The organism is Variovorax raffinosi, assembly GCF_051216615.1.
Classification (GTDB): domain Bacteria; phylum Pseudomonadota; class Gammaproteobacteria; order Burkholderiales; family Burkholderiaceae_C; genus Variovorax.
Map to the genome: position 1 here is coordinate 1 of NZ_JBPJZR010000014.1, position 115,343 is coordinate 115,343.

The window sequence follows — 115,343 nt, forward strand, 5'->3', positions numbered from 1 at the left end:
CTGTACCGGCGCCGACGCACCTCTTGACCGTTTGCCATCATGTCCATCTATTCCTTCGTGGACAGGATCGTTACCGCCAGCGCCCGGGTGTTCAAGATGGGATGGCCAGCCCCTTACCCTGCTCGCGCAGGGCCCAACGCAAGAACAACCTGGTTACGGATCTTCATCAATGAACTCACGCCGAACTTTGATGCAGGGAACAGTCCTAGGACTGCTCGACTTCCTCGGCTTGAACAAACAGGCCGCAGCCATGGGGCAACGTCCTCCGCCGCAGCCTTCTGGCGTTGTCTTGCGCAATGGAGGCTGGCCGCAAGGCGCCGTTGCGCAGTTGATCGCAGGGAACGTCATTACGCCGCTGAGACACATCGCATACTCCGCCGACTGGTTTCTGGCGAAACTGCTGGTTCTTGGCCCCGAAGGTCAGCCTCCGAAAGCGTTCAGGGCCACGGTAGTGAATCGCTCCGAAACCCTGACATCTCTCGACTATGCGGAGGTGTATGTTTCCAATATCGCCGGCAGCTATTCCCTGCCAGTCAGCTACTACAACCAGACCGTCGAGGGCTATCACATGGCCCTGTGGAATGGCGTAAAGATGAATGGGTTGCAGGTCATCACCTCGTTGCCCGAAGAAGTGACAGCCGAGCAAGCGCAGCAGATCTGGTTTCGCGCCTATCTGCACTATGGAGAAACCTCCAAACCCACGCTCACATCTGTCCCCGGCCTGTCGGGTTGGAACAGCCTTTCGGCTGCATGGAACTTGATCGCCACGCCCGAAGCCAAGGCCGTCTGGCTCACCAGCTCGGATGCACCCAGTCGCCCCAAGGACGAGCAGCCCAACGAGTCCGGAGTGCAATTGATCGTGGGCCATCCGGCCTACGAGAGCGGGCGCAAACCACTGGCCTATTTCACCGCCCCTGTGGTCGTCAAGAACAACGATGCCAAGCCCAGCTATCCCCAGGAGCGCAAACGCGTTGCCGCGTTGCGCGAGTCGGTCGAGCAGGTCTGCGCTGCCGCAGGCCTCAAACCCGCTGATGTCGGCACCTTCATGCGCGACAGCGGCGGGGGGTCACGTGAAGCCGCCACGCGCCTGTCGGATACCGCAGCCGCACTTTCTCCGTTGGCGCCCAAGCTCGACACGTTGAAGGACACGCTGGACATGACCTCGCTGCTGGGCGACCTCGGCGCATCGACAGTGAACTACTCACTGCTGATGGCCGCCTTCGCGTGCCACGAACGCAAGCACCCTGTGCTGTATCTATCCAGCCGAGATCCCGAAGCAGGCTGGGCCATGTTGGTCTTGCCATCGCCCGACTATTCGGCGACCGACGTGGCCCGACGCAACCGCGACGTGGACTACGGAAAACAGTACAACCGACCTTGGTGGGGCGAACGCAAGGACGGCAAGGCGGACTACTGATGAATGTGCCTCCTGGCGGTTCGGGTCTTCTTCGCGCCATCGCGACAAGCATGTTGCTGGTCGTTGCCTTCGGTGGTTGCGCCAACTCCTTGTCGGAAAGGCAATACACCAACACAGGCTACGACGATGAGAACTACGACTTGCGGCTCTGCTGGAAGAAATTCGTTCTTCGTCGTGCGACTGACAATCGCCCGATGCCCAAGGAACGGTACGAAGTTCGGGATGTCCACAATGCCCTGGTGAGCACTGGTGTCACCAACGAAAAAGGGGAAACCATACCCGTGCGCTGCCACCCCGATGGTCCCCTCAAGATGATTCCCGTGTATCCACGGTAAATACCTGAGTCGAGGCCAGTCGAGCTGTTGGCGCCCCTTACGCCAAGCAGACTGCTGATGGCGCTCTACCACGACTCACCTCTCGGGTTCGTTGTCGACCGACGTCCGAACTAGCCTGTGCATCTGTAGATCAGATTTCTTCTGTTCGCAATAGCACTGGCCGTTGGATGCGATGGCCAATTTGGAAGTGCCCCATGACCGCTCCCGCCACTGATTGGCAGGCTCTCGAATTCACTTGCACGCACGAGAAAGACCTCTTCCTCTGAAGCACACATCCTCGAATACCAATCGATGATTTAAGAAGGGGCAGGCGATCTCAAATTGGAAATGCGGACTCCCATACAGAGGAGCGCATGCCAATACAAAAGCAAGAGCAACCTGATTACGGATCTTCATCAATGAACTCACGCCGCACTTTGATGCAGGGAACAGTCATAGGACTTCTCGACTTCCTCGGCTTGAACAAACAGGCCGCAGCCATGGGGCAACGTCCTCCGCCGCAGCCTTCAGGCGTTGCCTTGCGCAATGGCGGCTGGCCGCAAGGCGCAGTTGCGCAGTTGATCGCGGGCAATGTCATCACGCCGCTGCGGCACGTCGCCTATTCGGCCGACTGGTTCTTGGGCAAGCTGCTCGCGCTCGGTCCCGAGGACACACCCCCAAACCCGTTCAGAGCGACCATTGTCAATACATCAGGCACCGTACCCCTCGTAGGCTACGTGGAAGGGTATATCTCCGATCTTGCGGAGAGCTACTCTCTTCCCGTGAGCTACTTCGATCAGACGGTCGAGGGCTACCACATGTTTCTGTGGAATGGCGTGAAGATGAAGGGGTTGCAGGTGGTCACCTCGCTGCCTGATAGCCTGACACCGGAAGAGGTGCAGAAGCTCTGGGACTACGCCTACCTGTCCTACGGCAACGTCTCCAAACCAACACTCACATCCACCCCTGGCCTGTCAGGTTGGAACGGCCTGTCGGCTGCATGGAACTTGATCGCCACGCCCGAGGCCAAGGCCGTCTGGCTCACCAGTTCGGATGCCCCCAGTCGCCCCAAGGACGAGCAGCCCAACGAGTCCGGCGTTCAATTGATCGTGGGCCATCCGGCCTACGAGAGCGGGCGCAAACCACTGTCCTATTTCACCGCCCCTGTGGTCATCAAGAACAACGATGCCAAGCCCAGCTATCCCCAGGAGCGCAAACGCGTTGCCGCCTTGCGTGAGTCGGTCGAACAGGTCTGCGCTGCTGCAGGCCTCAACCCCGCTGATGTCGGCACCTTCATGCGCGACAGCGGCAGGGGTTCGCGTGAAGCCGCCACACGCTTGTCGGATACCGCAGCCGCACTTTCTCCGTTGGCACCGAAGCTCGACATGTTGAAGGACACGCTGGACATGACCTCGTTGCTGGGCGACCTTGGCGCATCGACAGTGAACTACTCACTGCTGATGGCCGCATTTGCCTGCCACGAACGAAAGCACCCTGTTCTGTATCTGTCCAGCCGGGATCCCGAAGCAGGCCACGCCATATTGGTCTTGCCATCGCCCGACTATTCGGTCACGGACGAAGCCCGACGCGATCGATTGATCAAGTACGGAAAACAAACAAACCGACCTTGGTGGGGCGAACGCAAGGACGGCAAGGCGGACTACTGATGAATGTGCCTCCGGGCTCGAGTCTTCTTCGCACCATCGCCTGATGCCCAAGGAACGCGACGAGATTCGGGATATCCGCGGTGTCCTGGTGGGCACTGGCGTCACCAACGAAAAAGAGGAAACCATCCCTGTGCGCTGCCACACCGAGGGTCCTCTCAAGATGATTCCGGTCTATCCACGGCAGCTACCTGCATCGTAGGTCCGCCGACCACACCCTCATTCAATCGAACAGTCCATACAGCAAGCCCATCCCGACCGTCGGGCGATACGCGCGCGGTATCGGCTGTTTGCTGCAATGCGGCATCAACGGCCGTGCATGCGTTCGCGGTTTGTGCCTAACATCGCCTCACTACAGGAGACGACAAACATGCCTTACGCACAGGTCAATGGACAGGAGCTCTACTACGAAGACAGCGGCGGCGACGGCCCCGTGATCGTGCTCTCGCACGGCCTGCTGATGGATGCCAGCATGTTCGAGCCGCAGGTGGCTGCGCTCAAGCCGCACTATCGCTGCATCGTGTGGGACGAGCGTGGCCACGGCCGCACCGCCACCGATACCTGCGCGCCCTTCACGTACTACGACTCCGCGAACGACCTCGCCGCCCTGCTCGAGCATCTGGGCGCGCGGCGCGCGGTCCTTGCAGGCATGTCGCAGGGCGGCTACCTGTCGCTGCGCTGCGCGCTGACGCATCCGGCGCTGGTACGCGCCCTGATCCTCATCGACACCCAGGCGATGCTCGAGGACCCGGCCCAGATGCCGCATCACCAAGCGCTTGTGGAAGACTGGACCCGCAACGGCCTGAGCGATGCGAATGCGGGCGTGATCGAAAGCATCATCCTCGGCGACGGATGGCCCGGCGCGGCCGCCTGGCGCGCCAAATGGAAGCAGACGCAGGTCGTCAACCTGCTGCAGTGCTTCACCACACTGGCCACGCGCGATGACATCAGTGCGCGCATTCCTGAGGTGACGGTGCCCGCCCTCGTCATTCACGGCGAGGCCGACAAGGCCATCGACCTGTCGCGCGCGATGGCCATGGTGGAGGCGCTTCCCAACGTGAAGCTCGTCACCGTGCCGGGCGCCGGCCATGCGGCCAACCTGACGCATCCTGACGAGGTCAATCCGGCGATTGCGAAATTCCTGCAGTCGCTGAACGGCAGCTAAGGGCCAACACGACGCCGGACAGGCCGGCTCAACTCATGTGCGCGCCGCCGTTCACATCGATGGTGGCGCCCGTGACGTAAGACGACAGATCGGACGCGAGGAACAGGCAGGCCCCTGCGATCTCGCTCGCATGCCCCGCGCGGCGCAGCGGCCAGCCGCTCGCGGAGGCGTGCTTCTCTTCATCCGTGCGCCCGCTGCGCGAGAAGTCCGTGAGGATGAGCCCCGGCGCGATCGCGTTGGCGCGGATGCCGTCCGGCCCCAACTCCCGCGCCATGGCACGCGTCAGCCCCAGCACGCCGGCCTTGGCCGCGCAGTAGTGCGCGCCGCCGAAGATGCCGCCGCCCTGCTGCGCCGACATCGAGGAAATGCAGACGATGCTCCCCTTGCGCTGCACACGCATCGCCGGCAACACCGCTTGCGACAGTTGCATGGTGCCGCGCAGCACGACGTCGGTGATGAGTGCGTAGTCGTCATCGGCAATGTCGGCCAGCCCGCGCTTTTGCGTGAGCCCGGCGTTGTTGACCAGCACGTCGATGCGGCCTTCGCCGGGTGCCCAGGCCAGCACTTTCGCGATCGCGGCGTCGCAGTCGCTGCGCTGCCGGACATCGCACGCAAGGCCCAGGGCCAGGCCTTCGCCGTTGCCGGCCACGTCGCGCGCCGCAGCCTGCGCCCCTTCGCCGTCGAGGTCCAGCAAGACGACGCGCGCCCCATGTTCGATGAAAAGATGGGCCGTGGCCTTGCCGATGCCGCGAGGACGCCCCGCGCCGGAAATGACGGCGGTGCAGCCTTGCAGCAGCCGCGACGAAGGAATGACAGGTGCCTGCATGCCGTGTTCTCTTTTCTTCTTCAATCGAGCTTGAGGTTGGCGTCCTGCGCCACCTTCTTCCAGACCTGCACATCGCGTGCATTGATGGCCGCCTGCTGCTCGCCCGGCACGAAGTCGACCGAGATGCCGAGATTGAGCAGCTTGGTGACCACCTCGGGCTCCTTGAGCGAGGCCTGCAGCGCACCCGCGAGCGCATCGCGCACCGGCTTGGGCACGCCGGCCGGCGCATACATCACCCAACTGAGCGTCTGGTCGAAATCGATGCCCTGCTCCTTGTAGCTGGCCACGTTCGGCACGCTGGGCGAACGTTGCGTGCACACGGCCAGGGCCTTGAGCTTGCCGTCCTTCACATAGGGCGTGCCCGTGGCCATGTCGACCAGCCCGACCTGGATGTGGCCGCCGAGCATGTCGCCCACGAGCTTCGTCGTGCCGTTGAACGGAACATGCTGCAGCTCAAGGCCCGCCTTCTGCGCCAGCACTTCGCCGCAGAAGTGGCCGGTCGAGCCGATGCCCCAGCTTCCGTACTGCACCGAGCCGGGCTTGGCCTTGGCGAGCGCGATGAATTCCTTGAGGTTGCTGGCGGGAAAGTCGTTGGTCGCGAGCACCAGGATCGACGAATTGCCGATGCGGCCGATGACGGAAAAGTCCTTCACCGGGTCGTATGGCAGCTTCGAGTACGTGGCCGGCGCCAGCACGTGCGTCGTCATGCCGCCGATCATGATGGTGTAGCCGTCGGCCGGCGCCATCGCCACCATGTGGGTGCCGAGCGTGCCCGCCGCGCCGACCTTGTTCTCCACGAAGATGCTCTGCTTGAGGCGCTTGCCCATCTGCTCGCCGAGCAGGCGGCCCAGCAGGTCGCCGCCACCGCCGGCCGCGAACGGCAGGATCATGCGGATCGGCTTGGAGGGATAGTCGCCCGCCGCTTGTGCCTGCGCCTGCGCGCCGGCCGGCAGCAGCGCGGCGCCCAGGCCCATCAGCAGGCCGAGGGCCAGCATCGTCTTCTTCATGGTTTGTCTCCAGGTGGTTGTCTTGTTGTTCCGCGCGCGCGGCTGCGGTTCGCTCAGCCGAGCGACACGCCGCCGTCCACCACCAGTTCCAGGCCGGTGACGTAAGCGGACTCGTCGGATGCGAGGAACAGCGCTGCGTTGGCGATGTCCTGCGGCGAACCCTGCCGGCCCATGGGGCAGCGGGCGTCGCGCTGCTGGCGGCCGGCTTGCGCGGCGGCCTCGTCCGGGTAGAGCGCCGCGGCATGCGGCGTGTCGATGAGGCCCGCGATGATCGCGTTGCAGCGCACCTGGTGCTGTGCGTACTGCCGCGCCACCACGCGCGTCATGTGGTTCAGCGCCGCCTTCGACGTGCTGTACGACAGGAACTGCATCGGGCTCCACTTGCGGCTGGCGATCGACGACATGTTGATGATCGAGCCGCCGCGCTGGCGGATCATGTGCGGCATGGCCTCGCGCGCGGCCAGCATCGCGCCGCGCAGGTTGATGGCGTGCACGCGGTCCCACGATTCCTCGGTGATGTCGAGCAGCTCGCCGAACTCCTCGATGCCCACGTTGTTGTGCAGCACGTCGATGCGGCCATGCAGCGACAGGCATGCATCGACCATCGCCCGCAACTGCTCGGCGCTCTGCACATCGGCCACGATGGCGCTCGCCTGTCCGCCTTCGGCTTCGATGCGGCGCACGGTTTCCTGTGCGGCATCGAGCGAGCGGTCGGCGCACAGCACGCGGGCGCCTTCGCGGGCGAAGGTGATGGCGCATGCGGCGCCGTTGCTCAAGGCCCCTGCCGGCGTGCCGGCGCCGACCACGATGGCGGCCTTGCCTTCAAGCCGCAACGGCTGCGGCGAACGGGCGGCGTTGTTCATTCCGCCGTCCGCTTGGTGGGCTTGCGCAACGGCACTGCCTCGCGCGGCGCCGGGCGCGGTGCAGCCGGCGGACTGCAGGACTCGCGCAGCACCATCTGCGTGGTGATGACGATGCGCTCCGCTTCCAGTCCGTCATGCGCCGGTGCCGTGGGCAGGCGCTTGAGCATCAGCTCGGCAAGCGCGCTGCCGACCGCGTCGAAGTCCCAGGTGAGCGAGGTGATGGCGGGCGAAAACAGTTGCGACAGGTCGGTGTCGCCGACGCTGATCACGCTGGCATCGTCGGGCGCACTCAGGCCCGAGTGGCGCAGCCCCTGCAACACGCCGGCCAGCAGCCGCGTGCCGAGACAGACGAAAGCGGTCGGCGGCTGCGGCGACGAGAGCAAGGCCAGCACTTCGCTGAATGCGAACTCCATCGCCGAGGGTTCGGCGCGAATCAGCCGTGGCTCCGGCTGCATGCCGCGCTCGGCGAACGCCGCGCGAAACCCGTCGATGCGTTCGCGCCCCGGCCGCACGGCCTTGCCGGGCGTGAGCAGCGCGATGCGGGTGTGGCCCAGATTCAGCAGGTAGCGCGTGGCCTGCAGCGCACCGTGGAAATGGTCCACATGCACGCCGCTGACGCCGGCGTTGAAGTCCCGGTCGAGCGCAACCACCGGCATGCCCTGCGCATGCAGCGTGTCCAGCAGCTCCGGGCGCTCCAGCTCGCAAGGGCCGAGGATCAGCCCGTCGACGCGGCGGCGCCGGAAAAAATCGATCATGGCGCGTTCGCGCGCGGCGTCGGAGTGCGTGTTGGCCAGCAGCAGCGCGCAGCCGTCGCGCTGCAGCCGCGCCTCCACCGCATTGACGATGCGGGCGTAGAGCGGGTTCGCCAGGTCCGACACCAGCAGGCCCACCACGCCGGTGCTGCGCGTGCGCATGCTCTGGGCGATGGCATCGGGCTCGTAGCCCAGCCGGTCGGCGGCGGCCTGCACGGCCGCGATGGCCGCAGGGCTCACACGGCCCGCGCGGTTGAGCGCACGCGAGGCGGTGCCGATCGACACGCCGGCCTGTTCCGCGACATCGCGAATGGTCGGCCTGCGGCCGGCGGCCGTGGGTGTCGGGCGGCGGGTGCTCACGATGCAGTGCCTCCGGCGCGGGGCGCCTCGGAAACGTCGGGAACGGCCGCCTGCGTCAGCCCCTCGGGAAAGCGCCGCGCGCCCTCTTCCAGCGGCACACCCGTGCTGTTGAGGAAGAACGCGGCCATGTGATAGAAGCTCGACGCCAGGATCAGCTCGACGATCTGGTCCTGCGGCCAGTGCGCGCGCAGCGCCTGCCAGGTGGCATCGCCCACGGTCGAGTGCGCGTGCAGCTCGTCGACCATGCGCACGATCACGCGCTCCTTCTCGGTCCACAGCGCATCGCTCATCGGCTGGCTCAGAGGCCCGAGCGTCAGCTCCAGCACCTGCGCTTCGCTGAGCCCGCAACGCTCGGCATAGATGCTCACGTGCATGCCCCATTCGTACTCGGAGCGCGTGAGCGCGCCGGTGCGGATGATCGCGATCTCGCGTTCGCGCTCGGACACCGCGCCCTTGAACAGCACCACGTGCGCCATCTGCTGGAACGCCGTGGCCAGTTGCGGTTCATGCGCCAGCACCAGCCGCAGGTTCTGCGGCGACAGCCCGCCCTTGAATGCACTGTTCCCCACTGCCTTGGCGACGGCATCGGTATAGGGCGGCGCACGCAAAGGCATGCGCGCCGACGCCGCGAGATCGTGGGCAGTGCTCGGGAGGGCAACGGCGGAAGTGAGGGGTGCAGCGGACATGGGCTTTGAATGAAGGGCTGTAGAAACGTTTCTACAAGCATTCAGTTTGCGCCTTGTCGATGTGCAGCCTCCATCCGTAAAAACCCGCTCCTACCTGATGAATCAACGAAGAACAATGAATGCGTAAACGTTTTTACATTCAGGAGATTTCTGCATGAGCATCCATTTCGGCGCCGCAAGGCAGGTGGGCTTCGTCGTGCGCGACATCGAGAAGGCCATGGCGCACTGGAGCACCGCGCTCGGCGTCGGCCCCTGGTTCTACAAGGAGGCGGTGGGCACCACGGAATTTCGCTACTACGGGCAGGAGTCGGCACTGCCCGCGTTGTCGATCGCGCTCGCCAATTCAGGCAGCCTGCAGATCGAGCTGATCCAGCAGCGCAACGATGCGCCCTCGCTCTATCTCGACACGCTGGCGCGCAACGGCGAATGCGCGCAGCACATCGCCTACTGGACCGAAGACCGCTTCGACGCCATGCACCTTCAGCTTCGCGAGGCCGGCTATGTGGAGGGCCATGGCGGGCGCATGGGCACGCGCGGGCGCTTCGCGTACTTCGTCCACCCTGACTTGCCCAGCGGGATGATCGAACTGTCGGAAACCACGGGCGGCAAGGGCGATTACTTCCAGCAGATCGCGGCCGTGGCCGAGGCGTGGGACGGGCGCACCGAGCCGATCCGCCGCGTGGCCGGCGCGACGGTGGACCTCACGCGCCCCTCTCACGCAAGCACCACCTGAGTTGCGCCCACGGGCACTGATGCCGCCCTTGTCCCATCGCCGAATTCACAACATTCGCAAATAGGCCTCCCTCCCCTTCGCAAGTCTTCGCCCTTTCAGTCCTTCTCCCCGAAGGCCTTTTTGCGTAGATTGCGAAGCATGACGACACCCGTTGGAACAACCGAACTTCGCGAGCTGGTGCTGCCGGTGCATGCCAATCACCGCGGCACGCTGTTTGCCGGCCAGGGCCTGCAACTGATGACCAAGGCGGCCTTTCTGGCCGCGCGCGGATTGGCGCAGCGCGAGGTGGTGATGGCCGGCGTGACCAGCGTCAGCTTTCTCTCGCCCGTGCCGGTCGGCCATCAGCTCATCCTGCGCGGATGGGTCAGCCGCATCGGCCGCTGTTCGATGACCGTGTGCGTGACCGGTCTGGCCGACACGCCCGGGGCACCGACGGAAGAAGTCCTCAAGGGCGTGTTCGAGATGGTGGCGGTCAATGCCGCCGGCCGCCCCGCTGCCATTGATCGCTCTTATCTGGACAAGGAAACCGCATGACCACCACGACCGAAACCGCCGCACCGGCAGGCTTCAAGCCCAAGAAATCCGTTGCCCTGTCGGGCGTGACCGCGGGCAACACCGCGCTGTGCACCGTGGGCCGCACCGGCAACGACCTGCACTACCGGGGCTACGACATCCTCGATATCGCGCAGGTCTGCGAGTTCGAGGAAATCGCCCATCTGCTGGTGCACGGCAAGCTGCCCACACGCGCCGAACTCAAGGCCTACAAGACGCGGCTGAAGGCCATGCGGGGCCTGCCGGCAAACGTGAAGGGCGCGCTGGAAAGCCTGCCCGCCGGCGCCCATCCGATGGACGTGATGCGCACGGGCGTCTCGGCGCTGGGCTGCATCCTGCCCGAGAAGGACGACCACAACCTGCCCGGCGCGCGCGACATCGCCGACCGCCTGATGGCTTCGCTCGGCTCGATGCTGCTGTACTGGTACCACTGGAGCACGCAGGGCAAGCGCATCGACGTGGAGACCGACGACGACTCCATCGGCGGCCACTTCCTGCACCTGCTGCATGGCCGCAAGCCCTCCGATGCCTGGGTGCGCGCGATGCACACCTCGCTGAACCTGTACGCCGAGCACGAGTTCAACGCCTCGACCTTCACCGCGCGCGTGATCGCCGGCACCGGCAGCGACATGTATTCGTCGATCGCAGGCGCGATCGGCGCCCTGCGCGGCCCCAAGCACGGCGGCGCGAACGAGGTGGCCTTCGAGATCCAGAAGCGCTACGACTCGCCCGACGAGGCAGAGGCCGACATCCGCCGCCGTGTGGAAGCCAAGGAAGTGGTGATCGGCTTCGGCCATCCCGTCTACACCGTGAGCGATCCGCGCAACGTGGTCATCAAGGGCGTGGCCAAGGAGCTTTCGGACGAGGCCGGCTCGGCCAAGATGTACGACATCGCGGAGCGGCTCGAATCGGTGATGTGGGAGGTCAAGAAGATGTTTCCCAACCTCGACTGGTTCAGCGCGGTGAGCTATCACATGATGGGCGTGCCCACCGCGATGTTCACGCCGCTGTTCGTGATCGCGCGCACCAGCGGCTGGGCCGCGCACGTCATCGAGCAGCGGGTCGACAACAAGATCATTCGCCCGAGCGCCAACTACACCGGCCCCGAGGACCTGAAGTTCGTGCCGATCGAAGCACGCGTCTGAGCTGCAAACGATCTCCAGTGTTCACGGGCATCTGAAGCCTGCGAGGTGCAAACTACGGTGTGCCGCCGCGATGGAGCACTGTCGCGCAACGCATGAACAACAACACTGGAGACAACCGCATGACCCTGAATCGCCGCGCCTTCACCTCCGCTGCCCTGGCCGGGCTGGCACTTCCCGCAGCCCGCCCGGGCTGGGCCCAGGATGCCTTTCCGAGCAAGCCGCTCAAGATCGTCTGCCCCTTCGCCCCCGGCGGAGGCTCCGACTTCATTGCACGCGTTGCATCGAACGTGCTCAGCCAGCGGCTGGGCCAGGCCGTGGTGGTGGACAACCGCCCGGGTGCCGGCGGCACGCTGGGCACCGAGTACGCGCTGCACACGCCCGGCGACGGCTACACGCTGCTGCTGGTCGCGGGCAGCTACACAGTCAACCCCTCGCTGTACAAGCTGCGCTTCGACCCGGTCGCCGACATGACGCCGGTGATCCAGTTGTCCAAGGGCGCCTACGTGCTGTGCGTCAACCCGGCCAAGGTGCCGGCGAAGAACCTGCAGGAACTGCTGGCCTATGGGCGGCAGAACCCCGGCAAGCTGACCTTCGCCTCGGCCGGCAACGGCAGCCACCTGCACATCGTGACCGAGTACATGTTCGGCATGGCGAAGGTCAAGGCCACGCATGTGCCCTACCGTGGCACGGGCCCGGCGGTCACCGACCTGGTGGCGGGCAACGTGGACATGCTGATCGCGGGCACGGAAGCGCTGATGCCGCATGTGCAGTCGGGCCGGCTGCGCGCATTCGCGGTCACCACGGCGCAGCGCCTGCAGGCCTACCCCGACATTCCCTCGATTGCCGAAGCCGGCAGCCTGCCCGAATACGACGTGGTGGCATGGCACGGCCTGATCGCGCCCAAGGGCGTGCCGCCCGCCGTGCTGGCCAAGCTCAACGGCGCGCTCGATGCCGGACTGAAGGCGCCCGAACTCAACGCCAAGCTCGAACCCACCGGCGTGTCGTCCGCGGGCGGAACCGCCGAGCACTTCGGGGCGCTGATCCGTGCGGAGATTCCGCGCTACGCCAAGGTCGTGAAAGACAACAACATCCGCTCTGAGTAAACCCGCTTCTTCTTCAAGAGGAAGCGCCCGGCGCAGCCTGCAACCTGCAACCTGCCTGCTGCGCCGGGCCCATTGACCGATTCGCCACGATGAACTCCCCCTACAGAAAACAACTCCCGGGCAGCGGCCTGGACTACATCGACGCCCGCGCCGCGGTCGATACGCTGCGCCCCGGCGCCTGGGACACCCTGCCCTACACCGCGCGCGTGCATGCCGAGAACCTGGTGCGCCGCTGCGACCCGGCGATCCTCGACGAATGCCTGCTGCAGCTCATCGAGCGCCGGCGCGATCGCGACTTTCCGTGGTTCCCGGTGCGCGTGGTGTGCCATGACATCCTGGGTCAAACCGCGCTGGTCGACCTGGCGGGCCTGCGCGATGCCATCGCGGCGGAAGGCGGCGACCCCGCGCAGGTGAACCCGGTGGTGCCGGTGCAACTGATCGTGGACCATTCGCTGGCCGTGGAGTGCGGTGGATTCGATCCGCAGGCCTTCGAGAAAAACCGGCAGATCGAAGACCGCCGCAACGAAGACCGCTTTCATTTCATCGACTGGACAAAGCGCGCGTTCGCCAATGTCGAAGTGATCCCGGCGGGCAACGGCATCATGCATCAGATCAATCTGGAGAAGATGTCTCCGGTGGTCTACGTGCAGGACGGACTGGCCTTTCCCGACACCTGCGTGGGCACCGACAGCCACACGCCGCACGTCGATGCGCTGGGCGTGATCGCGGTGGGCGTCGGCGGACTGGAGGCCGAGAACGTGATGCTGGGCCGCGCCTCGTGGATGCGCCTGCCGGACATCGTCGGCGTCGAACTGACGGGCCGGCGCCAGCCGGGCATCACCGCCACCGACATCGTGCTGGCGCTCACCGAGTTCCTGCGCAAGGAAAAGGTGGTCGGTGCGTATCTGGAGTTCTTCGGCGAAGGCACGCTGGGCCTGACGATCGGCGACCGCGCCACCATCTCCAACATGTGCCCCGAGTACGGCGCCACCGCCGCGCTCTTCTACATCCACGAGCAGACCCTCACCTACCTGCGGCTCACGGGCCGCGAAGACGCGCAGGTCGCGCTGGTCGAGAACTACGCAAAGACAGCCGGCTTCTGGGGCGACGCACTGAAGACCGCCAGCTACGAACGCGTGCTGAAGTTCGACCTGTCCGGCGTGGTGCGCAACATGGCCGGCCCTTCCAATCCGCACCGCCGGCTGCCGACCTCGCAACTGGCAGAGCGCAACATCGCCGTGGGCCTTGCCGAGGCCCGGCTGCAGGAGGCGGCGGGCCTGATGCCCGATGGCGCCGTGATCATCGCGGCCATCACCTCGTGCACCAACACCTCGAACCCGCGCAACGTGATCGCGGCCGCGCTGCTGGCGCGCAACGCCAACCGGCTGGGCCTCAAGCGCAAGCCGTGGGTCAAGTCGTCGCTGGCACCGGGCTCGAAGGCGGTGGAGCTGTATCTGCGCGACGCCGGCCTGCTGCCCGAGCTGGAGCAGCTCGGCTTCGGCATCGTCGCCTTCGCCTGCACCACCTGCAACGGCATGTCGGGCGCGCTGGAGCCGAAGATCCAGCAGGAGATCATCGAGCGCGACCTGTACGCCACCGCGGTGCTCTCGGGCAACCGCAACTTCGACGGGCGCATCCATCCGTATGCGAAGCAGGCCTTCCTGGCATCGCCGCCGCTGGTGGTGGCCTACGCCATCGCGGGCACCATGCGCTTCGACATCGAGCGCGATGTGCTGGAGGTGGTGGACGGCAAGGAAATCCGTTTGGCCGACCTCTGGCCGAGCGATGAAGAAATCGACGCCATCGTCGCAGCCTCGGTGCGGCCCGAGATGTTCCGCAAGGTGTACGAGCCCATGTTCGCGATCCACGCGGACAGCGGCGAGAAGGTGAGCCCGCAGTACGACTGGCGGCCGCAGTCCACCTACATCCGCCGCCCGCCCTACTGGGACAGCGAAGGCGTGGGCGCGCTCGCGGCCGTGCCGCGCACGCTGCGCGGCATGCGTCCGCTGGCCATCCTGCCGGACAACATCACGACCGACCACCTGTCGCCCTCCAACGCGATCCTGCTGGACAGCGCTGCCGGTGAGTACCTGGCGAAGATGGGCCTGCCGGAAGAAGACTTCAACTCGTACGCCACACACCGCGGCGACCACCTGACGGCCATGCGCGCCACCTTCGCCAATCCGCAGCTCGTCAACGAGATGGCGGTGGTCGATGGCGTGCAGAAGAAGGGATCGCTCGCGCGCATCGAGCCCGAAGGCCAGGTCGTGCGCATGTGGGAAGCGATCGAAACCTACCTGATGCGCAGGCAGCCGCTGATCATCGTGGCCGGCGCCGACTATGGCCAGGGCTCGTCGCGCGACTGGGCCGCCAAGGGCGTACGCCTGGCCGGCGTGGAGACGGTCGTGGCCGAGGGCTTCGAGCGCATCCACCGCACCAACCTGCTCGGCATGGGTGTGCTGCCGCTGGAGTTCAAGCCCGGCACCACGCGCCTCACGCTGGGCCTGGATGGCACCGAAACCTACGACGTGGCCGGCGAGCCCGCGCCGCGCGCCGACCTCACGCTGGTCGTGCGCCGCAAGAACGGCGACACGCTGCAGGTGCCGGTGACCTGCCGCCTGGACACGGCGGAAGAAGTGTCTATCTACGAGGCCGGCGGCGTGCTGCAGCGTTTTGCGCAAGACTTCCTGGCCGAGAACAAGCCGGCCGCCTGAAGACAACCACCATTCCCATCACCATGGCATCCGTTCCCCAAGTCAAGATTCCCGCCGTCTACATGCGCGGCGGCACCAGCAAGGGCGTGTTCTTTCGCCTGCAGGACCTGCCCGCGGCGGCACGCCAACCCGGGCCGGCGCGCGATGCGCTGCTGCTGCGCGTCATCGGCAGCCCCGACCCCTATGCCAAGCAGATCGACGGCATGGGCGCGGCCACCTCCTCCACCTCGAAGACCGTGATCCTGTCGCGCTCCACGCGGCCTGAGCACGACGTCGACTACCTGTTCGGCCAGGTCTCCATCGACAGCGCCTTCGTCGACTGGTCGGGCAACTGCGGCAACCTGTCCGCGGCGGTCGGGCCGTTCGCGATTGCACAAGGCCTGATCGACCGGGCGCGCGTGCCCCAGAACGGCACGTGCACCGTGCGCATCTGGCAGGCCAACATCGGCAAGACCATCGTTGCGCACGTGCCCATCGTCGAAGGCGAGGTGCAGGAAACCGGCGACTTCGAACTCGACGGCGTGACCTTTGCTGCGGCCGAAGTGCCGCTGGAATTCATCGACCCGGCCGACGAGGGAGACGGCGATGGCGGCGGCGCGATGTTCCCGACCGGCAAGATGGTCGATGACCTCGAAGTGCCCGGCGTGGGCAGCTTGCGCGCCACGCTGATCAACGCGGGCATTCCCACTATCTTCGTCAACGCCGGCGACATCGGCTACACCGGCACCGAGCTGCAGGACGCGATCAACAGCGATGCGAAGGCGCTGGCCATGTTCGAGACAATCCGCGCGCATGGCGCGGTGAAGATGGGCCTGATCAACGACATCGGCGAGGCCGCCAGGCGCCAGCACACGCCCAAGGTGGCCTTCGTCGCGGCACCGGCCGACTACACCGCCTCCAGCGGCAAGGCCGTGAGGGCGGCGGACGTCGACCTGCTCGTGCGCGCGCTCTCCATGGGCAAGCTGCACCACGCCATGATGGGCACCGCTGCAGTCGCCATCGGTACCGCGGCGGCGATTCCCGGCACGCTGGTGAACCTTGCGGCCGGCGGCGGCGAGCGCCAGGCCGTGCGCTTCGGCCACCCGTCGGGCACGCTGCGTGTCGGCGCCGAGGCTCGCCAGGTCGATGGCGAATGGGTGGTGACCAAGGCCCTCATGAGCCGAAGCGCCCGTGTATTGATGGAAGGCTGGGTGCGTGTGCCCGGCGACAGTTTCTGACCGATTGATTGAATGGAATTTCCCTGATGTCCACCCGCAAGCAACTCAAGTCCCTCGCCGAGGCCCGTCGCGGCCTGATCGTTCCTGGCGCGTTCAATGCGCTGTCCGCCAAGGTCATCGAAGACCTGGGCTTCAAGGCGATCTACATCACCGGCGCGGGCGTCACCAACATGTGGTTCGGCATGCCCGACCAGGGCTTCATGGGCCTGGCCGAAATCGCAGACCACACGGCGCGCATCCGCGATACGGTCTCGGTGCCGCTGATCGTCGATGCCGATACCGGCTTCGGCAACGCATTGAACGTGCGCCACACGGTGCGCACGCTGGAGCGCGCCGGTGCCGACTGCATCCAGTTCGAAGACCAGGTGGCGCCCAAGCGCTGCGGCCATTTCTCGGGCAAGGAAGTGATCTCCACCGAAGAAGCGGTGAGCAAGATCAAGGCGGCCGTCGATGCACGGCAAGACCCGGACCTGCTGATCATGGCGCGCACCGATGCGGCGGCCGTTCACGGCTTCGAGGCCGCGGTCGAGCGGGCGCAGAAATTCGCCGAGGCCGGTGCCGACATTCTTTTTGTGGAGGCGGTCACCAGCGCCGAGGAGATCCGTTCGCTGCCCCAGCGCCTGGCCAAGCCGCAGCTCATGAACATGGTGATCGGCGGCAAGACGCCCATCTTCAACGCCACGGACCTGGGCGAGCTGGGCTACGGCATCGTCCTCTACGCCAATGCCACGCTGCAGGGCGCCGTCGCCGGCATGCAGAAGGCCCTGACCGTCCTGCGCGACGAAAAGGAAGTGCAGGAATCCAGCGGCCTCGTCGTGACCTTTGCTGAGCGCCAGCGGCTGGTCGGCAAGCCGGAGTGGGATGCGCTGGAGAAGCGCTACACCTGACGGGGGCGAGAAGGAGGCCGAGGCCGAAGTCCGAGATGCGAGGCCCGAACCGACGACGTCCGGGCGGGCTTGGGCGCGAATGCCATGGCGTAGCTGGCTATATTCGGTGCATCCCCACCCTTTGCCCAAGAAGATAGATGCCGTTGAACGCCCAAGAACTGAAGCAGCTCGCCGAAGCCGGTGAACAGTCGACCGTACCCGCCTGCGGTTGCTGGCTGCACCGCGCGAATTCGTGGGAAAGCATCACCGAAGAGCGCTGGCCCGCCGACCTGCTCCTGCGCGTCGACACACTGCGCGCCGATGGCGTCGACGAACCCACCTTTGAAGAATTCCATCCGCACGGCACGCGCTACGACTCGGCCGATGCGCCGATCTCGGTCGCGCACTTTCCGTTCAACCGCTGCGACGTGTTCCGGTGCGTGGCTTGTGCGCGGCTGGTGCTGCGCTACACCGAGTTCGGCGGCTACTACGTCGACCATCGGGCGCGGCGGGTCGATGCCGCACTGGTGACTGTCTAAAGAGCCACAAGGCGTGAAGAAACCGTAGCGAGCGTGCCGAGCTTGCATCGAGGACCGGAGCCGTACTTTGTACGGTGAGGACCGCAGGTGCGAGATCGGGACGCGCAGTAGGTTTATTCACGCCTTGTCAGTCCAGCAGGCCCTTCCAGTACAGGCGGGCCGCAGCCACCACGGTCCGCATCTGCGTCGTGTGGGCCAGCCGGAACGCCGGGCCGCGAAGCGTCTGGTCGGGGAACTCCGTGATCAGCGTGAACGGCACCGTGGAGCGCTCGTCGGTCTCGACCATGCAGGGAATGCCGTTGATGCGCTCGAACAGCTGCTCGCCCACATGGGCATGCCACATGCGCTGCTGGCCCGCATTGAACTCGGCAAGCTCCGCTGAACCGGACTGCAGCTCTTCAGTGAGCGCGTTCAGGAAGCGCATGCCGTCATGCCCCGGATGGCGGCGCAGGATCAGGAAGAAGCCCTTGGGCACCGTCCACGACTCGTTGTAGCGCGGCACATAGCCGGCGCGGGGGCGCGTCCATTCGTGGGCCGGATAGCCGTGCAGGCTCAGGTGCAGCCGGGCACCGGTGCGCTCGATGGCTTCCAGCCGCGCGGCCTTCTCGCCGAAAGGCGGTGTGACCCGCGCCTCCAGGTCGTCCCCCAATGCCGTGTACCGGGCCGCATGCGCCATGTGCGCCGGATTCGTTTCTTGCAGACGGTGGTGGAGCGCCGCACCGTCGGGGTTTTCGAGCGGCACGAGTGCGTAGTGGGCGCCGCGCTGGCCGTTCAGGTGGCGGGCCGCGCGCAAGGCGCCGACCACGCCCGAGCTTTCGTTCGCATGCTGTCCGGCTGTGACCACCAGGCCCGGCAGCGTGCCGCGCACATGCACGCCGGCCACCTTTCTTCCCTGCTGCGAGGTCACGGAGAACGGCTCGCCGGGAAGCGCCGCCACGGCAAGCTCGACCTGCGAGGGCACGAGCGAACGATCGGCGGTGTCCAACGCCACTGCACCGCCTGCGGGCGGATCGACGCGGCGATGGGCCGTGAGCCGCACCGCAACGCGCGTGTCCCCATCGACTTGCGAGATCAGCGGAACGATCTGCCCCGGCTGCAGCGTGCGGTCGGCCTCGGGCAGGCCTGCGCGCGCCTTGAAGATTTCCAGGGCGCCGTAGTAGCAGTCTTCGTGAAGCCCCTCGAAGGTGCTGATTGTCTCGTGGCCAAACGAGAGCCGGCGCTCGATGCCGGTGGTTGCGATGTCGATTTCGAGCGTGTCGAACAGCGGCAGCGTGGCCGGCCATGCGTGGCTGCGAACGGCGTCGAGCGCTGTGTCGCAGGCGATCTCGAATTCGGTTCGCAGCGCCGCGTCTTCGGTCAGCGTGTCGCCTTGCCAGACGCGCAGCCAGCCGCATGGCGATGCGGTGCCGTCGTTCGGCGCGAACACCTGCCAATGCCTCTTGTCGGCAGTGACGCGATAGTCCGACTGAAGATCAATGCCCTCGACGAAGCGCAGCCTGGCTGCCGTGCCGATCAGGCCGGCCAATGGATAGGCTTCGAGACGGAAGCGCTGGCCCTTGCCGGCAGGTGTCTGAACCGCGATCTCGCCCGTTCCGGTGCCGTCGAACTCTTCGAGGAAGAAGTGCACCAGCGGCTTGTATGCGCTGCGCAGCACGGCTTTCACGCCCGCCTTGGACAGTGTTTTCTCGGCCGCCCGGCGGGCCGCCGCGTCCTCGAACAGCCAGGCCTCGATCCGTGTCACCGGATTCGCGGTAAAGCGCTCGATCAGTTGCGGCAGCGTGCGGGGAATGACTGTGTCGATCAGGAGGGTCATGGTGTGAGACGGGTCTGGGAGGTTGATGGTTCGGGCATTCATTTCGCAGCTCGCGGTTCACGCGCGGCCCTGCGGCGTTCGCCCAGCAACTCAAGGCGCGGCAGCAAGCTCTGAATGACCCGTGGCAGCAGGTAGATGGGCAACTGCGCACACGCGAAAAACAGCGCAATGGCGGGCGTTGCCGCGGACCCGAGCGCGGCCCACAACAGCCCGACGTTGCGATTGCCCATGAGCAGCGCGACATTGAGGCGGGTTCGCACGCTGCCCGGCGTGAGCAGGTACGCAACGGCCTGCACGCCGACATTCGCCGCGAATGCCAGCGCGATCACCGACAGGGCCAGGCGCGGATCATCGAGCAAGGACCGCTGCATGCCGGCCATGGTGCCGAGCGCGAAGACCAGCAGCGCGACGACCACGATGCCGTCGATCGCGCTAGCGTGGGCGGCAAGGCGCTCCTTCGCGAACCGGCGCACCAGGATCGCCACGCCCTCGGCCGTGCCGACCAGGAACAGCAGCCGCAGCGCCAGGCTGGCCGGCTCGATCGCAACGCCCGGGTCGCGGCCGAACCACTGCGCCAGCAGCGGCGCAGTGAACGGCACCAGGGCCATCGCCGCCAGGGTCGCGACCAGCGCGACGGCCGCATCGAGCCCCAGCATGCGGGCCACGGCCGAAGTGCCGCTGGCCGGCGGCGCGCAATAGGCGAGCACCAGCGCAAGGGTCCACGCAGGCGGCAGGCCCAGCGCATGGCCGGCCAGCCCTGCCAGCACCGGGCACACGACGATGGCGCACAACGGCAGCAGCACCGAGACCGCCGGCCGTCGCATAACCGACAGCACGGTGGCCGGATCGACGCGCAAGAGCGTGCCAAGAACGAAGATGAACACCGTCACCGGCATCAGCGGGCGTGCCGCTTGCGCGAGTGCCGGCACCAGCAGGCCGAGAAGGACGCCTGCCGCCAGGACGCTCGGCCCCTTGTTCGCCATGAAAACTCCTTGTGTGTGCCGGCACCGGATGCGCAGGCTACGTCCTGTTTTTATCTCGAAAGCGAATCTGTTGAATGTTCTATATCTGATAATCAGATTTACATCCTTCAACCGATTGCACCCAGAGGAACGCCATGGACCGTGTATTGCTCGAAACCTTCAAGGCCGTGGTGGACGAAGGCGGCGCCCTGAAGGCGGCCAGCATGCTCGGCTGCGCCCAGTCCAATGTGACGACGCGGCTCAAGCAACTGGAGCAGCGCCTTGGCGTCCAGTTGTTCAACCGCCTGGGCAAGCGGCTGCAACTCAGCGAAGCCGGGCAGCGCTACCTGCCCTATGCGGCGCGCATCCTCGACCTGATCGACGAGGCAACCGTCAACGCGCGCGCCGAGCCTATTGCGGTACAGCGCCTGCGGCTGGGCACCATGGAAAGCACGACAGCCATGCACCTACCCGGCGCGCTGGCCAGCTTGCGCCAGGCCTTTCCGGCGCTCGAACTGCAACTGGAGGTGGAGGCCGAGCCGGCCTTGTCGCAGATGCTGCTGCAGCACCGGCTGGACCTTGCCGTGACCGCACGCACGGCCGAGCGCGCAGGCCTGATCTACGAAGCGGCCTTCGACGAACCGCTGGTGCTGGTGGCCCAGGAAGACCCGGCCGAACTGCTTGCGCAGGCGCCTTCGCATGCACCGACGCTCCTTGCCTTTCGCGAAGGCTGCCCCTACCGCACCATGGCGCAGCGCTGGCTCGAATCGCGGCGCATCGCCTGTTCGCGCGTGCTGTCGTTCAGCACCTATGGCGCGGTGCTGGGCTGTGCCGCCGCGGGCATGGGCATTGCGGTGGTGCCGCGCCGGCTGGTGGAGTCGCAGGCACAGAACTACCAGTTGCAGGCCTACAGACCACGCGACCTGGCACCGGCCACCAGCTATTTCGTGCATCGCACCGACTGGCAGCCGGGCGTGCAAGCCAGGGCGCTGATGCAGGCGCTGCGGCGCTCCGCGCGCCGGCCGATGGCGCCGCTCTGACGGCACTGAACGCCGTCACGCGGATCACCACTTCACCCGCACGCCCAGCGAGCCGTTGATTCTGCTCTTCACCTTGGCGCTGCCGCCCGAAGACCAGAGCTTGCCGACCTCGGTGTAGAGGCTGGTCGTCTGGCTCAGCGCCAGCGTGAAGCCGCCGGCCAGCTCGGTGCTGGTGCTGCCCATCGGGCTCGCGATGTCGGTGACGGCCGCAGGGCTCACGAAGCGCGCGATGTCCGTGCCGCTTGACGCCTTGAAGACATTGATGCGGCCATAGGGCTGCAGCATGCCCATGCGGGTGTCGATCTCGCCCTTGACCCGCACGCCCGCGCGCGCGATCCAGCCGCTCTCGGGCCGCTGCTGCACCCGGGCGCCGCTCAGCGTTGCATCGTCCAGGCTCAGGTGCTGGTGGATGAGCTGGAGTTGCGGCTCGATGCTCCAGCCACTGCCTCCCAGCGGGAAAGCCTGCCCCACTTCGATGGAGGCCAGCAGGCTGCTTCCCTTGCCCCCGATGCCGGCACCGAGAAGGGGCTCCACGGTGTAGCGATGGCGCCCGGCCTGCAGCACGGCATCGGCATAGAAACCGCTGCCGTTCGTGTAGGTGCCGTAGACACCGAGGTACTGGCTGCGCAAGTCGTTGGTGCCCACGCGCAGGTTGTCGATGCCGCTGGCAAAGCCGCGCACGCGGACGTTGCCGTCGAGCTGGCCCACATAGAGGCCGGCGCGCCAGTTCGATGTGACCAGCAGGTCGGTGCCGGCCTGGAACCCGGTGAGGCGGCCTCGGCTGCCGGGCGCGACCGTGCCGCGCTGCTGGATGTCGATGTCGGTGGAAATCACCCTACCCCATGCCCGGCGGTCCCCTCCGGCAAGGCCGGACGACGGGGCACTCGCACCGCCCTTGACGTCGTCCTCGCCCATGCGCAGGTGCAGATTGCCGATCATGGCCAGGTTGCCCTGGCGCAGTTGGCTGGGCAAGGCCGCATAGAGCGGCGCTTCGGCGCGGTAGGCCGGCAGGCCCGGCGACGGCACGCCCGGCGTGGTGGGCGAGGCATCGGTGCGCAAGTACCAGTTCTGGCCGGCGCCGTTGGCATCGGCCGCATAGAGCCGGTATTCGTAAGCCCCCGCATCGACGTGGCCGCCCGCGAGCGCGAAGGCGTCCTTGGTGGTTTGCGCAGTGGTGGTGGCACCGTTCTGTGCGCTCACGATCTCGATGCCGTTGCCGCTCGTGAGCGCGCCCAGCCCACCGAGATTGACGATCTGCACGCTGGTCTTGCCGCCAACGGTCGCGGCGGGCCCGTTGAGAACGAGCCGGTCGCTCGCGCTTGCGCTGTCGCCCAATGCCGTGCCCAGGCGCAGGACGCCGTTGTTGCCGGTGTACGGACCGTTGACGGTCAGCGTCGCGCCGGGCGCGGCCCCCGCAAGGGAGACCGTGCCGCCGTTGGACAGGGAGGCCACGGTCTGGCTGAACCCCGCCAGATCGAGCGTGGCACCGGTGGCCACGCTGTAGGCAGACCCCGCACTGAAGCTGGCCGGCGCGCCGGCCGCCAGCGTGCCTTGGGCCACGTTGGTGGCACCCGTGTAGGTGTTGGTCCCCGAAAGGGTCAGGGTGCCGGTGCCCTGCTTGGCGATCGGCCCCGTGCCGGTGATCGCGCCGCTCAGCGTGGCGTTGAGGGCCGTGGTGTCGATGACGGCGCCCGTACCGCCGGTGATCTGCACGGCGTTCGGGATGACGACACCGCCTGCGCTGATGCCCAGCGTGGTGCCGTCGCTCATCGACAGCGGCCCGGTGCCCAGCGCCTGGCTGCTGCCGAGGTCGATGCGCCCCTGGTTCAGCGCGGTACCGCCCGCGTAGGTGTTGGCGCCTCCCAGCGTCAATGTCGATGCGCCGTCCTTGACGATGCCGCCGGCGCCGGAAACCGTGCCGCCCAGATTCACCGCATTGCCGCCCGGCAGCGTGAGGCTCGCACCCGCGCCAAGGCCGACGTTGTTGGAAAGGCTCAACGGGATGCCGGTGCTGTCCAGGGTGGCCGAAGCGGTCAGCGTCAATGGGCCGGTCCCAAGTGCGGCATTGTTCCCCAGCACCAGGCCGCCGCCGCTCAATGCGACACCGCCGCTGAAGGCGTTGTTGCTGCCCTGCAGCGTCAGCGTCGATGTGCCGCCCTTGCTCAAGCCGCCTGCGCCGGTGATCGTGCCGTTCAGGGTGACGGCACCGCCGGTGCCCGGCAGCGTCAGGTTCGCACCCGTGTTCAGGTTCAGGTTGTTGGCCAGGTTCAACGGCGCGCCCGCGTCCAGCGAAGCGGTACCGCCGACCGTCAGCGTGCCCGTGCCGAGCGCGCCGTTGCCACCGAGCAGCAAGCCGCCCGCATTGAGCGTGACGCCGCCGCTGAGGTTGTTGTTGGCGCCGTTCAGCGTCAGCGTCGCGCCGCCATCCTTGACGAGACGGCCCGCACCGGAGATTGCGCCGCTCAAGGTCAGCGGGTTGCTGCCGAGCACGTCCAGCGCGGCACCCGCCGCCAGGTTCACGTTGTTGGTCAGGTTCGTGGCCAACGCGCTCGCATCGAGCGTTGCCGCGCCACCCACGGACAGCACGCCGGAGCCCAGCGCCGCGTTGTTGCCCACGACCAGGCCGCCCGCATTGAGCGCGACACCGCCGCTGAAGCCGTTGGCGCTGCCCAGCGTCTGCACGCCGTTGCCCGTCTTGACCAGGCCGCCGGCACCGATGATCGTGCCGCCGAAGCTGGTGTCTCCTGCCCCGCCCAGCGTGAGCACATTCGCGCCGAGGTTCACGTTGCCCGAAGCGCCGGCCAGCGAGCCGATGGCCTGCGCACCGCCGGCAGAAATGTCAAGGGTGCCGGTGCCGCTCAAGCTGACCGCACCCGTCGACGACAGGCTGCCACCGGCACCCAACGCCAGGGTGCCCGCATTGATGTTGGTGCCACCGCTGAAGGTGCCCGCGCCGGTCAGCGTCAGGGTCGCGTTGCCGTTCTTGGTCAGGCTGCCGCCACCGGAGATTGCGCCGCCCAGCGTCAGCGCATTGGTGCCGAGCACGTTCAGCCCCGCGGCGGCCGACAGGTTCACGTCGTTGCCCAGCGTGATGGCTCCGGTCGCATCCAGCGTGGCCGAGCCGCCCACGCTCAATGCGCCGGCGCCCAGCGCGCTGATGTTGCCCACGACAAGGCCACCCGCATTGAGCGCGACACCACCGCTGAAGGTGTTGGCACCGCTCAAGGTCTGTATTCCGGTGCCCGTCTTGACGAGGCCGCCGCCACCGTCGATGACGCCGCCAAAGCTGGCACTGCCCACGCCGCCGAGGGTCAGCGTATTGCCGCCGAGGTTGACGTTGCCCACGGCTCCGTTGAGCGCGCCGATGGCCTGGTTGCCGCCCGCGGAGATGTCGAAAGCTGCGCCGACGCCGCCGAGGGTGACGGCACCGTTCGCCGACAGGCTGCCGCCCGCGCCCAATGCCAGCGTGCCGGTGGTGATGACGGTGCCGCCGGTGAAGTTGTTGGCGCCGGTCAGGGTTTCCTTGCCAGTGCCCACTTTGGTGAGCCCGCCCGTGCCGGCAATCGAGCCGCTGAACACGCCGTCTGTCGCGCCGCCCAGCGTCAGGTTGTTGGCGCCCAGATTGACCGAGCCGCCACCGATCAGCGTGCCGAATGTTTGCGTGCCGCTGCCGGCCGAAAGATCGAAGGTCGCACCGGTCGCCAGGGTCACGGTGCCCCCGCTGTACAGGCTGGCACCGGCGCCCAGCGCCAGGGTGCCGGTGTTGATGAAGGTCCCGCCGGTGTAGGTGTTCTTGCCGTTCAGGGTCAGTACCGACGTGCCGTTCTTGGTCAGGATGCCGGCACCCGAGAGCACGCCGTTGAGCGTCAGCGCGTTGTTGCCCTGCACGGTCAGGCCGGCATTCAAGCTCACGTCGTTGTTGAGCGTGATCCCGGGAGCGCTCGCCTCCAGCGTGGCCGCGCCGCCCACCGTCAGCACGCCGGCCCCGAGCGCGGCGTTGTTGCCGACAGCCAGGCCTCCCGCGTTGAGCGTGACACCGCCACCGAAGGTGTTCGTGCCGCTCAATGTCTGCACGCCCGCGCCCGAAAGGACCAACCGGCCGCCACCGCCGCCGATGTTGCCGCCGAAGCTGTTGTTGCCGGCGCCGCTCAGGGTCAGCGCATTGCCCCCGAGGTTCACGCTGCCCGATGCGCCGTTCAGCGTGCCGATGGTCTGGTTGCCACCGGCGGAAATGTCGAATGCGCCCGTGCCGCCCAGCGTGACCGCGCCGGTCGACAACAGGCTGCCGCCCGCTCCCACGGCCAGGGTGCCCGACAGGATCGTGGTGCCGCCGCCGTAGGTGTTGGCGCCTGCCAGGGTCAGGGTAGAACTGCTGTTGAGCGTGAGGCCGCCCGCGCCCGAGACGACACCGCCGAGCGTCAATGCGCCGCTGCCCTGCACCGTCAACCCGGCGCCGGAGGCAAGGCCGATGTTGTTGCCCAGGTTGACGGGACCATTCGCGCCCAGCGTGGCGGCGGCGTTGACCGTCAATGCACCGACACCCAGCGCAGCGTTGTTGCCGACGATCAGGCCGCCGCCGTTCAGCACGGTGCCGCCACCGAAGCCGCTCGCGCCGTTCAAGGTCTGCACGCCGGAGCCGTTCTTGACCAGCCCGCCGCCGCCTGCGATCGCGCCGCTGAAACTGGCGTCGCCCGTACCGGCCAGCGTCAACGTGTTGCCGCCCAGCAAGACATTGGTACCGGTGATGCCGTTCAAGGCATTGATGGCCTGGTTGCCGGCAGCGGAAATATCGAAGCCCGCACCGGCCCCGTGCAGATTCACCGCGCCGGTGGCCGCCAGGCTGCCGCCGGCCCCCAGTGCCAACGTGCCTGCGTTGACCGTGAGGCCACCGGTGAAAGTGTTGGCGCTGGTGAACGTCTGCGTCCCCGCGCCCTGCTTGACGACACCGCCGCTGCCGCTGATGACGCCGCCGAAGTTCAGATTGGCCAGCCCACCGAAGGTCAGCGTGTTCGCGCCCATCGAGATGTTGGTGCCGGTAACGCCCGACAGATCGCCAATGGTCTGGTTGCTGCTCGCCGAAAGATCGAGGGTCGCGCCGATGCCGCCCAGGTCGACCGCGCCGGTCGCCGCCAGACGGCCGCTCGCCCCCAGCGCCACCGTGCCCGCGCCGATCGCAAGGCCACCCGTGAAGGTGTTGGCGCTGTTCAGTGTCAACGTCGACGCGCCGTTCTTGATCAGGCTGCCCGTGCCCGACAACACGCCGTTGAAGGCCAGCGATTGGCTGCCGAGCAAGGTCAGCGAATTGCTGCCACCCAGCGTGACGTTGTTGGCAAGGCTCAGTGCCGCGGTTGCGTCGAGCGTGACCGCGCCACCGACCGTCAGTGCGCCGGTGCCCAGCGCGGCGCTGTCGCCAAGCAGCAGACCACCGCCGTTCGCCGTCAACCCGCCGCCGAAGGCATTGGCGCTGCCCAAGGTCAGCAGCGACGCCCCGTTCTTGACGAGGCTGCCTTGCCCCGACAGGACGCCGCTGAAGCTCAGCGGCTGGGCGCCCGGCAAGGTCAGCACCCCGCCCGCAGCCAACGACACGTTGTTGGTGAGGCTCAAAGGCCCGGTGCCCTCCAGGCTCGCGGCCCCACCGACCGTCAACGTGCCCGTGCCCAGCGCGCCGTTATTGCCCAGCAACACGCCGCCTGCGTTCAGCGTCAGCCCGCCGCTGAACCCATTGGCGCTGCTCAGGGTCAGCAGCGACGCCCCGTTCTTGACGAGGCTGCCCTGCCCCGACAGGACGCCGCTGAAGGTCAGCGGCTGGCCACCGGCCAAGGTCAGCGAAGCACCGGCGTCCAGCGTCACGTTGTTGGCCAGGCTCAACGACACGGTGCCGTCCAGCGTGGCTGCGCCGCCGACCGTCAAGGCGCCTGCCCCCAACGCGCCCGCATTGCCCAACTGCAGGACGCCGGCATTCAATGCCAGGCCGCCACCGAAGCTGTTGATACCGCTCAGGCCCTGCGTGCCGGTGCCGTTCTTGATCAGCCCTCCGGTGCCCACAATGGCGCCACCAAAGCTGTTGCTGCCCACGCCATTCAGGGTCAGGGTCGTGCCGCCCAGATTGACGGTGCCGCCGGCGCCCCCCAGCGAGCCGATGGTCTGATTGGCGGCCAATGACAGATCGAGGTTGGTGTTTGCCGAGAGGTTGATCGCACTGCCCGCCGACAGGCTTGCACTGGCCCCCAGCGCCAACCCGCCGCCATTGATCGACAGGCTGCCGGTGTGCGTGTCGACGCCGCCCAGGGTCAGGGTGCTGGCGCCGTTCTTGATCAGGTTGCCCGCACCGGACAACGAGCCGTTGAGGCTCAGCGCATTGCTGCCCGGCAAGGTCAGCGACGCGCCCGTGTTCAAGACCAGGTTGTTGGACAGCGTGAATGCACCCGAGGTGTCGAGCGTGGCCGAGCCGCCGACGCTCAACGCTCCCGTGCCCAGAGCGTTCGCGTTGCCCAACATCAGCCCGCCGGCATTGAGCGCGGTACCGCCGGTGAAGCCGTTGGCGCCGCTGAGGGTGACCGTGCCGGTGTTGTTGACAGCCAGGCCGCCCGGGCCGGACAACGCGCCCGACAGCGTGAAGGCATTCGTTCCCCCCAGCGTCAGGCTGCCGGTGTCGAGCGAGAAATTGTTGCTCAGCGACAGGCCGGCCGAGAACGCGGAAATCGCGCCGCCATTGACCTTGAACATGCCCGTGCCGAAAGCCGTACCGCTGTCGAAAGTCACCAGCCCGTCGCTCATGACGGTATCGCCGCTGACCACCGGGCCCTTCAGATTCCAGGTGCCGCTGTTGACGGTGAGGTGCTGGAAATTTTGATAGACAGTGGCACTGATGTCAGTCGCCGCGCCAGTCGTGCCCGCGCCCGGGTCAGTCGCGGAGTTCTGCAAGACCAGCGTGTTGCCGCCTCCCGCGCCGCCATCGACGACACCGGTCGCCGCGAAGCCGACCGGACCGATCGTGACGCCAAGAAAAACGCCGCCTCCGGTGTTGACGTTCGAACCGGAAACCGCGGTGAAGGTGTTGCTGGCGCCGCCCGCGCCCAGCGACACCGAGCCGCTGATCGTGCCCGCATTGATGAACGTATTGCCTGAAGTGGGTGTACTTGGACCGGGAACGCCCGACGCCTGGAAACCCACGCGGCCGGTCAGTGTGCCGGTGTTGATGAAGTTGACCTGGCCGCCGCCGTGAACCGCCACGTCGGGAGCATCCGCAAGCACGCCCAGACCCAGCCCCAGCAACGACGTGCTGATGGTGCCGTCGTTGCGGATATTGGTGACTCCTCCCACGCCGTTCCGCACCTCCAAAGCCATGCCGCCGAGGCTGAACAGCGAACCCAGGTTGCTGGTGCCTTGCATGAGGCCGTCGGCCTGGTTGTTCACATTGATCGTGTGGGCACCGGCGTTGCCAATGACGGCGCCGGTTGCAATAAGACTCAGCGCGCCACCCAGAGACGGATCGATGGTGCCCGCATTGTTCAGGGTGATGCCATTGCCGGTCAGGCTCAGCGCGGCGCCGCCCAGCAGCGGCTGAACGCTGAGACTCGCGCCGCGGCCCAGGTTCAGGGTCAGGTTGTTGGCGGTGGCGCTGTACGTCAGCCCGGTGCTTGTGCAATCGACCGTGCCGCCGTCGACTGGCGCCGGCGTGCAGGCCGCATAGACCGCGCTGCTGAAAAGCGGCAGGACGAGGACCGCAGCGAGGGCCGACAACCTGCGCCGTGCGCGCGCACCGCGAGAGCGGCGCGTGGTGCTGCCCCGGCCCGTGCCCTTGAACCTGGCCGTTTCAGGCGCGGCCACCCAGGCGCCGAGTGCCAGATTCCAAATGACGCGGTGAGTTCTGTTCATCTCCGGCCCTCCTTTGAACGCATCGCAAGCGCTGCGCCTCTTGCTTTTTGAGTGCATGAAGAAGTGCCCGGACCACACCTGTACCCCGACACGCACCAAAACGGGAGTACTGAGGTCGCGCCAACAATTGCATTTCAGGAATTAATTCCAGGCTCCTCGACATTCATGGTAACCACGAGTTACCACTTGTGCATCGGAAAAAATCTCATTGCTTGTACGGTGCAATGCAGCATTTTTCTGATCTTCTGGAATTTCCAAAAAACAAATTAGGTCGTCGGTATTCGCAGATGCAAAACCGTTCATGCGCTTGAAACTACCCTCACCTCCGTGCCTCGGAACCCCTCAGATTCAGAGGGCAAACGGTAAATATTTGCCACGATAGAAAGCGCGTGGATGTCGACCTTCAACTCTTTGACACATAGTCATTAAGAATTAATCAAATTTCCTGCGTCAGGTTTTTGAAAATTTAGAAACCATCGTCAATATAAAACTTCATGCTCCCTGTTTTTTGTCCGGCCGATTGATTTTCCAGACCACAAGAAATACTGAGTTACCTGTGTCCTAAAGTATTTCAAAAACAAGGAATTCCTTCTAAATTGCTTCGGATCGAGGTCCTTCTATTTAATTTCATGGACAAAAGAGAAGGACATATGCGGCAGCTCTCCACCCCTGGGTGGTAGATTGCGCCTGCGCTCCCCATCCACCCCCTCCGAGCCCGGCCGCCTCGCACCGGCCGCAACCTGCCTCCGAAGCCCGCATGGCCTCTTCATCCCCCGCCACCCATCCGCACTACGACCGCCTGATCGCCACCGCGCGCGAGCTGCCCGCGCTGCGCGTCGCCGTGGTCCACCCCACCAACGAGGTATCGCTCGAAGCGGCGCTCGCTTCGGCGCGGCTGGGGCTGATCGCGCCCGTGCTGATCGGCCCGCGCGCGCGCATCGAGGCTGCAGCGCATGCCATCGGCGCGCAGCTCTCGGACCTCGTGATCGTCGATGCGCCGCACAGCCATGCCGCCGCCGACCTGGCGGTTGCCATGGCCTTGCGTGGCGAGGTCGATGCCTTGATGAAAGGCAGCCTGCACACCGACGAGTTGATGGGCGCGGTCGTGCGCCGCGAAGGCGGCCTGCGGACCTCGCGCCGCATCAGCCATTGCTTCGTGATGGACGTGCCCGGCCATTCGCAGCCGCTGATCATTTCGGACGCGGCGATCAACATCTCGCCCACGCTCGAGGAAAAGGTCGACATCGTGCAGAACGCGATCGACCTTGCGCATGCGCTGCGGATGCCGGCTGTGCGCGTGGCGCTGCTTTCGGCCACGGAAACCGTCAACCCCAAGGTGCCTTCGACGCTCGACGCCGCCGTGCTGTGCAAGATGGCCGACCGTGGACAGATCACCGGCGCGCAGCTCGATGGCCCGCTGGCCATGGACAACGCCATCGACCACGAGGCGGCGCGCATCAAGGGCATCACCTCGCCGGTCGCGGGCCGTGCCAACGTGCTGATCGTGCCCGACCTGGATGCCGGGAACATGCTGGCCAAGAGCCTGACCTTCCTGGCCGGTGCCTATGCCGCGGGGATCGTGCTGGGCACGAAGGTGCCGGTGATCCTGACGAGCCGCGCCGACTCCGAGCCGGCACGGCTCGCGTCCTGCGCGGTCGCCTCGATGCTGGCGAAGGCCGGGCGCGAGCGGCTCATCAAGGCGGTCGGCTGAGCGCCTTCTTCGCCGTCTCTCTCCCCGAGTCCCGGTGACTCAGAGCGCCGAGGACGCCTCGCCGCCTTCTTCCGCCGCCGCAAGATCCTCCAGGGCCTGCACGTCGCTCGCCGACAAGGGCTTGCCGATGGGCGCGGCGGCCTTCCCCACCCGGACCGCCGCCATGTCGGCCTCGTTCGGGTATTGCCCGGCGATCCAGTAGTCGAACACCCGGCGCACGATGGGCGCCGCATGCGCCGCGCCGAAGCCCGCGTTCTCGACGATGGCGGCCACCGCGATGGTCGGGTTTTCCGCCGGCGCAAAGGCCATGTAGAGCGCGTGATCGCGCTGCCGCTCGTCCAGTGCCTTGCCGCTGGCGCGCGCCTTGGGCCCCAGGCTCACGGCCTGCGCGGTGCCGGTCTTGCCGGCCGAGGTGTACGCGGCACCGGCGAACACGCGGGTGCCCGTGCCGCCCTTCGTGACCGCGACCATCGCATCGCGCACCACATCGACATGCTTGCGCGCATAGCCCAGGTCCTGCGCCGGTGGCTGCAGTTGCCGCACGACCTCGCCGCTGACCGTGTCCCTGATGGCCCGCACCAGGTGCGGCTGATAGCTCACCCCGCCATTCGCCAGCGTGGCGTTGGCCGATGCGAGCTGCAGCATCGTGAAGTTGTTGTAGCCCTGGCCGATGCCCAGCGAAATGGTTTCGCCGGCGTGCCAGGTCTTCATTTCGGGGCGCCGGTAGGCCGCGCGCTTCCATGCCTTGCTCGGCAGCACGCCGCGCGACTCGCCCTGCAGGTCGATGCCGGTGAACTGGCCAAAGCCCAGTGGCGCCATGAAGTCGTGGATCATGTCCACGCCCATCTCGCTGGCCAGCGAATAGAAATACGTGTTGCTCGAGAACTGGATGGCGCGGTGCATGTCGACACCGCCCAGCCCGCCCCGGTGGCTGAGAAAGGTACGGCCGCCGAAGTTGTAGAAGCCCGGGTCGTTCTCGACCTTGTTCGCCGCTCGCGCACCAGTCTGCAGCGCGGCCATCGCCATGAAGGGCTTGTAGGTCGAGCCGGGCGGATAGGTGCCGCGCAGCGCGCGGTTCAGCAAGGGGTTGTCGATCGATTCGCTCAGCGCCTTCCAGCTCTCGGTGTCGATGCCTTCGACGAACAGGTTGGGATCGAAGGTCGGCTTGCTCACGAAGGCCAGCACCTCGCCGGTCTTGGGGTCGATGGCGACCAGCGCGCCGCGACGGTCCCCGAACATGTCCTCCACCAGCTTCTGCAGCTTGATGTCGAGCGACAGCATCACCGTCTGGCCCGGCGTGGCCGGGTGGCGGGCCAGGCGGCGGATGGCGCGCCCGCCGGCCGAGGTTTCCATCTGCTCCACGCCGGTCTGGCCGTGCAGGGCCTTCTCGTAGCTCTGCTCGATGCCCAGCTTGCCGATGTAGTCCGTGCCCCGGTAGTTGGCGCGTTCCTCTTCTTCCCAGTCGTCCATCGCGTTTTTCTCGCGCTGGTTGATGCGGCCGATGTAGCCGATGACGTGCGAAGCCACATCGCCATGCGGGTAGGTGCGGAACAGCCGCGCCTTGATCTCGATGCCCGGGAAGCGGTAGCGCTGCGCCGCGAAACGCGCCACCTCTTCATCGCTCAGGCGCGTGCGGATCGGAATGGAGTCGAAGCTGCGCGAGTCTTCGCGCAGCCGATGGAAGCGGCGCCGGTCCTTGGGCGTGACTTCGACGATGGCGCCCAGCTCGTCCATGGCCGCGTTGATGTCGCCCACTTTCGATGGCGTGATCTCCAGCGTGTAGGCCGCGTAGTTCGACGCCAGCACCACGCCGTTGCGGTCGAGAATCTGCCCCCGGTTGGGCACCACCGGCACGATGGCCGTGCGGTTGCTCTCGGCCCTGTCCGCCAGCTCTTCATGGCGCACGACCTGCAGGAATGCCAGCCGCGCGCCGATCAGCCCGAAGCCGAACAGCACCACGCAGCCGACCACCACCACACGGCGACGGAAACGAGAGAGTTCGGCGGCGGTATTGCGGATTTCATTCATCGAGAAGGAAGAAGAGGAAGCAGAAAAACTGGGTAAGAGGGCCGCTGCGCCCGGAGGTTCCTCAACTCAACCCGCATCCGCTGTGTCTCTTTGAAGTTCGATGATGTTCACGCCATCGGCAAACACCTCGCGCACGAAGGGCAACAGGTGATCGTGGTGCGTGAGAAAGACCACCTGCGTGCGCTGCGACAACTCGCGCAGTGCCTTCAGGCCAGCCTTCGCCCGCCCGTCGTCGAAGTTGACGAAGAGATCATCGGCCACGAAGGGAAGCGCCTTCGCGTTCTCCAGATGAAGCTCCAGCGCGGCGATGCGCAGGGCCAGATAGAGCTGGTCGCGCGTGCCTTCGCTCAGGCCCGAGACCTCCACCACCTGCCCGCCCTTGCGGCGGGCATACAGCGCGGGCGTGTCCTTCTCGTAGTCCACGCCCAGCTTGGTGAAGTCGCCCAGCGTGAGTTCGCTGAACACCGCGCTGGCGCGCTGGAGCATCGGGCCCTGCTTGCGGTCGCGGTACCGGTCAATGGCCCATTTAAGGAGCTTGCCCGCCGTCGCGACTTCCAGGTATTGCTCGGCCACTTCGCCCATCGCGGCCAATGCCTCTTGCCGTCTTGCCTCGGCGGTCGCGGCGTTGGCTTGGCCTGCAATGGCGGAGAACGCCTGCTCCGCGTTGACGCGCTTTTGCACCAGCAGGTTCAGGCGCTCGGTCACCGCGGCAAGGTCGTTGCGGGCCTGTTCCAGCAGCCCGAGCACCTCCGTCGGGGCGTATTCGGAGATTTCGGCTTCGATGGCCTCGCGGGCGAGTCCATCGCCGTCCTGGATCAGCGCCTCGCGCGCCTCGGCAAGCTCCTTGCGAAGCGCCCGTTGCCTGTCGGAACGCTCCACGAGCGGAACGGCCTCGGGCGCCGACTCGACGCTGGCAAGTTCCAGCAACGGCTTCAGCCGCGCCTGTGCCGTGCGCACACGAAGTTCTGCATCGCTTTCCTGCGATTGCGCCGTGAGCAGCGCGGCATCGGCCAGCCCGGCCTTCTGCGCCGCGCTGGCCGTTTCCTGAAGGCGCTGCGACAGGCGCCTGGACACCTCGGGCCAATCGCCGAGCGAGAGCAGGTCCGGCTCCAGTTGCGCTGCCAGCCGCTTCGCTTCGGCTTCCAGCTTTTCCAGGTCGGCCCGCATGGTGTCGATGCGCTCGCGGCGAATGCCGTCCGCCTTGTCGAGCCGGTCCGCCGCCTCGTTCGCGAGTTCGACCGCGCCTTCGGCTTCGGCGAAGGTCGCGGAGGCCGCCTGCAGCTTGGCGCTTTGAAGCGCTGCGGACCATTGAAGCGCCCATGCCTCGTGCTGGCGCGTGGCCGATTCGGCATTCGCCTTGAAGCCCTCCAGCGCGCGTTGCGCTTGCGTCATCTGTTGCTGCAAGCCGCTCTTTCGCGCAAGCGTTGCATCGACCTGGCTCACATGAACACTGGCAGCAGTGCACAGCGCCGCGAGGTCGCCTTCGTCCTGCGCGGCAACGGCCGCGTCTTTCAACGCAGAAACCAGTGCCTCGCGTGCATGGCGCGAGGAAGAAACCTCCTCGTCCAGATCGTGCTGCCGTTGCTCCAGCGCTTCCTGCGCGTCGAGCGCCTCGGTGCGCTTGTCGAGCCAATCGGCGGCATCGTCCAGCGGCATGCCCGTCCAGCCGGCAGCAGAGGCGGCCGTTGCCCAGCTCAGATCGAGCTGTTCGAGTTCGGCCGTGCGGTCGGCGAGCAACTGTGCGTGCCGCAAGGCATCCGCCCTCGCCTGCTCCAGCCGCTGCCGGATGCTCTGCAAAGTCGCGGCATCGGTCGCTGTGCCGAGTTGCGAATCGACCAGCTCGTCCGCAAGCCGGATGGCCGCATCGAGCGAGGGCGCACCCGTGGCAACCTGCACATCACCGCGCTTGATCGACGTCCAAGTCGCATCGCGGCTCGTTCGGGCTTCATGCACCTCGGTCGGCGTGACCACCTTGTGCGCGTGCTCGAAATGCGCCACTTCGAGTTCGAGCCGGTCCGCTTCGGCGCGGGACGCGTCCAGCTTCTCGCGCGCATGCGTGCAGGCCGTCGCGCTTTCATGGCGCTGGCGTTGCAGCGACGAAATCCGCGTGGTGGACGGCACCTCCATGGCGCGCAGCCTGTCGACCGGCGCGCTCCAGCGGCCCAAGGCCGCCAGCGCATGGCCCAGCCTCGCGCCCGCCTGATCGACTCCGGCGCCCAGGCTCCGCTGCCTGGCGCCGCTGGCCTTGAGCGGCAATGCTTCGTCGAGTGCCTGCCGCAATTTCAGGGGCACTTCCGACGACTGAAGCCCTTCCAGCTCGGCCAGGTAGCCGTCGAGGTCCACAGTTTTCTGCTGCACCGCCTCTTCGGCGCTGCGCATCGTCTGATGCACAGCGCCACGGTCGCGCAGCAGGTTGGAAACCGCCTTCAGCGCCAGCGCCGTCGGCAGGCTGGCGCGAATGCCCGCCTCATCCGCCGGCCACCCCAGTTGGGCGGCGGCGGCCTTGGCTTCTTCGAGAAGCCGGTCGACTTCTGCCTGCCGCAAGGGCAAATCTCGCGGATGGTTCGCGCACAGGCTTCGCATGGCATCGAGCGCTTCGATGTCCTTGCGGAACGCCAGCGCGGCGCCGTCGAACGACACCTCGTCGCACGCTTGCCGGCGCGCCTTCACGTCCATGGCGCGTGCCTGCAGAAGTGCTTCGGCCGATGAAAGCTCGGCCCCGCCGGCGCTCAGGTCCGCGAGGGCGCTGGCCGGGAACTCGATCACATCGCCCAACTCGCTCAACTCGGCCAGCTCCGCCTCTCGGGTCTTGAGCTTGAGCAGGAAGGGTGCGAGGCGGCGCACCCGCTCCAGTTGGGAGCGAGCGGTTTCCAGCGACAGGCGCCGGGCCTCCTCGGTGGCGATCTCGTTCACCGCCTCGTCCAGCGCGCTCTTGGCTTCGCTCCACACCTTCGTCTTGACCTGCGCGTTCTTCAGCTCGGTGCTGGCTTCGTCGAAGCGCTGGGCCGCCAGCGCGTAGTCGCTGCTGGCCTTGCGAGGCGCCCACAGGCCGCTCGCCTGCTTCTCCAGCGACTCGCGCACAGGGCCCAGGCTCGCAATGCCGGCTGCGGACTGGAACAGCACGCGCCCGACGTCCTTCGAGCCATCGAGGATGCTCTTGCCGCCCTCGACCAACTGCTCGTGGTCCATGCAGAACATCTGCTCGAAGAAGGCCTTGTCGGCGGTTCCCAGGAACGGCGCGAGATGGTTCTCGGGCAGCGTGTCGTCGGCCGGCGTGCGCAGCGGCGTTCTGCCCCGGGCCCGGTGGAACTCCGTGTCCCCGGTTTCGCCCTCCAGCGTGCCGCCCAGGCGCATCTCGGTGAGCGCGTGCCTGAAGTCCAGCTTCGTGCGCAACGGCATGCCGAACAGCAGCTCGGAAATCGCATTGCGAACCGTCGACTTGCCAGCCTCGTTCGGCCCGACGATGACGTGGAAATCGCACGCGGCCTTGGGAAATTCGACGGACGTGCCATCGAACTTGCCGTACTTGAGCAGTTGCAGTTGTCGGATGCGCATGGCCTTCACTCCCCGTCCATCAGGCTGGCCAAGAGCGCTGGCGACACATGCGCGAGCAACGCGCTGAAGTCACCCTCTCGCGCCAGCGTGAGGAAGGGCACGTCCTCTTTCACATCGGCGGCCACCTTGCCGAAGAAGGGCTGCAGTTCGTTGCGCAACTGCTCCAGAAACGCCGGGTCGGCCGCCGCCTCGCCAAGAATCTCCTGCAGGTCGGCAATCGCATCCATGCGGGCGCCAACATCCTTCATCGCATCGAAGGGCTGCGTCGCGAGCTTCACCTTTTCAAGCCACAGGCGTTCGTTGCCGATGGCCGCGATCTGCCCCAGCACTTCCGCGCGAAGCTCGTTGGCCTTGCCGAACAGCGCGCCATGCGCCCGCGTGCGACCACGCAGCGTGACCCGAACGGCGCGGGGCACATGGCCGTCGACCAGCAGCAGGTCTTCCAGCGAACGGCCCACTTGGCGAGCCACGTCAGCCATCGAGACGCACTCCGAGGCATCGACCTCGACGGACTCCCACCGCAGCACATCGAGGAACAGCCTCTCGACGTTCGTGTGGCCCTCTTCCACCGTCACCAGCACCGCACCACGGCGACCGGTCTCGCGGATGTGCCGACCCTGCAGGTTGCCGGGAAAGACGATCTCGGACTGCTCCGACCAGTGCTGGAACTCGTGCACATGGCCCAGCGCCCAGTAGTCGTAGCCCCGGGCGTTGAGTTCGGCCAACGAGCAGGGCGCGTAGTTGGCGTGGGCGCTGTAGCCCTCCAGCGCCGTGTGCAGCACGCCGATGTTGTAGTAGCCGGCAACGGGCTCGGGGTAACGCAGCACGAGGTTGTCGGTGATGGCCTTGTCCTTGAAGCTCTGGCCGTGCAGCGCGACCTTCAGGTCGTCCAGCCTGTGCACCTCGGGCTTGCGCGAGGAAAAGCTCAGCACGTTGTCCGGCAGCGTGAGCTTCTTCGTCATCTCGCTTTCGGCATCGTGGTTGCCGAACAGCAGAAACACCCGGATGCCCGCGCGCTTGAGGCGCCCCATTTCCTTGCTGAAGAAAATGCCGGTGTTGTGGTCCTTCCAGTCGCCGTCGTACAGGTCGCCGGCGATGACGACAAAGGCCACCTGCTCTTCGATCGCGCGTTCGACCAGTTGAGAGAACGCATCGCGCGACGCGTTGCGCAGTTGCGCGGCGGGCGCGTCGGGGTACGCGCTCAGGCCGTGCAGGGGGCTGTCGAGATGGATGTCCGCGGCATGAATGAATTTCACGCGGCCTCGCTTCGTTGGTGGTTGGTGTCAGGCAACCGGGCATTATCGGTTCCGCTGCATCGGCGCCGTGGGCCGGGCGCACCGCAAGCCGGCGTCACAATCCATCCTCAGGAGATACACACGATGGACGGTCTGGAAGAAACGGCGGAAGCGGCCAAGGGCAAGCTCATATATCCCTTTGCGGAGCTTCCGCAACGCGGCAAATCGATCGAGGTGGCGCCCGGCGTGTACTGGATACGCATGCCGCTGCCCTACTCGCTCGATCACATCAACCTGTGGGCACTGGACGACGGCGACGGCTGGGCGGTGGTGGACACGGGCGTGCGCACCGAAGAAACCGTGGCGGTCTGGCGCGAGCTGTTCGCCAACTCGCCCGACACGCGCGGCCTGACCCGCGTCTTCGTGACGCACATGCACCCCGACCACGTGGGCATGGCCGGCTGGCTCACGCGCAAGTTCGGCGTGCGGCTGTGGATGACCCGCGCCGAATACATGATGTGCCGCGTGATGGTGTCCGACACCGGCCGCGAGGCACCCGACGACGCCATTGCCTTCTACCGGCGCACCGGCTGGGGCGACGCGGCCATCGAGACCTACCGCACGCGCTTCGGCAACTTCGGCAAGCACATCCACCCGCTGCCCGACAGCTTCAGGCGGCTTCGCGATGGCGAGACCTTGCGCATCGGCGCGCACGACTGGCGCGTGGTGACCGGCAACGGCCATTCGCCGGAGCATGCCTGCCTGTACTGCCCCGATCTGAAGGTGCTGATCTCGGGCGACCAGATCCTGCCGCGCATTTCATCGAACGTCTCGGTCTCGCCCGTGGAGCCCGACGCCGACCCGATGGGCGACTGGCTCGCGTCGCTGGCCAAGCTCAAGCGCGAGATTCCCGACGACGTGCTGGTGCTGCCATCGCACAACGAGTGCTTTCGCGGCCTGCATGCGCGCATCGACCGGCTGCAGACCGGGCAGGAGCGCGCGCTCGATCGCCTGAAGAACGCATTGAAGACGCCCAAGCGAGCGGTCGATGTGTTCGGCAGCCTGTTCGCGCGCGCCATCGCCGAATCCGACGTTCCGCTGCTGGGCATGGCGACGGGCGAAAGCCTGGCGTGCCTGAACTACCTGCTGCACCGCGGCGAGATCGCGCGCGACACGGACGACGCCGGCATCGACTGGTACCGGGCCACCGCCGCGGCCTGAACACCGTCGTCAGCGCAGGCCCGGTGCCAGCAGTGTGATCGCCAGCCCTGCCGCGCCGCACAGGCCCAGCAGCGGCATCACGCCGACCTTGAAGCGGAACAGGGCAACAGTTGCCGCGACGGCGATGACCGCAGAGATCGCATCGAAGTGCCCGCCGAAGCCCTTCGGCCAGAGCACGTGGTACGCGAAGAACAGCGCCAGATTCAGGATCACGCCCACCACCGCAGCGGTGATGGCCGACAGCGGTGCCGTGAAGCCCCGCCGGCCATGCGTGGCTTCGATGGCCGGCCCGCCCGCCAGGATGAAGATGAACGACGGCAGGAAGGTGAAGAAGGTCACCACGCTGGCCGCCAGCGCACCCGACAGGAACAGCGCTTCAGGCCCGAGCACCTGCTTGAGCCACCCACCGACAAAGCCGACGAAGGCCACGACCATGATCAGCGGGCCGGGCGTGGTTTCGCCGAGCGCAAGGCCGTCGATCATCTGCGCGCCCGACAGCCACTGGTATTGCTCGACGGCCCCCTGATAGACATAGGGCAGCACCGCATACGCGCCGCCGAAGGTCAGCAGCGCAGCCTTGGTGAAGAACCAGCCCATCTGCGTCAACGTGCCGTGCAGACCCTGCAGGCCGACGAGCACGCCCATCGCCAGCAACCACAAGCCCGCCCCGACGCCCAGTACTTTGGCCAGGTGCGAGGGCGAGAAGCGCGCGTGCGGCGGCGGTGGCGTGTCGTCGTCGATCAGCGCCGGGCCGTAGCTCTTGCTGGCGCTGCCATGGCCGCCGCCGATCGCAAACACCTCCGGGTGCCATCGCGCGCCGAAGTAGCCGATCAGGCCGGCGCCGATCACGATGGCTGGGAACGGGGTGTCGAACGCGAAGATGGCGATGAAGGCCGCCGCCGCGATGCCCCACATCCACGCGTTCTTCAGCGCGCGGGTACCGATGCGATGCGCCGCATGCACCACCAGCGCCGTCACCGCCGGCTTGATGCCATAGAAGATGCCCGCCACCACCGGCACGTTGCCGAAGCGCAGGTAAATCCACGACAACGCGATCAGGATGAACAGCGAGGGCAGCACGAACAGCGCGCCGGCCACGATGCCGCCGCGCGTGCGGTGCATCAGCCAGCCGATGTAGGTGGCCAGTTGCTGGGCTTCGGGCCCGGGCAGCAGCATGCAGAAGTTGAGCGCATGCAGAAAGCGTTTTTCGCTGATCCAGCGCCGGCGCTCGACCAGCTCGGTGTGCATCAGCGCGATCTGCCCCGCCGGTCCGCCGAAGCTGATGAAGCCCAGCTTGAACCAGAAGCGCAGGGCTTCGGCGAACGAAACGGGTTCGATCGCCGGTGCGGGCACGGGTGTCGCGGGTGGCTGTGAGGTGTCCACGGGGGCCTTCGTGATGGGTCGCACACATTACCAACATGTAATCTGCGCCGGACGACGCGCCGATAAAATTTTCGACATGTGTCGTTTCCGTGCGTTCTTGCTGTGGGCCGTGATGCTCGCGATTCCTTTTCAGGGATTCGCGGCCGTGTCCCAGGCGTTCTGCACGCCGGTGACCTCGCAGGCGGTGCATGCCGCGTCTTCTTCGCATGACCACGCCGCGCCGGACAGCGACACCGCCCACAAGTGCGGCACCTGCGGCGCATGCCAGGCGGCGGCACTGATGCCCACGGCCACCGTCGTGGCCTTCCCGCATCTGCCGGCGGCAGACCTGGTGGCGCTGCCCAGCGCCCTGCGGGTCCTTGTACCCGGCGTTCCAGAAAAACCTCCTCGCGCCTGAGCGCGCCCGTGCCTCTGCACCCGTGATCCGTCGTGGGTGCGGTCGCGCGCGCCCGTTCATCTCGCTCATCCGGCTCCCGGTTTTTCTCTCACATACCCCGACACACAAGGAATTTCATGAAAACGCTTCACTCCCTCGCCCTGTTCGCCCTTTCCGTATTCACCGCCGCGAGCGCCAGCGCCGCAGGCAGCCACGCAGGCGGCCACGACACCGACGACGCCACGGGCAAGCCCGGCGTCGTCACCAAGGTCACGCGCACAGTCAAGGTCGACATGACCGATTCGATGCGCTTCACGCCCGCCAACATCGAAGTCAAGCAAAACGAGACCGTGCGCTTCGTCGTCAGCAACTCCGGCAACCTCAAGCACGAACTCGTGCTCGGCACCGAAAAGGACCTCAAGGCGCACTACGAGGCGATGAAAAAGAACCCCGAGATGGAACATGCCGAGCCGAACATGGTCACGCTCGCGCCCGGCAAGACGGGCGAGATCGTCTGGCAGTTCACCAAGGCCGGTAAGGTCGATTTCGGCTGCCTTCAGCCCGGCCATTACGACATGGGCATGAAGGGCGCCGTGAGCGTGGCCAAGGCGTCCGGCAAGTAAGGCCCGCGTTCGGCCTATGCGCCGAACCAGTCCCGGGCCGAGCGCCCCTGGTCCGGCCCCAGCATCGAGAAACCGCCGTCGACCGGAATGTCCGCGCCCGTCACAAAGCGCGCGGCGTCCGAGCACAGGAACAGCACCACCTGCGCCACGTCGTCGGCGTCTCCCGCGCGGCCCAGCGGATGCATGGGCGCCGCGACACGGTCCGCATGCACCCGGTCGCCGCCGGCCATGCGGGACAGCGCGTCCGACCACGTCCAGCCCGGGGACACCGAGTTCACCCGCACCCGCCGCGGCGCCAGGCTCGCCGCCTGGTTGCGCGTGAGCTGCAGGATCGCCGCCTTGGCCGCGGGATAGAGCGCCCGCCCGGCCGTGCCGAACTTGCCCCCGACGCTGCCCATGTTCACGACCGCCCCGCCCTGCGCCGCCAGCGCGTCGGCGGTCTTCTGCAGCAGCATTGCGCCAGAGACCAGATTGACATCGAGCGCCTGCAGCCATTCGCCGCGCGAAGCCTCCAGCCCCTTGTCACCGTAGACCACCGCGTTGTTGACCAGGAAGTCGATGCGGCCCGCGCTGGCGAGCGCGTCGGCCACCAATGCATCTAGCGCGGTGTCGGACGCGATGTCGCAGGCCACGAAGCGGCAGCGCGGGCCCAGCTCGGTCTGCAGTGCTTCGCCGCGCGCGGTATCGATGTCCACCGCAAACACCTGCGCCCCACCCTGCACGAAGGCCCGCACGATGGCGCTGCCGAGCATCGCGGCCGCGCCGGTGACGACGGCGACTTTTCCTTCGAAGTTCATGGCGTGGCCTCCATCTGCGCGATCGCGCTGTCGACGTTCATCACATCCGCGAGCATCGCCAGCGTTTCAAGGCTGGCCGCATGCAGGTGCGCCTGCGCGGTGCTGCAGGCATCGGCAACCACCGCCACGTCGTAGCCCAGGTCGCTGGCGTGGCGCGCGCCATGCTCGACCACGTGATTGGTCGCGATGCCCGCCACATAGAGGCGCGAGGCACCGGTGCGGCGCACGGCTTCTTCGAGCCCGCTGGCCCAGAACGGGTTGTTCCGCTTGTGCGTGACGATGGCTTCGCCCGGCAACGGCGCGAGTTCGCCATAGAACTCCGCACCCCACGACCCGTCGAGCACAGCGCCCGTTTCAGCCACGCGCCGGAACAGCGTGCAGTTGCGCAGGCAGTCCGCATAGCCCGGCGCGAAGGCGATGCGCACGAAGATCACCGGCACGCCGTTCGCGCGCGCGCCGGCGATCAGGCGCGCGGCCGAGGCGATCAGCCGGGGGCGCGCAGGGTCGTCGGCCGCCACGCCCACTCGCACCTTGCCATCGACGTGCAGCACGTCGTTCTGGTAGTGCATGGCCAGCAGCGCCGCCGTCACATGAACACCTGCAGGGCTTCGTGCGGCGCGTCGCAGTTGACCAGATCGACGCGCTTGGTCTGCATGCGCAGTTCGCCGCCGTCGCGCCGCAGGGTGTGCAGCACGCTGCCGCCGAAGCTGCGCTGTTCGGTCTTGCGCCATTCGAGCAGCAGGAAGGTCGAGCGCACGACACACTCGGCCTCGCTGCGCGATTCGAGCGCGATGTTGCCCAGCACATGCACCGTGCGCGTCGGCGGCTGCTGCGAATAGGCGCGTGCCTGTTCGAGCCGCCGCGCCCGCATCGAGCGCAGCAGCGCGTCTTCACAGAACAGCGATGCGTGGTTGATGTGGTCGGTCTGCCCGTGCACCAGCGGCACCCAGTACAGCCCGTCGGGCGTGAAGAGGCGCTGCCATTCGTCCCAGCGGTGTTCGTCCAGAAGGCGTGCCTCGTGGTGCAGGAACTGGGTGATCTCCTGCTGCTCGTGCCAGTCGTTGAAGTTCATTCCGCACCTCCGGCCTGCGTGCCCATGTACGACGCCCAGGCGGCAAACATGTTGCGCGACGGCATCTCGCTGTTGCCGGTGGAGGCGCGCCCGCCCGGCAGGGGCTGGTCGCGCCCGGCCGCGCGGTGCATGCTGACCCAGTCGCCGCCGTCGGAGCCCAGCCCTTCCTGCACGCGGTAGTAGGCCTCCAGGTCGTCGGGCATCACGTTCGACGAGGGCGAATTGACGATGTTGGTGTATTTCAGCGTGCGCTGGAAGCTCGCCTCAGGCGCGCCCTTCAGCCTGAAGCTGAAGATCTCGACCAGCGTGCGATCGACCGACAGCGGCCGGATCACGCGGATCTGCTGGAACGAAGTGTGCGGCGAACAGCTCGGGTACACGATGGTGTTGTGCCGGTTCACGCGCAGGATTTCGTCGGCACGCTGCGCGCCCTGGCTGGCCTCGAGCGAGGCCACGTAGGCCAGGCTCACCGGGTCGGTGGGCGGCACGAAGATGCCTTCCATGAAGCCGTGGCCGTGGTCGTAGCCCTTGAGTTCGAGGTTGGCCCAGAACTCCAGCGGCTCGCCGTTGCCATCGACGATCACCACCTCGAAGGGCTTGCGTGTGCCGGCCGGCATGGCTTCGTATTCTTCCTTGGCCGCGCGCCACGACGATTCGTGCGTGGCCACCGCGTGGATCGTGTCGTGCAGGTTCTCGAAGAAGATCTTCCAGTTGTTGCGCTGGATCACGCGCTGCACGCCGCCGGCCACCTCCACCTCGCCATCGGGTGCGCGGTCGCAGAAGTTGTCGAGCGAGGTGGCCACGCCGCCCAGAAACTCGGTCAGCCCGGGGCCGTCTTCTGAGAGGCTCGCAAACACGAAGCCGCGGTGGCTGGCCACGCGCGCCACCTTGCGCACCGAGTGCGACCCGTCCTTGAGGTCCAGCGCCGTGTCTTCATAACCGCTGCGCAGCGGCACCGACAGCAGGCTGCCGTCGCACTTGAAGGTCCAGCCGTGGTACAGGCAGCGCAAGAACTTGCCGGCGCTGCCGCTGCCGTCGGGCACGATCTTGGCGCCCTTGTGCGGGCAGCGGTTGTACAGCACGTTCACTTCGCCGTCGGTGTGGCGCACCATCACCACGGGCTCGCGGCCTAGGCGCGTGGTGAAGTAGTCGCCGACGTTCGGCACCTGGCTTTCGTGGCCCACGTACAGCCAGGCCTGGCCGAAGACGCGGTCCATTTCCAGCTCGAAGATGGCGGGGTCGGTGTAGACGCGCTTGTGCACGCGGTCAGGCTGCACGAGCGCCTGCAGGTCGATGGTGGTTGTCGTCATGGGGGTGGGTCTCCTGAAACTTCGTCGTCAGATGTCGAGCACCAGGTGCGGTGTCTTGGCGCGCGACACGCAGGTGCACAGGGTCCGGCCTTCGGCCTTTTCGCGTTCGCTGAGGTTGTGGTCGCGGTGGTCGGGAACGCCCTCGACCACATCGACGGCGCACACGCCGCAATCGCCCTGGCGGCAGTCGTACAAGGGGTCGAGCCCGGCGGCGATGAGCACGTCGAGCAGGCTCTGTTGCGGTGAAACGGTCAGCGTCTTGCCCGAGCGCAGGGTGCGCACCTCGAAGGCCGTGTCGCCCGTCTGTTCGAGGGCACCGGCGAACAGCTCGCAGTGCACATGGTCGTCGGGCCAGCCGAGCGCACGGGCCGTGTCGACCACGACCTGCACCATGCCGCGGGGGCCGCACACATGCAGATGGCGCCCGGGCTGCGGGTGTGCCAGCACCGTCTGCAGCACAAGCCCGCGCGATGGGTCGCCGCCGTCGTGAAGCACGTGCCCGCCCAACGCGCGCACTTCATGCAGGTAGGCCGTGGCCTCTTCGCTGCGGGTGGCGTAGTGAAAGTCGAAGGGCAACCCTTCGGCCGCCAGCGACCTCGCCATGCACAGCAGCGGCGTGATGCCGATGCCTCCGGCGATCAGCAACGGCGGCGCGCTCCCCTTGTGCAGCGCGAAGTCGTTGCGCGGCGGGTGCGTGGCAATGACGGCGCCCTGCGCCAGGCCATGCATCCAGGCGGAGCCGCCCGCGCCCTGCGGTTCGCGGAGCACGGCGATCTCGTAGCAGTCTTCGTCGGCATGCGGCGCCACCAGCGAATACGCACGCTGCCCGATGCGCCCATTGGGCTGCACCACCTGCACGCCCAGGTGCGCGCCCGGCGCAAACGGCGGCAACGTACCGCCTTTCACATCGCGTAGCACGAAGGACGTGATGGCCGGCGTGAGCGGCCGCACGGCCGCCACCACGAGTTCCAGCATGGCGTCGGCGTCTTTCATCCCAGGGGCAGCGCGGGGTCGGCGATGGTCAGCCCGTTCGACTTCGACCAGCGCGGCATCAGCGTGTTCGACGGATGCGTTTCATCGACCAGCTTGCGCGCGGTTTCGACGCCGGCCACGGGCAGGCCCTTGGTGTCGAGCAGGCCGATCTGCGCGAGCACACTGGCCTGGTCCCAGTAGATGTGCTCGTGATAGAGCTTGTCGCCACGGAACTTCACGATGGCCACGAGCGGAATTTCCACCGGCTTGCCGGTGGGCGCGATGCCCGGCAGCATCCAGTCGATCTCGACGGTGTGGGTGAAGCAGAACAGCATTTCATCGACGATCTGCGTCGCGCCCACGGTGCGCGAGATCGGCGTGAGCCGCGTGTCCGGCGGCGTGCTCGGAATGAAGTGGTGCTTGTAGAAGCGCGACAGCTCCTTGGCCCCCACCCCGCCGGTCATGGTCGGAATGTGGTTGACGTAGGGCTCGCTCACCATCGTGGCCATGGTGGCGACCACGTCGCGCGTGGCGAACTCGTACTCGCAGTGCTTGTCCCAGAGCGCCGACAGGTCGTAGACGGGGCCGATGGCCTCCTTGAACAACGCCATGGAACGCTGGTGCGCCATCAGGGTGGAAGGCTTGTCGAAATGCTCGCCGCCGGTGCGCGCGAATGCATGGTCCACGCTGGGGTAGACATACATCTGCGCGCCCGGCTTGCCGGCGAAGGCATCGAGCACCTGCGTGCGGGCCTCGGCCGGGCAGAACTTGTCGAGCTCGGCGAAGTGCAGCGCGATCGGGCATTCGATCTTCGGCACCAGGTCGAGCGCGGCCTCGATGCCGACGCCGTAGTAGCCCACGGCCGCGTCCACGCCCGAATGCGCGGCCGCCAGGTAGGCCAGCTTGCCGCCCAGACAGAAGCCCAGCGCGCCGACCTTGCCGGTGCAGGCCGGGTGCGCGCGCAGCGCCTTCACGCTGGCCGTGACGTCCGCGATGCCGGCGGCAATGTCGAAATTCTGGAAGAAGCCGAAGGCGCGTTGCCAGTCTTCCGGCGAATAGCCCAGATCGACGTTGGGCTCCATCCGCCAATACAGGTCGGGCGCCAGCACCACATAGCCTTCTTCCGCATAGAGATCGGCCACTTCGCGCACGTAGTCGTTGATGCCGAAGATCTCCTGGCACAGCACGATGCCGGGGCCGCGCCCCGAGGCCGGCAGGGCCAGGTAGCCGCGAAAGGTCTGGCCGCCGTCGGCAGCCGGGATGTCGATGTACTGACTCATCGTGGGTGTCTCTCGAAGTGATGGAAACGGTGGAAACGGGTGGGGTTTGCGGGGCATTCTGGGCAGCGCCCTCCCCGCTGTCTGTCCATTTCGTGCAGGCCGGCTCGCTGCAGAAAACGGATAGCCGCCCGCCATGGCGGCACGCAGACTCCGACCCGCGCTCCGCATCCCCCCACGTCACCCGAATCACCCCGAGAGGAGATTTTTCATGTCGCAGGCAAGCATCAGAACGGCCTTGTTGGCCATCGCCGTCGTCACTGGCGCGTCGGCATCACAGGCGCAGGCACCGGCCGTCAAGGTCGGTCTCGCGATGGACCTTTCAGGCCCGTTCGCCGTCGGCGGCGCCGAGGCCAAGGCCGGCTTCGCCGTCGCGATGAAACAGCTCGGAGGCAAGCTCGGTGGCGTGCCGGTCGAGTTCGTCGAGGCCGACACCGCCGGCAACCCCGAGACGGCCCGGCAGGTGGTCGACCGCATGCTGCTGCGCGACAAGATCGACCTGTTCACCGGGCCCGTCGGCTCATCGGTCGCGCTGGCCGTGGGGCCACCGCTCTTCGCCGCCAAAGTGCCCTACCTGTCGAGCAACGCGGGGCCGAGCGACTATTCGGGTGCGCGCTGCAACTCGTACTTCTTCGGCGCGTCGTACCCCAACGACGCGTACTACGAATCGGCCGGCAAGTTCGCCTCGGACAAGGGGTTCAAGAAGGTCGCGATGATCGCGCCCAGCTACCCCGGCGGCAAGGACGCCATCAACGGCTTCAAGCACACCTTCAAGGGCACGGTGGGCGATGAGCTGTACACCAAGCTCGGGCAGCTCGACTACTCGGCCGAACTGGCGCAGATCCGCGCGTCCAAACCCGAGGCGCTCTACTTCTTCCTGCCCGGTGCCATGGGCGTGAGCTTCATCAAGCAGTTCGTCGCCGCAGGGCTGTCGAAGGACGTGGCGCTGATCTCCACCGCGTTCTCGGCCGACGAAGACATGATCCCTGCCGTGGGCGAGCCGATGCTCGGGCTCTTCAACACCGCGCACTGGTCGTTCGACCTCGACAACCCGGCCAACCAGCGCTTCGTGGCAGCCTTCCGACAGCAGAACAACGGGCGCAACCCGTCGTTCTATGCGGGCCAGGCCTATGACGTGCTGATGGCCATGGACGCGGCCGTGCGCGACATTGGCGGCAAGGTGGCCGACAAGCCCGCGCTGCTCAAGGCGATCAAGGCGGCGAACTACAAGTCGGTGCGCGGCGATTTCCGCTACGGGCCGAACAACTTCCCCATTCAGAACTACTACCTGCGCGTGATCGCCAGGGACGCCAACGGACGCATCGCCAACAAGGTCATCGGCACCGTGTTCCAGAACTACCAGGACAGCTCAGCCGTGAAGTGCGCGATGAAGTCCTGAACGTTCAGTGCCTGGATCAGTGCTTCGCGCCAGGCTCCCGCGAGGTGTCGCGCGGGAGCTGGCCGAAGCGCTCGCGGTAGCAGGCGGCAAAGCGGCTCAGGTGCGAGAAGCCGCAGTCGAGCGCGATCTGCGTCACGCTCGTGCCGTCGTGGCGTGCCAGTTGTTCGTGCGCGGCGTCGAGCCGCATGTTGCGCAGCACTTCCATCGGCGACAGATCGCGGTAGCGCCGGAACAGCAGCGCCAGCGTGCGGCGGTTGACCCCGGCGGCCTGCGCCACCTCTTCCAGCGACAGCGCGGCTTCGAGCCGGCTGCGCATGAATTCCTCGGCGCGCCGCAGTTGCCGCAGGCTGGTGGTTTCCGAGCCGATGCGCAGGGCCTCGTGCTGCCTGCGCACCGAGTTGGGCCGGTGGCACAGCAGGTAGAGCATGAGGTTGTCTTCGCAGTGCGCGAGCCAGCGCGGGTCGTACGGCGAGCTGTTGCTCGATGCCGGCAACAGCGACGCGAGGTTGGCGACCATGCGGCACCACTGCGTGCCGGCGGCGTCGTCGAGCCGCAGCGGCATCTCGAAATCGATCTCGCCCACGTCGTCCGAATGGCGCGTGGCGAAGGCGCGGCGCGCCACCTCCTGCAGGCGGCTGAGTTCGATCTTCAGCATGAGCTGTTCGCAGTCGGCATGCCAGCGCAGCCGCACCGGCTTGTGCGCGGACACCACCGCGCCCTGGCCGGGATGGATCTGCAGCGTCTGGCCGCCGGTGTGGATTTCGGCATGGCCGCGCAACGGCATCTGAACCAGCACGAAGTTGCCCAGCGCATCGGGCTCGATGTCGACGTCGCAGCCATAGCGCAGGATGCACAGCGACAGTGCGCTCAGCTCGGCGCGGCAGAAGATCGCATCGACCTTGCCGCGCCCCCAGACGCTGCGGTGCGCCTTCAGCTCATGGGCCACGCGCTCGTGCGTCTCGTCCGCCTCGCGCGAGCGGAAGACCTCGCGCCCGTAGAGGGGAGAAAGCTGCTGGCTCGACCATGCGTCCACGAACACTCCCGAAGGCCAAAGTGGGGAAATCTACTGCCGGGTGGCACTTCCTGCCATGGGGGTTGCCCGGGCAGAGCCTCCAAAGCTGCAAGAAGCTTGCCCGGCCGTGCGCCCCGACTGAGCCTCAGCGGGCCGCTTCCAGGTGCGTCACGGTGGGCTTGCCCTTCATGACCTCCACATGGAACCTGACCTTGTCGCCGGCCTTCACCGCATCAAGCATCTTCCTGTCGGCGACATCGAAGCCCATGGTCATGGGCGGCATGGCGAGGTTGGGAATGTCGCCGTGCTTGAGCACGATCACGCCGCCCGCCGTGTCGATCTTCTGGACAACCGCATCGGTCAGCATGCCGGCGGCCTGTGGAGCGGGTGCAGGCATCTTCATGGACGACATTTCTTCCTTCGACATTTGAGCCTGGGCGGCAACGGCCGACGCAACGAGCAGCGCGAACGCGAGAGGATGCAAGACTTTCATCGGGTAACTCCTTCAGTGGGTTGATTGGAAACAGCAGCAGACAAACGGGTGCGCCCTGCATTGCCACGCCGGCGCAGCAGATACCAGGCGGCCGGAACAACGAGCATGCTCAGCAGCGGCGCAGTGACCATGCCGCCGACCATCGGCGCGGCGATGCGCGTCATCACCTCCGAGCCGGTGCCGCTGCCCCACAGGATGGGCAGCAGGCCCGCCATCACCACCGCCACCGTCATGGCCTTGGGCCGCACGCGCAGCACCGCGCCTTCGCGGATGGCGGCGAGCAGCGTGTCGTCGTTCATCGGCTCGCCAGCTTCGATACGCCGCGCCAGCGCGTTCTTCAGGTAGACCAGCATCACCACGCCGAACTCGGCGGCCACGCCGGCCAGCGCAATGAAGCCGACCGCCGTGGCGACCGAGATCGAATGGCCCAGCGCCCAGATCAGCCAGAAGCCGCCGACGAGCGAGAACGGCACGGCCGCCATCACCAGCGCCGCATCGGCGAACGAGCGGAACAGCAGGTAGAGCAGCACGAAGATGACCGCCAGCGTGACCGGCACGACCAGCTTCAGCCGCTCGGTCGCGCGCTCCAGGTACTCGAACTGGCCCGACCACGACACGGCATAGCCGGCGGGCATCTTCACGGCCTTGTCGACGGCGGCCTGCATGTCGTTGACGGCCGAGCGCAGGTCGCGACCGCGCACGTCGACATACACCCACCCCGACAGGCGTGCGTTTTCGCTGCGCAGCATCGGCGGGCCGTCTTCGATGCTGACCTTCGCCACGTCGCCGAGCAGCAACTGCGCGCCCTTGCCGGTCACGAAGGGCAATTGCCGCAGCCGTTCGAGCGAATCGCGGACCTCGCGCGGGTAGCGCACGTTGATGGGATAGCGCTCGCGGCCCGAGATGACCTCGCCCACGTTCTCGCCGCCGATGGCCGTGGACACCACGGCCTGCACGTCCGCCACCGAGAGCCCGTAGCGCGCGGCGGCCAGCCGGTCGACATCGACGTCGATGTAGCGCCCGCCCGTCAAGCGTTCGGCCAACGCCGACGTCACACCGGGAACCTTCTTCACCGCCGCTTCGATCTGCGTGGTCAACGCATCGATGGTCGCCAGGTCCGCGCCCGCCACCTTGATCCCCACGGGGCTCTTGATGCCGGTCGCCAGCATGTCGATGCGGTTGCGGATCGGCGGCACCCACACGTTGGTCAAGCCTGGCACCTTCACCGCGCGGTCCAGTTCCTCGACCAGCCTGTCGGCGGTCATGCCCGCGCGCCATTGCGCCTTCGGCTTGAACTGGATGGTGGTCTCGAACATTTCGAGCGGGGCCGGGTCGGTCGCGGTGTCCGCGCGGCCGGCCTTGCCGAACACGCGCGCGACCTCGGGCACGGTCTTGATCAGGCGGTCGGTCTGCTGCAGCAGCTCCGAAGCCTTCGACACCGACAGGCCCGGCAGCGCGGACGGCATGTAGAGCAGGTCGCCTTCGTCCAGCGGCGGCATGAACTCGCCACCGAGGCGCATCAACGGCACGGCCGTGAGCGCCAGCAGCACGGCTGCCACCACCAGCGTTCCCTTGGGAAAGCGCAGCACCAGTTCCAGCGCGGGCCTGTACACCGCCATCAGGAAGCGGTTGACGGGGTTGGCGGCCTCGTGCGGAATGCGCCCCCGGATCAGGTAGCCCATGAGCACCGGGATCAGCGTGACCGACAGGCCCGCGGCCGCCGCCATCGCGTAGGTCTTGGTGAAGGCCAGCGGCGAGAACAGTCGCCCTTCCTGCGCTTCAAGCGAGAACACCGGCACGAAGGACAGCGTGATCACCAGCAGCGAGAAGAACAGCGCCGGCCCGACTTCCACCGAGGCATCGGCAACAAGCTGCCATCGCTCCACCACCGTGGGCTGCCGGCCATGCGCAGTCTCGAAGGCCTCGATGTGCTTGTGCACGTTCTCGACCATCACGATGGCACCGTCCACCATCGCGCCGATGGCGATCGCGATGCCACCCAGCGACATGATGTTGGCGTTGACGCCCTGCCAGTGCATGACGATGAACGCGGCCAGCACGCCGACCGGCAAGGCCACGACCGCGACCAGCGCCGAGCGCAGGTGGAACAGGAAGACCGCGCAGACCAGCGCGACGACGATGAACTCCTCGATCAGCTTTCCGCGCAGGTTGTCGACGGCGCGGTCGATCAGCAGCGAGCGGTCGTAGGTCGGCACGATCTCGACGCCGGGCGGCAGGCTGGGCTTGAGGGTTTCGAGCTTCGCCTTGACGGCCTCGATGGTCGAGCGCGCGTTCTTGCCCGAACGCATGACGATCACGCCGCCGGCCACTTCGCCCTCGCCGTCCAGCTCTGCAATGCCGCGCCGCATCTCGGGGCCGACCTGCACCGTCGCCACGTCGCGCAGCAGCACCGGCGTGGCGCCGGACACGGCCAGCGGGATCGTGCGGAAGTCGTCCAGCGAACGCAGGTAGCCGCGCGAGCGCACCATGTACTCGGCCTCGGCGAATTCCACGACAGAGCCGCCCGATGCCTGGTTGGCCTTCTGCAAGGCATCCACCACCGCCTGCTGCGTGATGCCCAGCGCGCGCATGCGGTCGGGGTCGAGCACCACCTGGTACTGGCGCACCATGCCGCCGATGCTGGCGACCTCGGCCACGTCGGGCACGGTCTTCAGCTCGAACTTGAGGAACCAGTCGTTGAGTGCGCGCAACTGGCCGATGTCGCGCGTGCCCGTGCGGTCGACCAGCGCGTATTCGTAGACCCAGCCGACGCCTGTGGCGTCAGGGCCCAGCGAGGCGTTGGCGCCCGCGGGCAGCTTGCTCTGCACCTGGTTCAGGTACTCCACCACGCGCGAGCGCGCCCAGTACGGGTCGGTCTTGTCGTCGAACAGCACGTAGACGAAGGAATCGCCAAAGAAGGAATAGCCGCGCACGGTCTTGGCGCCGGGCACGCTGAGCATGGTGGTGGTCAGCGGATAGGTCACGAGGTCTTCGACCACCTGCGGCGCCTTGCCGGGGAAAGGCGTGCGGATGATGACCTGCGTGTCCGACAGATCGGGCAAGGCATCGAGCGGCGTGCGGGCCACCGACCACCAGCCGGCGGCCACGAGGAACACGGTTGCGATCAGCACCAGGAAGCGGTTGCCGACCGACCAGCGGATGAGCGCGGCGATCATGGCTTGGCGCCTTGCTGCGGGTTGTTCATGCGCTGAATGGAGATCAGCTCGTAGCCCGAGGGGCCACCTTCCTTGAACTCGAAGCGGACCGTGTCGCCGGGTTTGATGTCGGGGAAGGCATCCGGTGCTGTCTTGGCGAAGCCCATCGTCATGGCGGGCCACTTGAGCGTTGCGACCGGGCCGTGCGAGATGGTGATGCCGTCGGGCGCCACGCTTTCGACCTTGCCTTCTGCCTTGTGGATTGCAATGGCTGGCGTCGAGGCCGCTGTAGCAGGTGCGGTTGCCGGTGCGGCCATGTTGCCCAGCACGGAGCGCAGCCGCGCTTCGGAATCGATCAGGAACTGGCCGCTGGCCACCACCTGGTCGCCTTCGGCAAGACCCGAGACGACTTCGATGTTGTCGCCCAGGTCCACACCCAGCGACACGTCACGCGGCTCGAAGGCGCCATCGGCCTTGCGCACGATGACGACGGCGCGCTTGCCGGTGCGGATCACGGCTTCGGCGGGCACGATCAGGCGGGTGCTGCTCGCGCCTGTCACCTGCAGCCGAAGCAGCATGCCGGGCACCAGCTTGCCGCTCTTGTTGTCGACCTCGAAGCGGGCCTTCAGTGTGCGCGTTGCCGCGTTGACTTCCGGAAGGATCTCATCGAGCGTGCCATCGAAGGACTGCGCCACATCGGCCTGCAGGATCGCCTGGACCTTCTGGCCGCGCACCAGATGCACCGCCTGCGCTTCCGGAATCTCGACCACCGCCCAGACCTTTTCCAGACCCGCGATGCGGAACAGCGTCATGCCCGGCGTGACCGCAACGCCTTCGCGCACGCCCAGTTCGGCGATGACGCCATCGGCTGGTGCGGCCAGAACGTAGCGCGCCTGCGCTGTGCCCGTCTCTTCGCTGCGCCGGATGAGATCGGCCGGAATCGACATGGCGCGCATGCGCTCGCGCGCCGCCGCGATGAGGTCCGAAGAAACGCCGGATCGCTTGAGCGCAAGCAACTCGTTCTGCGGCCCGAGCCATTCCGGCGCGAAGACCGTCGCCAGGGCCTGCCCCTTGCGCACACGTTCCATCGGCGCGCGCACCGACAGGTGTTCGACATAGCCGGCAACGCGCGTCTGCACCGCGACGTTGAGCCGTTCATCGAACTGCACGCTGCCGACCGCATCGAACGAGGCGGAGGTTTCCGTGCGCCGCACGCTGGCATAGCGGATGCCCAGGTTCTGCTGGACCGAGGGGCTGATCTTCACGCCCTCTTCACCACCCGCGCCCGTTGCGCTGTCGGCATACATCGGGACCAGTTGCATGTCCATGAAGGGCGACTTGCCCGGCTTGTCGAAGCGCTGGCCCGGCACCATCGGGTCGTGCCAGTAAAGAACCTTGCGGCCATCGACGGCAGACGGGGCCGCCATCGACGCATCCGCAGGCTGCGCCGTCTTGCGGCCCAGGTAGAAAGCGCCCGTCGCGAGCAACAGGGCAGCCAGCAACAAGGCGCCCATCGTGTGTGTTCTGTTCATTGCGCCACCTCGGCGGTCAGCGGCCGGAAGGCCAGTTGGATCTGGGTCTTGGCAAGGTCGCGCTGCAGCGCCAGCAGCTTGCGCTGCGCCTCGACTTCGGCGTGCCGTGCCTCGAACAGGACGACGAGGCTGCCCTGGTTGGATTGGTAGGCCGCCGTCGCGGCAGCCGTTCTTTGACTGGCGGGAACGACGACGCCGCTGCGATAGCGGTCGATGCGTTGCTGCAGGCGTTGCGCATCGCCATACAGCGACCGGTATTCGGCAGTGGCAACCCGGGTGGCTTCGGTCAGATCGGCTTCGGCCTTCTCGACCAGCGCCAGCTTGCTCGCGGTGTCGCGGTCCTGGCGTTCGCCGGGCGCCACGGGCAATGGAATGCTCACGCCCACCGACACCATGTCCGAATAGCCGGTGCGCTGGCCGTAGGCCATCTCCCAGGTCCAGTTGGGCTTGCGGTTGGAGGCGGTGACGTCAGCCGCCCGCTTCGCCACATCGACATCGCGCTGCATCACAGCGACCGTGGGATGGCTCGCGATGTAGCTTTGCTCGGTGGGGAGCGGCGTGGCACCCGGAGGCATCAGCTCATCGGGCGGCACACCGACCCAGCGCTCGAACGCGACGCGGGCGGTGTTCTGTTGCTGGCGGATCTCGGCCGTCTCGTCTTCCGAGATGCCGCGCGCGCCGGCCAGCGCCAGCACGTCCTGGCTGCTCCCCACGGCCGAGGACAAACGTGCGCGCGATGCTTCCAGCTCTTCATGCGCATGGTGTTCCATGAGCGTCGAGAGCTTCAAGGTCTCGCCGGCATAGAAGGCATCGAGGTACGCGAGCGCGGCCTGCAGGCGGGCGTCGGCCGCAGCGGCGCGCGCCTGCACCGCTTCGCGATCGACCGAGGCATCGGCCGCCGCTTGCCGCGCCGCGCGCTTGTCGGCGGACAGCCATTCCTGGCTGATGCCGATGCGCTTCATCGTCATCGAGTCGCGCGTGGTGTGAAAGCGATCCGGCCCGGTCGCGGGCAGGTTGTCGATGCCGATGCGCAGCGTCGGATCGGGCAACTGGGCCGCGGAGCGGGATGCTTCCGTGGCGCTCAGTACGCCCGCACGGGCGGCGCGGGCAGCTTCAGAACGCTGGACCGCAAGCTGAAGGGCCGTATCGAAAGAAAGAGGCGTGGCCACCGCAAGGCACGGCAGCGAGAACGCGACGGCCAGAACGGCCGCGCGCGGAAAAGGAATGAACATGAAAACTCCGCAGACGAACGAGGCAATCGCTGGCGAGCGGACAAGAGCCGCACCAGCACCGGTCAGTCGACGGAAATTTCAGACGCGAAGTCTGCGCGTGGCGAGAAAGACAGGGTCAGGCGGCGGATGCTGCCGCTCTGGCTGGGCCTGCACCGGCAGCACATGGCCTTGCGACACCAGCACCAGCGGCATGACCACCATCTGCACGATGGCCGGCAGCGAAGGCGTGGCCAGCTTCACCGGCTCGAAGGACAGCGACATGTCTGCCGCGTGCTGGTAGCACAGCACGGGCTGCGCCATGTCCATGCCTTCGCACGGCTCGCCCGTGGCCATCATCTGCGCCATCGACGAGGTGTCGGGCACGCCCGGGCACACATAGCTTGCCAACGCCAGCTGCGAGAACAGCAGCGACAAGACCACGAGGAACGTGGTCGTGCAGCGATGGAAGAAGGTGCGGCGCATGTGCGGCGGGAGTGTAGCGCCGTTGGCCCGAACGGCGCGCGGCCCGCTTATTTGGCCGGCAGGTACTGCCGGGGATCGACGGCCTTGCCGCGATAGCGGATCTCGAAGTGCAGCTTGGCCTCGCTGCCCATCTCGGCGATCTTCTGGCCGCGTTGCACCTTCTGGCCCTGCTTGACTAGCATGGTCCGCACGTTGGTGTAGACCGACATGTAGGAGCCGCCGTGGTCGACCATGAGCACGCTGCCGTAGCCGCGCAGCGTTTCGGTGGCCGCCACCGAGCCCGCGCCGATCGACAGCACCGCCTCGCCGGGGCTGCCGCCGATGTCGATGCCCTTGTTGCTGCTGCCGTTGAAGCCCGCGACGACCGGGCCCTGCGCGGGCCAGCCCCAGTCGCTGCGCCGGGACGCGGGCGGCACGACCGGGTCGGGCTCGCGCGCCGGTGCCGTGGCCCGGGGTGGCCTCGGGCGGTCGGCGCCGCTGGCGCTTCGCGAAGGCGCGGGCGCATCGGACGACGATGCGCCACCGGGCGGCACCACGCGCAGCACCTGCCCCGCTTCGAGGCGGTCAGGGTCCTGGATGTTGTTCCAGCGCGCGATGTCGGCTGCCGAGCGGCCCGACTTCGACGCGATGCGATAGAGCGTGTCGCCCTGCTGCACGACGTATTCGCCGGGGCCCGCCACCTTGGGTGTGGTGGTGCACGCGCCCACCATCAATGCCGCCATCAGCGCGATGCTCGCGCGCCACTTCCTGCCTGTCACATCCACTACCGGATTCCTTCCTGGAAGACTTGAATCACGCGCCCCCATGTGCCCGGGGCCGCGCTCGAAGAATCCGCAGAGGCTACCAGCAGTCGCTGAAGGGCTGTCCGACGTCCGGCGCCCGGCTCACTCCAGCCGGGAAAAGTAGAGCCCCGTGAACGCGGGGATCGCGCGTTCAGGATGCCCCGGCAGATGCAGCGAACGCTCCGGCGTCAGCCACTGGTCTTCCAGCGCATAGCCCAGCGCCTCGATGCCGCGCACGAAGCGCAGGCGGTTGTAGATGTGCACCGGCGCATAGCAGTGGTCGCCGATGTTCTGGGTGGTCACGAAGTCGGGCCCGGCATACAGCGGCAGCTTGTTCAGCAGGATGTGCCGCGGGCGCGCGCCCGACTGCTGCAGCAGATGGTCGATGCGCCCGGCTTCCAGGTACTGCAGCGCGCCCGCGGAAAGCCACACGTCGGCGTCCCTGCCGCTTTGCGCCATGTCTTCGGTGAAGTGCAGCGGCGTGGCGTGGTTGGTTGCGGCCAGGTCGCGCCCGATGGCCGCGATGGCCGGCACTTCGGCCACATGCCAGGCTAGGCCGGCCGGCATCTCGAAATAGCGGCGGTAGGCGTAGTAGTGCACCCCGACCGATCCGCCGATGTCCAGCAACGACGCAGCGCCGCTGCGAAACGCGCGCTCCAGCCACCACATGACCGGATAATCGTAGGCAAAGATGCGCTGCGTGCGGACCTGCACGTACTCCTGCGCGAGCGCGGCATGGTCGAACTCCGCGCTGGGCGGAAGCCAGGCACGCGCCGCATCGAAGCTGTCGAACACGCCGAAGCAGGCGCCGAAGCCCTGCGGCGTAAAGAACTGCCGGCGCTTCAGATGCAGCATGGCGGGGCGCGCAATCGGGTCGGCCAGCGCATGGCGCAGTTGCCGGCCCATCGTGAGAACGTTCATGGTCATGTTCATGGGGGTCACTCCTGTGGGGATCGGGTCATGCCGCGGCCATCGGCGCTTCATGCGCCACGCGCCGTGCGATGCACATGAGCGACAGCGCGCTCGCGGGCGCCGCCGGGTCGCGCCCCGACAGCACATTGCCCATGCGGTACTTCCATTGCGCGGGGCCGACGCTGCCGCTCAGCGCCTCCGCCCCGACCTGGTGGTTGTGCGGATGAACGCTGACCTCGAAGCCCAGCGGCTCCAGCGTCTTCCGAAAGAACTCGTGGGTGACGCCGTCGCCGGGCCGGTGATGCACTTCGGTCTTCAGCCCCCACGACTGCTGGCTGCCGGTCTTGTGAAAGCCGTGCCGGGTCGCGCGATAGACCCACAGCCGCGCGTCCCACATCAGCCGGGCCAGGCCCTTGTAGTCCCATGCGGTCAGTTGCGGGTCGTGGTCGGTGATGAGGATGCCGTCGGGCTTGACCAGCCGTGCGCCCTCGCGCAGCACCGCGCCCATGTCGTCGCAGTGATGCAGCGACGCATTGATGGCCACGATGTCCGCCACGCCCGAGCGGAATGGCGTGTGCGCCGCATCCGCCAGCACCGCCGTGTAGCCCAGGCTCGCGGCCAGCTCCAGCGAGCCGGCCGCCACGTCGACGCCGATCAGCAGCCTGGGCTTGCCGCCCAGCGTGGCAAAGACATTGCCGGGCCCGCAGCCTAGGTCGATGACGACCTTGTCGGTCCAGTCGCCGCCGGCGGCAAGCCAGCGGCTCCTGAAATGGGCGTCCCGGTGGCAGAAGTCCAGGTATTCCTGCGCCCACTCCGCGTTGCCGAAATAGATGGCGTTGGCGGTCAGTGCATCTGAATTGTTCGGAAGAACCGACTCGAAGTAGTGATTGCAACGCTCAAGAACTACATCGGGTAATAGGATGTCGCTAAGCATTTTTGACTTTCAAGGGAGTTGATCCTGCATGAAGGCAGATACTCCGCGAAGTCTTAATTATTTCTGAGATTTGTACAGATATTTTTTATATCGTTACAGACTTGATTAATTGATAACTGCCTATTCCGTTGCAGGTGCTTCATTTCTTGGGCCCTGGGCTGTGCGTTTTTCGCATGACTCCCTGCGAAACGGCGACGGTGAATCAAGTTATGCCGGCAGAACGATTGCCGCAACCCTTGCGGGCACATCTTCCTCTGTTCTCACCCTGAGTACCCCGCTTCCGCAGCCCCTTCCGGCGCCGGAAGGCGGCCGGCGAGGCGGCTTTTTTCCTGCAAATAGCGCATCAGTTACCTCGTCCGTGACAGTTCGGGTAGTACGTTTTAGAAATAACCTTATCCAACTGTAACTTAGGCCTAAGGACCTCACATTCGTCGTAGCAAACCTCCTAGTATTCAGTCAGGAAAAGCGAATAGATCCACCTAGTTACGTCAATTGAATGGGCGGTATTTCCGTGCATCCAATTAATTCCAATGTATTTCTTCTTCGGGTGTTTACATGGAAATTCAAACTGTTTCGCCAACACGCGGAAGCGCCCCGGATTTGCTCCTGGGCGACCTCTTCGTGCAGCGATCCAACCCCGAAGAAGCAAAGGGCCGGCATGCCGCCTCGTTCACGCCCGAGGCGCAATTCGCACAACACCATGCGCAGGATCTCGTCGCCCGAGGCCATTTGCCCGACACCCTCTTTGCCGGCGCATGGTTGCTGCTGCAATCGCGCTGGCTCGGCACCCTTTGGCCTGAACTGCGTGAAGCGCGGCATGGGACAACCACCGTCGCCTTCGATGCCACGAAAACGGCCAGCACCTGGCTGGCCGAACTGGACGCCGGCCGCCGCGCCGCATGCGATGGGCCGAAGGCCGAAGCGCCACCCACCTCGCTCTGGCTGCGCGATGACGTGGGCCTTGCCGAATCGGATGCCGATGCGCCCGTCAGGCTCTGGCTGAGCGGCACCGCGCCCGACGCACCGCTGCGCCTTCATATGGATGCGGCCGCCAACCTGATGGATGCCGGCGCGCTCGAACAACTGCTCGCGGCCGTCGCCGGCACGGCCTCGGATCTGCTGGCCCGGCCCGACGCCGCGTTGAACGACATCCGCACACTGCCGGCCGGTGACCTCGACGCGCAACTCGCCGCGTGGAACACGGCGCCCGCGCCCGTGGACCGCGCGCTCACTGTCACCGGCCTGTTCAGCCGGCAGGCCGCCGCCTTCCCCGACGCCGTTGCGCTTGCCGAGGGCGACGCGCAAATGACCTACGGCGAACTCGACCGCCAATCCACCCAGCTCGCGCATTCGCTGCAGGCCGCGGGCGTGCACGCAGGCGACAGCGTCGGCCTGCTGCTCGACCGCTCGATGGCCGCTGTGGTCGCGCTGCTCGGCATCCTCAAGGCCGGTGCGGCCTATGTGCCGGTGCCGACCGATTTTCCACCCGAGCGGATCGCCTACATGCTCGATGAAGCGGCTGCGCGGCAGGTGATCACGACGCAGCCGCACCGCCACCTCGTGCCCGCGACGCAAGCCGTTCTGCTGTTCGACGACTGCATTGCCAACACAGATCGCAGTGCTTGGAATGAACCGGCCGTCGACAGCGAATCAGTGGCCTACGTGATGTACACCTCGGGCTCCACCGGCACGCCCAAGGGCATCGAGATCTGCCATCGCGCGATCCTTCGCCTCGTCGTCGGTGTCGATTACGTCGAGCTTGCCCCCGGCCTCGCGATGCTGCATGCGGCGCCGCTCGCCTTCGATGCCGCCACGCTCGAAATATGGGGCCCGCTGCTCAACGGCGGCCGCTGCGTGATCCACGGCGAACGTGTGCCCACCGGCGCGGGCCTTGCGCACACCATCGCGCGGCACGACGTGCACACGGCCTGGCTGACGGCCGCGCTATTCAACGCCGTGGTCGACGACGACCCGGCCCATCTGGCGGGCCTGCGGCACCTGATCACCGGCGGAGAAGCCCTGTCGGTGCCGCACGTGCAACGCGCACTGGCCGCGCTCCCCGGCCTGGCGCTGAGCAACGGCTACGGCCCGACCGAATGCACCACCTTCGCGGCCACGCACCGCATTCCTGTTGCGGTGCCGGCCCGCCTGCGCTCGGTGCCGCTCGGTCGCCCGATCAAGGACACCGTGCTGCGCGTGCTGAGCCCATCGATGGCCCTGCTGCCATCCGGCTTCGTAGGTGAGCTGTGCATCGGCGGGCATGGGCTGGCCCGTGGCTATCTGCGGCAACCCGCGCTCACCGCACAACGCTTCGTGCCCGATCCCTTCGGCGGCCCCGACGACCGGCTCTACCGCACCGGCGACCTTGCGCGCTGGCTGCCCGACGGCACCATCGAGTTCATCGGCCGGCGCGATGGGCAAGTCAAGATCCACGGCCACCGCATCGAGACCGGCGAGGTCGAAGCGGCCATCCTCGCCCACCCCGAAGTGCAGTCCTGCGCCGTCGTCGCGCGGCCCGATGCCGATGGGCAACTGCGCCTGGTGGCCTACCTCGTCGCCCGCTCGCACAGGCTGCCGTGGGACGCGCTGCGCGCCCACCTCGCAACCCGCCTGCCCGCCGCGCTGATTCCCTCCGCGCAGGTGTGGCTCGCGCAACTTCCCGTCACGCCCAACGGCAAGCTCGACCGCAACGCCCTGCCCGAGCCCGCCGGCGAGCGGCCCGACCTCGCCCAGCCCTTCGAGGAAGCGCACGACGCCGCCGAACAGCAGGTGTGCGAAGCCTTCGCCCGCGCGCTACGCATCCGGACGGTCGGGCGCAATGACAACTTCTTCGACCTCGGCGGCGATTCGCTGCTGGTGCTGCAGGTGCTGGCCGATCTGCAGCGCGACACCGCACAGCCCCTGTCGACCAACCTGTTCTTTCGCCATCCGACGCCCAAGGCGATGGCGGCCCGGCTGCATCCGGCCAGCGAAGAAGCACCGGTTGCCGCCGCAACCGAAAGCGCACCGCGCCCGGCCGGCGACACCCTCGACGCCGTCGCATTGATCGGCACAGCCGGCCGCTTCCCCGGCGCCGCCGACGTCGAGCAGTTCTGGGCCAACCTCGTCGCCGGCCGCGACACCATCAGCTTCTTCGACGACGCCACGCTCGACGCCGGCGTCAGCCAGGCGCTGCGCGCGGACCCGGCCTATGTGCGCGCACGCGGCGTGATCGACGGCATCGAGGACTTCGACGCGGCCTTCTTCGGCATCGGCCCCAAAGAAGCGGCGCTGATGGACCCGCAGCAGCGCATCTTTCTGGAAATCTGCTGGGAATGCATGGAGCGCGCGGGCTACGTGCCCGACGCCGCACCCGGTCCGGTGGGCGTGTATGCCGGCATGTACAACGCCAGCTACCTCCAGCGCCATGTCGCCACGCGGCCCGACCTGGTGGAAGCCGTCGGCGAGTTCCAGGTGATGCTGGCCAACGAGAAGGACTACATCACCACCCGCGTGGCCAACCGGCTCAACCTCACCGGGCCGGCCGTCAGCGTGCACACCGCCTGCTCCACTTCGCTGGTGGCCGTGGCGCAGGCCTTCCATGCGCTGCGCAGCGGGCAGTGCCACATGGCGCTCGCGGGTGGCGCCTCGGTCACCTGCCCGCCGCGCAGCGGCTATCTCTACAACGAAGGCTCGATGCTGTCGCCCGACGGGCACACGCGCAGCTTCGACGCGAAGGCCCAGGGCACCGTCTTCAGCGACGGCGCGGCGGTCGTGCTGCTCAAGCGGCTGGCGGATGCACAGGCCGATGGCGACACCATCTACGCGGTGCTGCGCAGCGCCTGCGTCAACAACGACGGCGGTGCCAAGGCCAGCTTCACCGCGCCCAGCGTCGACGGGCAGGCGGCGGTGATCCGTGCCGCGCTGGCGGCGGCGAACGTCGACGCACGCAGCATCTCGTATGTGGAAGCGCACGGCACGGCCACGCCGATGGGCGACCCGATCGAGGTCGAGGCGCTGGCCGTGGCCTACGCCGAGCACACCGATGCGCTGGACTTCTGCACGCTCGGCTCGCTCAAGAGCAACGTGGGCCACATGGTCACGGCCGCGGGCGCGGCCGGGCTCATCAAGACCGCGCTGTCGCTGCACCACGGGCTGATTCCACCGACCGTGCATTTCAATACGCCGAATCCGGTGATCGACTTCGCGCGCACGCCGTTTCGGGTGCGCAATGACCTGCAGCCCTGGCCGCGCACCGACGTGCCCCGCCGCGCGGGCGTCAGCTCCTTCGGTGTGGGCGGCACCAATGCGCATGTGGTGGTCGAAGAGGCACCGCCGCGGCCGGCGCCGGTGGTCGTGGCCGGCCATCAGGTGCTGCCGCTGTCCGCCCGCTCCGAAGCCGCGCTGGCCGTAGCGACCGAACGGCTTGCGGCGCACCTCGAAGCGAACCCGCAACTGTCGCTGGCCGATGCCGCCTACACGCTGGGCGTCGGCCGCAAGGCCCATGCCTTCCGCCGCGCCGTGGTGGCCGGCGATGCAGCCGAAGCCATCGCGGCACTGCGCAACGAAGCCTCGCCTTGGCGTGCCAGCGGCAGCATCGCTTCACGCGCCCCGCAGCCCGTACTGATGTTTCCCGGCCAGGGTGCGCAGTACGCGGGCATGGGCAAGAACCTGCATGCGAACGACCCGGTGTTCGCGGCAGCCTTCGACGATTGCCTGCGCGCCTTCGACGGTGCCATGGACTTCGACCTGCGCGCGCAGATGTTCAGCGCCGATGCGCAATCGCTGGCGCCCACGGCCATCACACAACCCGCCATCTTCACGCTCGAATACGCGCTGGCGCGGCGGCTCCTTGCGCTCGGTGTGCGACCGCAGGCGCTGATCGGCCACAGCGTCGGCGAGTTCGTCGCGGCCGTGCTGGCGGGCGTGATGCGGCTCGAAGACGCGGCCCGGCTCGTGGCCCGCCGTGGCGCGCTGATGCAGGCGCAGCCGGCCGGCGCGATGCTGTCGGTACGGCTTGGTGCAGCCGACCTGGTGTCGCGGCTCGGCCCGTCGCTGTCGCTCGCGGCGGAAAACGGCCCCACCGCCTGCGTTGCCGCCGGCCCCTTCGACGCCATCGCGGCCCTGCAGGCAAGGCTGGACGCGGAAGGCATTGCCAACCGCCCGCTGCAGACCTCGCACGCCTTTCACTCGTCGATGATGGACGCGGCCGTCGCGCCCTTCGAGGCGCTGGTGAGCCAGGTCGAGCTGCACGCGCCGCTCATCCCGATCTTCTCGACGCTCACCGGCCGCCTGCTCGAAGCAGAAGAAGCCACCAGCGCCGCCTACTGGGCCCGCCACCTGCGCGACACCGTGCAGTTTTCGCCGGCGGTGCGCAGCGCGATGGCGCACATGGCCCATCCCGTCTTCGTGGAGGCCGGCCCGCGCAACACGCTCTCGACGCTGGTGCGCCAGCACGGCGCCCACGCGGCCATTCCTCTGCTGCATGGCGAGCCGGCCGACGAGGCCCGCACGCTGCGGCTGGCCTTCGCACGGCTCTGGACCTGCGGCGCCGAGATCGAGCTGTCGCGCCTTGCCGCGCATGCCGGCGCACAGCGCGTGTGCCTGCCCACCTATCCCTTCGAGCGCAAGCGTTTCTGGGTCGACATCGCCACCAGCCCGGCCGCCTTGCCGACCTTGCCGACATCGCCCGCCCTTTCCGTCCCATCAACCCCCTTGGAGCCGATCGTGACAGCTGCAGCGCCCTCGCCTCTTCCACCGCCTTCGCCGTCTTCGCCACCCACGTCGAACACCTCCATGGATGCGCGGCTGCGCAGCCTGTTCGAGGACATCTCCGGCATCGACATGGCCCAGGCCGAGGGACATGCGCTCTTCGCCGAACTCGGTCTGGACTCGCTCACGCTGACGCAGGCGGCCACGCAGATCAAGAAGCGCTTCAAGGTGAACCTGAGCTTCAGGCAGTTGATGGAGAACTACCGCAGCTTCGATGCGCTGGCGGCCTTCCTTCGCGAGAGCCTGCCGCCGGAAGCGGCGGCCGAGGTCGTTGCACCCGTGGCAGCGGTGCCGGTGGAAGCCACGATGCCAAGCCAGCCGCTTCAATCCGTCGCCTACCCCGTGCAGCAATTGCAGCCACTGCAAGCCGGCAATCCGACCAGCACCCAGTTGCCCCAATTGATTGCGCAGCAAATGGAATTGATGCGCCAGCATCTCGCGCTGCTGTCGGGCACGGCGACGGCTGTTCCCTTCACGCCCTCGCTGGCCGTGCCAATGCCCATCGCCATGGCCACGCCCGCTGCATCGCCAGTCGCCGAGCCAGAGGCAGCGAAGGAGCCGCAACGCTACGACGTCACCAAGGCCTTCGGCGCCATCGCCCGCATCCACACCCAGCGCACCACTGAGCCCAGCGGCCGCCAGAAGGCCCGGCTGGCGGCCTTCCTGCGGCGCTATGTGGAGCGCACCCGCAAGAGCAAGGAATTCACCGAAGCGAACCGCGCCCACATGGCCGACCCGCGCGTGGTCAACGGCTTTCGCCCGGTGACGAAGGAGATCACCTACCAGATCGTCATCGAGCGCTCGAAGGGCTCCAGGCTCTGGGACCTCGACGGCAACGAATACGTCGATGCGCTCAACGGCTTCGGCATGAACATGTTCGGCTGGCAGCCCGACTTCGTGCAGGAGGCGGTACGCCGCCAGCTCGATGCCGGCTACGAAATCGGGCCGCAGCACCCGCTGGCGGCCGACGTCACCCGGCTGATCTGCGAACTCACCGGCAGCGACCGTGCGGGTCTGTGCAACACCGGCTCCGAAGCCGTGATGGCCGCGCTGCGCATCGCCCGCACCGTCACCGGTCGCAGCACGGTGGTCGTGTTCACCGGCTCCTACCACGGCACCTTCGACGAAGTGCTGGTGCGCGCCGGCAAGGGCGGCAAGGGCATCTCGGCCGCGCCCGGCGTGATGGGCGGCATGTTCGGCGACATCCGCGTGCTGGACTACGGCACGCCCGAGGCGCTGGCCTTCATCCGCGAGAACGCCGACGACCTGGCGGCCGTGCTGGCCGAGCCGGTGCAAAGCCGCCGCCCCGACTTCCAGCCGCGCGAGTTCTTGCAGGAAGTGCGCGCCATCACCGAGCAGAACGGCGTGTGCCTGATCTTCGACGAGGTCATCACCGGCTTTCGCGTGGCGCTGGGCGGTGCGCAGGAACTCTTCGGCGTGCGCGCCGACCTCGCCACCTACGGCAAGGTGATCGGCGGCGGCTTTCCGGTCGGCGTGATCGCCGGCAAGCGCGCCTACATGGACGCGCTCGATGGCGGCGGCTGGCAGTACGGCGACGACTCGATTCCCGGTGTGGGCGTCACCTATTTCGCCGGCACCTTCGTGCGGCATCCGCTCGCGCTGGCCGCGGCCAGAGCCTCGCTCACGCACCTGAAAGAAGCCGGCCCCACGCTGCAGGCCGGCCTGACCGCCAGCACCGCCGCCATGGCCGATGAACTCACGGCCTGGTGCGTCGGGGTCGGCGCGCCCATCGCGATCCGCCACATCGCCTCGCTGTGGCGCGTGAGCTGGCTTGAAGACCATCCGCTGCAGGACCTGCTGTTCGCCATGATGCGCAGCCGCGGCGTGCACATCCTGGACAACTTCCCCTGCTTCCTGACGAGCGCGCACAGCCAGGAAGACATCGCCACGATCCAGCGCGCCTTCAAGGAGTCGGTGGCCGAGATGCAGGAGTCCGGCTTCCTGCCGCGCCGCGCGGCGGCCGTGACCGGCTTCGACGTGCGCAAGCCTTCGCAGGAAGGCTCGGTGCTGGCGCGCGACGTCGACGGCCAGCCCTTCTGGTACGTGCCGGACACCCAGGCATCCAACCACCTCGTGAATGGAAAGGCCGCCGCATGAACGCCGTTCTTCGCCCCGCCGCCGACACCGGAGCGGGCCCCGCCAACGGCGGGTTCATCGAATGCGTGATCCCGACCACCGAATCGCAACGCGAGGTCTGGCTCGGCGCCATGCTCAGCGCCGAGGCTTCGCTGGCCTACAACGAATCGGTGCTGCTGCGCCTGCACGGCCCGCTGGACGGGCGCGCGATGGCACGGGCCGTGGCCCGGCTGGTCGAGCGGCACCAGTCGCTGCGCGCCACCATCGCACCCGACGGCAGTTGCATGCTGGTCGGCCAGCCCGAGGCCGAGCCGCTGGTGCTGAAGGATTTGGGCGTGCTGGCCCCGCAGGCCCGCACGCAGGTGCTCGAAGCTGCGCGCAGCGCGGCGGTGAGCACGCCGTTCTCGCTGGAGCGCGGCCCGCTGTTCCGGGCGGTGCTGTTCCGGCTCGACGACAACGCGCACGAACTCGTCATGTCGGCCCACCACGTCGTCTGCGACGGATGGTCCTGGGCGGTCATCACCGAGCAGCTCGGCCATCTGTACGCCGAACAGACCGGCAACGGGCTGCGGCTCAAGGCGGCGCCTTCCTTCGCGGACTTTGCCGCCGAAGAAGCCGCCGAGGCCGCGCAGCCCGACATGCAACTGCATGTGGACTACTGGCTCGCACGTTTTTCCGGCGGCTCGCTGCCCGTGCTCGACCTGCCGCTGGACCACCCGCGCCCTGCCGTGCGCACCTTCGCTTCGCGCCGCACCGAGCGCCTGCTCGATCGGCGCCTGGTGAGCAGCTTGCGCTCGATGAGTGCCCGCACCGGCGCCAGCCTGTTCGTGGGCCTGTTCAGCGGCTTCGTGGCCACGCTGCACCGCCTGACCGGGCATGACGACATCGTGGTCGGCATTCCCGCGTCAGGCCAGTTGGCGCGCGACATGCCCGGGCTGGTCGGCCACTGCGTCAACCTGCTGCCGCTGCGCGTCACCGCGCATTCGCAACTGCGCTTCGATGCGCTGATGGGCGAATGCAGCACCGCCGTGCTCGATGCCTTCGAGCACCAGTCGCTGACCTACGGTGCGCTGCTGGGCAAGCTCTCGCTGCAGCGCGACGCGAGCCGGCAGCCGCTGGTGAGCGTGATGTTCAACGTCGACCCCGACGTGGCGGTCGGCGCGCAGAACTTCGTCGGCCTTCAAGTCACGCAGGACACCGTGGCCCGCCAGTACGAGAACTTCGAGCTGTTCCTGAACCTGCGGCCCTTCGACGGCGGCCTCGTGGTCGAGGCGCAATACAACACCGACCTGTTCGACGAGACCAGCGTGCAGCGCTGGCTCGACATGTTCGAGTGCGTGCTGCGCTCGGCCGCGCGCAGCCCCGCCGAAGCGATCGGCCGGCTCGAAGTGCTGTCGGCCGAGGCCACCGATGCGCTGCTCGCCCTGCAGCCGCGCCCCACCGACCTGGTGGGCGAACCCTTCGCCCACGCCGGCTTCGTGGCGCGCGCGCTGCGCCAGCCCCGGCATCCGGCGATCCGCGACGGCGCGCGAAGCCACAGCTACGGCGAACTCGATGCGCAGTCCAACCGGCTGGCCCATGCGCTGCGCGAACGCGGCATCGGCCGGGGCCAGCGCGTGGGCCTGTGCCTGGAGCGCGGCATCGACATGGTCGTGGCGCTGCTGGCCGTGCTGAAGTCGGGCGCCGCCTATGTGCCGCTCGACCCGGCTTTTCCGCAGGCGCGGCTCGACCAGTACGCGGAAGACGCGCGCCTGGGCCTGCTGCTGACTTCGTCGGACATCGTGGCCGCCCCGCGCAACTGGCGTGCCGATGCCGCAGCCCGCCTGTTCGAGATCGACCGCGACATCGCATGGCACCAGGCCAGCCCCGACGCGCTGCAGCCTTCCAGCGACGACGCGGAACCCGAAGACGCGGCCTACGTCATCTACACCTCCGGCTCCACCGGCCGGCCCAAGGGCGTGTGCGTGCCGCACCGCGCCGTGGCCAACCTGATCCAGTCGATGCAACGGGAGCCCGGCATCGGCGCGGGCGACCGGCTCGCGGCCGTGACCACGCTGTCCTTCGACATCGCGGTGGCCGAACTGCTGCTGCCGCTGGCCGCCGGCGCCGAGGTCGTGATGGTGCAGCGCGACACCGCGATGGACGGCAACCGCCTGCGCGCCCTGCTCGAAGAAGAGCAGGTCACCATCCTGCAGGCCACGCCGGGCATGTGGCAGTTGCTGCTCGATGCCCAATGGCCCGGCGCCCCGGGTTTCAGGGCCTGGATCGGCGGCGAGCCTGTGCGTTCGCGCCTTGCGCTCGAACTGCTCGACCGCTGCGAGCAACTGTGGAATGTGTACGGCCCGACCGAGACCACCGTGTGGTCCACCGCCTGGAACATGCAGCGCGAGGTGGTCGCCTCGCGTGGCGTGTCGATCGGCCGGCCCATCGACAACACCGAAATCTGGGTGCTCGACAGCGAGCTGCAGCCCTGCCCCATCGGCGTGCCGGGCGAAATCTGCATCGGCGGCGACGGCGTCACGCTGGGCTACCTCGACCGCCCCGAACTCACGGCCGAGCGCTTCGTCACGGCCCGCGTGCTCGGTGCCGCACGGGCGATGTACCGCACCGGCGACCGTGGCCGCTGGCGCAACGACGGGCTGCTCGAACACCTGGGCCGGCTCGACTTCCAGGTCAAGGTGCGCGGCTACCGCATCGAGCCCGGCGAGATCGAGGCCCGCTGCAACGAGGTCGCGGGCGTGTCGCGCAGCGTGGTGGTGGCGCGCGAAGACCATCCCGGCGACGTGCGGCTGGTGGCCTACCTTGCGCTGGTGCCCGGTGTCGATTTCGACCTGGATGCGCTCATGCTGCATCTGCGTGAACGCCTGCCCGCCTTCATGCTGCCGCAGCACGTGGTGACGCTCAAGGCGCTGCCCACGCTGCCCAACGGCAAGCTCGACCGCGTCTCGCTGCCCGCGCCGCAGGCCCTGCCGCGCGACGAAGTGCAGCGCGGCGCGGGCCCGCGCAACGACAGCGAGCGCAAGGTGCTCGCGGCCATGGAACAGGTGCTGAGCCTGCCCGGCCTGGACATGCAGGACGACTTCTTCACCATGGGCGGCCATTCGCTGCTGGCCGCGCGGCTGGCCACGCTGCTCAGCCGCGAGTTTCAGGTGACGCTGCCGCTGCGCACCCTGTTCGAGGCGCCCACCGCCGAACGGCTGGCCGCCGCCATCGAAGGCCTGCAGGGCGCGGGCGTCGGCGTGCAGGCGCCGCTGGCCTGCACGCCCGAGCGCGCATCGGCACCGATGACGCCATCGCAAGAGCGCATCCGCTTCATGGAAGAGCTGCACCCCGGCCGCTCGGTCTACAACGCGCCCTCGGCGCAGCGGCTGCTCGGGGACCTGGATGCGCGGCGCTTCGAGGCGGCGGTGCAGGAGATCATTCGCCGCCAGCCCGCGCTGCGCACGCACATGGGTGTCGATGCGCGGACCGCTCAGCTTGTCCAGTCGATCACGCAGTCTGTGGAATTTGCATTGCCGGTGATCGACCTGCGCGGCATGCCGGCGGACCAGCGCGAAGCCGAGCTGGCCGAGCGCATGCAGGAGCTGGCCGACCGGCCCATCGACATCCATCGCGCGCCGATGGCGCATGCGGCCCTGTTCCAGCTCGACGATAGAGAACACGCCTTCGTCTTCGTGCCGCATCACCTGATCTGGGACGGCTGGTCTTTCGACCTGCTGCAGCGCGAGCTGTCGGCAATCTATGACGCGGCGGAGCGCGGCCGTCCGCATGCGCTGCCCGCGCTCACCACCACGCATGGCGACTACGCCGAGTGGCTGGCGCAGTGGATGGAAGAGCCCATCTTCCAGGAACAGCTCGACTTCTGGCGCCGCCGCTTCGCGCAGGCACCGCTGCCCCGCCTGCCCAGCACCGACATGCCGCGCCGCGCGGGCAAGAGCGGCCAGGGCGGCACGCAGTGGATCAGCATCGACCTGGCGAGCACGCAGCATCTGCGCGAAGTGGCACGCAGCATGGACGTGACGCTGAGCATGCTGACCTTCGGCATCTACGCGCTGACGATGGCGCGCGTCATCGGCACCGACGCCATCGTCATCGCCAACCCGGTGCGCGGCCGCCAGCAGCCCGAGACCGAGGACGTGATGGGCGTCTTCAACAACGTGCTGCCGGTGTCGCTGCGCATCGACCTGCGCCAGACGCTGCCCGAGTTCATGGCCTACGTGAAGCAGGAGCTGCTCACGCTCATGAACTACCAGCAGGTGCCCTTCGAGCGCCTGACGGCGGAGACCGGCCTCGGCGCGCAGATGCGCACCTCCGGGCCGTACCAGTCGATGTTCTCGTTCCAGGACGCGCGCGACCGCTCGCGCCGCATCGGCAGCCTGCAGACCCGGCAGATGCACCTGATGCAGCGCGGCGCCACCGACGACATCGGCGTGTGGCTGATGGACAAGTCGCACGGGCTCGAAGGCGCGCTGATCTACAACGCCGACGTGTACCTGCGCGAGACCGGGGCGCAACTGCGCGAGCGTTACCTCGAACTGCTGCGCCGGGTGGCCGACCGGCCCGAGGCCACGCTCGACTACATCGCCAGCGCCGAAGGCTCCACCAGCGCGGCCTACCTGCAAAAGCTCGCGGCCGTCGACACGGCGCACGCCGCCGCCGCAGCGCCGGGCGCGAAGAAGCCGCAGCACGCCCTGCTGAACCCGGCGCATGCGCAGCTCGCGCAGGTGTGGGCCGGCGTGATCGGCATCGACGTCAACGACATCCGCGCGAACGACAACTTCTTCGACCTCGGCGGCGATTCGCTGCTGGTGCTGCGCGCCGTGCAGCAGACCGAGCTGCTGCTGGGGTACCGCGTGGAGCCGCGCCGCTACCTGTTCGAGAACCTGGGCCAGATCGGCGCCACGCCGCGCAGCACGGGGCCGGACAGCCTGCCGGCGGAACTGCAAGGCCTGCCGCTCGATGGCGCGACGGCCGCGGCGCGTGGAAACCACGGCAACAACGGCAACCATGGCAGCGGCCTGCTGGGCCGCGCCTTCGGCGGCTGGCTGCGCAAGGGGTGATCGGCCATGGGACACCTCGCATCCGCCCTTTCCATCGACGCACCGGTCCGCCGGTATGTCGACCTGGACAACTTCACCGACCTGCTGCCGGCGCAGATCCTGTCGGACGAGGAGCGGGCGCGTGCCGCCGCCTTTCGCTTTGCCGCCGACCGGCAGCGCTTCGTGGCCTCGCACATCGCGCTGCGCCAGGCGCTGGCCGAGCATGCGGGGCTGCGGGCCGAGGCGCTGCATCTCGCCACCGGCGCCTTCGGCAAGCCCTCGCTGTCGGGCTGCCCGCGCACCCGCTTCTCGCTGAGCCACAGCCGCTCGCTGGCGCTCATCGCCATCGGTGGGCGCGGGCCGCTGGGCGCGGACGTCGAGCAGTTGCGCGCGGTGCCCGATGCGCCGGCGCTCGCCGCGCGGTACTTCACGCGACGCGAGAACGAAGCGCTGGCGGCCCTGCCCGCATACGAACGCGACCAGGCCTTCCTGACCTGCTGGACCCGCAAGGAGGCCTGCCTGAAAGCCATCGGCGTGGGCCTGCTGGTGCCGCCGGACAGTTTTGAAGTGGGCATCGTGCCCGACTGCCGCAGCATCGAGCTGCCGATGGCCGGCCGCATCCTGTGGCTGGTGCTGGGGCCGGCACCTTCGCGCATGGACAGCGTGGGCTCGCTCGCGGAGTGGCGCGAGACGAACATCCGCGTCGGCACACCGCGTGCCCTGACGGAGGCCTGCGCATGAACCCGCTCGCGCTCATGTTCGGGCCGGCGTCGCGCCAGGTCTTCGGGCTGTTCCATCCGGCCGAAGCGGCCCAGCGCGGCGACACCGCCGTGCTGGTCTGCCCGCCCTTCGGTCCGGAAGGCCTGCGCACCCATCGCTTCTTCAAGGTGCTGGCCGAGCGCATGGCGCGCGGCGGCATCGCCACGCTGCGCTTCGATTTCTACGGCTCGGGCGATTCGCCCGGCGACGAAAGCCAGGGCGAGTTCGACGGCTGGCGCCGCGACCTGTGCTCGGCGCATGAAGAGCTGCGCCGGCGCGCGCCCCATGCACGCATCGTGTGGATCGGTGCGCGCCTGGGCGCCACGCTCGCGGTGCTGGCCGCGCGCAACGGGCGCTGCGACCCGGTGCGCTTGGTGCTGTGGGAGCCGGTGATCGACGGCCGCCGCTATGCCCGCTTTCTGCGCGAGCAGCACGTGGCCGCCGTCGATGCCTCGTTCTGCATCCCCGACACCGCCTGGCGCCGCAGCCTCGAAAGCGAACCCGCCGCATTGCCCGAAGAGGCGCTGGGCGCATCGCTCTCGCCCGCGTTGCGCGCACAGCTCGCGGCCCTCACGCCCGATGCGCTGCCGCTCACCGCCCTGCACGACACGCTGGTGCTGGCACCGCCCGAAGACGAGCACACGGCGCAATGGGCGGCCGGCCAGCAGTCGCGCCACATGCCGGTGCGGCTCGCTTACTTCAAGCACAGGCTGGACTGGACGTCCGACCCGTATCCCAACAGCGCCATGGTTCCGGCCGATGCGCTCAACCGTCTGCAGGGGGCCCTCCATGAATGACATGACGCAAAGCCCGGTCCGCTTCGGACGCGGCGACTCGCTGGTGGGCATGGTCACCACCCCCGCACGGCACGCGCCGGCGCCGGTCGCCTGCCTGATGCTCAACATGGGCGCCAACCACCGCGTGGGCCCGCGCCGCATCAACGTCAAGCTGGCGCATGCCCTGGCCGCGCGCGGCGTGATCAGCCTGCGGCTGGACCTGGGCGGCGTCGGCGACAGCGATGCACTGGACACCGCATGCGATCTGCACACCCGCGCCATGCACGACCTGCAGGCCGGCATGGATCTGATGGAGGCCACGCTGGGCATCCGGCAGTTCGTGATCGTCGGCATGTGCTCGGGTGCGGAGCACGCCATGTCGACGGCTGCGGCGGATGCACGCGTCGTCGGCATTTCGATGTTCGACGGCTTCGCCTTTCCGCAGCGGCGCACGCGCTGGGAGCGCACCGTGCGCCGCGCGCTGGCGGCACCGGTGCATCCGTCGTTCGCGGGCAAGGCCGTGCGCTGGCTCAAGCGCCACCTGCTGCAGCGCACGCAGGCCGCCAGGCCGCTGCCGGGCTTCTTCACCGAATCCATCTCGTCCGAGGTCACCGCCGCATGGTTCGCCACCACCATGGCGCAACTGGCGGAGCGCAAGGTGGCGATGCAGATGCTGTATTCGGGCTCGCTGCATGTCTGCGACCGCGACCGCGACCAGCTCGGCCCGTTCCGCAACGAGGCCTTTGCGCAGTCGCTGCACTACGAATTCATGCGGGAGGTGGACCACACCGTCTGCACGGCGAAGGGACAGCAGTTGTTCCTCCAGTCCGTCGGCGACTGGGTCGCCGACCGCTGTTTCGGCACCAGCACGGAGCGGCGAAGCCAGAGCCGCCCGCTCGCCGGTGCCGGGCGCGCCATGCCCACCACCTGGGCCGCGCCATGACCCCCCGCCAGTACCGGTTTCCGGCCGTCAAGGAGATTTCCATGCCACGCATCGATCCAGCAGCGAAGCCCTCACGCGGCACGCGCACGCTCTCCACCCTTGCCCTGGCCGAGCACCGCTTCCGGTGGCTGGCCCTGGCCATGCTGCTGTCGCTCGGCCTGTGCGGCTGCGCGCCGGGCTTCGGCACGCCGGGGCCGCTGAACTTCAACAACGGCGCATCGGGCAATACGGACGCAACGCCATCCACCGGTGGTGGCGGCGGTGGTGGTGCAGGAAAGGTCACGCCCATCACGCCCGACCTGATCCGCGCGCAGATCGCGCAGCGGCCCAAGGCCTTGCCCGAAGACGTGCAGCGCCTGTTTGCCGCGCCGCCGGTCTACACCATCGGGCCGGGCGACGTGGTCGGCATCATCGTGTACGACCACCCGGAGCTGCTGCCGAATGCCGGCGCGGTCATCGCGCAGCAGACCGACCCGACCGGCGTGAGCGTGGCACCGGGCTTCATCGTCGGCGCGAACGGCGAGATCAGCTTTCCGTACATCGGCCGCACCAGGCTGCAGGGGCTGACCGAAAGCGGCGCGTCGGAGCTGATCGCGCGGCGCATCAAGGCCTTCATCAAGGAGCCGCAGGTCACGGTGCGCATCCAGTCGTTCCGCAGCCAGCGTGCCTATGTGCAGGGCGAGGTGCGCACGCCGGGGCTGCAGATCTTCACCGACATCCCGATGACGCTGTCGGAGGCCATCAGCCGCGCCGGCAGCTTCACCCAGATCGGCGACCGCTCCCGCGTGACGCTGACGCGCGGCAACCGCACGACGGTGATCGACCTGCCGCTGCTGCAGAGCTTCGGCGCCGACGGCAACCGCATTCCGCTGCAGAACGGCGACATCGTGAACGTCGGCACCCGCGAGGACAGCCGGGTCTACGTGATGGGCGAAGTGCGCGTGCCGTCCGCGCTGCAGATGCGCAACGGCCGGCTCAGCCTGAACGAGGCGCTGGGCGACGCGGGCGGGCCCGACCTGTTGTCGTCGGACCCCGGCCAGATCTACGTGGTGCGCAACGCGCCCGACGACCTGGACACGCAGCAGATCTTCAACCTGAACGCGAAGAACCCGGTGGCGCTGGCGCTGGCCGACCGCTTCGAGCTGCAGCCGCGCGACGTGGTCTATGTGGACCACGTGCCGCTGGTGACCTGGAACCGCGTCATCAGCCTGATTCTTCCGGCGGCCCAGGTCGTCAACCTCAGTCGCGACACCGCCCGGCGGTGAGTGGCCGGCCCCGCAACACGAAAAGGTGAAACCCATGAACGCGCGTTGGCAACCCCTGCTCCCCGCACCTTCGGGCGCGGAACCCGTCTGGCCCCAGCACTCGAGGTTCCAGGAGTACCTGGACATCCTGATCGACAGCCGCTGGCTGATTGCGGGCATCACCGCGCTGGTGCTGCTGCTGGGGAGCGCCTATGCGTTGCTCGCACCGCGCGTGTACGAGGCCAACCTCTTGATCCAGGTGGAAGACGCCGACCGCTCGGCCGGCAATTTTCCGGGTGATTCCGCGGCCAATGGCGGGCTGAGCGTGAAGACGCCCACCGCCGGCGAAACCGAGATCCTGAGGTCGCGCATGGTGCTCGGGCAGGCGATGGAAAACACCAAGCTGTACATCACGGCGCAGCCGCATTACCTGCCGCTGGTGGGCGCGTTCGTCGCGCGGCACTCGAAGACGCTGTCCACGCCCGGCTTTCTGGGCCTTGGCAACTACGTCAGCGGCACCGAGCGGATCACGGTCGCGCAGATGGACGTGCCACCGGCCTTCGAGGGCAAGCGTTTCCTGCTGGTCGCGGGTGACGGCGGCAACTACACGCTGACCCAGTCGGGCCTTGAAACACCGCTGCAGGGCACCGTCGGCGTGCCGCTGGACGCCAGCATTCCCGGCGGCGCCCTGCACCTGCTGGTGGGCTCCTTCGAGGCCGAGCCCGGCGGTGCCTTCGAGCTGGTGCGCAACTCCAAGCAGCTCACCCTGCTCGGGCTGCAGAACGACCTGCGCGTGATCGAAAAAGGCAAGCAGTCGGGCGTGCTGGACATCAGCCTGCAGGCCGGCAACCGCATGCAACTGGCCGACGTGCTCAATGAAATCTCGCGCCTGTACGTGCGCCAGAACATCGACCAGAAGACCGCGCAGGCCGAGCGCGCACTGGCGTTCCTGGGCACCGAGCTGCCCAAGTTCAAGCAGCAGCTCGAACAGTCGGAAGACAGCTACAACCAGTACCGCAACCTGAACGGCACCATCAGCCTGGACGACGAGGCCCGCAATGCGCTGTCGCAAAGCGTGGACCTGCAGGCCAAGCTGCTGGACGCCAAGCAAAAGCGCCTTGACCTTGTCGGCCGCTTCACCGCCGCGCACCCCGCCGTGATGACGCTGGACACGCAGATCGCATCGCTCAAGAAAGAGCTGGGCGGCGTGGACGGCCGCATCCGCCGCATGCCCATGCTGCAGCAGAACTCGCTGCGCATGCAGCGCGACATCAAGGTCAACACCGACCTGTATGCCTCGCTGCTGAACAGCTCGCTGCAGATGCGGCTGGCCAAGGAAGGCAAGGTCGGCAACGTGCGCGTGGTCGACCAGGCGCTGCTGCCCGAAAAGCCGATCCGGCCGAAGGCGCTGATCGTGGTGGTGCTGTCGCTGGCCACCGGGTTATTCCTCGGCGTGCTCACGGCGCTGCTGCGCAAGACGCTGAAGAAGTCCATCGGCAGCCCGGCCGAGATCGAGGCGCTGACCGGGCTCGACGTCTACAGCACCATTCCGCTGAGCCCGCAGCAGCGCCTGCTGGACCGCGCCATCCTCAACGGCCGGCCCGGGGTGAAGCTGCTGGCCTCGCAGTACCCGGACGACCCGGCGCTGGAAGGCCTGCGCAGGCTGCGCACGGCGCTGAAGTTCGTGATGCTCGGAGCGCCGAACAACCGCATCCTGATTTCAAGCGCCACGCCCGGCGCGGGCAAGACCTTCGTGTCGGCCAACTTCGCGGCGGTGCTGGCGTCGTCGGGCAAGCGCGTGCTGCTGGTCGATGCCGACCTGCGCCGCGGCAGCCTGTGCAGCCAGTTCGGGCTGATCCGCCACGGCGGCCTGTCGGACGTGCTGGCCGGCAGCCTGCGGATCGAGGAGGCGATCCATCCGCTGGTGCTGCCGCACCTGGACGTGCTGACCACCGGCGAGCTGCCGCGCGATCCGGCCGGCATGCTGACCAGCGACGCCTTTGCGCGCACGCTGGCCACGCTCTCCGCGCGCTACGACGTGGTGGTGGTCGATGCGCCGCCCACGCTGCTGGCTTCGGAAACCGCCGAGATGGCGCCTTCGATGGGCACGCTGCTGCTGGTGGCGCGCGCCGGCGACAGCGAGATGGGCGAACTGCACGAAAGCGCCAAGCGGCTGGCGCATGTGGGCGCGTCGTTCCACGGTGTCGTCTTCAACGGGCTGGACACCAGCCTGCGGCACAACGGCAGCCGCAGCTACGGGTACGGCTACGGCATTGCCCAGTTCCGCGACCGCCCGCTGGGCCTGGCCAACGGGACCGCCGCGCGCGTCGAGCCGGAGCAGGTGGCGCCATGAACACGCTGCGCTCCGGCGCGCCTGCAGCATCACCGGCACGGCCCGAGCGCACCGTGCCGGCCACTGCCGCCGCGCCGCTCGGTGGCTCGCGGCTGCTGCAGGCCAGCAAGCGCGCGGTGGACATCCTGATGGCGGGCTCCTTCTTCCTGTTCTTCGGCTGGGCCTATGCGCTGATATGGATCGGCGTGCTGTTCACCTCCGGCGGCCCCGCCATCTACATGCAGCCGCGCTACGGCAAGGACGGCAGGGTCTTTCGCTTCTACAAGTTCCGCTCGATGGTGCCCGACGCCGACGCGGTGCTGGCCCGGCACCTGCGCGACAACCCGGTGGCGCGGCTCGAATGGACGGTGTTCCAGAAGCTGGAGCACGACCCGCGCATCACCCGCTTCGGCGCCTTCCTGCGCAAGTACAGCATCGACGAATTCCCGCAGTTCTGGAACGTGCTCAAGGGCGACATGAGCATGGTCGGGCCGCGCCCCTGCATGTTTGCCCAGAAGTACCTGTACGGGAACTACTGGGACCACTACTGCGCCGTGCGCCCAGGCATCACCGGCCTGTGGCAGATCAGCGGCCGCAACGAGGTGAGCTACCGCCGCCGCGCGGCCATGGACGCCGAGTACGTCGCCACGCTGTCCGTGCTGCGCGACCTCGTGATCGTTCTGAAAACCTTCCGCGTCGTGTTCGGCGCACACGGCTCCCGCTAGGCGGCGCCTGTCCGATCAACCCTTTCACCGAAAGCACATATGCGTATCTTTGTTGCAGGTCATCGCGGAATGGTGGGCCAGGCGCTGGCAAGGCGGCTGCGCGAACAGGGCCACGAGGTCGTCACGCGCAGCCACGCGGAACTCGACCTGCTGGACCAGGCGGCGGTCGCGCGCTTCTTCGCCACCGAGCCCCTCGACCAGGTCTACCTGGCGGCGGCCAAGGTCGGCGGCATCCACGCCAACATGACCTACCCCGCGCAGTTCATCTACGAGAACCTGCTGATCGCGGCCAACGTCACGCACCAGGCCTTTCTTGCCAACGTCAAGCGGCTGCTGTTCCTGGGTTCGAGCTGCATCTATCCGCGCCTGGCCGACCAGCCCATCCGCGAAGACGCCCTGCTCGCCGGCAAGCTGGAGCCCACCAACGAGCCCTACGCGATTGCCAAGATCGCCGGCATCAAGCTGTGCGAAAGCTACAACCGGCAGTACGGCGCCACCCACGGCATCGACTACCGCAGCGTGATGCCGAGCAACCTGTACGGCCCCGGCGACAACTACCACCTGGAAAACAGCCATGTGGTGCCGGCGCTGATCCAGCGCTTTCACCTGGCCAGGATCGGCAAGGCGCCCACCGTGCTGATCTGGGGCAGCGGCCGCGCGCGGCGCGAGTTCCTGTATGTGGACGACATGGTCGAAGGCTGCCTGGACGTGATGAACCTTTCGCGCAGCGCCTACGAGCAGCACACCGACCCGATGCGCGGCCACATCAACCTGGGCACCGGCGAAGACGTCTCCATCGCCGAGCTGACCGAGCTGATCCGCGAGGTGGTGGGCTACGAAGGCAGCATCCGCTACGACCTGGCGCAGCCCGACGGCGCGCCGCGCAAGCTGCTCGACGTGTCGCGCGCCGCGACCATCGGCTGGCGGCCGACGATGCCGCTGGCTGAAGGGCTGCGGCGTACCTATGCGGACTACCAATCGGCAGAGAAAGCCGCCGGCCACAACAAAGAGGCCGCCCATGTCTAAGCGCGCACTCATCACCGGCATCACCGGCCAGGACGGCTCGTACCTGGCGGAGCTTCTGATCGCCAAGGGCTACGAGGTGCACGGCATCAAGCGGCGGTCGTCGCAGTTCAACACGGGGCGCATCGACCACCTCTACTCGGATGTGCACGCGAAGACCGAACGCCATCTGCACCTGCACCACGGCGACCTGTCGGACGGCAGCAACCTCACGCGCATCGTGCAGGAGGTGCAGCCCGACGAGATCTACAACCTTGGCGCGCAAAGCCACGTGGCCGTGAGCTTCGAGAGCCCGGAGTACACGGCCGACATCAACGCGCTGGGCACCTTGCGGCTGCTCGAAGCCATCCGGCTGCTCGGCCTGCAATCCCGCACGCGCTTCTACCAGGCCAGCACCAGCGAGCTTTACGGGCTGGTGCAGGCAGGCCGCCAGAGCGAGGCGACGCCCTTCTATCCGCGCAGCCCCTACGGCGCGGCCAAGCTCTATGCCTACTGGATCACCAAGAACTACCGCGAGGCCTATGGCATCTACGCGTGCAACGGGATTCTTTTCAACCACGAGAGCCCCCGCCGCGGCGAGACCTTCGTGACGAGAAAGGTCACGCGCGGACTGGCCAATGTTGCGCAGGGGCTGGAGCAGTGCCTCTTTCTGGGCAACATGAACGCACTGCGCGACTGGGGCCACGCCAAGGACTATGTGCGCATGCAGTGGCTGATGCTCCAGCAGCCGGAGGCGGTCGACTACGTCATCGCCACGGGCGTGCAGTACAGCATTCGCGATTTCGTCAGCAAGGCGGCGCGGCAGCTCGGCATTTCGCTGGTGTTCGAGGGCAGCGGTCTCGACGAGGTCGCCGTGGTCAGCGCGATCGACGGCGACGACGCGCCGGCCGTCTGCGTCGGCGACGTGCTGGTGCGGGTGGACCCGCGCTACTTCAGGCCTTCCGAGGTCGAGACGCTGTGCGGCGATCCGTCGAAGGCAGCCGACGACCTGGGGTGGGTGCCCGAGATCACGCTCGACCAGATGATCGGCGAGATGGTCGGTGCCGACCTGGAACTGGCCAAGCGGCGGGCGCTGCTTCAGCGCCACGGGTATCACACGCCCATGAGCATCGAGGCCTGAGCGCCGGAGCCCACATCATGAGAACCCTCGTTTTCTGGTTCGGCATCGCTTGCGCCTTGCTCGCCGGGCTGGTCGATCCGGTGTGGGGCTACGCGGCCGTGTTCGCGGTGTCGCTGGTGCAGCTTGCGCTGCTCGGCGCGTCGGGCGCGAGCGTGTTCCTGCTGATCCACTACGCCACGATCCTCACCTACTTCTCGCTGGCGCCGGCCATGCAGATTGCCCACGACGTCGAGTTCTGGGACACGGGCGTGATCGGCACGGCCGCGCACACGCAGGCGCTGATGCTCCTGCTGCTGTACATGGCGGGCGTGGAGGCCGCGCGCATCGGCGTGCGCGACCTGCCGGCTTCGCGCGCGGGCGGCCTGTTCGATTCGCGTGCGGTCGGCGTGGCCCACCCCTTCCTGCTGCTGTTGAGCTGTTCGCTCGCCGCGTTTGCCGCGCTCTTCATCCGGCCCGACCTGAACTTCGTGGCGCGCGGCATCCTGGGCGACGACGACAGCGTGCCTGTCGACTACATCGTCTATTCGACGCTGCCCAAGCTCGTGGTGCTGATGTGCTTCGTGGCGCTGGCGATCCACGCGTTTCGCCGGCAGACGCTGTGGGCGTGGGGCGCGGCAGCCATGGCGCTCGCGCTGGCCGCAGTCGCGGCGAACCCGGTGAACACGGCGCGGCAGATCCTCCTGATCGGCCTGCTGCCGCTGTTCATCCACGGCTTCGGCCGGGGACGGCGCTGGTTGCTGGCTTCGCTGATCTTCGGCGCCATCGCGGGGCTGGGGCCGGTGCTGAACCTGATCTCGCGCGGCAGCTTCTGGGGCGAAGGGCTCACGACCTTTCCCTTCAGCCAGGACTTCGACGCCATGTTCGTCGTGGCCGGCATCCTGGAGCGCGCGCCCATTCCGGACCTGGGCTTCGGGCGCTACCTGCTCTCGGCTTTCTCGTTTTTCCTGCCGCGCGACCTGAAGATGTTTCCGGACTTCGATCCGCTGGGCTGGTCGGCCATCCTGGGCAATTTCTCGCAGAGCAACCTGTCGCTGCCGCCGTTCACCACGGCGTATTTCGACTTCGGCCTGCTGGGCCCGCTGCTGCTGGGCTTTGCGATCTCGGCGGGCTTTCGACTGATCGACAAGGCGGTCGATCCGCACCGTGGGCTGTCGGGCGCGTATCTCTCGGCGCTGGTTTTGCTGGCCGCGTACGTGCCGTTCATGCGCGGCCCGATCCTCGGCTGGGGTCCCTTCGCAACCTCGGGGCTGATCGCGGCAGTGATCGCCGGTGCCCTGAGCGCACGCGCCCGCCGGCCGCAGCGCCGGGCCGCGCGGCGCGGCCTGCCCATCGCCTGAGGACGCACGCACATGGCCACCTACCTGTTCTACGACACCATCCGGCTCAACAAGGGCGCGGGCGGCGTGCTGAATGTCTCCGAGGTGCTGCTGCGCAACATGCGGCTGTCCGCCGACGACAAGGTGCTGCCGATCAGCGAACGCCATCCGCGTGTGTATGAAGCGGCGCGGCGGCTGAAGCTCAGCCGCTTCCTGCTGGACACGCTGCTCTACAACCTCCACCGGCTGCTGGCGCTGCTGTCAGGCGAGCGGGTGTTCTCGCTGTTCCCGAACTACTTTCTGCCGCTCACGCTGTTCGGGCGGCACGCGGATTCGATCGTCATCGTGCACGACCTGCAGTACAAGGTGTACCCGCAGTACTTCACGCGACAGAAGCGCCTGTGGCTCGACTGGAGCCTCTGGCGCATCGCCCGCAGCGCGGCGGACGTGGTTTTCATCAGCAAGAGCAGCCAGCAGGACTTCGAGCGGCACTTCGGCGCCTGCGAGCGCACGGCGGTCATCTTCAATCCGGTGGACGCCATTCGCGGCGCGGCCCCTGCCGCCACAGCCGCACCACGCGAGCGCTACCTGATCGCGGCCTACCACTACTACCCGCACAAGAACTTCGGCGGCATCCTGAAGCTGTTCGAGCGCATGAAGCGCGCGGGGCTGGTCGACTGCCTCGACATCACCGGCAACGGCGCGGCCGATGTCGAACGGATGGTGGCCGCGCTGGCGCCGGAAGTGCGCGGCGCCGTGCGGCACCGGGGGCTGGTGTCGCGCGAAGAACTGGTGCGGCTGTACCTCGGTGCGACGGCGTTCATTTCGCTTTCCACCTTCGAGGGCTTCAACCTTTCCGCTGCCGAAGCGGCCACGCTCGGCGTGCCGCTGCTGCTGTCGGACATTCCGGTGCACCGGGAGCTTTTTTCGGGCTACGGCTTCTTCGTCGGCAGCGCGCCTTGCGATCCTTACCGGCTCGCGCGTTACCTCGCGCGGCACGAACGCACGCGCCCCGCATGGCCGCTGGCGGCAGCCTGCGCGCCCGGCGCGGTGGCCGCGAGCTACCTCACGCTCAAGCGCAGGCCTGTCTCGTTCGCCAGGGCCATGCAATGAAAAATCGCGCGGTTCCCCTGTTGCGCTTTCTGGCCGTGCTGTTGCTGCTGGCTGCGGCATCGATGACGGCCGTGCTGGCACAGCAGCCGGAACCACCGCTGCCGGGCTTCGGCGTGATGGTGCATTACCTGCCCGAGAAGCAATCCATCAGCGAGGTCATGCGTTTCGACGTGGAGGCCTTCGCGGCCTCGGTGGCGCAGATGCGGGCGTCGCACCTGATCCTGACGCTCGGGCAGAACAACGGCCAGTACATCGCGCCCAACCCCGCACTCGAAGTGCTGTGCCCCGGCACTGCAAAGAACCGGCCACCGCGCGACCTGCCGTTCGAAATCGGCCAGGCGCTGCGCCGAAGGGGCATCGCGCTCATCCTGTACCTGCCATTCCGTGCACCCCAAGCCGACCCGTACCTTATGGAATGCCTGGGCGATGTGTCCGAACAATCGCCGCCGCAGCAGCGCTTCATCGCGGCCTGGTCCAGCGTGATCCGGGACTGGTCCGAGCATTACGGCCCGCTCGCCACCGGCTGGTGGTTCGACGGTGTCTACAACACCCGGGGCATGACGCCGGCCGACTGGGACATGCTGTGCGGGGCCGCGCGCAGCGGCGCACCCAAGCGCTGGCTGGCCTTCAACGCGGGCGAAGGCGCGGAGCGCTTCAGCCTCAAGAGCGCGCCCTGCCAGAACCTCATGGCCGGCGAGTTCATGCAGCCGCCCGAGCGCTTTTCAACGCCGCCTTCCGAACTCATGTTCCATGTGCTCACGCCGCTGGGCACCTCGTGGGCGCGGCCGTCGGAGCCGCGCTTTCCGGCCGCGCAGTTGCGCGCCTGGATCGCCGAGGCCACCGCAGCCAAGGGCATGTTCACGCTGGACATGCCGGTGGACGACAACTTCCGCTTTCTCCCCACGCATGTCGCGCTGGTCCGAAGTGCCACGGCGCGCAAACCCTGACCCCTCACCAACCCCACACACCGACCCCGCCATGAGCCAACCCCTGCCCTTCATCGTGGTGGAAGACCGCCAGAACCAGACGCTGTCGCTGTGCCGCCAGGCCGCCGCGCAGGCCGGCGAGCAACTGGTCGTGCTGTCCAACACCGACGCCGGCCCGGCCTACGAGCGCTTTCGCCATGCCTACGTGCACCTGTCGAGCAATTCGCCCGAGTTCGAGAAGATCTGCTTTCGGCGCTACTTCCTTTTGGCGCAGTACCTGGCCGCGAACCCCGAATGCCGCGAGTTCGTGCTGATCGACAGCGATGTGCTGCTGTTCGAAGGCGCCGGCATGCACATCCGGCGGTTGGCGGGCAAGGCCGATTTCTCGGGCTCCTACATTCGCCCCGCGGACGGCTGGAACCCCTGCCAGATCTCGCCGCACGTGAGCTATTGGACATCGAACGGGCTGCAGCGTTTCGTGGCCTTCGTGCTCGACACCTACGCGACGCCGGCCGGCAAGCGAAAGCTGCGCCAGATTGCCGCGCGCTTTGCCGCACGCGGCGTGCGCGGCGGCGTCTCCGACATGACGCTGCTCTACCTCTGGGCCCAGGCCACGGGCAATGCCGATCCGATCAACCGCGTGCTCGACGGCCACGTGATCGACCACAACATCAACAGCTCGCACAACCACCTGGCGCACGAGTTCCGCATTCGTGGCGGCGCCAAGCGCATCGCCTACCGCGACGGCCAGCCCTGCCTGGTGATGTCCTCGGGCGACATGGCGCGCGTGCTGGCGCTGCACTTCCAGGGCAGCGCAAAGATGGCGATGCCGCATGCGCTGCACGGCCGCGTGCGAACGGTCGCGGCGCTCACCTATGCGCTGCTGGTGGCGCGCCGGGCCAAGAACAGCGCGTTCAGGCTTGCCACGCGCGCGCGCCGGGTCTTCGACACGCTGCGCGTGGCCGATGCGCCGGCCGCCAAGTAAACGAACAGACGAACGGCGCACGCCATGAAGCCCTTCAGCCCCTCGCTCGCACTGCCCGGTGGCCGCATGGCCCGGCTGCTCGGCCTGGGCGCGCTGGCGTCGCGGCTGTACGTCTACCTGTCGGGCTTTCTGGCGATCTTCCTGATGGCGGCGAACGTGTCGCCCGCGCGCTTCGGCGAGTACTCGATCTACCAGTCGGTGATGGAAGTGGCGCTGGTGGTCGGCACGCTGGGCAGCACGCTGCTGTTCTCGCGCAACGCGGCCAGCGTGCTGCCGGGCGTGTTCAGCGGCGATGTGCTTCGCACGCTGGGCGTCGGGCTGCCGCTGGCCACGCTGCTGGTGGTGGCCATCCTCGGCGCGCAGCGGCTGCCGGTGACCGGCCTGCCATTTGTGCTGGTGGTGGCCACGCTGGCGATCTTCTCCTTCAACAGCCTGCGGCTGGCATACAGCCGGGGCCTGGGCCATGCGGGCTTGCTCAACCTGGAAGCGGGCATCCGCTCGACCATCCTCGTGGTGGGCGTGGCGGCCTGTGCGTCGCTGGGCTTCGAGCTGGGCGTGGCGCATCTGCTGCTCATCAACCTGTTCGCCTTCGTGGTCGTGTGTGGGGCGATCTGCCTGTCTCCTCACGGCGTGGCGCCACCGCGCGGGCGGCATGCGCTGGACCTGGCTTCGCAAGGCAGCGCGACGGTCTATTCGCTGCTGACCTTTTTGCTGCGCAAGTCGGACCTGCTCATCGTGGCCTTCTTCATGCCGCTGAGCTATGTGGGCGCATTCAAGCTCGCGTTTCTGCTGGCCGAGGCGCCTTCGCAGTTCGTGCAGGCCTTCCTGTACACGAAGACGCCGGCCATGCTGGGTGCCAGCGCGGAGAAGCTTGCGGCGTCGAAGCTGCAACTGGCACGGCATTCCTTCTTGCTGGGCTGCGCGCTCTTCGTAGGGCTCGCGGGCCTCATCACGGTGGCTGCACCATTGCTCAAGCTGGGCAACGAGGCGCGCAGCATCTTCCTGTGCATTGCGCCGTACTTTCTGCTGCGCACCTACACGGTCCACCACGAGATGGTGCTGTCGCTCAACACCTCGATGGGCTCGCTCGGCCGCTGGGCGCTGCTGGAGGTGGTGTTGCGCTTCCTGTCTTATGGCGTGGTGGTGGCGCTCTTTCCCGACAAGCCGCACTACGTGTTCTTCCTGGCCTGCGTGTCCGACTTCGCCTTGTACGAAACACGCATGCGCCTGGCCTTCGGCTTCTTTCCGTTCATGCGCCTGCTCGGCCTGTACCGCCTGAGGTCGTCACCGTGAAGATCCTTCTGTACTCGATGAACTTCACGCCCGAGCTGGCCGGCATCGGCAAGTACTCGGGCGAAATGGCGCAGTGGCTGCATGCGCGGGGGCACGACGTTCGCGTGATCGCATCACCGCCCTTCTTTCCGCGCTGGGCGGTGTTCGAGGGCTACTCGGCCTGGACCTACCGCAAGAGCAACTGGCAAGGCATCACCGTCTGGCGCGCGCCGACATGGGTGCCGAAGCAGCCGCGCACGCTGGCACGCATGGGGCACCTGTTGTCTTTCATGCTGTCGAGCATGCCGCTGCTGTTTGCGCAGATGCGCTGGAAGCCGGACCTTGTGTTCGTGGTGGAGCCGCCGCTCTTCTGCGCGCCGGCCGTTCTGCTCTTCTCGAAGATGCTGGGCATCAAGTCGTGGCTGCACATCCAGGACTACGAGGTCGATGCCGCCTTCGGCCTGGGCTGGGTGCGCGGCGAGCGCGTGAAGCGCTTTGCCCTGTCGGCCGAGCACTGGCTGCTGAGCCGCTTCAGCCGGGTGTCGACCATCTCCACAGCCATGATCGAGAAGGCCAGGAGCAAGGGCATCGATGGCAGCCGGCTGGTGCTCTTTCCCAACTGGGTGGATGTGAAGGCGATCCGCCCTTCGGCCACCAACGCGCCGCATGTGCCCGGGCCGGCAACCGGGTTCCGGCAGGAGCTGGGCATTCCCGCCGACGCGGTGGTGGTGCTCTATGCGGGCAGCCTGGGCAGCAAGCAGGGCATCGAGCTGCTGGCCGAGGCGGCGCGCCTGCTGGTCTGCTCGCACAACATCCACTTCGTGTTCTGCGGCAATGGCCCGAGCCGCGAGCCGCTGATGGCCGCCTGCATCCGGCTGGGCAACGTGCACTTTCTCGACTTGCAGCCCGCCGAGCGGCTCAACGAGTTGCTGGGCATGGCCGACATCCATGTGCTGCCGCAGCGCGCCGATGCGGCCGACCTCGTCATGCCCTCGAAGCTGGGCGGCATGCTCGCCAGCGGCCGTGCCGTCATCGTGACGGCGCATGCGGGCACCGAGCTGAGCAATGTGGTGTCGGGCCGCGGCGTGGTGGTCGAGCCCGGCGATGCGGCCGCGCTCGCCGATGCCATCGAACAGTTGGCGATGTCGCCGCAGACGCGGGACCGGCTGGGCGCGGCCGGCCGGCGCTTTGCCGAAAGCGAGCTGGACCAGGACGCGATCCTGCTGCGGCTGGAGCAGGAACTGCTGCGCTGCGTGGCCGGCTGACATCGATCGACCGCCTGCCATCTATCGAGCCAAGACCATGCCCCACACCCAGATCCTCGTGACCGGCGGTGCAGGCTTCATCGGCAGCCACACCTGCGTGGCCCTGATCGCGGCGGGCTACCTGCCGGTGGTTCTGGACACGCTGGTCAACAGCGACGCGCGCTCGCTGCAACGGGTGGCCTGCATCACGGGCGTGCAGCCGGTGCTGGTGCGCGGCGACGTGCGTGACGGCGCGGCGCTCGACCGCGTGTTCGCGGTGCACGACATCCACGCGGTCGTGCATCTCGCGGGCCTGAAGGCGGTCGGCGACTCTGTGGCCGACCCGGTGAGCTACTACGACGTCAACCTCGCGGGCACGCTCACGCTGGTGCAGTCGATGGCGCGCGCCGGTGTTCGCGCGCTGGTCTTTTCTTCGTCGGCCACGGTCTATGGCGACACGCATCCTTCGCCCATTCCCGAGACCGCGCCGCATGCCGCCGTCAACCCCTATGGCCGCACCAAGGCGATGGTGGAAAGCCTGCTGGCAGACCTGTCGCATGCCGATGCGCGCTGGGGCATGGCCTGCCTGCGCTACTTCAACCCCATCGGCGCGCACGAAAGCGGGCTGCTGGGCGAACGCCCGCACGGTGCGCCCAACAACCTGATGCCCTACATCTCGCAGGTGGCGGCCGGCGAGCGCGACCACCTCGTGGTGCACGGCGCCGACTACGACACCATCGACGGCACCGGCGTGCGCGACTACGTGCATGTGATGGACGTGGCCGAAGGCCATGTGGCGGCGCTGCGCCATGCGGCGCGTCAACCCGGCATGTTGATGGCCAACCTGGGCACGGGGCACGGCGCCTCGGTGCTGCAGGTGGTGAGCGCCTTCGAGCGCGCCAGCGGCCGCCGCATCGCCCTGCGCATCGGGCCGCGCCGCCCCGGCGATGCGCCCGCCTACTGGGCCGATGCGCGCCATGCCCGCGCAAGCCTCGGCTGGCGCGCGCGGCGCGACCTCGACCAGATGTGCGCGGACTGCTGGCGCTGGCAAGCCGCCAATCCGCATGGTTTCGACGACCCGGTGCCGCCGCTGCAGTCCGCGTGGCGGCCCGTGCCCGATGGCAGCCCGGTCTTCGCCTCAGGTACGCCCCTTCTTCAAACATCCAACCTGGGACACTCCAATGCCTGATCCTGCATACCGCCCGCCCGGTGAACTGGCCGACGGCCGATCGGGCTACCCGGCCGGCGTCTGCCCGCCCGCCGCGCCGCTGTGGCCCGGCTTCCTGAACGGACAGGAAGATGCGCCGGTTCGCGTGCTGCTCGTCGACGACGACGAGTTCATGCGCCGCGTGATCGCCCAGGAGCTGTTGTCCGACCTGCGCATCCAGCTCGAAGGCCAGGCCGGCAGCCTGCGCGATGGCCGCAGGCTGCTGGCCACCCACAAGTTCGATGTGCTGATGGTCGACCTGCGCCTGGGCGACGGCACCGGCTTCGACCTGATCCGCGAAGCCCGCAAGCACCACCGCAATGTCGAGATCATCGTGATCTCCGCGCTGGAAGACGAATCGCATGTGCTGCATGCCTTCGAGCTGGGCGCCACCGGCTACCTGCTGAAGGACGCCTGGCTGCAGAGCTTCGCGCAGGCGGTGCTGCAGGTGGTCAACGGCGGCGCGGCCATCACGCCGCGGCTGGCGCGCCGGCTGCTGGGCCGGCTGAGCTACCGGCCCGCCGAGCTGTCGCCCATCGATCCGCCGCAGCGCGAGACGGCGCTGACGCGGCGCGAATGCGAAATCCTGCGCTTCGTGGCGCGCGGCCATGTCACCGAGGAGATCGGCGCCAAGCTGGGCATCTCGGGGCAGACCGTCAACGCGCACATCAAGAACATCTACAAGAAATTGCATGTGCATTCACGCGCGCAGGCCGTGAGCTACGCGGCCTATTCGGGCCTCATCTGAAAGGCGACCCATGAACACCACCACCATTCATCCCGTCGTGCTTTGCGGCGGCAGCGGCACACGCCTGTGGCCGCTGTCGCGCAAGGCGCTGCCCAAGCAATTCGCGCCGCTGGTCGGCGGCAGGAGCCTGCTGCACCTCACGCTGGAGCGGCTGGGCAGCCTGAACACCAACGTGACCTGCATCGCGTCGGAAGACCATCGCTTTCTGGTGCGCGAGACGGTCGAAAGCGCGCGCACCACCGGCCGGCAGATCCTGGAGCCGGTGGCGCGCAACACCGCGGCGGCCATGGCCTGCGCGGCGCTGCTGGCCGACAAGGACGACCTGCTGCTGTTCGCGCCGTCAGACCATCACATTCCTGACACCGCGCTGTTCGCGCAGACCGTGCGCGGCGGCGTCGAAGCCGCGCTGGCCGGCCGCATCGTCACCTTCGGCGTGGTGCCGAGTTTTCCGAGCACGGCCTACGGCTACATCGAGGCGGGGCAGGCTTCGGGCGACGGCTGCAGCCATGCGGTGGTGCGCTTCGTGGAAAAGCCATCGGAAGAAGTGGCGGTGTCGCTGATCCTGCATGGCGGCTATTGCTGGAACGCCGGCATCTTTCTCGTGCAGGCCCGCACCCTGATTGCGGCGCTGCGCACGCATGCGCCCGACATCCTGCTGGCCTGCGAGCGCGCCACCGCCGATGTGTCGACCGACGGCAGCTTCCTGCGGCTGGACCCCGAGGCCTTCGCGGCCTGCCGCAGCGACAGCATCGACTACGCCGTGCTCGAAAAGCACAAGGACATCGCGGTCGTCAAATTCGAGGGCGGCTGGAGCGACGTCGGAAGCTGGAACGCGGTCGCCAATCTGTACCCGGCGGACGGCGCCGGCAACCGCCTGAGCGGCAAGGCCAGCGTGCTGCACTCGCACAACACCTTCGTGCATGCACCGCACCGGCCGGTGGTGGCGCTGGGCACCGACAACCTCATCATCGTGGACACGCCGGACGCCGTGCTGGTGGCTGGCGCGGGCTGTGCCGAACAGGTGGCCGACGTGGTGCGGATGCTTGCGCTGGAAGGCCGCGCCGAGGCCACCGAGCACCGGCGCGTGGTGCGGCCCTGGGGCGCGTACGACAGCGTCGACACGGGAGAGCGCTTCCAGGTCAAGCGCCTGACCGTCAAGCCCGGCGCCAAGCTTTCGCTGCAGATGCATCACCACCGCGCCGAACACTGGATCGTGGTGCAGGGCACGGCCAAGGCGACCTGCGACGGCGTGGTCACGCTGGTGCGGGAGAACGAGTCGATCTACCTGCCTTCAGGCGCCATCCACCGGTTGGAGAACCCGGGCAAAACGATGCTGGAGGTGATCGAGGTGCAGACCGGCGGCTACCTGGGCGAAGACGATATCGTGCGCTTCGACGACACCTACGGGCGCTGCGCGGTCACCCGCACGCGCGCCGATGCCGCGACGGCAACTGCGGCCGATGCAGTCGCCGCAGCGGCGATCGCCATGCCGTCACCAACCGTGGAAGCGCCCCCAGCGCGCCAGGCTTCCGTCTTCTGACAACGCGTGGTATTCGGGAAACTGCGCGCCGGTGGCGCAGGCGTGGTTGGGCAGGATGCGCAGGCGCGTGCCGAGCGGAAAGCGCGTGGCGATGTCGGTGTCCGGCGCGCCTTCGCGCGACAGGATGCCGTGTTCCTGGTTGGCGCCGCTGAGCACATAGCCTTCGAGCACCGTGCCGTCGACATCGCAGGCCTGGCCGTAGCCGAAGTCGCGCTTCTGCTTTTGCGTGCCACGGTCGCGGCTCATCGCCATCCAGCCCGCATCGACGATGGCCCAGCCCTTCTCGACCTGATGGCCGATCACCGTGGTGAGCACGCTCAGCGCGAGGTCTGCTTCGGTGCAGACGCCGACATTGCGCATCACGAGGTCGAAGAACACGTAGACGCCTGCCCGCACCTCGGTCACGCCGTCCAGCCGCTCGGCCATCAGCGCGGTGGGCGTGGAGCCCACGCTGACCACGGGGCACGGCAGGCCGGCGTCGCGAAGCCGCTGCGCGGCGCGCACGCAGCCGGCGCGCTCCTGCTCGGCCATGGCGCGCAGCGCCTCGGGCGTATCGAAGTCGTAGCTGGAACCGGCATGCGTCATCACGCCGCCAAGACGCATGCCGCCGTCGTGCAGCACGTGCGCGACTTCGAGCAGCACCTCGTCTTCCGGGCGAATGCCGGAGCGGTGGCCGTCGGTGTCGACCTCGATCAGCACCTCGAAGACCTCCCCCTGCGCGCGGCCGAACTCGGCGATGGCGCGCGCCGAGGCCACGCCGTCCGTGAGGATGACCAGCGCACAGCCGCGCCGGCGCAGCTCCAGCGCATGCGGCAGCCGGTGCGGCGCCATGCCGACCGCATAGAGGATGTCGGTGAAGCCATCGACGAAGAACTGGTCGGCCTCCTTCAGCGTGGACACGGTGATGCCCTGCGCGCCCGCATCGCGCTGCGCACGCGCGACCTCGGCGCACTTGGTGGTCTTGACGTGCGGGCGAAAGCGCACGCCCAACTCGTTCATGCGCTGCTGCATGCGCGCGATGTTGTGCTGCATGCGCGAGCGTTCGACGATGGCGGCGGGTGTGTCGAGGGTCGAGAGAGTCAAGGCGTCGTTGTTCATCGTTTCATCAATCCAGGTAGTCGCCCTTGGCCTTGAGCGCGGGCACGTCGTCGCGCAGTCCGCGCGCGATCAGGGCCGACACGGCGGCGGGCTTGAGTGCATCGGGCGCCGGCAGGTCCACGCCCACGGCGAGCATCTGACGGCGGAATTCGGGGTCGGCCGCGGCATCGGCCAGTGCGGTGCGCAAGCGCGCCATCACAGGCTCGGGCGTACCGCGCGGCGCAAAGATGGCGTTCCAGGCGCGCACATCGAGCGGGTAACCGGCCTCGGCTGCGGTGCCGATGTTGGGCAACTGCGGCAGCCGCGCCGAAGACAGCACGGCCAGCGCCTTCACCTTGCCGCCGGCCACCTGTGGCAGCGCGGTGGTGGTCTGGTCGCACATGAAGTCGGTCTGCCCGCCCATCAGGTCGTTCATGGCCGGTGCCACGCCCTTGTAGGGAATGTGCGCCACGTTCTGCTGCAAGGCCGACAGCAGCAGCACGCAGCCGTAGTGCGAGATGGAGCCCACGCCCGCGCTGCCGAACGAGGCCTTGCCCTTGTGCGTGCCGAGCCAGGCGACGAATTCCTTGAGGTTGTTGGCCGGCAGGTCGGCCCGCGCCAGCAGCAGCATGGGCGCGGCGCCTGCGAGGCCGACGGGCAGGAAATCCGTCTCGGGGTTGTAGGGCAGCTTCTTGTAAAGCGCCACGTTGGCAACGTGCGTGCCGATGGTGCCGAAGGCCAGCGTGTAGCCATCGGGCGCCGCCTTCACGGCCTTGGTCAGGCCGATGGTGCCGCCGGCCCCGGCCACGTTCTCGATGATGACGGCCTGGCCGAGCTGCTTGCCCATGTGCAGCGCGAAACCGCGTGCCAGCGCATCGCTGGGCCCGCCCGGCGGGAAGGGAACGATCAGCGTCACGGGCCGTTGCGGAAAGCCCGTGCCCTGCGCGAGCGCGGGTGCGTGCAGGATGAAGGCCGCCGTCAACGCGAGCGCGCCGCGCTGGAGCCAGGCGAGGCGGTTCATGCAAGCCGCCCGAAGGACTGGAGCCACGGCAGCGCCGGTGCCAGCGTGGCGCCCTGCAGTTCGGGCGACGGCGCGCCCTGCGGCAGCGCCAGACCCACGCGGTTGTGCCAGTAGGTGCGAAGGCCGACGACCGAGGTACCGAACATGTCATAGCCCGAGCCGGCGACGAAAGCGGCGTCTTCGGCTTTCACGCCCAGTTGGTCGAGCGCGGAGCGGTAGGGGCGCGGATCGGGTTTGTAGAAGCCGGCCTCTTCCGAAGTGACGAACACGTCCCAGTCGATGCCGAGTCGCGCGGCCGCGCGATGACCGAGCCGGCGCGAGCAGTTGGTGACCACCGCGAGCTTGCAATGCGGCTTGAGCGCCACCAGCAGCTCGCGTGCGCCGTCCCACACGGGCAGCGTGTCCCAGTGGGCTTCGAGCGCGTCGGGCGCCGAGTCGGCCATGCCGGTGTTGCGCGCGGCTTCTTTCACGAGCTGTTCGTAGGGCACGTAGGCGCCGCAGCCGTAGGTCAGGCGCAGGTACTCGGCGCGCCAGGCGCGGCCTTTTTCTTCCGAGCCGGCAGCGGCGTTCCAGACGGTCCATGAATCGAGCAGCGCGGTCAGCAGGTCGAACAGAACTGCGCGCGGGTAAGACGCTTCGGTGGGGGCGATGGGTGCTTGCATGAGCACGGACTCTACGTTCCAAGACCCCTGTTGTGCTTCAATGCAGCGTCATCAATCGTTAAGCACAAGTGAATGATCCAGATCGAGGACATGCAACTGGCGGCCGCCCTGCTGCGCGAGCCGTCCCTGAGCGCCGCGGCCCGTGCGCTGGACGTGACGCCGCCCGCGCTGTCGATGCGGCTGCGCAAGCTGGAAGCCGCGCTGGGCCTGTCGCTCGCCACCCGCACGTCGCGCAAGCTGAGCCTGACGCCCGAGGGTGAACGCTTCGCGCGCGAAGCCGCCGCGCTGCTGGCGCAGATCGAGGGCTTGCGCGAATCGATGCAGCGCGACGACCGCCGGCTCACCGGCACGCTGCGCATCGCCGCGCCCTTCGGCTATGGCCGGCAGTACGTGGCGCCGATGCTTGCGCGTTTCGCTCGCCTGCATCCGGGGCTGCATGTGCAGCTCGACCTGCGCGAGACGCCGTGGCCCGACCGGCACGATGCCGACGCGGTCATCCACATCGGCGCGGTGCGCGATTCGTCATGGGTGGCGCGCACGCTCAGCGCCAACGAGCGATGGCTGTGCGCAAGCCCCGAGTACCTGCGCCTGCACAGCGTGCCGCAGGTGCCGCGCGACGTGATGGCGCACGACTGCATCAGCATCCGCGAGAACGACGAAGACGTGACCTTGTGGCATGTGCGCGCCGCAGGCAAGCGCGCTTCGGCGCGCGAGACCCTGCGCATCTCGCCCGCCTACGTCACCAACGACGGCGGCGTGGCGCGGCAATGGGCCGAGCAAGGCATGGGGCTGGTGCTGCGTTCGCAGTGGGACGCGGCGGACGCCATTGCGCGCGGCACGCTGGTGCGCGTGCTGGCCGACTGGCAGTTCGACAGCGCGCCGGTCACGCTGCTGGTGCCGACCCGCAAGGGGCGCACGGCACGCATGCAAGCGCTGGTCGAGTTTCTGGAAAGCAGCTTCGGCGCCTCGCGCAAGTGAGGCGCACACCGCCATCGGCGAATACCTATGCCTTCACCGTCTCCTGCGGCTCGCCCAGCGACAGCATCAGCCGGTTGGCCCAGTTGAAGAAGGCGGCGCCGTGGATCACGTCGGCAATCGCCAGGTCGTCCAGCCCTTGTGCGCGCAGTTGCTCGATGTGATCGGGGCCGAAGGTGGACGGCGTGGACGACAGCGCGACCGAGGCCGCGACGATGGCATTCCAGCGCTCGCCCAGCTCGGCATTCACGCCTTCGTCCAGCAGACGCTGCACGTCTTGCGTGCGGTGCGAGAAATGCGAGGCGAAGCGCGCATGCACCGACGCGCAATAGATGCAGCCGTTGTAGCGCGAGGCCGCTGCAGCCGACAGCTCGCGTTCGGCGCGCGGCAGGCCGGCTTCGGGGTTGTAGAAGATGTCCTTGTCGGTGCGCGTGCGGGCACCCAGGATGTCGGGGTCGCGCGCCAGCAAGCGGAAGTACGGCGACTTGGCGCGGGCCGCATCCACCAGCCCCGCATAGTGCCGCTCGGTCAACTCGGCTTCGGGCAGCGGCTCCAGCCACGGCAGCCATTCGAGCTGGGCTCGCGTGAAGACGCTGGGGTGCGTATTGTCCGGATGGGTCAGGGTCGATTCGGTGCTCATGGTGTTCAAGCCGTGGTTGCGGGGGCGGGACGTTGGGCCAGCGCCTGCAGGCCGGTGACGACGCGTATCTGGAACGCGAGAAAAGCCACGAGCTGCGACAGCGTGACGATCTCGGTGCTCGACCAGCCTGCGTCGAGCAGTGCCTGCAAGGCAGCCGGGCTCGCATCGCGCGGATGGAAGACGAGCAGGTGTGCGTGCACAAGGGCCGCGGAAAGACGGCTGCCGAGCACCTCGCGGTGCGCGTCGTTCACGGCGTATGTCGGGCCTGCCGTGTCTTCGGCGCTGAGCGGCCCTGCGGGATAGCGGCCATAGGGCCCTTGCGCGGCGCCGCGCTTCGTTTCGGCGGCAATGGCCTCGGCCAGACCGGCGCGGGCGCCCTGCCCGGCCAGCTCGGTGGCGTAGAAGCGCGCCACGTCCGCCTGCCCATGCAGGCCGGCGACGAAGGCCGCGACGGCGAACCTGTCCACCGCATTGAAATGCCCGAACACGGGCGGCGTGGGCGCGAACAGCGCAAGGTAGCTCTGCTGCGCATGCGTGCGTGCCTCCTGACGATGCGCGCGAATGAGATCGATGTGATCGCCCGGCGCAACGCCGACAAGTCGGTCGATCACATCGGGAATGGAAGACACGGGAGGAGATGCGATGGCGTTCATGCGGCCTTGAGGAGCGTGTGAGTGGATTGAGGATCTGACGCGCCCGCGTCGCGCACCCAGCCCAGGGCCGGCGCGACCACGGTGGCGGTCAGTTCGATGGAGCGCAGGATGGCGTCGTGCGGCGGGTCAATGGAATGCACCTGGCACACGAGATCGGTCACGCGCTGCAGCGTGCTGTCGGCGCGCAGCGAAGCGATCACGTCGTCGGGTGCGCCGACGTGCACGTCGTAGGCGGCGATCAGTTCGTCGAGCGTGGCATCGGGGCCGGTGCGGCCCGAAAGGCCGGCCTGGCTCGACGAAGCGAATCGGGCGGCGGCGCGACGCAGCCCGATGTCGGCCAGGCGCAGTGCCTCCTTGCGGGTCTCGGCCACGAAGACGCTGCGCGAGCCGACGATGCGCGGCGCCTTGCCGGCCGGCAACGCGGCCAGGTAGGCATCGACGATGGGGTTCTGGATGTCGGCGAGCGTGGCGTTCGGCGCTTCGGCGGAACGCGGCTGCGTGCGCGAGAGCATCAGGCCATCGCCCACCTGCCCCGCGCGCGTGCCGCCGCTCACCGAGAAGGTGGCCTGCCAGATGCGATCGAGCAGTTGCGAGGCGCCCGGGTACAGCGTGTCGCCGCCGGCCAGCGGCTGGCCGGCCCACGCGGCGCGCACCATGGCAAGGTGCTTTGCGAAGATGGCTGGGCGGTCGTCGCTATCGAGCCCGAACGCGGCGAAAGCCTCGGGCGTGCCGCCCGTTCCCACGCCCACTTCGAGCCGGCCGCCGGACAGCAGGTCGAGCACGGCCGCGTCTTCGGCCACGCGCACCGCGTTCTCCAGCGGCAAGGTCACGATGCCGGTGCCCAGCCGGATGCGCCGCGTGCGCGAGGCCACGTAGGCGAGAAAGACGAACGGCGACGGCAAGCCGCCTTCGTGTTCATGGAAATGGTGCTGCGCGACCCAGGCCGAATCGAAGCCGAAGGCCTCGGCGTGCGCGATCTGCGCCGCGACGAGCCGGTAGCGCTCGGAGGCCGTTGCGTCGTCAAGCAGCCGACTGAAGAAGCCCAGGCGCAGCGGCGCGGCGTTCGCGGAAGGCCGGGGTGTGAAGGAAGGTGGAGACAAGATCGAGGTGCCTTCCGCCGGGAACGGTGTGCGCGATCTGATGCCCGGCATCCGGAAGGGAAAGAGTTGCGAAGAAGCCTTCGAGTGTTGCCCGCAACACCGCATCGCCGGAAATGCGGATTTGGAGTTTGCTTATCTGTTTTTCATGCCCCGGCCCGCACGTCGTTCGCGTGTCAGCGCAGCGTGTAGCCGCCGTCGACGTAGATCGTCGATCCGCTCATGTTGCCGTTGTCGAGCAAGAAGAGCGCCGCACCCGCCGCTTCGGCCACAGTGCCGAAACGGCGGTTGAGCGTCAGCTTCTCCCACATCTCGCCCACGGCCTTGAAGACCTCGGGCGGCTTGTTGCGCCACAGCTCGCTGTCGATGGTCCCGGGCGACACGCAGTTGACGCGGATCGGCGCCAGTTCCAGCGCGAGCGCGCGGGCCAGCCCTTCGACCGCCGCGTTGCAGGCCGCATAGGCCGGTGCACCGATGGGCCGCACCGAAGCCGCGCCCGACATCAGCACCACCGACGCGTTCGGCGCGAGGTGCGGCAAGGCCGCGTGCACGGTCCAGTACTGGCCCCAGAACTTGGCCTTGAACACCGCCTCGGCCGCCTCTTGCGAGTCTTCGCGGAACGACACCGAGTGGTTGACGGAACCTGGCGTGAACAAACCGGCGAGCGGGCCGCTGCCTTCGAAGAAGGCGGCGATGGATGCGCGCTCCCTCGCGTCCACGGTGCGCGCGGTGGCGAGCGGACCGAGTTTCTGTGCCGCGGCTTCGGCCTTTTCGCTCGAACGTCCGCCGATGAGGACGCGGTCGCCACGCGCCACCAGTTGCTGGGCCAGCGCGAATCCCATGCCCGAGGTGCCGCCGATGATGGCGTAGGTCTTGACTGTGCTCACGAGGTGCTTTCGTTGTGGGTTGAACTCATGCACCGATGCTAGGAAGCCATCCCTCGGAGGTAAAACGATAAGATTTCGCGAGACCCGCGCGCTGGGTTCCGCAATCGATCTCTCACCCTCCCCCGCATGTCCAACCTCGAGCCGCAAAGCCCCATCCGCGTCTTCCTGGCCGTCTGCCAGGCAGGCAGCTTTGCCAAGGCCGCCGACGGACTGGCGCTGACCCCGTCGGCCGTCGCCAAGACCATCGCGCGGCTCGAAGCGCGCCTGCAGGTGCGGCTGTTCGACCGCACCACGCGGCGCCTGTCGCTGACGCGCGAAGGCCAGACTTACCAGGAGGCCTGCCTGCGCGCGACCGGCGATATCGACCGGGTCGAAGCCTCACTTGCACAAGCGGCTTCAGTGCCCAGCGGCATGTTGCGCGTCAGCCTGCCACCGCTGTACGGCACGCAGGTGATCGCGCCGGCGCTGCTGGCGCTCGGCGAGCGCTATCCGGCGATGGGCTTCGACATTTCACTGGACATCGAGCGCGTCGACCTGCTGGCACGCGGCATCGATCTGGCCGTGCGCATCGGCGAGCTGCCCGACGTGACGGGACTCACCGCGCGGCGGCTCGGCATGCAGGAGCTGGTGATGTGCGCTTCGGCGGCCTATGTTGAACAGCACGGCGAGCCGGCCACGAAGGACGATCTTTGCGCAGGACATGCCTTGATCGCCAGCGCGCACCGCGGCCAGCCGGTGCCCTGGCAACTGGTCGATGCCGAGGGCCGCATCGAGAACTGGTCACCGCCTTCACGGCTGCGCACCGACAGCAGCATGCTCACGCTCGCCGCAGTGCGCGCCGGCCACGGCATCGGCCTGCTGCCGCGCTGGCTGGTGGCCGACGACCTGGCCACAGGCTGCCTTCGTACGCTGATGAACGAGAAGATCGCGGGGCACCTGCCGATCCATGCGCTGTGGCTCACGGCGCCGGTGATGCTGCCGAGGCTGCGGGTGGCGATCGATGCGATTGTCGAGGCGGTGTGAAGGCTGCTGTCGTGTTTCACTGGGGATGAAATTTCTTTCACTGAACTTGGAACGACCGCGAGGCTGTCGACTGAGGGCGTCGCCCAATCCCCTCTTCGACCGCCGGACCGCCGTGGGCGACGACCGGCGCTTCGCGTGCCCCGCTCACAAAAAGGCGGTGCCAGCGACGCTGTGCGCACTTGGGCTGGGCACGGGAAGGCGCGGCAGAATACGAACGACGGTCGCGCTCGGCCAGAAGCCGTCCTTCAACGAACACACCTTTGCCCTGGCTTCGATTCCATACGCTGGCCCAGACCGATTCCTCGCAACGCTACTGGATTGAACAGAGAGTGACTGGCCAAGAAATTCGATATCAATGGCAGGACTACGTGAGGCAAACAAGTGACCTCAGATTTCCTGAAGAAAATCACGTCCCGTCTTTTCTAGTCTTTGCAGAGGAAATGCTGGAGTTACTGCGGGAGCTCTGGCCGATTGATGCAGGGACTTGGGCCAGCGCCATGCGATTGCGCAGAAATGAGGCGCTATCAATGGCCCAATGGCGAGATGTTCAAGATCAAATCTCTGCCTACAGAGCATCTTTAGGAGAGCCGAATGAAATGAGTGGGCGGCATGGGGATCAAGCGGCGCTTTCGTTTCTGTTTGCCCTCGCGATTGAGTCTCCCGAAGTCTCACCAAGTGACTACAAGGGCACAGCATTGACTTGTCTCCTAGACGAATTTGCATCGAAGTTCATCAATCACTTCGGGCACGGCCCGGAACTCGTCGAGACACTGAAACGGGCCTTTCATTGCACGTCTGCATAACATCCGATCACGATCCATGCTCTACCAATCCATGAAATTTTCCGACGAACCACGCGAGTTCTGGAGGTGAATTTGAAGGGTTTTGGTACGACGGCTTCGAGCCCCTTCGCGACGGCGGCGCGACCGACTACAGTCGACCATGACCAACCCTTCATCACCGACGGGCGATTCAAGCAGGTGTATGGAAGTTCGACAAATCGCATCTTCGGAACTCAAGAGCCTGCTGGCCCTGTACCAGCATCTTCACAACACCGATGATCCGTTGCCGGACACTGCCACTGTCGAGTCCATATGGCAGGAGTTGATGGGCAACCCGCGCTACAGATACTTCGGGGCTTACACGGCTGAACAACTCGTCTCCAGTTGCACCGTCACCGTCGTCCCGAATCTCACTCGTGGCTGCAAGCCATATGCCCTGGTCGAGAACGTCGTGACTCATGCCGACCATCGAAAGCGCGGATACGGCAAGGCTGTGCTTGTCGAGGCTCTGTCTTTCGCCTGGTCGCAAGGCTGCTACAAGGTCATGCTGATGACCGGCAGGAAAGATGAAGCGACCTTGCAGTTTTATGAGGCGGTCGGCTTCAACCGAAGCGACAAGCAGGCCTTTGCGATGAAGGCTCCCTCCACCAAACCTGGAGCGAGATAGGACCGGACCTGGCCGCAACCAGACGTTTACACACGGGACCCAGCATGACCACAGAGCCGCAGAGTTGGCTGTTCAACAGTCCACCCAATGTGGTTTGTTTCACGGTGCGGTCCATCGTTGATGGCGAAGAGCCCGTCCTTATGGCATCACGCGATGCAGGCGATGGAGGATGGCAGTTCCTAGCGGGGGATGCGTTCCACATGGCCGAAGCAATGCTGGTCACTTTGGAAAGCATGGTCGCGCGGGACCAGACGCTGCTTGAGCTTGCAGCAATGCAGCCAGGCTGGATGGCTTGGCGTGAGGCGTCCGATGCTCCTTGGAGCCGCCAGGCCGAAGCCCAGCAAACAGAAGAGTAAGGCAGCGGGCACAACGCGGCCAAAACCAGCCATTTAGCTGGTCACTTAAATGACCCCCGTAGCCCTTGGTCAAGGGCATGACTCGTCAGTTTGCGCGTTTCGCTGCCCGCCAGCCTGCTCCAAGTACTCCACAAACCCATCGAAGGCATCCAACAAGGGCTGGAACCGCGCTGCACCGCCTTCCAGTTGGCACAAGGCGTAGCAGGTCGCCTCCAGCGTGGACAGTTGGTCGGGCCCATGGGCTTTGCGGATACGGTAGTGCGAAGGCGGCAGGTTGCGCAGGGACAAGCGGGGCAACTGTTGCAGTGGCGGGCTTTGGTAGAGCATCTTTCGGCTTTTGCGCCAGGTGCCGTCCAGCACGACCAGGCGCAGGCTCGACTGCGCTTGCGGCCACTCGGGCGGTAGAGGGGGTGGGACCCGCAGGTCCGGGGCGGTATCTTGCAGACTGTCCGGGTACAGCAGCAGCGTGTGCTTGCCGTCCACCGGCCAGACTGGCACGGCAAATGCCTCACCCACCACCACGCGGCAGTGTGCCAGGCTGAGGTGCAGCAGGCGGGCACTGCCTTTGGCCTGGTGTACCTCCAGCGGGTGCTGCAGCACCAGTACCTCCACCGCGTGGGCGGTGGGCGCGACCCAGCGGCAAATGCAGGCGCTGACGGGGCGCAGGCAAGCGGGGCACTGGGGGCGTGGGACCAAAGCGGCGGACATGGCTGGATTTTATTCAGCGTGCCCATATCCGCCGATGGCGATGGGGTGGTGGATGCCCTCTTTTGACGAATGGCAGTGCGGGCATTCAACGATGCGCCGCTCGGGTGAGCAGCCCAGCCAGTCAGGTAAGTTTTGCGCGACGATTCGGTGCGCCGCTGTCGGCCAGACGCTCACCTCCCCGGGATGCCTGGGAGCGTGTTCAGATTCTCGAGCAGCAGCGTTTTACTGTTGTGTGCGAAGGCGTGCGCGTCCACTAGCTTCTTGCGCCGCGCGCAGTACATAAAGCTGTGACTCCTTACTGGGCCCTTCGATTTGTGCCCGGTCGCTTGCGCAAGCCCTCGATCAGCGTCACCACCATGCCGTGCGCGGTGGCATCCAGGTCGGCCGGCGTGCAGGCATCAGCCAGGAGCCCATCGACATAAAGCGATGCGAGGCCGTGGGTCAGCGACCAGCCCGTCAAGGCAATCCGTTGCACGTCGGCCTCGGCAATCCCGAGGCCGACCCGGGCGTCGGCAACGGCCTGCTGCACCACACCCAGCGACTCGTGGCCTGCCTGCATGAGTTCGGGAAAAGAGGCCTTGTCGCATTCCGGTCCGAACATCAATCGGTAGAGCCGAGGCCGGTCGGCCGCAAACCGCACGTACGCCGTGCCCGATGCCACCAGCGCCTGCAATGGATCGGGCGCCGCGCGGCGCGCCTGATCAGTGCGGCGGGTCAGATCACGAAATCCCTCGGCGAGCGCGGCCGCAAGCAAGGCCTCCCGGCTCTCGAAATGGCGATAGGGCGCCGCGATGCTCACGCCCGCCGCAATGGCGGCCGCACGCAGCGTGACGTGCCCGCCCGCCCCTTCATCGATAAGGCGCGTTGCCGCAGCCACGAGGGCTCTCGGCAAGTCGCCATGGTGGTATCCAACCTTCGGCTCGGCTCTCGAGCGAGGGTTGTGCATCGCGTTCGCTCTCTTCATGTTGACAAGAATAACATTGGCTCATACGCTTGATGTTAGCAACGATAACTTCTGGCCAATTTCACGAAAGGCGACCGATGCTTGCTTCGACAACCCCTGGTTCTGGTACCCCGGCACGCTTGGGCGCGCTGCTGTACGGCACCGGAGCCGTCGGTCTCATTGCCACTTGTGTGTTCTATGTCCTGGCCGGACCCGAGGCGGCGTTGCCCGGTGGAGCGTCCAGCACTGCGCAGGCCATGGCAGCCACGCCGCAAGCGACAGGCTGGATGCGCCTGGCAGGCCTGGTCGGCATGCCCTGCGACGTGTTCCTGGCGGTGGGGACCTTGCTGCTCGCCTCGTGCGAATACAGGCGCGGAGCCACCACGGCAATGGCGGGATGGCTCGCACTGGCCATCGCAAGTGCGCTGTTCATCGTCGTGGATGCCACGGTGGCCATGGTGCTTCCGTTGAGCGCATCGCAAACCGGCGGAGAAGCGGCTTACGCGGGCTTGCGCGCGCTCTTCGACGTGCTGTTCACGATCGGGGCGTGGACGGCGGGCGGCGGCGCGCTGTTGGCGGCATGGAGAACCGACGGAGTGCTGTTCCGCAAACCTGCCGTGGGATGGGCGATGCGCCTGGCTGGCACCGTGTGCCTGCTCTCGGCCACGGCGCATCTGGTCGGCTTGCCAGGCGCGCAACTCGTCGGCCCCGGTATTGCCCTCCTGGCGCTGGCTTCGGGCGGCGCGGCAATGATTTATGCAGGCGACTCCTAAGAGCGATCACATTGGATGGCCGCTTTCGAGCAAATGGAAAGCCGCCTCAGGGCTCATTGCATACATTGAAAGCGCAGTCGTCCACGACGCCCTCAATCATGTCGCCAAGAAGTCGGGGCTACCGCTTCAGGCCTTCGTGCCATCTTGCGGTGAAGCGTCGGCGACTGAACAGAAGCGGCGCGCGTGACGTTGAGAGTCAGTCGAAGGCGGCGGACCTCGATCTGCATTGACCCTAACTAGGATCTCGACGAACGTTCTTCGAAGATTGGCCCCGATTTTCCAGTTGTAGATTCAAGCTGCGCGTTGGCGAGATCTCCAAGAGTCCTGATAGCCCCTTCCAAGCGCGGGTCGCCGAGATACCCGTAGTTAATGCGCAGGTGCCGGGTGTATCGGCGGTCGGCTGAAAACAAATGGCCCGGCGCTACGCCTATGCCGAGCCGAAGAGCGTCCTGGTGCAGTGCGAGCGAGTCGACACCTTCCGGCAGCGCGAGCCACAGGAAATAGCCACCCTCGGGGCGCGTGACCCGCGTTCCAGTCGGAAAGTATCGATCGATAAGTCGCAAGCATGCAGCCTGCTGGCGGCTGAGCGAATGTCGCAGGGCGCGCAGGTGACGATCGAAACTCTTGTGTTGGAGGTACTCCTGCAACGCCAGTTGCGAGGGGAGTGCCGTCGCCAGCGAGCCCATCAACTTGTTCCGACTCAAAGTGGCTGCAAAGCGACCGCCCGCTACCCAACCGATGCGATATCCGGGTGCCAGGGATTTCGAGAAAGAACTGCAGTGCAGCACCCAGCCAGCCCGGTCCCAGGCCTTGGCTGGTGGCGGTCTCCGAGCCCCATGCGCGAGCTCGCCGTACACGTCGTCTTCGATCAGCGGTATGGCGCGGGTGGCGAGCATGCTGACCAGTTGCTCTTTGGCTGCGTCGCTCATGGTGCAGCCCATTGGATTCTGGAAGGTCGGCATGAACCAGCAGGCCTTCACCGGATGCTGGTCGAGCACGCGAGCAAGAGAGCTGAGATCTACGCCTGTACGCGGGTGGGTCTCAACCTCGACCGCGCGAAGACCGCGCCGCTCCAGTGCCTGCAACGCACCATAAAAGGTTGGCGTTTCGATCGCCACGACGTCGCCTGGCTGCGTCACCGATTCGAGTGCAAGATTGAGGGCTTCCATCGCCCCGCTGGTGATGACCAGTTCAGACGCAGGAACATCCATCCCGACGCTGCCGTAACGCAGGGAGATCTGATGGCGTAATAGGGCGTTTCCTGGTGACAAATCCTCGACGGTCTGCCAAGGATCCATCCGCTTGAGCGCTCGCGTCAGGCCGGCGGCAAGTTGTTCGAAGGGAAACAGCTCTGGCGACGGAAAGGCCGAGCCGAGCGGGACCATATCGCGCTCGCGAGCCTGCGCAAGGACCTGAAAGACAAGCGACGAGACGTCGACCGACATGGACCGGAGGACAGGCTCGCTGGCGGCGAGTTCGTTGGTCGGCATTTCCGCGCCCGCTCGAACGAAGTATCCCGACCGCTGCCGCGCTTCGACAAGCCCTTGCGCCTCCAGCAGGTAGTAAGCAGAGAACACGGTGGACGCACTGATGCCCATTTGCGACTTCAGTTCGCGCACGGAGGGAAGGCGATCGTTCGCCTTCAGGCTACCCGCGCGAATACGCTGAGCAATGTTGTCGGCAAGCTTCTCGTAGCGGTTCACGGGCATCTCTTTCTGATACGGTCGTTCTGGACCGCTCCCGAGATTGTCATATCAGACGTCGGACTGCCCGGCGCGACTGTCGACCTCCTTGCATCTGATACGAAAATTTTCAGCCGATCTGATTCTGTACGTATCAGCCTGGAAGATGAACACTCGACAGCACGATGAGAGTGCTTCTGTGGTGCAGGCAGACTGCTCCGCCTTTCGACGCGTCTTGCGGACGCCCATTCAGCTGACCGCTACCGTTTCGTTAGATTGATTGATTGAATTTCCGTTTCTTCATCGGTCTATTGAGCTACTCGCCGCACTCGAGCACTTCGCCGTCTGTCACCCAATATCCTTTCAACCATGAATTCAATCCCTATCTCTTTTGTTATTTTCAAGGTCCTCGTGCTCAGCGTGGGCATGTATTTAGCCGTCAAGTGGCATTACGAACGGGGACAGAAGGACAAGAATCAAAAGACAGCTGCAGTGGTACTGACATCCATCAAGGTGGGCACGGCGTTCGTCGCTTCTGCGTTCCTCGTGCTTTTCCTCACCTTTGAAGTTTGCAATTGGATGGGTCTGGACCTGGCCATGCGGTGATTGGAAGTTTTCGGTCGATAGCCCGGATACGATGCGACTAACGGCACGCCCCTTTCAGAGACGGACCTCGACACGACGTACAGGTGACGCGGCCACCAGCCACCTGAAGATAGTTTCCTCGAGCGTCGGTCACCGATGCGTACGAATGCCGACCATAGCTCTTGAGCGCGAGCAGCCGGCTTTTGAGGACGGCGTCGGATGGTGCATCTACCGACGCAAAGTTCTCGCCCTCAAATTTCATGATTGGGAGTTAATTCAAAGGGCCGCCCAAAGCGGACGTAGCGAGCACCGCGTTGGCCATCGCCAAGCGGCCAGTCGCCGTGTGCGCGTTTCGCGAGACCGCCCGGTATTTCGGGGTTCGTTCAGGCGCCGTCAAAATGGTCACCAGCGACTGCGGAGATGAGCACAACGTGGATTCCAGTCACGGTATCCGAGGTCACAGGGACGGTGAGATAGCCTGCAGCACGTCGCTGAACACGCCGTACTGCACTTTGAATGCCTGCGGGCTGTAGTCCTGGTAGTAGCCTGCCGTCACTGCGACGACGAGATCGAGCTCGGGCACGATTCGGATCGATTGCCCGCCTCGACCGAGCGCCCCGATCCAGCGGACTGTTCGTCGGTGCGCTCTGGCATGGCCGCTCCACCAAAGGTAGCCGTAGTCCTGGTCGTCCGTTGCCTTGATGAGCGACGCGGTGGAAGCTTCGATCCAGCCCTTCGACACGATCTGGCGTCCATCCCAGCGCCCGCCCGCCAGCACGAGCTGTCCGATCTTCGCCATGTCCCGCGGACGCATGCGAAGGCCACCGCCTGCGTCGCTGTCTCTGCCCATTCGGCTCCATTCTTCGCCCGAGATGCCCAGGGGCTCCAGCAGGCTCGCTCGCGCGAACTCGTCGAGTGGCCTGCCGGTAGCCCGATGCAGGATCGCCGATACAAGCGCCAGGGCGCCGGTACTGTAGAAGAACTGCTGCCCAGGCGCAGCCACAGCTCGGCGCGTGAGCACGTAGCGGCACGGATCGCCCGAAACATACATGCGCGTTTCGTCGTTCGCGAGATCGCCGGTTGCTGGCGTCGACTCGGTCCATTCGAGGCCGAGCGTCATGCCGAGCGCGTGCCGCAGCAACAGGCGATCCGATTCTGGCGTTCGCAGGTCTGCGAGTTCGGGGAAGAAGCCAAGAATCGGCGCGTCGACGTCATGGATCAGCCCCCGGTCGATCGCGATGCCGACGGCGAGCGACGCGACACTCTTCGTCGCTGACTTCATTGCATGGCGCGTGCCGGCGTTGAAGACGACGTTCTCGACGCGGCTGCCGAAAAAGCTGGTTGGCACCTGATCGCTGCCTTGGAGGTAGCGCTCGAAAACGAGCTTGCCGCGATGCACGACAAGGACGGAGTGAATATTCGAGCCCGAAGCCGCGAGCCGATCGGCCATCTTGCCGAGTGCGGTGGTGTCAACGAGCTTGTCATCGTCGCCCGCGGCGGCCTTCCAGCCATCGTCTCGCGAGGTTGTCGCGGCGAAGCCTCCGATCGAATGGGTACACGCTGACACGCCGAGTGAGGCGAGCGCAGTGCCAACAAGAACGAACTCACGGCGTTTCATGGCACGTCGACGATGGAAGGTGCATTGATGTTAAGCAGCGAAGGCTGCGCGCGTCAATCGCCCGCTCCTCCGAGTCAGCGATCCCATACCTTTTGAATGAGGACAGAGACAAAACCCGCCGGATGCAACTCAGCCCTCAGCACGCCGAGGACGAAAGATCGCGTAGTTCCCGTTCGCCTGCGCCACGAGGACCTGGTCCAGATACAGCCGTGACTCCAGGTTGGCAACGGCCTTGCCACGGTTGAGCAGTTCCGTCCTGCAGACGAGCTTGCCTTGAAACACAGGCTTGAAGTAGTTGATCTTGATCTCGATCGTGGCGCAGATCTCGCCATCGTCGAGCGTGGGGTAAAGCGCCGATCCCATGCCCGTGTCGGCCATGGCGAACAACACGGCACCGTGAACTACCTCATGTGGATTCAGGTGTTGAGCTGCGGTGACCAGCGTCACCGTACTAGAGCCGGCCTTCGCTTCTTCGAAGTGCAGATTGATCAGTTCGGCAAATGGATGTTTCATGGCGCCAGTTTGAGGCCTGGCGCGGCTAGCGCATATACCCGAGGTCCCTTACATCGGAGCGGACCGCCGCCCGGTCGGCCCCGTGCATCGGCAGGCTCACCAACAGCTCCAGCCGGCGGCGCAGCGAGAACAGCATCTGGATCGCGGCATGCGCGGTTTCTTCCGTGTCCTTGCCGGCGGCCACGTCCGGGTAGGCCCACAGCGCGGCGTCGGGCTGGCCGGGCCACGATGGCTGCAGGGGTTGGCAGTCGGCATCGAGCGTGATGATGAAGTCGGCCACGACCGAATTGGAGCGCGCGAGTTCGTCCCAGCTGCGCAGCCCCCTGGTCGGAACGGACATGCTCGCACTGAGCAGTGCGCCAATGGCGGCAGGATGGATCGCGCCGGCAACTTGTCCGGGCTGACCGCAGGAATGGGCCGAGAACCGCCCGGGGTCCAGATGCGCAAGGCAGGCTTCGGCGAGGATGCTGCGCAATGAATTTCGCCGCGAGACGAAGGTCACCACTATTCGTTTTTGCATGGAGCCCTGACTATAGCGAGGCTTCGTGACCCCTTCGGCAACGCATCAATTGAGCACGAACACGCGCCGAAAGGTCTGCACGCCGCCGTCACCATTGCCCTTGATGCCAAGCTCCAGTTCCAGCCCCGTCGCGGTGGCGCGCGCGGGTGCAACGCCCGGCAGGTTGCGCCATCCCTGGCCGGGCTCCCATGCGCGAAGCTGGAAGACCGAAACGGCATCCAGCACCGCCACGCGCGCGGCCGTATCCGGCGCCGGCAAGGGAAACGAAGCGGCGGCCGCGCCCGTGGCCCGATAGAGCGCGTCGCCGCGCCGCCACCATTGCACGCGCTGCCAGTAGCCCGGCGCGGCCGGCGCGGCACGAATGATTTCCAGAAAGAACGGCAGGTCGTTCTGCCGGCGCACCTGCAGCGCGGACGGCAGCAGTTCGATGCCGGCGGCCGGCGACAGCTCGGTGGTGGCGCGCTGGCCCACGTCGCGCTCCAGTTGATCGAGCGCGCGCATGAGGCGGGCGAGGTCTTCGGTGCGTTCTTCCAGCCTGCTGTTGGCCCGCGTCACGCTGTCCAGGCCGCGCCATGCCATCACGCTCAGCACCGCCATCAGCGTGATGGCGATCATGACTTCGATCAGCGTGAAGCCTGCCTGCTGTCGCGGTTGCATCTAGCGTGTCTCCTGCAGGCGCGTGCGCAGCGAGGCCAGCCGGTTGCCGCCCTCTTCCGCCAGGTACACATCGACCGTGGCCGCGCGCAGCCCATCGACGGCAGGGCTGAGTTCCAGCCGGCAGACCAGCCGCACGCCGCCCTGCGGACACGGGCTGCGGACCACGCCCGGCGTGTTCGGTCCCTGCCCGATCTGCAGCTCCGCAAGCCGGTTCTCCGCGGACAGCATGGCCAGCGATTGCTGCTGCAGCAAGCCGAGGTTGGTGATGGTCAGGCTCGAAGCACGCACGATGGCCGCGAGCGCGATGCTGACGATGGTCAGCGCCATCAACACCTCGATCAGCGTGAAGCCGCCGATGCGCGGAGACGACGATGACGATGAAGGCCGCGTGCGCATGACTCAGCGAACCTCGTAGCCACCCGCCGCATCGCGCAGCACGACCACGGTGGCGCTGCCGTGGCGCAGCTCCATCCGCCAGCTCGCGCCGATGGGCTCCGAAGTCAGCAACACCGGCCGCGCGGGCGTGACTTCCACCGGCGTCACGCGCCACTGCCGGGGGCGCAGTTCATCGTCGCGCACGAAGGTGTCGAGCGCACCCACTGTCGACACCACCGGGATCGCACTGCCGGGCGTGGCTTGCCAGGTGCCGCGCGCAAAGCTGTAGCCGTCGCCATTCGGCTGCCATGCGATCACGCGGCCGTCGACGCGCACCTCGTTCTGCGCGACCGCCAGGTGCTGCACCAGTTCGCGCGCATCGCGCCGCAGGTCTTGCGCGGGATCGGGCGCGATGCTCAGGCTGATCGCCGCGGTCGCGATGCCGACGATGACCATCACGACCATCAGCTCGATCAGCGAGAAGCCGCGTTCGCCGGCTGGCAAGGTTCCCTGTGGCATGCGCACCTTCATGTCGCGGCGCCCGGAGGATTTACGAGGCCGCAGCCCATGCTAGGAGGCCTGTGTGATGCGCGCATGAAAGCGCTGACACGAAACCCCAACGCCCCTGTGATAGACACGAAGCCCACCACCCCGCATCCGCGACAAGGAAGACCATGACCGCCGCCGCAACCGCCCGCCCCTTCGCGAAGTACACCGTTCATGCGGTGGGCCTGTTGCTTGTCGTGGGGGGCGTGGCGACATGGGCCCATCTGCTGCGCCAGCCGGCGCCGCAGGCAGCCCCCGCGCCGGTGCAGAGCAGCACGCAGGCAGACCCCACGGCCGATGCAATTGCCGCGTGGTTCAGCCCCGGCGAGCTGCGCGCGAACATCGCGATCAAGGGGCTCATCAAGAGCGCGGACCAAGGCGTCGTGGTGCTGGCCGTCAACGACGCGCCCGCAAGGCCCTACCAGGTCGGCGAGGCATTGGCCCGTTCGGTCACGCTGAAGGCCATCGAGGCGAACGCGGTGGTGATCGACAAGGCCGGCACCACCGAGCGCATTGCCGCGCCGATGATCCCGCAGCCCGCGACGCCGGGCATCGCCAGGGCCAGGCCGGCCGACGCGGCGCGCTGAGGCTCGCGACGACCCGCGCCGGCGGGCCGGCATCTACCGCACCACTTCGTGCGGCCTCGCACCAGGCGCGCCGGACGAGGCCGAGGCCCAGGCCGACAGCGCATGCAGCAGCCCGCGGTTGACGCGGAAGTCGCCATCGCCCGACTCCGGCAGGAAGGTGTGCGACAGGCAGCGCGTGATGACGCGCACCGCGCGCGCATCGGCGCCCACGGCGTTCAGTTCACGCGTGAACGCGGCGCGCGCGGGCAGTTCGTCGGCGAATTTTTCGAAGCCCACGAACCAGCGGAACAGCATGTTGTAGGTGAGGCTCTCGTGCACCTTCTCGCCGTCTTCCAGCGAATAGATGATCTGCAGCATCAGGCACTTGAACAACGTGGCCGCGCCGATGGTGCTGCCGTGCTGGTGCTCCAGGTCGGCGAGCAGGTCGCGCTCGTAGCGCAGCGCGTCTTCCACCAGGTCGTGCAGCGGCACGAGCGGGTGGCTCTGCGGCACCAGCGCGCGCAGGTTGTCGGCCTGCACCCAGGCCTGGTGGCTCACGATCCAGACCCACGGCGAGCCGTAGCGGTTGACCGCCACCGGCTCCTCGCGCGCCCGCTCGACGATCTTCGAGAGCTTGGCATCCAGCTCCTGCATGGTGACCCGCATGGGCGACATCCACTTCATCATCTGACTTCCTCCACTTCCTGAATGACTGTGCAACAGGATGCGTGACAGCGGCACGCGCAGAGGCCTCGCATCCGGTCACGCGCTCCCTGATCGATCATCAACGCAGCACGCCCAGGGCCTGCCGCAGCGCGGTGTCCACCTTGCGCACCGACACACCGTGGCGCCGTGCCACTTCCTGGCGCGACATCTCGTGCCAGCGCAGGGCCAGCAGCACCGACTGATGGCGGCGCGGCAGGCGCTGCATGGCGCGGTCGACCGCCGCCACTTCCGAGCGGGCCTCGGCGATCAGCTCGGGGCCGGGCTGCAGGTCGGCGATGACATCGACGTCCGCTCCCTCGTCGTTCAGGCCCAGCCAGCGCTTGCGCATGCGCAGGCTGTCCATCGCGAGGTTGCAGGCCACACGATAGACATACGCATCGGGGTTGCCCGGCATCTCCTGCGGGCAGCGCTCGCCCAGCCGAAGCCATGCGTCGTGCAGGCATTCGCTGGCCATGTCCGCACACCCGAGCTGGCGCTCCAGCCGGCGATGCAGCGCGTTGTAGTTCGCCGCCAGATGCGCCTGCAGATCGATCGCGGGCGCCTTCTTCTTCGGTGCGCGCAACGCCACGTCCACGGCCGGCAGCGCGATGCGCTCGTCCAGCGATCGCCAGATCGATGGGAACAGCATGGAGAACCGGTCCGGCGCACTGCGAATCGCCTGGGTGTTGGGGGTCATGATGGTTTTCGCTGAACGCCCGGCCAGCCCCGCACCCGGGATCGCCGGTTGCGGGAAAGGCCAGGCCTTGAGACAACAAGAAATGAACGAACAGTTGCGCCCGTCGACCGGGGCGCCGGGCGCGGGTCAGCGTTGCAGGTTGGCGCGCTCCTCGTCCGTCAGTTGCCGGCTCGCCGAAGGCGGCAGGCTGCCACCGCCACCGAGCACGCGGATCACGCTGCGCGGGTTGTAGGCCACCGGCGTGCCGGCCTTGCCGGCGGGTGCCTCGCTGCTGTTGTCGGGCGCCGGTTCGTTGCCGAAGCCGAGCACCCGCACCGTGAACACCGAAGGCAGCGCCTGCCGCGCGGCGGCGCGGTCGCGCTGCATCACGTCCTGCGCCGCCATGCTGGCCTGCGAGGCGGCCGCGCTGGCATTCGTCAGCGCGCCGACATTCACCGCCGCCACCAGCGGCAGGCCCGACGACTCGCCCTTGACCTGGATGTTGGCGGCGTTCACCACCTGCAGCGCCGCCACGTTGACATTGCCAGACACCCGGATGCCGGCCTCGCCCGCGTCGATGGTGCCCAGCGGCGCGATCAGGTCGACGTCGCCCGGCGGCACTTCGGCAATTGGCGCCAGCGTCGCGATGCCCGCGCCCGAACTCGGCACCTGCGGCGAAATCTCGACGTTGCCCACGTTGTCGTACACCACCTTCGGCGGCGTGAACAGCACCGTGGTCTTGGAGCCCCGGCCCGCATTGATGTCGCCCTTCTCGGACCACGCCAGGATGCCGCCGCCGAAGGTCGTCATGATGCGCGACAGGCCCAGCAGCAGGCTGCCTTCGCTGAACAGGCGGATGTCGCCCTGCCCCTGCGTCATCACGCCCGAGGTGGCCGGCGGCACCGCGCCCTGCACGCCCAGGATGATCTTGCCGCCCGGCGCCAGCATCTCGATGTCGCCACCGAAATTGGTGCGTACGCCCGAGGCGCCGAACATCGTGATGTCGCCGCTGCGCGCGATCGGGGCGCCGGCCGCGTCGTTGTCGGGGAACAGCGTGGCGATCATCTCGCGGCCGCGCAGGTACGAGCCCGTGCGGCTGCTGGTCTTGCTGTTGTATTCGCGGCCGCCTTCGCGCAGCTCGGCGTAGTACACCTGCCGCAGGAAGATGCGTTGCTGCTCGGGCGCCAGGCCATCGAAGTACGACAGCGCCTGCGCGGTGCTGCCGCTGAAGCCGTAGCGCGCCTTCAGCCATGCGGCGAGTTCGACCTCGTAGGTCTTGACGGCCTTGCCCGGCTGCTCGGCCAGCGGCGTGCCGGCTGCGGCGAGCTTCGACGGGTCGAGGTAGCGCGCGCGGATCGCGGACATGTCGAGGCCGGCGGCACCGACGCCGGCCATCAGCGCGATCGATGCGCCCGGCCTTGTGTCGCCCGGCACGACCGGCCCGATGGACGAGATGCCGCCACGGTCTTCCTGCAGCAGGTTGCGGCCCGCCGAGACTTCGAGGGTGCCGGGGCCGGCGACGTCGAAGTTGGCGTAGAGGATGTCGCGGCCGGCGGAGACGATGGAGACGTCGGTGGGGTTGGCGTGGACGATCAGGTTGCCATGCAGCGTGGTGGTGCTACCGGGAAAGTCGTTGCCCGGCGTCGTGGTGCCCGGTGCATCGCCTGTGTTGACGATGTCGCGGCCAGCCTTGATCCAGGTCGGGCCGGCGCCGTTGTACCAGGTCTGCGCGCCGTTGTTCATGCCAACGGTCTCGCCTGTCTTGAGCCCGACGATATCGCCACCCGCCGCATAGAAGCGGATGGGCGGTGCATCGGCGGCACGATCCAGCCTAATCTGCGCGCTGTTCGGGCCGAAGGCAAAGAGCGAAGGTCCGTTGAACTTCTTGCCGAAGATCGCGGCGCCGTCGCTGGAGGCGTTGCTCACCACCACGGCGCCCTGGCCGTCGATCCCCACGAACGCGGGATTGAACGGCGTAGGCAACGGCGTGCTGGCGCCGGACATGCTCACCGACGACTGGCCGGCATAGATCGAACCACCGGCGAGCATTTCCAGTTCGCCCTTCGCAGAGGGTGCGAGGACCAGGCCGAAGATCCCTGGGGCCGAGGGCGCCGACAGCACAGCGGCCTGACCGTAGTAGAGGCTGCCGGTCAGGGCCGCCACCCGGAAGATCGAGGGATACACGGTCCACATGTCGCCGGGCGTGGTGGACAGTTGGCCGCGGTCCCTTATCGTCGCCATGCTGGGCGTCAGCGAGCCGCCCGCGGACACCAGGTTGATCGCGCTGCGCCCGGTCCAGAGACTGAACCACCCCTGGCCGCCGCCACTGAAATCCGCTGCGTTGACAGAGAAGGCCGAGCTGTTCGGCGTGTCGCTACGCCCCGGGTCGGCGGCAGTGCCCAGCGCCAGGTCACCGAGCGTCTGCAGGTAGATCGCCGTGTCGCCCGGTATCAGGTTGATGCCGCCCTTGGCATCGACACCGGTCGCGGCGAACGGATCGACGCCGCGCGTATCGATGGTGTCGACCCCGTACATGCGCCCGAGGCTGCCGATCGACGCCGCACGCACCTGCGTGGCGCCACGCAGATTGGCAACGGCGCCCGTGAGCGAGAGCTTTTCGATGGAGCCGAGGGGGGCCAGCTTGCGATTCGGGTTGAGGGCACCCACGATGCGCATGTCGATGTCGCCACCGCCCGTGAGTGCAAGCGAGCCGTCGGCACCGACCCGGCCGGTGCTCCCGACCGCGACCACCAGCGCCTGGCTGCGGTCCGTCATGATCGTGCTGCTGGCGCTTTCTCCGCGCAGGTCGATCGCTCCAGCGTCACCGCCTGCGCGCACCGCGACGTTGCCGCCACCGAGCGCACCGATGCCCGTGAAACCGGTCAGGCCGGGCGCGGTGGCATCGTTCGCCGTGTAGGCGCCGAAGTTGATCCACCAGGCTGTCGGGATCGCGGCACCGACGGCGGCCGTGCCCGAGCCCTGCCGCCACAGCCAGTTGCCGGCGATGGCGCTGGTGGTCCCTCGCGAGTTGGCGGTCTGGGCGCCGCTGAGGTCGCCCACGAGCCTGCCACCGGCGGCCACCAGCACATTGCCGCCCTGATCCGGGTACCAGGCGCTGTAGGCGGCCAGGCTCTCGGCGTATTCGGGCAGGTCGGACTGCGGGCCGATCACCGTGCCGTCGGCGCCCGTGCCGCGCGCACGTTTGTAGGTCGCATCGACAGGCGTCGCCGTGCCGGCGGTGTAGACGCCGTAGAGCGAGTCCATGCGGATGTCGCCAGCCGCGATCAGCGAGAGGTCGCCGGTGCCGGTACGCAGCACGCTGAAGGCGTCGGGAGGCAGGTTGTTGTTGGCGATCAGCGAAGGGTCCACCACATAGTGCGTGTCTGC

At 67.3% G+C, this 115,343-nt stretch carries 92 protein-coding genes (1 of these 92 running past the window's edge); 46 read left to right on the forward strand and 46 right to left on the reverse strand.

From position 1 onward, the window contains the following. Positions 1-169 precede the first annotated feature (169 nt). From ACSFB7_RS30990 to ACSFB7_RS31010, 5 genes are all read left to right on the forward strand, one after another. Complete coding sequence (locus tag ACSFB7_RS30990) at positions 170-1,417, forward strand: hypothetical protein (protein WP_435476169.1); 1,248 nt, start codon at positions 170-172, stop codon at positions 1,415-1,417. Then, the gene (locus tag ACSFB7_RS30995; RefSeq protein WP_435476170.1) at positions 1,417-1,752 is read left to right on the forward strand and encodes a hypothetical protein; all 336 of its coding nucleotides are present in this window, start codon (positions 1,417-1,419) and stop codon (positions 1,750-1,752) included. The genes ACSFB7_RS30990 and ACSFB7_RS30995 overlap by 1 nt, the downstream gene beginning before the upstream one ends. A 398-nt stretch (positions 1,753-2,150) precedes the next feature. Continuing rightward, entirely contained in the window at positions 2,151-3,398 is a 1,248-nt protein-coding gene (locus tag ACSFB7_RS31000) for a hypothetical protein (protein WP_435476171.1), read from the forward strand. Between the two features lie 43 nt (positions 3,399-3,441). Continuing rightward, the gene (locus tag ACSFB7_RS31005; RefSeq protein ID WP_435476172.1) at positions 3,442-3,597 is read left to right on the forward strand and encodes a hypothetical protein; all 156 of its coding nucleotides are present in this window, start codon (positions 3,442-3,444) and stop codon (positions 3,595-3,597) included. A 168-nt stretch (positions 3,598-3,765) separates the two neighbouring features. Beyond that, the gene (locus tag ACSFB7_RS31010; protein WP_435476173.1) at positions 3,766-4,560 is read left to right on the forward strand and encodes an alpha/beta fold hydrolase; all 795 of its coding nucleotides are present in this window, start codon (positions 3,766-3,768) and stop codon (positions 4,558-4,560) included. A 28-nt stretch (positions 4,561-4,588) separates the two neighbouring features. Here ACSFB7_RS31010 and ACSFB7_RS31015 read toward each other — a convergent pair whose 3' ends face one another. From ACSFB7_RS31015 to ACSFB7_RS31035, 5 genes are read right to left on the reverse strand one after another with little or no spacing between them, the layout of a single operon-like run. Further along, positions 4,589-5,386 (reverse strand): SDR family NAD(P)-dependent oxidoreductase, encoded by a 798-nt coding sequence (locus tag ACSFB7_RS31015; protein ID WP_435476174.1) that lies wholly within the window; start codon positions 5,384-5,386, stop codon positions 4,589-4,591. Positions 5,387-5,406: 20 nt separating this feature from the next. Beyond that, a complete protein-coding gene (locus ACSFB7_RS31020) occupies positions 5,407-6,393 on the reverse strand; it encodes a Bug family tripartite tricarboxylate transporter substrate binding protein (protein WP_435476175.1) in 987 nt (328 codons plus the stop codon). Positions 6,394-6,446: 53 nt separating this feature from the next. Further along, positions 6,447-7,256, reverse strand: a complete 810-nt coding sequence (locus ACSFB7_RS31025) for an SDR family NAD(P)-dependent oxidoreductase (RefSeq protein ID WP_435476176.1) — start codon at positions 7,254-7,256, stop codon at positions 6,447-6,449. Beyond that, positions 7,253-8,368, reverse strand: a complete 1,116-nt coding sequence (locus tag ACSFB7_RS31030) for a LacI family DNA-binding transcriptional regulator (RefSeq protein ID WP_435476177.1) — start codon at positions 8,366-8,368, stop codon at positions 7,253-7,255. The genes ACSFB7_RS31025 and ACSFB7_RS31030 overlap by 4 nt, the downstream gene beginning before the upstream one ends. Further along, positions 8,365-9,054: a carboxymuconolactone decarboxylase family protein gene (locus ACSFB7_RS31035; protein WP_435476178.1), complete on the reverse strand. Its 690-nt coding sequence runs from the start codon at positions 9,052-9,054 to the stop codon at positions 8,365-8,367. Before ACSFB7_RS31035 ends, ACSFB7_RS31030 begins: the two co-directional genes overlap by 4 nt. 154 nt (positions 9,055-9,208) lie before the next feature. Here ACSFB7_RS31035 and ACSFB7_RS31040 point away from each other — a divergent pair, with 154 nt between their 5' ends. The 8 genes from ACSFB7_RS31040 to ACSFB7_RS31075 all read left to right on the forward strand — a co-directional run bounded on the left by ACSFB7_RS31040 (position 9,209) and on the right by ACSFB7_RS31075 (position 17,923). Then, a complete protein-coding gene (locus ACSFB7_RS31040; RefSeq protein WP_435476179.1) occupies positions 9,209-9,787 on the forward strand; it encodes a VOC family protein in 579 nt (192 codons plus the stop codon). Between the two features lie 138 nt (positions 9,788-9,925). After that, entirely contained in the window at positions 9,926-10,321 is a 396-nt protein-coding gene (locus ACSFB7_RS31045) for an acyl-CoA thioesterase (protein ID WP_435476180.1), read from the forward strand. Next, positions 10,318-11,484 (forward strand): bifunctional 2-methylcitrate synthase/citrate synthase, encoded by a 1,167-nt coding sequence (prpC, locus tag ACSFB7_RS31050; RefSeq protein WP_435476181.1) that lies wholly within the window; start codon positions 10,318-10,320, stop codon positions 11,482-11,484. Before ACSFB7_RS31045 ends, prpC begins: the two co-directional genes overlap by 4 nt. A gap of 119 nt (positions 11,485-11,603) precedes the next feature. Then, positions 11,604-12,587 (forward strand): tripartite tricarboxylate transporter substrate binding protein, encoded by a 984-nt coding sequence (locus tag ACSFB7_RS31055; protein WP_435476182.1) that lies wholly within the window; start codon positions 11,604-11,606, stop codon positions 12,585-12,587. Positions 12,588-12,676: 89 nt separating this feature from the next. Continuing rightward, positions 12,677-15,301, forward strand: a complete 2,625-nt coding sequence (gene acnD, locus ACSFB7_RS31060) for a Fe/S-dependent 2-methylisocitrate dehydratase AcnD (protein ID WP_435476183.1) — start codon at positions 12,677-12,679, stop codon at positions 15,299-15,301. Between the two features lie 23 nt (positions 15,302-15,324). Next, positions 15,325-16,518: a 2-methylaconitate cis-trans isomerase PrpF gene (gene prpF, locus ACSFB7_RS31065; protein WP_435476184.1), complete on the forward strand. Its 1,194-nt coding sequence runs from the start codon at positions 15,325-15,327 to the stop codon at positions 16,516-16,518. A 26-nt stretch (positions 16,519-16,544) separates the two neighbouring features. After that, a complete protein-coding gene (locus ACSFB7_RS31070; protein ID WP_435476185.1) occupies positions 16,545-17,405 on the forward strand; it encodes an isocitrate lyase/PEP mutase family protein in 861 nt (286 codons plus the stop codon). Between the two features lie 137 nt (positions 17,406-17,542). Next, positions 17,543-17,923 (forward strand): hypothetical protein, encoded by a 381-nt coding sequence (locus tag ACSFB7_RS31075; RefSeq protein WP_435476186.1) that lies wholly within the window; start codon positions 17,543-17,545, stop codon positions 17,921-17,923. 127 nt (positions 17,924-18,050) lie between these two features. Here the strand turns inward: ACSFB7_RS31075 and ACSFB7_RS31080 are convergent, their stop codons facing one another. Both ACSFB7_RS31080 and ACSFB7_RS31085 read right to left on the reverse strand, forming a co-directional pair. Then, the gene (locus ACSFB7_RS31080; RefSeq protein ID WP_435476187.1) at positions 18,051-19,736 is read right to left on the reverse strand and encodes a M14 family metallopeptidase; all 1,686 of its coding nucleotides are present in this window, start codon (positions 19,734-19,736) and stop codon (positions 18,051-18,053) included. A 38-nt stretch (positions 19,737-19,774) separates the two neighbouring features. Continuing rightward, the gene (locus ACSFB7_RS31085; RefSeq protein WP_435476188.1) at positions 19,775-20,719 is read right to left on the reverse strand and encodes a hypothetical protein; all 945 of its coding nucleotides are present in this window, start codon (positions 20,717-20,719) and stop codon (positions 19,775-19,777) included. Between the two features lie 134 nt (positions 20,720-20,853). On the opposite strand from ACSFB7_RS31085, the gene ACSFB7_RS31090 reads away from it, so the two are divergent. After that, a complete protein-coding gene (locus ACSFB7_RS31090) occupies positions 20,854-21,738 on the forward strand; it encodes a LysR family transcriptional regulator (protein ID WP_435476189.1) in 885 nt (294 codons plus the stop codon). Between the two features lie 24 nt (positions 21,739-21,762). On the opposite strand, the gene ACSFB7_RS31095 is transcribed toward ACSFB7_RS31090, so the two are convergent. Further along, positions 21,763-29,616, reverse strand: a complete 7,854-nt coding sequence (locus ACSFB7_RS31095) for an autotransporter outer membrane beta-barrel domain-containing protein (RefSeq protein ID WP_435476190.1) — start codon at positions 29,614-29,616, stop codon at positions 21,763-21,765. A gap of 757 nt (positions 29,617-30,373) precedes the next feature. Between ACSFB7_RS31095 and ACSFB7_RS31100 the strand changes: the two genes are divergently transcribed. Next, positions 30,374-31,327, forward strand: a complete 954-nt coding sequence (locus ACSFB7_RS31100) for a phosphate acetyltransferase (protein ID WP_435476191.1) — start codon at positions 30,374-30,376, stop codon at positions 31,325-31,327. A gap of 39 nt (positions 31,328-31,366) precedes the next feature. Here ACSFB7_RS31100 and mrdA read toward each other — a convergent pair whose 3' ends face one another. The 3 genes from mrdA to ACSFB7_RS31115 form a co-directional block, all read right to left on the reverse strand. Continuing rightward, a complete protein-coding gene (gene mrdA, locus ACSFB7_RS31105) occupies positions 31,367-33,355 on the reverse strand; it encodes a penicillin-binding protein 2 (protein ID WP_435476192.1) in 1,989 nt (662 codons plus the stop codon). 66 nt (positions 33,356-33,421) lie between these two features. Beyond that, positions 33,422-36,910, reverse strand: coding sequence for an AAA family ATPase (locus tag ACSFB7_RS31110; RefSeq protein ID WP_435476193.1), 3,489 nt, complete (start codon positions 36,908-36,910; stop codon positions 33,422-33,424). Positions 36,911-36,915: 5 nt separating this feature from the next. After that, entirely contained in the window at positions 36,916-38,166 is a 1,251-nt protein-coding gene (locus ACSFB7_RS31115; RefSeq protein WP_435476194.1) for a metallophosphoesterase family protein, read from the reverse strand. Between the two features lie 123 nt (positions 38,167-38,289). Between ACSFB7_RS31115 and ACSFB7_RS31120 the strand changes: the two genes are divergently transcribed. Continuing rightward, positions 38,290-39,366 carry an MBL fold metallo-hydrolase gene (locus ACSFB7_RS31120; RefSeq protein ID WP_435476195.1) on the forward strand — a complete coding sequence of 359 codons (1,077 nt, stop codon included), beginning with the start codon at positions 38,290-38,292 and terminating at the stop codon, positions 39,364-39,366. A 9-nt stretch (positions 39,367-39,375) separates the two neighbouring features. Here the strand turns inward: ACSFB7_RS31120 and chrA are convergent, their stop codons facing one another. Next, a complete protein-coding gene (gene chrA / locus ACSFB7_RS31125; protein ID WP_435476196.1) occupies positions 39,376-40,749 on the reverse strand; it encodes a chromate efflux transporter in 1,374 nt (457 codons plus the stop codon). Between the two features lie 76 nt (positions 40,750-40,825). On the opposite strand from chrA, the gene ACSFB7_RS31130 reads away from it, so the two are divergent. Together ACSFB7_RS31130 and ACSFB7_RS31135 are read left to right on the forward strand one after the other, a co-directional pair. Next, complete coding sequence (locus ACSFB7_RS31130) at positions 40,826-41,146, forward strand: DUF2946 family protein (RefSeq protein WP_435476197.1); 321 nt, start codon at positions 40,826-40,828, stop codon at positions 41,144-41,146. Positions 41,147-41,262: 116 nt separating this feature from the next. Further along, entirely contained in the window at positions 41,263-41,748 is a 486-nt protein-coding gene (locus ACSFB7_RS31135; RefSeq protein ID WP_435476198.1) for a cupredoxin domain-containing protein, read from the forward strand. Between the two features lie 14 nt (positions 41,749-41,762). Here ACSFB7_RS31135 and ACSFB7_RS31140 read toward each other — a convergent pair whose 3' ends face one another. The 6 genes from ACSFB7_RS31140 to ACSFB7_RS31165 are packed head-to-tail and all read right to left on the reverse strand — an operon-like array spanning position 41,763 to position 47,179. Further along, positions 41,763-42,545: an SDR family oxidoreductase gene (locus ACSFB7_RS31140; RefSeq protein ID WP_435476199.1), complete on the reverse strand. Its 783-nt coding sequence runs from the start codon at positions 42,543-42,545 to the stop codon at positions 41,763-41,765. Continuing rightward, positions 42,542-43,135 carry a cysteine hydrolase family protein gene (locus tag ACSFB7_RS31145; protein WP_435476200.1) on the reverse strand — a complete coding sequence of 198 codons (594 nt, stop codon included), beginning with the start codon at positions 43,133-43,135 and terminating at the stop codon, positions 42,542-42,544. The genes ACSFB7_RS31140 and ACSFB7_RS31145 overlap by 4 nt, the downstream gene beginning before the upstream one ends. Continuing rightward, entirely contained in the window at positions 43,132-43,617 is a 486-nt protein-coding gene (locus ACSFB7_RS31150) for an aromatic-ring-hydroxylating dioxygenase subunit beta (protein WP_435476201.1), read from the reverse strand. The genes ACSFB7_RS31145 and ACSFB7_RS31150 overlap by 4 nt, the downstream gene beginning before the upstream one ends. Then, positions 43,614-44,927 carry an aromatic ring-hydroxylating dioxygenase subunit alpha gene (locus ACSFB7_RS31155; protein WP_435476202.1) on the reverse strand — a complete coding sequence of 438 codons (1,314 nt, stop codon included), beginning with the start codon at positions 44,925-44,927 and terminating at the stop codon, positions 43,614-43,616. The genes ACSFB7_RS31150 and ACSFB7_RS31155 overlap by 4 nt, the downstream gene beginning before the upstream one ends. Before the next feature lie 27 nt (positions 44,928-44,954). Next, positions 44,955-45,920: a PDR/VanB family oxidoreductase gene (locus ACSFB7_RS31160; protein WP_435476203.1), complete on the reverse strand. Its 966-nt coding sequence runs from the start codon at positions 45,918-45,920 to the stop codon at positions 44,955-44,957. Next, positions 45,917-47,179, reverse strand: coding sequence for a dienelactone hydrolase family protein (locus ACSFB7_RS31165; protein WP_435476204.1), 1,263 nt, complete (start codon positions 47,177-47,179; stop codon positions 45,917-45,919). The genes ACSFB7_RS31160 and ACSFB7_RS31165 overlap by 4 nt, the downstream gene beginning before the upstream one ends. 208 nt (positions 47,180-47,387) lie before the next feature. On the opposite strand from ACSFB7_RS31165, the gene ACSFB7_RS31170 reads away from it, so the two are divergent. After that, the gene (locus tag ACSFB7_RS31170) at positions 47,388-48,575 is read left to right on the forward strand and encodes an ABC transporter substrate-binding protein (protein WP_435476205.1); all 1,188 of its coding nucleotides are present in this window, start codon (positions 47,388-47,390) and stop codon (positions 48,573-48,575) included. 16 nt (positions 48,576-48,591) lie between these two features. Here the strand turns inward: ACSFB7_RS31170 and ACSFB7_RS31175 are convergent, their stop codons facing one another. From ACSFB7_RS31175 to ACSFB7_RS31215, 9 genes are all read right to left on the reverse strand, one after another. Further along, on the reverse strand, positions 48,592-49,608 hold the full coding sequence (locus ACSFB7_RS31175; RefSeq protein WP_435476206.1) for an AraC family transcriptional regulator: 1,017 nt from the start codon (positions 49,606-49,608) through the stop codon (positions 48,592-48,594). Positions 49,609-49,732: 124 nt separating this feature from the next. After that, entirely contained in the window at positions 49,733-50,080 is a 348-nt protein-coding gene (locus ACSFB7_RS31180) for a copper-binding protein (RefSeq protein WP_435476207.1), read from the reverse strand. Beyond that, a complete protein-coding gene (locus ACSFB7_RS31185) occupies positions 50,077-53,256 on the reverse strand; it encodes an efflux RND transporter permease subunit (protein WP_435476208.1) in 3,180 nt (1,059 codons plus the stop codon). Before ACSFB7_RS31185 ends, ACSFB7_RS31180 begins: the two co-directional genes overlap by 4 nt. Beyond that, entirely contained in the window at positions 53,253-54,767 is a 1,515-nt protein-coding gene (locus ACSFB7_RS31190) for an efflux RND transporter periplasmic adaptor subunit (RefSeq protein ID WP_435476209.1), read from the reverse strand. Before ACSFB7_RS31190 ends, ACSFB7_RS31185 begins: the two co-directional genes overlap by 4 nt. Beyond that, a complete protein-coding gene (locus ACSFB7_RS31195; RefSeq protein WP_435476210.1) occupies positions 54,764-55,999 on the reverse strand; it encodes a TolC family protein in 1,236 nt (411 codons plus the stop codon). Before ACSFB7_RS31195 ends, ACSFB7_RS31190 begins: the two co-directional genes overlap by 4 nt. A 78-nt stretch (positions 56,000-56,077) precedes the next feature. Further along, entirely contained in the window at positions 56,078-56,461 is a 384-nt protein-coding gene (locus ACSFB7_RS31200) for a hypothetical protein (RefSeq protein ID WP_435476211.1), read from the reverse strand. 47 nt (positions 56,462-56,508) lie between these two features. After that, positions 56,509-57,225 (reverse strand): peptidoglycan DD-metalloendopeptidase family protein, encoded by a 717-nt coding sequence (locus tag ACSFB7_RS31205; protein ID WP_435476212.1) that lies wholly within the window; start codon positions 57,223-57,225, stop codon positions 56,509-56,511. Positions 57,226-57,345: 120 nt separating this feature from the next. After that, a complete protein-coding gene (locus tag ACSFB7_RS31210; protein ID WP_435476213.1) occupies positions 57,346-58,176 on the reverse strand; it encodes a methyltransferase, TIGR04325 family in 831 nt (276 codons plus the stop codon). A gap of 25 nt (positions 58,177-58,201) precedes the next feature. Continuing rightward, entirely contained in the window at positions 58,202-59,089 is an 888-nt protein-coding gene (locus ACSFB7_RS31215) for a class I SAM-dependent methyltransferase (RefSeq protein ID WP_435476214.1), read from the reverse strand. 555 nt (positions 59,090-59,644) lie between these two features. Here ACSFB7_RS31215 and ACSFB7_RS31220 point away from each other — a divergent pair. Genes ACSFB7_RS31220 through ACSFB7_RS31310 form a run of 19 tightly spaced genes read left to right on the forward strand, consistent with a single transcriptional unit; the run spans position 59,645 to position 91,249 of the window. Then, positions 59,645-66,958 (forward strand): hybrid non-ribosomal peptide synthetase/type I polyketide synthase, encoded by a 7,314-nt coding sequence (locus tag ACSFB7_RS31220; protein WP_435476215.1) that lies wholly within the window; start codon positions 59,645-59,647, stop codon positions 66,956-66,958. Next, complete coding sequence (locus tag ACSFB7_RS31225; RefSeq protein ID WP_435476216.1) at positions 66,955-71,997, forward strand: amino acid adenylation domain-containing protein; 5,043 nt, start codon at positions 66,955-66,957, stop codon at positions 71,995-71,997. The genes ACSFB7_RS31220 and ACSFB7_RS31225 overlap by 4 nt, the downstream gene beginning before the upstream one ends. Before the next feature lie 6 nt (positions 71,998-72,003). Beyond that, entirely contained in the window at positions 72,004-72,717 is a 714-nt protein-coding gene (locus tag ACSFB7_RS31230) for a 4'-phosphopantetheinyl transferase family protein (protein ID WP_435476217.1), read from the forward strand. Beyond that, positions 72,714-73,532 (forward strand): serine aminopeptidase domain-containing protein, encoded by an 819-nt coding sequence (locus ACSFB7_RS31235; protein WP_435476218.1) that lies wholly within the window; start codon positions 72,714-72,716, stop codon positions 73,530-73,532. Before ACSFB7_RS31230 ends, ACSFB7_RS31235 begins: the two co-directional genes overlap by 4 nt. Further along, complete coding sequence (locus ACSFB7_RS31240) at positions 73,525-74,454, forward strand: alpha/beta hydrolase family protein (protein ID WP_435476219.1); 930 nt, start codon at positions 73,525-73,527, stop codon at positions 74,452-74,454. Before ACSFB7_RS31235 ends, ACSFB7_RS31240 begins: the two co-directional genes overlap by 8 nt. Further along, positions 74,451-75,719 (forward strand): polysaccharide biosynthesis/export family protein, encoded by a 1,269-nt coding sequence (locus tag ACSFB7_RS31245; protein ID WP_435476220.1) that lies wholly within the window; start codon positions 74,451-74,453, stop codon positions 75,717-75,719. The genes ACSFB7_RS31240 and ACSFB7_RS31245 overlap by 4 nt, the downstream gene beginning before the upstream one ends. Before the next feature lie 34 nt (positions 75,720-75,753). Further along, entirely contained in the window at positions 75,754-78,051 is a 2,298-nt protein-coding gene (locus tag ACSFB7_RS31250) for a polysaccharide biosynthesis tyrosine autokinase (RefSeq protein WP_435476221.1), read from the forward strand. After that, the gene (locus tag ACSFB7_RS31255; RefSeq protein WP_435476222.1) at positions 78,048-78,755 is read left to right on the forward strand and encodes a sugar transferase; all 708 of its coding nucleotides are present in this window, start codon (positions 78,048-78,050) and stop codon (positions 78,753-78,755) included. The genes ACSFB7_RS31250 and ACSFB7_RS31255 overlap by 4 nt, the downstream gene beginning before the upstream one ends. 39 nt (positions 78,756-78,794) lie before the next feature. After that, positions 78,795-79,781: a GDP-L-fucose synthase family protein gene (locus ACSFB7_RS31260; RefSeq protein WP_435476223.1), complete on the forward strand. Its 987-nt coding sequence runs from the start codon at positions 78,795-78,797 to the stop codon at positions 79,779-79,781. Continuing rightward, a complete protein-coding gene (gene gmd, locus ACSFB7_RS31265; protein WP_435476224.1) occupies positions 79,774-80,898 on the forward strand; it encodes a GDP-mannose 4,6-dehydratase in 1,125 nt (374 codons plus the stop codon). Before ACSFB7_RS31260 ends, gmd begins: the two co-directional genes overlap by 8 nt. 17 nt (positions 80,899-80,915) lie before the next feature. Further along, a complete protein-coding gene (locus ACSFB7_RS31270) occupies positions 80,916-82,235 on the forward strand; it encodes a hypothetical protein (RefSeq protein ID WP_435476226.1) in 1,320 nt (439 codons plus the stop codon). Positions 82,236-82,247: 12 nt separating this feature from the next. Further along, entirely contained in the window at positions 82,248-83,327 is a 1,080-nt protein-coding gene (locus ACSFB7_RS31275; protein WP_435476227.1) for a glycosyltransferase, read from the forward strand. Further along, positions 83,324-84,274: a hypothetical protein gene (locus ACSFB7_RS31280; RefSeq protein ID WP_435476228.1), complete on the forward strand. Its 951-nt coding sequence runs from the start codon at positions 83,324-83,326 to the stop codon at positions 84,272-84,274. Before ACSFB7_RS31275 ends, ACSFB7_RS31280 begins: the two co-directional genes overlap by 4 nt. A gap of 31 nt (positions 84,275-84,305) precedes the next feature. Beyond that, positions 84,306-85,238, forward strand: coding sequence for a hypothetical protein (locus tag ACSFB7_RS31285; RefSeq protein WP_435476229.1), 933 nt, complete (start codon positions 84,306-84,308; stop codon positions 85,236-85,238). 24 nt (positions 85,239-85,262) lie between these two features. Further along, complete coding sequence (locus ACSFB7_RS31290; RefSeq protein ID WP_435476230.1) at positions 85,263-86,531, forward strand: MATE family efflux transporter; 1,269 nt, start codon at positions 85,263-85,265, stop codon at positions 86,529-86,531. Next, positions 86,528-87,775: a glycosyltransferase WbuB gene (locus ACSFB7_RS31295; protein ID WP_435476231.1), complete on the forward strand. Its 1,248-nt coding sequence runs from the start codon at positions 86,528-86,530 to the stop codon at positions 87,773-87,775. Before ACSFB7_RS31290 ends, ACSFB7_RS31295 begins: the two co-directional genes overlap by 4 nt. Before the next feature lie 37 nt (positions 87,776-87,812). After that, positions 87,813-88,943 carry a UDP-glucose 4-epimerase GalE gene (gene galE, locus ACSFB7_RS31300; protein WP_435476232.1) on the forward strand — a complete coding sequence of 377 codons (1,131 nt, stop codon included), beginning with the start codon at positions 87,813-87,815 and terminating at the stop codon, positions 88,941-88,943. After that, on the forward strand, positions 88,936-89,709 hold the full coding sequence (locus ACSFB7_RS31305; protein WP_435476233.1) for a LuxR C-terminal-related transcriptional regulator: 774 nt from the start codon (positions 88,936-88,938) through the stop codon (positions 89,707-89,709). The genes galE and ACSFB7_RS31305 overlap by 8 nt, the downstream gene beginning before the upstream one ends. Positions 89,710-89,719: 10 nt before the next feature. Next, on the forward strand, positions 89,720-91,249 hold the full coding sequence (locus ACSFB7_RS31310; protein WP_435476234.1) for a mannose-1-phosphate guanylyltransferase/mannose-6-phosphate isomerase: 1,530 nt from the start codon (positions 89,720-89,722) through the stop codon (positions 91,247-91,249). Here ACSFB7_RS31310 and ACSFB7_RS31315 read toward each other — a convergent pair. From ACSFB7_RS31315 to ACSFB7_RS31325, 3 genes are read right to left on the reverse strand one after another with little or no spacing between them, the layout of a single operon-like run. Then, the gene (locus ACSFB7_RS31315; RefSeq protein WP_435476235.1) at positions 91,202-92,347 is read right to left on the reverse strand and encodes a DSD1 family PLP-dependent enzyme; all 1,146 of its coding nucleotides are present in this window, start codon (positions 92,345-92,347) and stop codon (positions 91,202-91,204) included. The two genes, ACSFB7_RS31310 and ACSFB7_RS31315, sit on opposite strands and share 48 nt — an antisense overlap. Before the next feature lie 7 nt (positions 92,348-92,354). Next, on the reverse strand, positions 92,355-93,347 hold the full coding sequence (locus tag ACSFB7_RS31320) for a tripartite tricarboxylate transporter substrate-binding protein (protein ID WP_435476236.1): 993 nt from the start codon (positions 93,345-93,347) through the stop codon (positions 92,355-92,357). Continuing rightward, positions 93,344-94,009 (reverse strand): HAD family hydrolase, encoded by a 666-nt coding sequence (locus ACSFB7_RS31325; protein WP_435476237.1) that lies wholly within the window; start codon positions 94,007-94,009, stop codon positions 93,344-93,346. Before ACSFB7_RS31325 ends, ACSFB7_RS31320 begins: the two co-directional genes overlap by 4 nt. Positions 94,010-94,081: 72 nt before the next feature. On the opposite strand from ACSFB7_RS31325, the gene ACSFB7_RS31330 reads away from it, so the two are divergent. Then, positions 94,082-94,987 carry a LysR family transcriptional regulator gene (locus ACSFB7_RS31330; RefSeq protein ID WP_435476238.1) on the forward strand — a complete coding sequence of 302 codons (906 nt, stop codon included), beginning with the start codon at positions 94,082-94,084 and terminating at the stop codon, positions 94,985-94,987. A gap of 25 nt (positions 94,988-95,012) precedes the next feature. Here the strand turns inward: ACSFB7_RS31330 and ACSFB7_RS31335 are convergent, their stop codons facing one another. The 4 genes from ACSFB7_RS31335 to ACSFB7_RS31350 form a co-directional block, all read right to left on the reverse strand. Next, positions 95,013-95,624: an alkylhydroperoxidase domain protein gene (locus ACSFB7_RS31335; protein WP_435476239.1), complete on the reverse strand. Its 612-nt coding sequence runs from the start codon at positions 95,622-95,624 to the stop codon at positions 95,013-95,015. Between the two features lie 5 nt (positions 95,625-95,629). Beyond that, positions 95,630-96,277: a CMD domain protein gene (locus ACSFB7_RS31340; RefSeq protein WP_435476240.1), complete on the reverse strand. Its 648-nt coding sequence runs from the start codon at positions 96,275-96,277 to the stop codon at positions 95,630-95,632. Further along, the gene (locus ACSFB7_RS31345; protein ID WP_435476241.1) at positions 96,274-97,377 is read right to left on the reverse strand and encodes a putative FMN-dependent luciferase-like monooxygenase; all 1,104 of its coding nucleotides are present in this window, start codon (positions 97,375-97,377) and stop codon (positions 96,274-96,276) included. The genes ACSFB7_RS31340 and ACSFB7_RS31345 overlap by 4 nt, the downstream gene beginning before the upstream one ends. A 173-nt stretch (positions 97,378-97,550) precedes the next feature. Further along, positions 97,551-98,261 carry an SDR family oxidoreductase gene (locus tag ACSFB7_RS31350; RefSeq protein WP_435476242.1) on the reverse strand — a complete coding sequence of 237 codons (711 nt, stop codon included), beginning with the start codon at positions 98,259-98,261 and terminating at the stop codon, positions 97,551-97,553. Between the two features lie 126 nt (positions 98,262-98,387). On the opposite strand from ACSFB7_RS31350, the gene ACSFB7_RS31355 reads away from it, so the two are divergent. The 4 genes from ACSFB7_RS31355 (at position 98,388) to ACSFB7_RS31370 (ending at position 101,089) form a co-directional block, all read left to right on the forward strand. Then, positions 98,388-99,284 carry a LysR family transcriptional regulator gene (locus tag ACSFB7_RS31355; RefSeq protein WP_435476243.1) on the forward strand — a complete coding sequence of 299 codons (897 nt, stop codon included), beginning with the start codon at positions 98,388-98,390 and terminating at the stop codon, positions 99,282-99,284. A gap of 260 nt (positions 99,285-99,544) precedes the next feature. Next, complete coding sequence (locus ACSFB7_RS31360; RefSeq protein WP_435476244.1) at positions 99,545-100,087, forward strand: hypothetical protein; 543 nt, start codon at positions 99,545-99,547, stop codon at positions 100,085-100,087. Positions 100,088-100,226: 139 nt separating this feature from the next. Beyond that, positions 100,227-100,733, forward strand: a complete 507-nt coding sequence (locus ACSFB7_RS31365) for a GNAT family N-acetyltransferase (protein ID WP_435476245.1) — start codon at positions 100,227-100,229, stop codon at positions 100,731-100,733. Positions 100,734-100,777: 44 nt separating this feature from the next. After that, entirely contained in the window at positions 100,778-101,089 is a 312-nt protein-coding gene (locus ACSFB7_RS31370; protein ID WP_435476246.1) for a hypothetical protein, read from the forward strand. 69 nt (positions 101,090-101,158) lie between these two features. Here ACSFB7_RS31370 and ACSFB7_RS31375 read toward each other — a convergent pair whose 3' ends face one another. Further along, the gene (locus tag ACSFB7_RS31375; protein ID WP_435476247.1) at positions 101,159-101,797 is read right to left on the reverse strand and encodes a tRNA-uridine aminocarboxypropyltransferase; all 639 of its coding nucleotides are present in this window, start codon (positions 101,795-101,797) and stop codon (positions 101,159-101,161) included. A 295-nt stretch (positions 101,798-102,092) separates the two neighbouring features. After that, entirely contained in the window at positions 102,093-102,674 is a 582-nt protein-coding gene (locus ACSFB7_RS31380; protein WP_435476248.1) for a TetR-like C-terminal domain-containing protein, read from the reverse strand. A gap of 206 nt (positions 102,675-102,880) precedes the next feature. Between ACSFB7_RS31380 and ACSFB7_RS31385 the strand changes: the two genes are divergently transcribed. Further along, entirely contained in the window at positions 102,881-103,513 is a 633-nt protein-coding gene (locus ACSFB7_RS31385) for a hypothetical protein (protein WP_435476249.1), read from the forward strand. Positions 103,514-103,749: 236 nt separating this feature from the next. Here the strand turns inward: ACSFB7_RS31385 and ACSFB7_RS31390 are convergent, their stop codons facing one another. Further along, positions 103,750-105,216 (reverse strand): aminotransferase-like domain-containing protein, encoded by a 1,467-nt coding sequence (locus ACSFB7_RS31390; RefSeq protein ID WP_435476250.1) that lies wholly within the window; start codon positions 105,214-105,216, stop codon positions 103,750-103,752. Positions 105,217-105,564: 348 nt separating this feature from the next. Between ACSFB7_RS31390 and ACSFB7_RS31395 the strand changes: the two genes are divergently transcribed. Then, on the forward strand, positions 105,565-105,801 hold the full coding sequence (locus tag ACSFB7_RS31395; RefSeq protein ID WP_435476251.1) for a hypothetical protein: 237 nt from the start codon (positions 105,565-105,567) through the stop codon (positions 105,799-105,801). A gap of 436 nt (positions 105,802-106,237) precedes the next feature. On the opposite strand, the gene ACSFB7_RS31400 is transcribed toward ACSFB7_RS31395, so the two are convergent. The 6 genes from ACSFB7_RS31400 to ACSFB7_RS31425 form a co-directional block, all read right to left on the reverse strand. Beyond that, positions 106,238-107,398, reverse strand: a complete 1,161-nt coding sequence (locus tag ACSFB7_RS31400; protein ID WP_435476252.1) for a serine hydrolase domain-containing protein — start codon at positions 107,396-107,398, stop codon at positions 106,238-106,240. A 129-nt stretch (positions 107,399-107,527) separates the two neighbouring features. Beyond that, on the reverse strand, positions 107,528-107,911 hold the full coding sequence (locus ACSFB7_RS31405) for a PaaI family thioesterase (protein ID WP_435476253.1): 384 nt from the start codon (positions 107,909-107,911) through the stop codon (positions 107,528-107,530). Between the two features lie 25 nt (positions 107,912-107,936). Continuing rightward, on the reverse strand, positions 107,937-108,431 hold the full coding sequence (locus ACSFB7_RS31410) for a low molecular weight phosphatase family protein (RefSeq protein ID WP_435476254.1): 495 nt from the start codon (positions 108,429-108,431) through the stop codon (positions 107,937-107,939). A 45-nt stretch (positions 108,432-108,476) separates the two neighbouring features. Continuing rightward, entirely contained in the window at positions 108,477-109,088 is a 612-nt protein-coding gene (locus tag ACSFB7_RS31415; RefSeq protein WP_435476255.1) for a prepilin-type N-terminal cleavage/methylation domain-containing protein, read from the reverse strand. Continuing rightward, positions 109,089-109,484, reverse strand: coding sequence for a type II secretion system minor pseudopilin GspI (gene gspI, locus ACSFB7_RS31420; protein WP_435476256.1), 396 nt, complete (start codon positions 109,482-109,484; stop codon positions 109,089-109,091). Between the two features lie 3 nt (positions 109,485-109,487). Beyond that, on the reverse strand, positions 109,488-109,982 hold the full coding sequence (locus ACSFB7_RS31425; protein WP_435476257.1) for a prepilin-type N-terminal cleavage/methylation domain-containing protein: 495 nt from the start codon (positions 109,980-109,982) through the stop codon (positions 109,488-109,490). A gap of 155 nt (positions 109,983-110,137) precedes the next feature. Between ACSFB7_RS31425 and ACSFB7_RS31430 the strand changes: the two genes are divergently transcribed. Next, positions 110,138-110,596, forward strand: a complete 459-nt coding sequence (locus tag ACSFB7_RS31430; protein ID WP_435476258.1) for a type II secretion system protein N — start codon at positions 110,138-110,140, stop codon at positions 110,594-110,596. Positions 110,597-110,629: 33 nt separating this feature from the next. Here ACSFB7_RS31430 and ACSFB7_RS31435 read toward each other — a convergent pair whose 3' ends face one another. The 3 genes from ACSFB7_RS31435 to ACSFB7_RS31445 form a co-directional block, all read right to left on the reverse strand. Then, positions 110,630-111,262 (reverse strand): transposase, encoded by a 633-nt coding sequence (locus tag ACSFB7_RS31435; RefSeq protein ID WP_435476259.1) that lies wholly within the window; start codon positions 111,260-111,262, stop codon positions 110,630-110,632. A gap of 97 nt (positions 111,263-111,359) precedes the next feature. Further along, positions 111,360-111,977 (reverse strand): RNA polymerase sigma factor, encoded by a 618-nt coding sequence (locus ACSFB7_RS31440; protein ID WP_435476260.1) that lies wholly within the window; start codon positions 111,975-111,977, stop codon positions 111,360-111,362. A 126-nt stretch (positions 111,978-112,103) separates the two neighbouring features. Continuing rightward, positions 112,104-115,343, reverse strand: partial view of a filamentous haemagglutinin family protein gene (locus ACSFB7_RS31445; protein WP_435476261.1) — the end only. The gene runs 9,537 nt beyond the window's last position; the window shows 3,240 of its 12,777 coding nt (coding positions 9,538-12,777); its start codon lies off the right edge, out of view; its stop codon occupies positions 112,104-112,106.

Bases quoted from the DNA above. Each gene is read 5' to 3' on its own strand.
- ACSFB7_RS31100 (WP_435476191.1), top strand. From the start codon at position 30,374: ATGGCCTCTTCATCCCCCGCCACCCATCCGCACTACGACCGCCTGATC.
- acnD (WP_435476183.1), top strand. From the start codon at position 12,677: ATGAACTCCCCCTACAGAAAACAACTCCCGGGCAGCGGCCTGGACTAC.
- ACSFB7_RS31415 (WP_435476255.1), bottom strand. From the start codon at position 109,088: ATGCAACCGCGACAGCAGGCAGGCTTCACGCTGATCGAAGTCATGATC.
- ACSFB7_RS31260 (WP_435476223.1), top strand. From the start codon at position 78,795: ATGCGTATCTTTGTTGCAGGTCATCGCGGAATGGTGGGCCAGGCGCTG.
- ACSFB7_RS31090 (WP_435476189.1), top strand. From the start codon at position 20,854: ATGGACCGTGTATTGCTCGAAACCTTCAAGGCCGTGGTGGACGAAGGC.
- ACSFB7_RS31425 (WP_435476257.1), bottom strand. From the start codon at position 109,982: ATGCCACAGGGAACCTTGCCAGCCGGCGAACGCGGCTTCTCGCTGATC.
- ACSFB7_RS31370 (WP_435476246.1), top strand. From the start codon at position 100,778: ATGACCACAGAGCCGCAGAGTTGGCTGTTCAACAGTCCACCCAATGTG.
- galE (WP_435476232.1), top strand. From the start codon at position 87,813: ATGCCCCACACCCAGATCCTCGTGACCGGCGGTGCAGGCTTCATCGGC.
- ACSFB7_RS31150 (WP_435476201.1), bottom strand. From the start codon at position 43,617: ATGAACTTCAACGACTGGCACGAGCAGCAGGAGATCACCCAGTTCCTG.
- ACSFB7_RS31015 (WP_435476174.1), bottom strand. From the start codon at position 5,386: ATGCAGGCACCTGTCATTCCTTCGTCGCGGCTGCTGCAAGGCTGCACC.
- ACSFB7_RS31270 (WP_435476226.1), top strand. From the start codon at position 80,916: ATGAGAACCCTCGTTTTCTGGTTCGGCATCGCTTGCGCCTTGCTCGCC.
- ACSFB7_RS31010 (WP_435476173.1), top strand. From the start codon at position 3,766: ATGCCTTACGCACAGGTCAATGGACAGGAGCTCTACTACGAAGACAGC.
- mrdA (WP_435476192.1), bottom strand. From the start codon at position 33,355: ATGAATGAAATCCGCAATACCGCCGCCGAACTCTCTCGTTTCCGTCGC.
- ACSFB7_RS31040 (WP_435476179.1), top strand. From the start codon at position 9,209: ATGAGCATCCATTTCGGCGCCGCAAGGCAGGTGGGCTTCGTCGTGCGC.
- ACSFB7_RS31200 (WP_435476211.1), bottom strand. From the start codon at position 56,461: ATGCGCCGCACCTTCTTCCATCGCTGCACGACCACGTTCCTCGTGGTC.
- ACSFB7_RS31355 (WP_435476243.1), top strand. From the start codon at position 98,388: ATGTCCAACCTCGAGCCGCAAAGCCCCATCCGCGTCTTCCTGGCCGTC.
- ACSFB7_RS31070 (WP_435476185.1), top strand. From the start codon at position 16,545: ATGTCCACCCGCAAGCAACTCAAGTCCCTCGCCGAGGCCCGTCGCGGC.
- ACSFB7_RS31080 (WP_435476187.1), bottom strand. From the start codon at position 19,736: ATGACCCTCCTGATCGACACAGTCATTCCCCGCACGCTGCCGCAACTG.
- ACSFB7_RS31235 (WP_435476218.1), top strand. From the start codon at position 72,714: ATGAACCCGCTCGCGCTCATGTTCGGGCCGGCGTCGCGCCAGGTCTTC.
- ACSFB7_RS31240 (WP_435476219.1), top strand. From the start codon at position 73,525: ATGAATGACATGACGCAAAGCCCGGTCCGCTTCGGACGCGGCGACTCG.
- ACSFB7_RS31310 (WP_435476234.1), top strand. From the start codon at position 89,720: ATGAACACCACCACCATTCATCCCGTCGTGCTTTGCGGCGGCAGCGGC.
- ACSFB7_RS31365 (WP_435476245.1), top strand. From the start codon at position 100,227: ATGACCAACCCTTCATCACCGACGGGCGATTCAAGCAGGTGTATGGAA.
- ACSFB7_RS31435 (WP_435476259.1), bottom strand. From the start codon at position 111,262: ATGATGAAGTGGATGTCGCCCATGCGGGTCACCATGCAGGAGCTGGAT.
- ACSFB7_RS31160 (WP_435476203.1), bottom strand. From the start codon at position 45,920: ATGAAAGACGCCGACGCCATGCTGGAACTCGTGGTGGCGGCCGTGCGG.
- ACSFB7_RS31280 (WP_435476228.1), top strand. From the start codon at position 83,324: ATGAAAAATCGCGCGGTTCCCCTGTTGCGCTTTCTGGCCGTGCTGTTG.
- ACSFB7_RS31120 (WP_435476195.1), top strand. From the start codon at position 38,290: ATGGACGGTCTGGAAGAAACGGCGGAAGCGGCCAAGGGCAAGCTCATA.
- ACSFB7_RS31215 (WP_435476214.1), bottom strand. From the start codon at position 59,089: ATGCTTAGCGACATCCTATTACCCGATGTAGTTCTTGAGCGTTGCAAT.
- ACSFB7_RS31135 (WP_435476198.1), top strand. From the start codon at position 41,263: ATGAAAACGCTTCACTCCCTCGCCCTGTTCGCCCTTTCCGTATTCACC.
- ACSFB7_RS31185 (WP_435476208.1), bottom strand. From the start codon at position 53,256: ATGATCGCCGCGCTCATCCGCTGGTCGGTCGGCAACCGCTTCCTGGTG.
- ACSFB7_RS31035 (WP_435476178.1), bottom strand. From the start codon at position 9,054: ATGTCCGCTGCACCCCTCACTTCCGCCGTTGCCCTCCCGAGCACTGCC.
- ACSFB7_RS31225 (WP_435476216.1), top strand. From the start codon at position 66,955: ATGAACGCCGTTCTTCGCCCCGCCGCCGACACCGGAGCGGGCCCCGCC.
- ACSFB7_RS31110 (WP_435476193.1), bottom strand. From the start codon at position 36,910: ATGCGCATCCGACAACTGCAACTGCTCAAGTACGGCAAGTTCGATGGC.
- ACSFB7_RS31055 (WP_435476182.1), top strand. From the start codon at position 11,604: ATGACCCTGAATCGCCGCGCCTTCACCTCCGCTGCCCTGGCCGGGCTG.
- ACSFB7_RS31320 (WP_435476236.1), bottom strand. From the start codon at position 93,347: ATGAACCGCCTCGCCTGGCTCCAGCGCGGCGCGCTCGCGTTGACGGCG.
- ACSFB7_RS31210 (WP_435476213.1), bottom strand. From the start codon at position 58,176: ATGAACATGACCATGAACGTTCTCACGATGGGCCGGCAACTGCGCCAT.
- ACSFB7_RS31180 (WP_435476207.1), bottom strand. From the start codon at position 50,080: ATGAAAGTCTTGCATCCTCTCGCGTTCGCGCTGCTCGTTGCGTCGGCC.
- gmd (WP_435476224.1), top strand. From the start codon at position 79,774: ATGTCTAAGCGCGCACTCATCACCGGCATCACCGGCCAGGACGGCTCG.
- ACSFB7_RS31220 (WP_435476215.1), top strand. From the start codon at position 59,645: ATGGAAATTCAAACTGTTTCGCCAACACGCGGAAGCGCCCCGGATTTG.
- ACSFB7_RS31315 (WP_435476235.1), bottom strand. From the start codon at position 92,347: ATGAACAACGACGCCTTGACTCTCTCGACCCTCGACACACCCGCCGCC.
- ACSFB7_RS31440 (WP_435476260.1), bottom strand. From the start codon at position 111,977: ATGACCCCCAACACCCAGGCGATTCGCAGTGCGCCGGACCGGTTCTCC.
- ACSFB7_RS31290 (WP_435476230.1), top strand. From the start codon at position 85,263: ATGAAGCCCTTCAGCCCCTCGCTCGCACTGCCCGGTGGCCGCATGGCC.
- ACSFB7_RS31430 (WP_435476258.1), top strand. From the start codon at position 110,138: ATGACCGCCGCCGCAACCGCCCGCCCCTTCGCGAAGTACACCGTTCAT.
- ACSFB7_RS31275 (WP_435476227.1), top strand. From the start codon at position 82,248: ATGGCCACCTACCTGTTCTACGACACCATCCGGCTCAACAAGGGCGCG.
- ACSFB7_RS31170 (WP_435476205.1), top strand. From the start codon at position 47,388: ATGTCGCAGGCAAGCATCAGAACGGCCTTGTTGGCCATCGCCGTCGTC.
- ACSFB7_RS31195 (WP_435476210.1), bottom strand. From the start codon at position 55,999: ATGTTCATTCCTTTTCCGCGCGCGGCCGTTCTGGCCGTCGCGTTCTCG.
- ACSFB7_RS31405 (WP_435476253.1), bottom strand. From the start codon at position 107,911: ATGAAACATCCATTTGCCGAACTGATCAATCTGCACTTCGAAGAAGCG.
- ACSFB7_RS31045 (WP_435476180.1), top strand. From the start codon at position 9,926: ATGACGACACCCGTTGGAACAACCGAACTTCGCGAGCTGGTGCTGCCG.
- ACSFB7_RS31190 (WP_435476209.1), bottom strand. From the start codon at position 54,767: ATGAACAGAACACACACGATGGGCGCCTTGTTGCTGGCTGCCCTGTTG.
- prpC (WP_435476181.1), top strand. From the start codon at position 10,318: ATGACCACCACGACCGAAACCGCCGCACCGGCAGGCTTCAAGCCCAAG.
- ACSFB7_RS31325 (WP_435476237.1), bottom strand. From the start codon at position 94,009: ATGCAAGCACCCATCGCCCCCACCGAAGCGTCTTACCCGCGCGCAGTT.
- ACSFB7_RS31335 (WP_435476239.1), bottom strand. From the start codon at position 95,624: ATGAGCACCGAATCGACCCTGACCCATCCGGACAATACGCACCCCAGC.
- ACSFB7_RS31165 (WP_435476204.1), bottom strand. From the start codon at position 47,179: ATGAGTCAGTACATCGACATCCCGGCTGCCGACGGCGGCCAGACCTTT.
- ACSFB7_RS31245 (WP_435476220.1), top strand. From the start codon at position 74,451: ATGACCCCCCGCCAGTACCGGTTTCCGGCCGTCAAGGAGATTTCCATG.
- ACSFB7_RS31375 (WP_435476247.1), bottom strand. From the start codon at position 101,797: ATGTCCGCCGCTTTGGTCCCACGCCCCCAGTGCCCCGCTTGCCTGCGC.
- ACSFB7_RS31340 (WP_435476240.1), bottom strand. From the start codon at position 96,277: ATGAACGCCATCGCATCTCCTCCCGTGTCTTCCATTCCCGATGTGATC.
- ACSFB7_RS31230 (WP_435476217.1), top strand. From the start codon at position 72,004: ATGGGACACCTCGCATCCGCCCTTTCCATCGACGCACCGGTCCGCCGG.
- ACSFB7_RS31400 (WP_435476252.1), bottom strand. From the start codon at position 107,398: ATGAAACGCCGTGAGTTCGTTCTTGTTGGCACTGCGCTCGCCTCACTC.
- ACSFB7_RS31250 (WP_435476221.1), top strand. From the start codon at position 75,754: ATGAACGCGCGTTGGCAACCCCTGCTCCCCGCACCTTCGGGCGCGGAA.
- ACSFB7_RS31285 (WP_435476229.1), top strand. From the start codon at position 84,306: ATGAGCCAACCCCTGCCCTTCATCGTGGTGGAAGACCGCCAGAACCAG.
- ACSFB7_RS31130 (WP_435476197.1), top strand. From the start codon at position 40,826: ATGTGTCGTTTCCGTGCGTTCTTGCTGTGGGCCGTGATGCTCGCGATT.
- ACSFB7_RS31020 (WP_435476175.1), bottom strand. From the start codon at position 6,393: ATGAAGAAGACGATGCTGGCCCTCGGCCTGCTGATGGGCCTGGGCGCC.
- ACSFB7_RS31000 (WP_435476171.1), top strand. From the start codon at position 2,151: ATGAACTCACGCCGCACTTTGATGCAGGGAACAGTCATAGGACTTCTC.
- ACSFB7_RS31305 (WP_435476233.1), top strand. From the start codon at position 88,936: ATGCCTGATCCTGCATACCGCCCGCCCGGTGAACTGGCCGACGGCCGA.
- ACSFB7_RS31330 (WP_435476238.1), top strand. From the start codon at position 94,082: ATGATCCAGATCGAGGACATGCAACTGGCGGCCGCCCTGCTGCGCGAG.
- ACSFB7_RS30990 (WP_435476169.1), top strand. From the start codon at position 170: ATGAACTCACGCCGAACTTTGATGCAGGGAACAGTCCTAGGACTGCTC.
- ACSFB7_RS30995 (WP_435476170.1), top strand. From the start codon at position 1,417: ATGAATGTGCCTCCTGGCGGTTCGGGTCTTCTTCGCGCCATCGCGACA.
- ACSFB7_RS31005 (WP_435476172.1), top strand. From the start codon at position 3,442: ATGCCCAAGGAACGCGACGAGATTCGGGATATCCGCGGTGTCCTGGTG.
- ACSFB7_RS31255 (WP_435476222.1), top strand. From the start codon at position 78,048: ATGAACACGCTGCGCTCCGGCGCGCCTGCAGCATCACCGGCACGGCCC.
- ACSFB7_RS31140 (WP_435476199.1), bottom strand. From the start codon at position 42,545: ATGAACTTCGAAGGAAAAGTCGCCGTCGTCACCGGCGCGGCCGCGATG.
- ACSFB7_RS31410 (WP_435476254.1), bottom strand. From the start codon at position 108,431: ATGCAAAAACGAATAGTGGTGACCTTCGTCTCGCGGCGAAATTCATTG.
- gspI (WP_435476256.1), bottom strand. From the start codon at position 109,484: ATGCGCACGCGGCCTTCATCGTCATCGTCGTCTCCGCGCATCGGCGGC.
- ACSFB7_RS31395 (WP_435476251.1), top strand. From the start codon at position 105,565: ATGAATTCAATCCCTATCTCTTTTGTTATTTTCAAGGTCCTCGTGCTC.
- prpF (WP_435476184.1), top strand. From the start codon at position 15,325: ATGGCATCCGTTCCCCAAGTCAAGATTCCCGCCGTCTACATGCGCGGC.
- ACSFB7_RS31075 (WP_435476186.1), top strand. From the start codon at position 17,543: ATGCCGTTGAACGCCCAAGAACTGAAGCAGCTCGCCGAAGCCGGTGAA.
- ACSFB7_RS31025 (WP_435476176.1), bottom strand. From the start codon at position 7,256: ATGAACAACGCCGCCCGTTCGCCGCAGCCGTTGCGGCTTGAAGGCAAG.
- ACSFB7_RS31095 (WP_435476190.1), bottom strand. From the start codon at position 29,616: ATGAACAGAACTCACCGCGTCATTTGGAATCTGGCACTCGGCGCCTGG.
- ACSFB7_RS31155 (WP_435476202.1), bottom strand. From the start codon at position 44,927: ATGACGACAACCACCATCGACCTGCAGGCGCTCGTGCAGCCTGACCGC.
- ACSFB7_RS31085 (WP_435476188.1), bottom strand. From the start codon at position 20,719: ATGGCGAACAAGGGGCCGAGCGTCCTGGCGGCAGGCGTCCTTCTCGGC.